A 111527-nucleotide genomic window follows, 5' to 3' on the forward strand; every position below is an offset into this window, starting at 1 on the left:
GGCGCCACCGCGCCCCGCCAGGAGTTCGCATGAGTGAGAAGAAAGCCTATCCGCTGCGCATCAACGCCGACGTGCTGGCTGCGGCGCAACGCTGGGCTGACGACGAACTGCGCAGCCTGAACGCACAGATCGAGTACGTGCTGCGCGATGCACTGCGCAAGGCAGGACGTCTGCCAAAACCCACGCCATCTGCCGAGGACAAGGAATGAGCAAGCGCTGGAGCTACCTCACCGTTGAAGTCAAAACGTCGCTGATGGGCCTGCAGAAGCCGGAGGACATCCAGGCCGAACTCAGCCGGCAGGGCCAGCTCGGCTGGGAACTGGTCAACATCATCATCCCGTCGCCGATGCGCCCGGCCATGCTGATCTTCAAGAAGGAAACCTGAGCGTGCGCGCGGCCAGGGAACGCACCGCCATGAACGGCAGCGATCCGCGTTCGTTCGATCTTGCTGAAAGCTCGCCGCTGCGCGTGCTGTGGATCCTCGGCCCGTTGCTGCTGGTGTTCGCGCTGTGCGTGTGGGCTGAACTGATGCACGCGGCGGCCGGTGCGCCGTGGATCGAGATCACCCTGGCGCCGCCCTTCTTCCGCCTGTGGGGCAGCGCGGCGTGGAGCCTGGTGGTGCTGGCGCTGATCGGGGTGGGCCTGGGCATCAGTTTCTTCCGCCGCCGGGTGGTGATTGATGGCAATGTGCTGGACGTGCGCTCCACGCTGTACCGGCGCCGCACGCCGGTAGCGCAGTTGCAGCTGGACCGGGCCGAGGTGGTGGACCTGCGCCGTGACCGCCGCTATGGCCTGCGCTCCAAGACCAACGGCTATTCAATGCCGGGCTTCTATTCCGGCCACTTCCGCCTGCAGGACGGCAGCAAAGGCTTTGCCCTGGTGACCGACCGCCAGCGCACCCTGGTGATTCCGGTGCGCGGCGGCAGCACCCTGCTGCTCAGCCTGGACCGGCCGCGGGCCTTGCTGGACGCGCTGCACAAGGTGGCCGCCACCGCGCGACGGCAGTAAGCTGCGGTCATGCACCGTCGCGCCCCCCTGCTGATCAATACCGAGGCCGTGGAACTGTGGCCGGCCGCCCTGCTGCGCGCGCGCAGCAACCTGGATGCGCGCCTGCTGGCCCGCGCGCAGTGGGTGCTGCGGCGCAAGCACGATGGCCGCTACCTGGCCGTGGTACTGGACCACGGCGTGCATTCCCTGGTGGCGCGACTGCCGCGCGAACCCGGCGTGGAAGCGGCCCTTGCGCTGCTGGAGCAAGCCCGCGCCCGCCCGTTCGCCGCGCCGCTGGAAGCGCACTGGTTGCCGCTGGCGGGCCTGCAGCAGCGCCTGCAGCAGCTGGGCCTGGATGCCGATGCCTATGCGCGCGACAGCGGGCTGCCGCTGGAAGCCGAGCCGTGCGTGCTGCACTTCGCCGGTCGCGACCGCTTCGCCCGCCCGCTCTGGCTGCGCCGTGGCGCCGCACAGGGCTGGCGCCGCATGCGCCTGCACGCCGCACGCGATGGCGTGGCGCTGGATGCGATTTCCGGTTTCCGCAGCCACGCCTACCAACTGGGCATTTTCGAGCGCAAGCGGGCGCGCGGGCTGAGCGTGACCGAGATCCTGAAGGTCAACGCGGCGCCGGGTTTCAGCGAGCACCACAGCGGGCATGCGCTGGATATCGGCACGCCGGGCGATGCGCCGGCGGAAGAAACCTTCGACGCAACCGAGGCCTTCGCGTGGCTGCAGGCGCACGCAGACGGGCACGGGTTCCGGTTGAGCTACCCGCGCGACAACCCGCACGGGATTGTCTATGAACCGTGGCATTGGTGCTGGGCACCGGCCAACGGATGATGTAGAGCCGAGCCATGCTCGGCTGGGTTTCCTGTAGCGCCGAGCCATGCTCGGCTGCGTTTGGCCTAGTCGAGCATGGCTCGACTCTACAAATGCGCTCTTCGAAGTCGAGCATGGCTCGACTCTACAAGGGCGCGCGGCCGGCGCTGGCTCAGCGCCGTAGCGCGTTGATCGCCAGCAGCACCCAGGCGGCCATCAGGGTGGTGCCGCCCACCGGCGCCAGCCGGGTCGGCCACTGCCACAGGGCGCCGCCCACCAGGCTGCCGGAAAACAGCAGCACGCCCAGCAACAGCAGATACAGGCCCAGGTGGGCGATGGCGCCCTGCGCGCGCGGTCCCAGCGCCAGCAGCACCGCGCCGTGGGCGAAGGCGTACAGCGCCGCCATGTTCAGGTGCTGCTGCGCCAGCGGATCGGCCACGCCATGGGCGGCATAGGCCGACAGGCCAATCGAGGCTGCGGCCAGCAGCGCGCCCAGGCAGGCCAGCAGTGAGGGTTTACGCGCGCGACGTTCGGTAGTGAACATGATCATTCCTTGCGCAGGCCCCGACGACGGGGCACGGATGACAAAAAAAACGCGCCGCAGTAAGCGGCGCGTTTTCGTGTCCAACACTACATGGGTCAGCCGAAGCTTACTTGACGGCCCAGTAGATGTCGTAGGTCGCTTCCGGGGTGAACGACTTGTCCACGCCGTCCTTCCACGACTCGTACGGACGATCGACCACTTCCGAACCGTTGGTCACAGCCCAGGCACGCAGTGCGTTGCGGGCGATGTCCAGACCCGCCATGTGGCCGGTGTAGGCCGCGTGGGCCGAACGGTGCGGGGCAGCACGGACGTACTTCACCGGAGCGCCGCCGTCGATCTTGACGGTCAGTTCTTCGGCAGCCGCGCCTTCAGCGCCCTTCTTCTTCACCGGCTGGGCGATGTCGAAGGCGTACTTCTCAGCACCGAAATCGGTGGTGATGATGCGGAACGGGCCAGCGGCTTCGAGGCCATTGGCCTCCATCACGCGCTTGATCCACTCCTGGTTGTCCTTGATGGACTTGGTGATCGAATCCTGGCCGCGATCGACGTTACCGGCATTGACGACCAGCAGGTCTTCAGCCGGCACGTCCACGATGCCCAGATCGGTCAGCGGAGCTTCGGCGGTGCGGTAGTCAACGTTCGGCACGGTGGCCAGCATGTTGGCCATGCGCGACAGACCCATCTTGATGTCGTCGCCGATCTGGCGGCTGACATACAGGCCGGCGTAGCGGCCGAACAGGTCGAAGCCGTACTTCACCGAGTAATCCTGGGTGATCTTGACGTTACGACCGCCCTTGCCGGTCGGCTCCAGGGTGAAGGTGGTGACCTTGTCGTGACCCTTGGTCGGGTCTTCGACGGCGATCACAACGCGCTTGTTCTCTTCCGATTCGGTGATCTTCCAGGAACCGTTGCCCAGGTCCTTGGAAGCGAAATCGAGAGTGGCACCCACGCCCGAGGCCGGGCCGGACAGCTTCAGGTCAACGGCGGGATCGCGCAGTACCAGCGGGTTCCAGTCCTTGAAGCGGCGCAGGCTGTTGACCGTGTCGTACACGATCGTCATCTTGCGGTTGGTCTCGATGCTTTCGGTGATGTGACGCTCGCCCGGCAGACATACGCCAATGATGACGAACAGGCCAGCCACGATCCCCAAGGCGATCAGGAACTCGATAATACGGGTCATTCAGAGAGTCTCCGGGGCCGATCCCACGGCCGGGTTGATTGAAGCGAAGCGCCAATCCTAGCAGGCTTCGCAGGCATTGTTTATCGGGATTGGCGCACCGGTTTCCGTGCCGGCTGCGTATTTGTATGGACAAAGATTTTGAAGGGTAACGCATCTGGGGCCCCGGCAAGTAGGGGGGCACCCCAGCCTGGGCGTGAAGACACCGCCCAAGCCCTTGTCCTGAAAGGATTTTAGTTAAACCAACTGGAGTTCAAAAGCCTTCAGGACGGCGCGCGTGCGGTCGCGCACACCCAGTTTGGAGAGAATGTTGGACACATGGTTCTTGATCGTGCCTTCGGCCACGCCCAGCGAATTGGCAATCTCCTTGTTGGAAAAGCCGCTGGCCATCAGCCGCAGGATCTCCGTCTCACGGTCGGTGAGCGGGTCCGGGCGGTCCAGGCTGACGAAGTCGTTACGCATGTGTTCCAGGCCGGACAGCAGGCGCTGGGTCACTGCCGGCTGCACCAGCGAGCCGCCCTCGGCCACGGTGCGGATGGCGCCCACCAGCTGTTCCAGGGTCACGTCCTTCAGCAGGTACCCCTTGGCGCCGGCCTTCAGCCCGGCCAGCACCAGCTGGTCGTCGTCGAAGGTGGTCAGGATGATGGTCGGCGGCAGCTGTTCCTGCCGCGACAGCACCTGCAGGGCTTCCAGCCCGGACATCACCGGCATGCGCATGTCCATCAGCACCACGTCCGGGCGGACCTGCGGCACCAGCTCGACCGCCTGCCGGCCGTCGGCCGCCTCGGCCACCACTTCGATGCCATCGTCGAGCGCCAGCAGGGAGCGGATTCCCTGCCGCACCAGGGTTTGGTCATCGACCAGGCAGACGCGAATCATCACCGTACTCCTTCAGGAACCTGGGTAAGTGCGGCCAGCACCGTGGCCGGTACCGTGGCACGCAGGCGGAAGCCGTCGCCAGGGCGGGTCTCCACCTGCAGCTGGCCACCACATTGTTGCAGGCGCTCGCGCATGCCGCGCAAGCCATTGCCCGCATTGACCATTTCCGCGCCGACGCCGTCGTCGCGGGCCTCCACCACCACCTGCCCCGGATCGTCCTGGTAGACCCGGATCCACAGATGGCGGGCATGGGCGTGGCGCACCGTATTGGTGATGATTTCCTGGGTGCAGCGCAACAGCACGTGGGCCCGCTGCGGGTCTTCCACGTTCAGCGGCTCGTCCACCTCCAGCTGGATGTCCAGCGAGGGCACGTTCTCGGTCAACGGGCGCAGCGCGGCGGCCAGATCGATCGCGCCGGTTTCACGCAGCTGGCTGACCACTTCACGCACGTTGCCCAGCAGCAGCTTGGCCAGGGTGTGCGAGCGCTTCACGTGTTCCAGCGCCTTGCCTTCGGCCAGGTGGCCGGCCACTTCCAGGTTCAGGGTGAGCGCGGTCAGCTGGTGGCCCAGCACGTCGTGCAGCTCGCGGGAAATGCGCGTGCGCTCGTTCACCCGGGCACTTTCGGCCAGCAGGGCGCGGGTGGCGCGCAGTTCGGCATTCAGGCGGCGCTGTTCGTCGCGCGCTTCGGCCTGGCGCCGCGCCACCAGGGCAATGACGAACACGAAGCTGGAAAAGCCCATGTAGCCCATCGCCTGCAGCACGGCGATGACCGGCGGGAAGCCCAGCGGCTTGATGTAGACCGGCAGTACGGCCAGATTGCTGGCCACCAGCCAGACCACACCGATGCGCGGGCCCAGCAGCCACGGCAGCAGCCCGGCCACCACCATCAGCAGGATGCTGCCCAGCGCGGTGCCGGAGAAATAGCTGACACCGATCGCGCAGGCGGTAAGCAGGATCAGCGCGGCGTGGTCGAAGAAGCCGGGGCCACTTTCGCCCAGGTCGCGGGTCAGGCCCCAGTACACCACGCCGAACGCCAGGTAGGCCGAGGCCCACGGAATGACCCGGTAGCCGGCTTCGCCATCCAGGCTTTCCAGAGTGAGCGAGACCGGATCGATCAGGTAGATCGCCAGCCACAGGCCAACGGTGCCCCAGGTGAACAACCCGGAGTAGCGCAGCATCGCATTGTGGTTCAGTCGGGCCAGCATGGCCCATCGTAGCCTGTGCGCGGTCTGTCCCAAGGGCATAAAGTCATGCTTGCCCCTGCCCCCTGTTCATGCCGCAGCCCACCCCGGGCATGCAATAATCGTGCGCAGGGTCCGTTCGCAGGACCAACCGCGTTACCCCACGGAGTCACAATGTCGATTGTCATCCGCGACGTGCGCGAGCACGAGCTCGATTCCGTCCTGGCGTTGAACAACAATGCTGGCCTGGCCATCCTTCCGCTGGATGCGGCCCGGCTGCACCTGTTCTACGAAACCGCTGAGTATTTCCGCGTCGCCGAGCGCGACGGCAACCTGGCCGGCTTCCTGATCGGCTTCGGCAGCGACAGCCAGCACGACAGCAGCAATTTCGCCTGGTTCAAGCAGCAGCTGGACACCCCCTTCTTCTATATCGACCGCATCGTGGTCGCCAGCCGCCGCCGCGGCGGTGGCGTCGGCCGTGCGTTCTATGCCGACGCGCAGAGCTTTGCCGAACTGCGCTACCCGCAGATGACCTGCGAGGTGTTCCTGGACCACGGCGCCGACGCCGCCCTGCTCTTCCACGGCAGCTTCGGCTTCCGCGAGCTGGGCCAGAACACCATGCCGCACGTGGACGTGCGCGCCAGCATGCTGGCCAAGGAACTGTGCAGCTATCCGTGGGTGCAGGACACCTACGGCGGCAAACTGCCCGACGTAGCGTGGGCGCGCGACCGGCAGCTGCCGGCGCAGGCACAGCGACCGACGGGGACTTGAGGGTGGCGGTGAATTTCGATTACGAACAGGCCGGTGAACTGAAGATCGGCCAGGTGGGCATTGCCAACCTGCGCATCCGTACCCTTGATGTCGAACGCCTCGTGCAGGAAATGCAGGAGCGGGTGACCCGCGCGCCGAAACTGTTCGGCCGCGCCGCCGTCATCCTCGATTTCGGCGGCCTGAGCCAGGTGCCGGACGTGGCTACCGCGCAGGCACTGGTGGATGGCCTGCGCAGCGCCGGCGTGCTGCCGGTGGCACTGGCCTACGGCACCACGGCCATCGACCTGCTGTCGCAGCAGCTCGGCCTGCCGCTGCTGGCCAAGTTCCGCGCCCAGTACGAACGTGCCGAGGCCGAACCGGCCCCGCCGCCGCCGCCGGCCGAACCGCGCCGCGCCGCCAAGGCCGACGCCAAGCCGGTGCCGGCCACGCCGGTCGGCAAGGCTGCCGATGCCGCCGCGCCGCAGCCGGGCCGCATGCAGCTGGGCAACGTGCGTTCGGGCCAGCAGCTGTATGCGGAAAACTGCGACCTGACCGTGATGGCCACTGTCGGCGCGGGCGCCGAGGTGATCGCCGACGGCAGCATCCATATCTACGGCACCCTGCGCGGCCGCGCGCTGGCAGGGGCCCAGGGCAACACCGCGGCGCGCATCTTCTGCCGCGATTTCCATGCAGAACTGGTCGCCATTGCGGGCCATTACAAGGTACTGGACGATGTGCCGGACAACCTGCGCGGCAAGGCCGTGCAGGTGTGGCTGGAACAGGACCAGATCAAGATCGCTGCGCTGGACTGACGCAGCACCCAAACAGAATCATCAGGAGAAGTCCTTTGGCTGAAATCATCGTAGTCACCTCCGGCAAGGGCGGCGTCGGCAAGACCACTTCCAGCGCGAGCCTGGCCTGCGGCCTGGCACGGCGCGGCAAGAAGGTGGCCGTGATCGACTTCGACGTCGGCCTGCGCAACCTCGACCTGATCATGGGTTGCGAACGCCGCGTGGTGTACGACTTCGTGAACGTCGTGCACGGCGAAGCCACCCTGAAGCAGGCCCTGATCAAGGACAAGCGCTTTGACAACCTGTACGTGCTGGCCGCCTCGCAGACCCGCGACAAGGACGCACTGACCCAGGAAGGCGTGGGCAAGGTACTGAAGGACCTGGCCGCCGACGGCTTCGACTACGTCATCTGCGATTCCCCGGCCGGCATCGAAAAGGGTGCGTTCCTGGCCATGTACTTCGCCGACCGCGCCGTGGTGGTGGTGAACCCGGAAGTATCCTCGGTGCGCGACTCCGACCGCATCATCGGCCTGCTGGATTCGAAGACCCACAAGGCCGAATCCGGGCAGAACGTGCCGGCCTTCCTGCTGCTGACCCGCTACACCCCGGTGCGCGTGGAAAGCGGTGAAATGCTCAGCATTGCCGACGTGGAAGAAGTGCTGGGGCTGAAGGCGATCGGCGTGATCCCCGAATCGGGCGACGTGCTCAATGCCTCCAACAAGGGCGAGCCGGTGATCCTGGACGTCGAGTCCGCTGCCGGCCAGGCCTATGACGATGCCGTCGCGCGCATCCTGGGCGAAGAACGCCCGATGCGCTTCACCAGCGTCGAGAAGAAGGGCTTCTTCAGCAAGCTGTTCGGAGGGTAAGCATGGGCCTGTTTGATTTCCTCAAAGCGAAGAAGACCACCGCCGAAACCGCCAAGAACCGCCTGCAGATCATCATCGCGCAGGAACGCAGCCACCGCGGTGGCCCGGACTACCTGCCGCTGCTGCAGCGCGAGCTGCTGGAAGTGATCAAGAAGTACGTGAACATCGACGTCGATGCGGTGAAGGTCGACCTGGTCAAGGATGGCCAGCACGACGTACTAGATATTTCCGTGGCGCTGCCCGAAGGCCCGGACAAGCCCTGACCCCCTGCCCCGCCCGTGCCTGCATGGGCGGGGCCGTGTGACCCCGCATGACCGACACTGCCCCCGAACCCATCGTGACCCGCGTTGGCGATATCGCCTTCGCCGATGCGCAGCAGCTGCTGTCCGCGCATGGCCTGCGGCTGCACCACGTTGCCGCTGGCCAAGCCATTCCCGGCAGCTACTGGGGCGAACCCGAGGCCGGCATCATTGCCAGCAACGTCTATGTGCGTGACGACACGCCGGTGCACTCGATGCTGCACGAAGCCTGCCACCTGATCGTGCTGCCGCCGGAACGGCGCGCGCAGGTGCATACCGACGCCACCGATTCGGTGCCCGAGGAAGACGCCACCTGCTACCTGCAGATCGTGCTGGCCGGGCACCTGCCCGGCGTGGGCAGCGCGCGGCTGATGGCCGACATGGATGCGTGGGGGTATACGTACCGGTTGGGGTCTACCCAGGCGTGGTTCGAACAGGACGCCGAAGACGCGAAAGCGTGGTTGATCGAACGCGGGTTGCCCGTGGCGTAAAGCCGCGGTCGCGGCTGGCCATGGGCGCGTGGCGACGCGCCGGAACTTGCGGCGCCCCTCTTTTCACTCGGCGCGGTTCGAACAGGACGCCGAAGACGCGAAAGCGTGGTTGATCGAACGCGGATTGTTGCCGGCGTAGGTCACCGGTAGGTGCGGACCTTGGTCCGCACACTCCACGCATGGCGTGGACCTACTACGTGGCCAGCGCGCGCAGGGTGATGCCGACCACATAGGCCAGATAGGTGCCGGTGGCATAGCCCATCGTGCCCAGCAGGACGCCCACCGGCGCCAGCGCCGGATGGAACGCGGCGGCCACCACCGGCGCCGAAGCCGGGCCGCCGATGTTCGACTGCGAACCGATGGCGAAGTAGAAGAACGGCACCTTCAGCACCTTGCCCAGGCACCACAGCAGGCCGATGTGCACGGCGATCCAGATCAGCCCCAGCAGGAACAGCCACGGCCGGTCCAGCAGCGCCAGCAGGTCCATCTGCATGCCGATGCAGGCAATCAGGAAGTACAGCAGCAGCGAGCCCAACCGCGACGCGCCAGCCCCTTCCAGGTTGCGCGCGCGGGTGAAGCTCAGGCTCAGGCCCAGCGTGGTCGACAGCACCACAACCCACACGAACGGCGCATCCAGGCAGAACTGCGCGGCCCAGCTGACGTTGGCCTTGAACCAGGCCGCCAGCGGCGCGCCGATGGCATGTGCCAGACCCACCCCACCGAAGGCCACCGCCACGATCAGCATCAGGTCGGTCAGGCTGGGAATGCGCTCGTGTTCGGCCTGGAAGCGCGCAATGCGCTCCTTCAGTTCATCAATGGCCGACGTATCGGCGCCACTGCGCGCATCGATCTTCGCCGCGCGCCCGGCCAGGAAGATCAGCGCGGCCATCCATACATAGCCCACGCCCACATCGACCACGGCGAACTGGCCGAAGGTGGTGGCGTTGACGTCGAATACTTCGCGCATGGCCAGCATGTTGGCGCCGCCGCCAATCCAGCTGCCCGCCAGTGCGGCCATGCCGGCCCAGGTATCGCCGGCCACCGTGTCGGGGTGGATCGCGCGCATCACCAGGAAGGCCACCACCGCGCCCAGCATGATGCTGGCCGAGGCCCCCAGGTACATCAGCACCAGCTTCGGACCCAGCCGCAGGATGCCCTTGATGTCCACCGCCAGGGTCAGCAGGATCAGCGCCGCCGGCAGCAGGATGTCGCGCGCCACCGGGTTGTAGAGCTTGGTGTTCTGACCGTCGATCAGGCCGACGGTGTTGTAGATGCCTGGCAGCAGATAGCACAGCAGCAGCGCCGGCACGAAGGTGTAGAAGCGCTTCCACAGGCCCTGCTCGCGCGAGGCGGTCCAGAACACGGCGCCGAGGGTGGCAGCGATCAAACCGAAGACGACGATGTCGTTCTGGATCATGCAGGTGCTCTGGATGCAGGGTCGGAGCCCTTTCGCGATGCGAAAGGGATCTGACCCCAGGAACAGTCGATGGATGGGGTCGGATCCCATCCGCGATGCGGATGGGATCCGACCCCTTGGCGCTGGACCGGCTTACTGGCCGATGTGCTGCTTCAGCCAGGCATTGACGGTGTCATGCCACAGGATGCTGTTGTCCGGCTTCAGCACCCAGTGGTTTTCGTCCGGGAAGTACAGGAACTTCGATTCGATGCCCTGGCGCTGGGCGGCGGTGAACGCGGCCAGGCCCTGTTCCACCGGAATGCGGAAATCCTGCTGGCCGTGGATCACCAGGATCGGCTTCTTCCAGTCGGCCACGTGGTTGACCGGGTTGAACTTCTCGTAGTTGGCCGCCTTCTGGTACGGGGTACCGCCCTGCTCCCACTCGGTGAACCACAGTTCTTCGGTGGCGTAGCCCATCATGCGCTGGTCGAACACACCATCGTGGTTCACCAGGCACTTGAACGGGCCGTTCCAGTTGCCGGCGATCCAGTTGACCATGAAGCCGCCGTAGCTGGCGCCCAGTGCACAGGCCTTGTCACCGTTGAGGAAGGAATACTTCTTCAGCGCTGCGTCCCAGCCCTTCTGCAGATCTTCCAGCGGGCGGTCGCCCCAGTGCTGGCTGATGGCATCGGTGAAGGCCTGGCCGTAGCCGGTGGAACCGTGGAAGTCGATCATGACCACGGCGTAGCCCTGGCCGGTGTAGGTCTGCGGGTTCCAGCGGTAGCTCCAGCCATTGCCGAAGCTGCCCTGCGGGCCGCCGTGGATCAGGAACGCGACCGGGTAGGACTTGCCTTCCTGGTAGTTGTGCGGCTTGACCACGTAGCCGTGCACGGTGTCGTTGTTCCAGCCCTTGAACTCGAACTGTTCGTAGTCGCCGAAGTTGACGTCCTTCAGGACTTCACCGGCGGCCGGGGTCAGCGCGCGCAGCGGGCCCATGGTTTCGCCGGCGGCCGGCAGCAGGCCGACCAGCACCTGGTCGTTGCTCTTCAGGCTGTTGCGGGTGATGGCCACGCTGTTGCCTGCCACGCTCACCGACGACACGGTGCCGTCGCCGATGACCTTGGTCGCCTTGCCGCTGGCCACATCGATCTGGAACAGCGGGTGTTCGCCCAGGTCGTCGGTGGTGGTGTAGATGCTGGCGCCATCGGCGGACAGGTTGATCTCACCGGCCGAGCGGTCCCACTGCGGGGCGATTTCGCGGGTCTTGCCGCTGGCCAGGTCCATCGCCATCAGGCCGAAGCGGTCGGCTTCGAAGCCCGGGCGCTTCATGGCGCGGTAGAACAGGGTCTTGCCGTCGGCGCTGAACACCGGGCCGGCATCCCAGGCCGGATTGGAGGCAGTCAGGTTGACCGGCGCCTGCTTGCCGGCGGCATCGAAGCGGTACAGGTCGAAGTTGGTCGACCACGGTTCCTGCTTGCCGGCCACGCGGATGCTGGCGACCACGCTGCTGCCATCGGGCGACCAGGCGAAATCGTCATTGCCGCCGAACGGCTTGGACGGCGCGTCGCCATCGAGGGTGGCGCTCAGCGCCGAAGCGCCCTTCACCGGGCCGCCCTTGGCGACAGGCAGCGGAGCCACGAACAGGGTGTTGCGGCGGCCGTCGTTCCAGGTGTCCCAATGGCGCACGAACAGCGAATCGAAGACCTTGCCGCTGGCCTTGGCGCCGGCCACGTCCTTCAGCTTCTTTTCGGTGCAGGCCAGGTCGGATGCGCAGGCCTGGAACACGCCGGCGCTGAACAGCACGCGGTCGTCCTGCGGCGAGACGTGGTAGCTGTCCACGTCCACCGGGAAGTCGGTCAGCTGGCGCGGGGTGCCGCCGCTGATCGGCTGGGCGTACAGCTGCTGGCTGCCGTTCTTGGCGCTGAGGAAATAGACGGTCTGGCCGTCGGCCGACAGCGAGGCCGAATTGACGTTCCAGCCGGCCGGGGTGATCTGCTTCGGCGGGGCCGCATCACGCGTGCGCAGGTTGCGCGCGAACAGGGCGGTGCTGGACTTCAGCGCGGCGTCGGTGCTGCGCTTGGCGAACACCACGGTGCTGCCGTCAGCGGTCAGGACCGGCGCGGAGACGCGATCCATGGCCACCATGTCGCGGACTTCCAGGCCACGGGCAGCGGCAACGCTGGGCAGGGCGGCCAGCAGGCTCAGTGGCAGCAGGGCATGACGCAGTTTCATCGGGGTCTCCGCAGGACGGCAAAAAACCGATGGTAGGCCCGCGCGGGCGGGGCTGCCAAGGCCATCGGTCATGCCTGCCGGCCGGCGCGGTTCCCGCCGCCAGAAACAGCAAACCGCGCCGTAGCGCGGTTTGTGGGGGCACCGGGGTCGGATCCGATTCCAACGGAATCGGCTCTGACCCCATACGCTGCCAGCCGGGGTCAGAGCCCTTCCCTGCGGGAAGGGATCCGACCCCTTGCACCGGAATCGGCTCTGACCCCAGACACTGCCAGCCGGGGTCAGAGCCCTTCCCTGCGGGAAGGGATCCGACCCCTTGGGTGTTACACCTGTGCGCGCTTGCCGGTGCGGTAGATCAGCAGGCCCACCAGGAACAGCACCGCCAGGCCGAACCACTGCGCGGCCGGCAGGTGGAACGGCAGGGCCAGCACGTCGGCGCGGCTGCTGACCACGATCGGCACGGCGATGGCGATACCCATCAGCGCCTCACCGGTGATCAGGCCGGCGGCGAACAGCACGCCCGGCTTGTGCACGCGGTCGCGGCCTTCTTCATCATCGCCACGCACCTTGTGGAAGCGCTCGACCAGGTAGGCGATCAGGCCGCCCAGGAAGATCGGCACCATCAGTTCCAGCGGTAGGTAGATACCGATGGCGGCGGCCAGCACCGGCACGCGGAAGCGCGAATTGCGCGACTTCAGCCAGCTGTCGAAGGCGATGATGACCGCACCGACCACGGCACCGATGCCGATGAAGGTCCACGGCAGTTCGCCACCGAACAGGCCCTTGGCCACCGAGGCCATCAGGTTTGCCTGCGGGGCGGCCAGGGCGTTCGGATGCAGCTCGGACTTCACGCCGATGCCGTAGGCCGTGGCCAGCAGGTTCAGCACCGGAGCCATGATCAGCGCGCACGAGAACGCACCGATGCCCAGCATCAGCTGCTGCTTCCACGGGGTGGCACCGACGATGTAACCCGCCTTCAGATCCTGCAGGTTGTCACCGCCCACCGCGGCGGCGCAGCACACCACCGCACCGATCATGATGGCGGCCACCGCACCCAGCGGTGCACCACCGGCGCCGACCGGCTTCAGGCCATCGGCGCCCAGCAGCACCACCAGCACCGCCGAGGCGAACAGGATGGTGGAGATGGTGATGCCCGAGACCGGGTTGTTGGACGAACCGATCAGGCCGGCCAGATAGGCCGACACCGACACGAACAGGAAGCCGGCGACGATCATGATGATGGTCATCGGAATGGACACGTGCCACTGGCCGACGATGGCCTGGTACAGGGCCAGCAGCGGCAGCACGAAGGCCACCAGGGCGACCAGCATCCACTTCATCGGCAGGTCGCGTTCGGTATGGGCCAGCACCGGGCCGCCACTCTTGCGCGCCGCGGCGAAGCCACTCTTGACGCCGTTCAGCAGCGACTTGCGCAGCGAGATCAGGGTCCAGATGCCGCCGATCAGCATCGCGCCGACGCCCAGGTAACGCATCTTCGCGCCCCAGATGGCGAACGCGGCCTCGGTGGACGAGGCGGTGGCCACCGACGCGGCCAGGGCCGGATCGGTGTTCATGAAGAACGCCTGGTAGATCGGAATGGCGATGTGCCAGGTCAGGATCGAGCCGGACACCACCACGATGCCGACATTCAGACCGACGATGTAGCCCACGCCCAGCAGGGCCGGCGACAGGTTGGTGCCGATGAAGGCGGTGATCTTGGAGCTGCCGACGTAGGCCGAGGTCGACCAGGCATCGGGAATCAGGCGCAGGCCGCTTTCGGCAGCCAGCTTGACGAAGGCACCGATCACCGCCGACAGGCCGAGGATCTTCAGGCCCGGGCCGGGGTTCTCACCGGCCTTCAGCACTTCGGCCGCAGCCTTGCCTTCCGGGAACGGCAGCGGGTCTTCGACGATCATCGAACGCCGCAGCGGCACCGAGAACAGCACGCCCAGCAGGCCGCCCAGACCGGCGATGCCCAGCACCCACCAGTACTTGAAGTCGGGCCAGTAGCCCATGATGACCAGCGCCGGGATGGTGAAGATGACACCGGCGGCGATGGACGAACCGGCCGAGGCGCCGGTCTGCACGATGTTGTTTTCGAGGATGGAACCACCGCCCAGCAGGCGCAGCACGCCCATGGAAATGACCGCGGCGGGAATGGCGGTGGCGATGGTCAGGCCTGCGAACAGACCGAGGTAGGCGTTGGCCGCTGACAGCACCACCGCCAGCACGATGGCCAGGGCCACTGCGCGGAAGGTGAGCTGCTTGGGCGCAGCGTCGTGGTTCATGGAAGCCCCTGCTGGCAAAAAATCCCTTGCACGCTAGCGTTCAGGGGGCGGCAAGTCCAGTGCGGTTGGGGAGGGGGGAGGGTCAGCCGCCACGATTGTTGGCGCATCCAGCCAGATTCGATCAATCCGCCAGCGGGCGCGCACGTCCTGCCCTGCGGCCAACGTGCCCGCCGGTGAGCCCTCTATTGAAGATCCCCGCCCGGTTGTGCATGGTGCACCGGCGCACACATGGACAGGCCCAGCCGTGAAAGCACGCCCTCTGGATGTAGGGGTCTGCATTGCCCTTGCGGCAACGGCAGGGCTGTTGGCGCTGCCGGATCGCGCCGTCGCGCTGAGCCGCATGGGATCGGCTGAAATCACCGATCACGACGGCCTGCCCTGCTTCGGGCTGCCCGCGCAGATGCGTCGGCATCTGCGTGAACCGGTGCAACTGCATGGCATCGACGTATCTGAACAGACGCAGGGAAAGCCGCAGTCGACCTGGTCCTTCCAGCATTCTGGCGAGGTGTCGACGCCGCTGCCTGCGGGAACCTGCATTCTCTACGGCCGGGTGCCGGCAGGCGCGACCGTGCCGCGCCCGGCGCTGCCCCTGCAGACAGGGAAGATGTACGAAGTGTTCCTCGATGCCAGCCGCTCGGGCCTCATCCAAGGCTACATCGCCCGCTTCTGCCTGAAATCCCTGCCCGACGGTTCGGCCCGGGCCATCCCGATCAGCTACGACAAGCGCGACGGCTGGAGCGTGGCCGCCTGCCAGCCCTGAGGGCTGCGCGCGGAAACGTTATGTTATATCCTGTCACGCCGGTCGAGCATCGTACGTGGCCTCTTCCCCCTCCCCCCGCCTGGCCTCCATCGACCAGCTGCGCGGCACCGTGATGCTGCTGATGCTGCTGGACCACGTGCGCGAAACCTTTTTCCTGCAGTACCAGGTCAGCGACCCGATGGATGCGTCCACGGTCTCGCCGGCCTTGTTCGCCTGCCGCCTGCTGGCCCATCTGTGCGCCCCGGTATTCGTGCTGCTGACCGGCCTGTCGGCGTGGCTGTACGGCCAGCGCCAGGCCGACCCGCGCCGGGCCACGGCCGCCTTCCTGCTCAAGCGCGGCCTGTTCCTGGTGGTGCTGGAACTGACCCTGGTGAGCTTCGCCTGGACCTTCCAGTTCCCGCCGGACACGCTGTACCTGCAGGTGATCTGGGCGATCGGGCTGAGCATGATCGCGCTGGCGGGCCTGCTGTGGCTGCCGCGCCCTGCCCTGCTGGTGCTGGGCGTGCTGCTGGTGGCCGGCCACAACCTGTTCGATGGCGTGCGGGTGGAAGGCAACGGTGTGCTGGCGGTGCTGTGGAAGGTGCTGCACCAGCGCGACTGGATCGACGCCGGGGTGATGCGCCTGCGCACCTCCTACCCACTGCTGCCGTGGATCGGGGTGATTGCCCTGGGCTATCTGATGGGCCCCTGGTTCGCCCGCGACCGCGACCCGGCGCAGCGCCAGCGTTGGCTGCAGTGGGCCGGGCTGGGTGCGCTGGCGGCGTTCGCCCTGCTGCGTCTGGCCAACGGGTATGGCGAAGCGCCGTGGCAGTACCAGGACAGTGCGCTGCGCACCTGGATGAGCGTGTTCAACGTGACCAAGTACCCGCCGTCGCTGCAGTTCCTGTTGCTGACCCTGGGCATCGGCCTGGTGCTGCTGCGCCTGTATGAGTGGGCGCCGCTGGCCCGCGCCCTGCAGCCGCTGGCCGATATCGGCGCGGCACCGATGTTCTTCTACCTGCTGCACCTGTACGTGCTGAAGCTGATGTACCTGGCCGCGCTGGCAATGTGGGGGCCGACCCACGGCAGCCTGTACGCGCTGGATTCGGTGGCCGGCCTGCTGCTGGTGGCCTGTGCGCTGGCGGTGGCGCTGTACCCGGCCACGCGCGCGTTCGGGCGGTTCAAGGCACGGCGGCGCGATCTGGCCTGGTTGCGGTATCTGTGATCGATCGGGTGGGGTGAGCGTCATCCACGCATGGCGTGGATCTACCGAGGGCGCCGGGCATGGCCCGGCGCTACCCGGCGCGCGCCACAGCGCGCGCCTATAATTCGCCGATGAATTCCACCGCGATTGCTTCCGACGATTTCCTGGGCCACCCCAAGGGCGTCTACGTCTGCTTCTTCACCGAAATGTGGGAGCGCTTCTCCTTCTACGGCATGAAGGCGCTGCTGCTGCTGTACCTGACCAAGTACCACCTGTTCGGTGACAAGGCCGGCCTGGACCTGCTGGGTGCCTACGGCGGCCTGGTCTACTGCATTCCCGTGTTCGGCGGCATGCTGGCCGACCGCTGGCTGGGCATGCGCCGGGCAGTGCTGTTCGGCGGCATCCTGCTGGTGCTGGGCCATCTGGGCATGGCCTTCGAAGGCCATGCGGCGTACCGGGTGAACGGCGAAGTGGTGCGCGACACCTCGGCACTGGCGGTGACCTACCTGTCGCTGGCGCTGATCATCATGGGCGTGGGCTTCCTGAAGCCGAACATTTCCACCATCGTCGGCAAGCTCTACCCCAAGGACGACCCGCGCCGCGATTCGGGTTTCTCGCTGTTCTACGCCGGCATCAACCTGGGCGCGCTGTTCTCGTCGCTGGTCTGCGGCTTCCTGGGTGAAGCCTACGGCTGGAAGTACGGCTTCGGCGCCGCCGGCATCGGCATGCTGGCCGGCCTGGCCATGTTCCTGTGGGGGCAGAAATACCTGCACGGCCATGCCGAGCCGCCACAGCCGGCCGCACTGAAGCAGAAAGTGCTGGGCCTGCCGCGCGAGTGGCTGATCTATCTGTGTGCGGTGGTCGGCGTGCTGCCGGTCGCCTGGCTGATGTGGGCCGCCGGCAATGGCGCCTTCGCGCTGGGCGGTGAAATCAGCCTGGCGCTGATGCTGATGCTGGTGGTGCTGGGCGGCGTGCTGGTCTGGTTCGCCTGGTTCACCGGCACGAAATGCACGCCGGTGCAGCGCCAGCAGATGATCGCGCTGATGGTGCTGATCTTCATGGCGCTGGTGTTCTTCACCATGTACGAGCAGTCCTACGGCTCGTGGGTCACCTTCACCGACCGCCTGCTGACCAAGGACATCGTGCCCGCGCTGGTGATCACCGACGGCACGCCGCTGCCGTGGTCGACCGTGTCGCTGCTGCTGGCGCCGCTGGGCTTCGTGGTCAGCGCGCGCCTGGCCGAACGCCGCCCGGGTTCGAACGCGCCGCGTGCGTTCTTCATCGCCATCGTGGCGCTGATGCTGGTGCTGCTGGTGCGCGACTGCCTGGTGATTCCGCAGACCGCCGGCTCGCTCACCTACCTGGGCGGGCTGTTCCTGGTGCTGCTGGCGCCGGCCTTCGCCGCGCTGTGGACCTGGATGGACCGCCGCGGCTGGGAACCGGGCAAGCCGGTGAAATCGGCCTGGGGCCTGGTGATCGGTGCACTGTCGTTCGTGCCGCTGGCGCTGGCCGCGCAGCAGGTGGGCGCAACCGGTGAGATGGCCAGCGTGTGGTGGCTGGTGCTGGCCTACTTCCTGCTGGCCAGCGGCGAGATGTGCCTGTCGCCGGTCGGCCTGTCGGCGGTGACCCAGCTGGCCGTGCCGCGGGTGATGAGCCTGATGATGGGCACCTGGTTCCTGGCGACTGCGTTTTCGGAAACGCTGGCCGCGCTGTTCGGCAAGCTGGCCGCGATCGAAGTACCCGAAGGCGAATCGCTGGACATGGTGGCCGCCGCCGGTGCCTATGCGCACCTGTTCTGGCTGCTGATGTGGATCGGCCTGGGCTGTGCCGTGGCGGCCTTCATCGCCGCGCCGCTGCTGAAGCGGATGATGCACGGGGTCAAATGACCCCGTGCACCGGCGCCGCACTCAGGGCGCCTTGCCCTTTTCCGCTGGCGCACTGGCGCTGGCGGTCGCCCCGCCCAGGCTGCGCGACAGGAAGGCCAGCAGCTTGCCGTAGTACTCACGCTTGTGTTCCAGCGTGTAGAAACCGTGGCCTTCGGTCTTGTAGTACAGGCTTTCGACCGGCGTACCGGCACGCTTGAGCGCCGCTTCCATGCGCTCGGTGTGCTGGATCGGCGCACGCTTGTCTTCACCGCCTGCGGCCAGGAACACCGGCACCTTGATCTGCGCGGCCAGGTTGACCGGCGACACCGCGCCCAGCGTGGCCGGGTCGCCCAGCCATTCGCGCAGATAGTTGATGCCCGACCTGCGGTCCTGCACATCGCCACGGTTGAACATCATGGGCAGGTCGTACACGCCCACGTAGCCGGCCGCGCACTGGTACAGCCCCGGTTCGCGGGCCGCGCCCATCATGGCCGAATACGCGCCGTAGCTGGCCCCGTAGATGCAGATGCGTTCCTTGTTCGCGATGCCCTGGCTGATTGCCCAGCGGGTGGCATCGGTCACGTCGTCCTGCATGGCCTTGCCCCACTGCTCGGCGGCCGCCTGGCCGTGCGCGCGGCCGTAGTTGCCCGAGCCACGGAAATTGACCTGCAGCACCGCATAGCCGGCGGCGGCGAGCATCTGCGCCTCGCGGTCATAGCTGCCGTCGTCGTAGATGCCGAGCGGACCACCGTGCGGCATCACCACCATCGGCAGGCCTCGCCCGTCGCTGCCGTGCGGCACGGTCAGGTAACCGTGCAGCGGCAGGCCATCGCGCGCCTGCAGCTTGAACGGGGTGACCTTGGCGGTCTTTTCCACATCCACCCAGTCGCTGCGGCTGATCAGGTAGGTCGCCTTGCGGTTGGCGACGTCGTACAGATAGAAGTCACCGGGGTTGGAACCGGACCAGACCCGCACCAGCACCTTGCTGCCATCGCGCGTGCTGGAGGTGATGTACACCGCCTGGCCCGGGAAGGCCGCTTCCAGACTGCGGTACAGCCGCGCATCGGCCGAGGCTTCATCGAAGAAGCGCGTGCGCGGGGTATCGCCCAGATACAGCGCGCCCACCGGAATATCGGTGCCCGGCCGGACAATGATCCGGTACGGGTCCACCACCTCGTCGCGCAACACGGTGCGGCGCTCGCTGGTGAGCGGGTTCCAGCTGACGATGGCATCCGGCCCCTGCGCCTGCTCGCTCTTCAGATAGGCCACCTGCCCATCCTGGGAAAAGCCCAGCGCCGTCTCGATGCGCTTCGCACTGGCTTCATCGTTCACCAGTGTCCAGTCGCTGCCGTTGGCGGCGCGGTAGTACAGCTTGTTGACGTTGTCGGAGCCGGCGCCGTGGGCGAAACGCACCTGGCCCTCGGCATCGGTGGTGAAGCTTGCCCGCCGTACCGGCGAACGGGCCACCGGGTAGCGCTTGCCGTTCTGCACATCCATGCGCTCGGCACGGGTGAAGGGATCTTCGCTGAAGGGCCACACCGCAATGATCACGCCGCGGTCATCGTTGGGCAGATCGTCGGTGAGGAACGCGGCGACGGCCTCGACCTTCTTCGGCTGCAGACGGGTGCCCGGCCCGTTGCCGGCCACCCGGTAGCCGACCATCAGTTCGGTACGGGTGCCGTCGGCGTTCATCGCCAGCAGCTCACCGGTGGGCGACGGCTCGTCCAGGCTGCCGAACTTTTCGGCCAGGCCGACCAGCAGCCGCGAATCGTTGACCCAGTGGAAATCGGCGGCGTGGTTGTTGCGTGGCGGGCGCATGCTGCCCACCACCGTGTGGTCGGACACGCGCAGGATGGCCAGCGCGGTGTAATCCTCGCCCGGCACGGTGGTGGCGAAGTACTCGCCAGAAGGTGAAATCTTCAGATCCCCGAACGCTTCCTGGCGCACGAAGGCATCCAGGTCGACCGCCATTGCCTTCCCCGGCAACAGCACGGCTGCAACGACGGCAGCCAGCAAACACTTGCGCATCCTTCCCCCTTTGAAGCGGACACCCTGTCCGCATCGCGATTCTAGGCATGGCCTCTGGGTGTCCGCCAGTGCTGGGTGCGACCACAAAAAAAAGACGGCACCGTTGCCGGTGCCGTCGTAGCCACTACCTTGGAGAGAGAGTCAGGACGTGGATTCGGGGAGCGTGCGCACTGGGTCAGTGGACCCCGCGCACCGCCAGGGTCAGGGCCAGGATGCTGAGGATCACCGCGATGGTGCCGTCCAGCACGCGCCAGGTGCTGGGCTTGGTGAACAGCGGCGCCAGCAGGCGCGCACCCAGACCCTGCGCGGTCAACCACAGGCAGCTGGCGGTCACCACGCCGGCGGCGAACGCCATGCGCGCATTGCCGAAGTTCTCGGCAATCGAGCCGATCACCATCATGTCCAGCCAGAAGTGCGGGTTGATCAGCGAAAAGCCCACGGCGGCCATCAGCACCGCGCGGCGGCTGCCGTCATCGCTGTCGGCCTCGCCCATGCCACCGCCGCCAGCGATCGCGCGGCGCGCCGACTTCATTGCGTACCAGGCCAGGAACGCGACGCCGGTCCACAGCACCGCCGTGGTCAGCCACGGCAGCGCCGAGGTGAGCGTGCGCAGGCCGGCCACGCTGGCAAAGATGAAGATCGCATCGATGGCCGCGCAGGTGGCCACGACCGGCACGATGTGCTTGCGCAGGATGCCCTGGCGCAGGATGAAGGCGCTCTGGGCACCGACCACGGCGAACAGGCCGATGCCGGTGGCTGCACCAGAGAACCAGGCACCGAGGCCGGTGCTGGCGGAGATGACCGAGAACATGGGATTCACTGCCTTGTCTTGCTGGGGGGACGGTGCCTCGCGAAGGCGGACAGCACCGGAACGGGCGCCATTGTCGCGCCGCAACATGGAAAAGACGAGCTAAACTTACTAAACCAACATTAGCGGAGCTTAATTCGATGCGCATCGACCACGCCCAGCTGCGGGCCCTGGCCGCGGTCATCCGCGAAGGCAGCTTCGACCGCGCCGCGCAGGCGCTCAACGTCACCCCGTCGGCCATCTCGCAGCGGGTGAAAGCGCTGGAGGACCGCATTGGCCGCCTGCTGGTGAAGCGCGGCACCCCGGCCACCGCCACCGCCGAAGGCCAGTTGCTGGTGCAGCTGGCCGAACAGACCGCCCTGCTGGAACACGACGCGCTGCACCGCATGGGCCTGGCCGACGAGGACCTGCCCCAGGCCAGCATTCCGGTGGCGGTGAACCACGACAGCCTGGAAACGTGGTTCCCGCAGGCCGCGCACGCCTTCGCCCAGGGCACCGGCACCACCCTGGACCTGCGCGTGGAAGACCAGGACCACACCGTGGAACTGCTGCGCCAGGGCACCGTGCTGGGTGCGGTAACCACCCTGGACGAGCCGGTGCAGGGCTGCCAGATCCATGCGCTGGGCAGCATCCGCTACGCCGCCACCTGCACCCCGGAATTCCGCGACCAGCATTTCGCCAAGGGCGTGACCGCGCAGGCGCTGGCCCAGGCGCCGGTGCTGGTGTTCAACCGCAAGGACGACATGCAGGCCCGCTTCGCCCGGCGCATGGCCGGCGACGAGCTGCCCAGCACCGCGCCGACCTGGTGGATTCCTTCAACCCGCGCGTTCGTGCAGGCCAACCTGGGCGGCCTGGGCTGGACCATGAATCCCCTGCCGCTGGTGAAGCGGCATCTGGATGCCGGTCGGCTGGTCTACGTGCGCCAGCGCGCCTGGGAAGACGTGCCGCTGTACTGGCAGCACTGGAAGGGCGATGTGCAGACGATGGCCCTGCTGACCCGCGCCGTGCTGGACGCATCGACCGCGCTGGTACGACGGAAGCGATGAGGCGGCCCGGGGTCGGATCCCGTTGCTGCGCAACGGGCTCTGACCCCATCACCCCATGCGACGGAAAGTTCGGGTCGATAGCGTCACCGCCTTTCGGAAATGCCACGCGACTTCAGCTGTCATGCGCCATACGCTGGACGGATTGATTCCCAAGGGCAAGAAGTCAGATGGAACTTCCCGACGAACTCTACGAACGCATTGCTGAATTGTCCGAACAGGGAAACGCCCTGATGGACGGTGACGACCCCGCTGCGGCGATCCGTGTCTGGAGCAGTGCCTTGGACCTGCTGCCGCCGCCGCGCGAGCAATGGGAAGCCCATGTGTGGCTGAGCGCATCGCTGGGAGATGCTGCATTTTCGCTTGGCAACACCGCTCAGGCATCCGATTACTTCTTCGACGCCATGAACGGTCCAGACGGGCAGGTGAATCCATTCATCCTCTATCGCGCAGGGCAGTGTTCCGAGGCACTCGGGAACCGGCACCAGGCGTTGGACCTGCTGGTCAGAGCCTATGCGTTGGACGGCGAGGACATCTTCGACGCCGACGAAGAAGGTGACCGCCTGCTTGCCCTGCTGCGGCAAGCGGCCCTGATCCCCTCCTGATCGGCCAGGGCCCTGCGACCGTCCATCCACCCATGGGGCGGATCTACGGGAACGGCCTGCGGGGCCTTTTTCTGTGCCAGCATCGCGGCAACCGACCTTGAGGGGCTGGGCGATGGGGACCGATCCGCTGTTCCTGCATATCCGCGTGGTGATGGGCATCATCCTGGGCCTGTCGATCACCACGCTGCTGAAGGGGCTGGCGCAGATCATCGAGCACCCGCAGCGGCGCGGCTGTTCGGCCCTGCACCTGTGCTGGGTGGCATGGACCCTGGTGTCGCTGGTGACGTTCTGGTGGTGGGAATTCCGCCTGATCGAGGTGCACCGCTGGACGTTTGAAACCTATCTGTTCGTGATCGCCTACAGCGCGGCGTGGTTCCTGCTGTGTGCGCTGTTGTTTCCCGATGACCTGCGCGACTACGGCAGCTACGGGCAGTACCTGCTGCAGCGGCGGCGCTGGATCTTCGGCGTGATTGCGGTGCTGACCCTGCTCGATCTGGTGGATACGGCGATCAAGGGGCGCAGCCGCTGGCAGTTGCTGGGCGAGGCCTATCCGTTGCATTCGGCGCTGATGCTGGTGGTCTGCGTGCTGGGCTGGAACCTGCGCAGCGCCCGTGCGCAGTTGCTGCTGGCGGCGGTGGCGCTGGTCTACCAGATTGGCTATTTCGCGGCGGAATACTTCACTATTGGCAGCGATTGAAGGGAGCCGCCAGGCATGGCCTGGCGCTACCGGTTCCGCCCCCCGCACAAGGACGCTGCATGCCTCTCCATTACCGCCCCGCCCTGCCCGATGACGCGGCTGCCTGCATCGAACTGCGTGGGCGCACCCGTGAAAATGCCTTCAGTGCCGCGCAGCTGGCCGAGCTGGGCATCACCACCGAGAGCTGGGCCGCCGGCATCGCCGAGGGCGACTTCATCGGCCGCATCGCCGAGGACGAGGGCAGCGTGATCGGCTACGGCTTTGCCGACCGCGACAGTGGTGAGGTGCTGGTGCTGGCCCTGCTGCCGGACTACGAAGGCCGCGGCATCGGCCAGCGGCTGCTGCAGGAGGTCGTCGAACTGGCACGCGCTGCGGGGCACGAGCGCCTGTTCCTGGCGTGCTCGGCCGATCCGCGCTCACGCTCGCATGGGTTCTACCGCCACCTGGGGTGGCGGCCGACCGGTGAGCTGGACGAGGCCGGGGACGAGATCCTGGAGCTGGTCTGAGCCCGGACCGCCGGACAGGGTCCGGCGCGACCGACGCCGGGCGGCCGGATGCTGCGTTGCACCAAATCCAGACCCGAAAGGGTTAAAATCCGCCCCTTGGATGCTGCAAGGCGTTGTTTCTTCACGCCCTTTCCCTACCCGGCGCGCATCCTGAACCCCTTCCCCACGCCATAAGTCACCCCCATGAAGAAATTTGGCAAGGCCCTTCTCGCCCTGCTCGTGCTGCTGTTGCTGGTGGCCGCGCTGTTCCTGTACTGGCCGCTGACCCAGCGCTCGGTGCCGGCTGCGAGCAACGACAAGCCCGTCGACGTTGTCCTGGTCGGCGGCGGCATCATGAGCATCACCCTGGCCACCTACCTGCAGGAACTGCAGCCGGACTGGAACATCCAGGTCTATGAACGCCTGGACGGCGTGGCCAACGAAAGCTCGGACGGCTGGAACAATGCCGGCACCGGCCATTCGGCCTTCGCCGAACTGAACTACACCCCGGAACTGCCCGATGGCAGCATCGAGACCAAGCGCGCGGTCGGCATTGCCGAAAGCTTCGAGGTCTCGCGCCAGTTCTGGTCGCACCAGGTGAAGGAAGGGCGGCTGAGCCAGCCCAGCGACTTCATCAACCCGACCCCGCACATGAGCTTCGTCTGGGGCGATGACAACATCGCCTACCTGCACAAGCGCCAGCAGGCGCTGGTGAAGAACCCGCTGTTCTACGGCATGCAGTACTCGGAAGATCCGGCACAGATCAAGCAGTGGGCGCCGCTGCTGATGGAAGGCCGCGACCCGAAGCAGAAGGTCGCCGCCACCTGGATGCCGCTGGGCACCGACGTCAACTTCGGCGTGATCACCCGCCAGCTGACCGCCGGCCTGCAGCGCAGCCCGAACTTCAAGCTGCACCTGAACCATGAAGTGAGCGCGCTGCGGCAGAACGCCGACAAGAGCTGGAACGTGACGGTGAAGGACCTGAAGGCCAACACCGAAACCACCACCCACGCGCGCTTCGTCTTCATCGGTGCCGGTGGTGCCGCGCTGAAGCTGCTGCAGATGTCCGGCATTCCCGAATCGAAGGATTACGCCGGCTTCCCGGTGGGCGGCCAGTTCCTGGCGTTCCAGGGCCAGGACGTGACCTCGCGCCATGGCGTGAAGGCCTACGGCATGGCCGAAACCGGTTCGCCGCCGATGTCGGTGCCGCACCTGGATGCGCGCAAGCTGGATGGCAAGCCGGTGGTGCTGTTTGGACCGTTCGCGCTGTACAGCACCAAGTTCCTCAAGCACGGCTCGTGGTGGGACCTGTATTCGTCGGTGAACCACAACAACGTCGGCCCGATGCTGGAAGTGGGCAAGGACAACCTGGACCTGGTGCAGTACCTGATGGCGCAGGCGCGCCTGAACGATGCCGATCGCCAGGCCGAACTGGTGAAGTACTTCCCCAACGCCAAGCCGGGTGACTGGAAGCTGATCACCGCTGGCCAGCGCGTGCAGATCATCAAGCGCGACCCGTTGAAGGGCCCGGTGCTGCAGTTCGGCACGGAGATCGTGACCGACAAGGACCACACCATCGCCGCGCTGCTGGGTGCTTCGCCGGGTGCGTCGACCTCACCGCCGATCATGCTGGACCTGATGGCCAAGGCTTTCCCGGAACAGATGAAGGCCGGCTGGGAAGCCCGCCTGCGCGAGATCGTGCCCTCCTACGGCCGCAAGTTGAATGAAAGCGCGGCGCTGACCAACGAAATCCGCACGCTGACCAGCCAGACCCTGCACCTGCCGTACCTGGAAGTACCGGCCGATGCGGCGGCGGCCCCGGCGGTCGTGCCGACTGCCCCGCCGGCCCCCGCAGCGGCGAAGGAAAAGCGCAACGCCAACGAGGAGCTGCAGGCGCTGTAAGCCTGGTGTTCCCCTGCAGCAAAGACGGACGGCCACCTTCGGGTGGCCGTTCGCGTTTGTGGGCTGGAATGGGGTCAGAGCCCTTTGCCTGCGGCAAAGGGATCTGACCCCGGGGCTCTGACCCCACCGAGGCCCCGATCATTGTCACGAATTGTAATGTTGTTAAGAACGATTTACATTTGCACCCCGCGCAACTGACCTGCGCCCACCCGCAGATGGACCTGACCCCGCCCGACGCCGCCGCTCGGGTGCTGGATGACTGTTGCCGCCCGCCATTCCCCTTCACCCCCGAGCCCCTCATGTCCCTCTACGCTTCCCGCCTGCCCCGCCGCGCGCCGCTGTCGGCCGCGCTGCTGTCCGTCCTGATCCTGTCGGCTCCCTCGGCGTTCGCTGCCGAAGCCGCCGCCGATGCGTCCGACGCCAAGACCCTGGACAAGGTGAGCGTGCGCGCCGACAAGGCCGCGCCGGCCAGCACCACGCGCCTGCCGATCACCCTGCAGGAAACCCCGCAGTCGTCCACTGTGATCGGCCTGCAGCGCCTGCAGGACGAATCGCTGTTCAGCATCAACGACGTGATGCGCAACGTGACCGGCGTCAGCGTGTCCTTCTATGACACCCAGCGCCCGCTGTACTACGCGCGCGGTTTCGCCATCACCGACTTCCAGGTCGATGGCATTCCCACCTACAGCGGCTCGACCAACCAGGAATACGACACCGCCTTCTACGACCGCGTGGAAGTGATCCGCGGTGCCAACGGCCTGCTCAGCGGCGCCGGTGTGCCCTCGGCCACGGTGAACCTGCTGCGCAAGCGCCCGGGCAAGGAATTCGATGCCTCCTTCGCGGTCAGTGCCGGCAGCTGGGACTACCGCCGCATGGAAGCAGACGTGAACGCGCCGCTGACCCGCGACGGCCGCTTCCGCAGCCGCGTGGTGGCCGCCTATACCGATCGTGATTTCTATTACGACCGCTACAAAGAAAACAAGATGGCCGGCATGGCCGTGCTGGAAGGCGACGTGACCGACAGCACCACGGTCACCTTGGGCTACCAGACCCAGGACAACAACCCGGTGGGTTCCACCTGGGGCACCGTGCCGTTCTTCGACAGCCAGGGCAACTTCGCCCACCTGCCGCGCTCGACCAACCTGTCGCCGAAGTGGAGCTACTGGCAGCGCGAAACCAGCACCGTGTTCGCCAACCTGGAACAGCGTTTCGGCGACGACTGGCTGCTGAAGATCAACACCGCCTACACCCGCGGCAACGTGCAGAACGTGCGCCTGTACGGTACCGGCAACCCGAACCCGGCCACCGGCTCGGGCATCTTCCTGCGCGCCGCCGCCGGCGATGCCGAAGACACCCGTCGCAATGTCGATGCCTACCTGACCGGCACGTTCGAACTGTTCAACCAGCAGCACGACCTGACCTTCGGCGCGCAGTGGGCCGACCTGGAATCGACCACCAACACCACCACGCTGAACTTCCCGAGCGACTGGGCGCGCTGCGGCAGCGAACGCTGCTACTACATTCCCAACGTCTACGACTGGAACGGCGATATTTCCGAAGTGACCTACAGCCGCACCGGCGCGCGCCGCGTGGCCAAGACCACCCAGAGCGGCGTGTACCTGGCCGCACGCCTGCACCTGGCCGACCCGCTTTCGCTGATTGCCGGCGCACGCCTGAGCCGCTGGGAAACCCGTACCCGCGCGTTCAATGCGGCAGGCACCTACACCGGCACCAGCGGCGCCTACAAGGTGAGCGATGAAGTGACCCCGTACGTGGGCCTGGTCTTCGACATCACCCCGAACGTCTCTGCGTATGCCAGCTACACCGAAATCTTCAATCCGCAGAACTACAAGGACAAGAACGAGAACCTGCTGGCACCGGTGCAGGGTTCGAACCTGGAAGCGGGCCTGAAGACCCAGTGGTTCGACGGCCGCCTGACCGCCAATGCCGCGGTGTTCGAGGCCAAGCAGGACAACTACGCGGTGCGCGACATGAGCGTGCCGGACAACTCGCTCAGCGATGGCAGCTCGGCCTACATCGGTGTGAACGGCACCAAGGCACGTGGTTGGGAAATGGACGTGAACGGCGAGATCCTGCCGGGCTGGACGGTCAACGCCGGCTTCACCCACGTCAAGGTGACCCGCGCGGCCACCGACCTCCTGTATGCCAACCCCGCTGAAGACCTGCTGCAGATCAACACGCAGCTGCGCCTGCGCGGCGCCCTGGAACGCCTGAGCGTGGGTGCTGGCGTGCAGTGGCAGAGCAAGGTGCAGGGCTACAACATTCCCTACCCGCTGGGCGGCACGGTGACGGTGAACCAGCCGGCCTATGCGCTGGTGCAGTTCAACGCCAATTACCGCATCAGCGACAACTGGACGGCCACGCTGAGCGTGCGCAACGCGCTGGACAAGACCTACTGGGCCAACCTGGACTACAACAACTACGGCGAACCGCGCTTCGTGGCCGCCAGCCTGCGCTGGAAGTTCTAAGGCAGGCAGCGGGGTCGGAGCCCTTTCCGCAGGAAAGGGCTCCGACCCCGGCATTGCATCCACGCATGGCGTGGCTCCAGACCACAGGTAGCGCCGGGCCATGCCCGGCGGAAATTCACCGCCGCCAACTGCGAACGAGCAGGAATCCGCCGCAGTAGGCCAAGGTCATGAACGCACTGACGAACAGCCACAGCCAGGTCCAGGCCACCGCACGCGGGTAGTCGGCGGGAATGAGCAGCAATGTGGCGACGCTGGCCGCAACTGAAACACCGCCGATCAGTATTCGGGGCTTCAGCCGCGACAGGCGTGCGGCACGCGCATCGGTGTCCAGCGAAGACAATGTCTGCAGGACCTGATCGACACGCGCACGCTCGCGCACCTCATCATGGCGGGCCAGCAGACGGCGGGCATTGAACCCGGCGATGCCTGCGAACAGCACCGGCAGGCCCCAGGCCCACAGCACGGGCGGCTCGCCACTGATCGCCTCGCCAACCAGCAGAACCAGCGCGTACAGCGCCAGCAGGCCGAAGGCGAATGCGCGGATCACCCGGCGCGTGCGTGCCATGCCGGCAGCCAGATTCCCGATATCCATGCGTGTGTCCCCCGTGGACGGCCGGTCGATGCCGGTGAAGAAGCCCGAGCGTACAAGGGATGCGGGGAAGATGAATACGCCTGGCGGTCCGCCGCCCCCGGATTTGCTGCACTGCGAGTTGCAGCCCCCTCCATAATTATGGCGTAATTATTCCAACACCAATCGGAAGCCGGTCGATGAACCCGAGCTGGGATACGTTGGAACGCAGCCGCCAGGCCCGCCTGGAACGGGCTGCGCCCTGGGCGCGGGGCCGCCAGGTCGCCGCCGCCGATGTGGGTGAGCTGCTGCACGCCCTGCTGGAACCGGGCGACAAGGTCTGCCTGGAAGGCAACAACCAGAAGCAGGCCGATTTCCTGGCCCAGGCACTGGCCGACCTGGACCCGGCGCGGGTGCACGACCTGCACATGGTGCAGTCGGTGCTGTCCCTGCCTTCGCACCTGGATGTGTTCGAGCGCGGCATCGCCTCGAAACTGGACTTTTCCTTTTCCGGCCCGCAATCGGTGCGGCTGGCCAACCTGGTGGCCGAAGGGCGCATCCAGATCGGTGCCATCCACACCTACCTGGAACTGTTCGGCCGCTACTTCATCGACCTGACCCCGCGCGTAGCCCTGGTGGCCGCGCAGGCCGCCGACCGCCACGGCAACCTGTACACCGGCCCGAACACCGAAGACACCCCGGTGATCGTGGAAGCCACCGCATTCGGCGGCGGCATCGTGATCGCCCAGGTCAACGAAATCGTCGACACCCTCCCCCGCGTCGATATCCCCGCTGACTGGGTCAACTTCGTGGTGCAGGCACCGCGGCCGAACCATATCGAACCGTTGTTCACCCGCGATCCGGCGCAGATTTCCGAAATCCAGGTGCTGATGGCGATGATGGCCATCAAGGGCATCTACGCCGAGTACGGGGTGAACCGCCTCAACCACGGCATCGGCTTTGATACGGCCGCCATCGAACTGCTGCTGCCCACGTATGCCGAATCGCTCGGCCTGAAGGGAAAAATCTGCCAGCACTGGGCACTGAACCCGCACCCGGCGCTGATTCCGGCCATTGAATCGGGCTTCGTGAAATCGGTGCATTCCTTCGGTTCGGAACTGGGCATGGAGAAGTACATCGCCGCCCGTGGCGATGTGTTCTTCACCGGTGCCGACGGCTCGATGCGCTCCAACCGCGCGTTCTCGCAGACCGCCGGTCTGTATGCCTGCGACATGTTCATCGGTTCGACCCTGCAGGTCGATCTGCAGGGCAACAGTTCCACTGCCACGCGCGATCGCATTGCCGGCTTCGGCGGTGCACCCAACATGGGCTCGGATGCACGCGGCCGCCGCCACGCCAGCGATGCCTGGATCAAGGCCGGCCAGCAGGCCGCGCGCCCCGGCGAAATGCCGCGCGGGCGCAAGCTGGTGGTGCAGATGGTGGAAACCTTCCGCGAGCACATGGCGCCGGCATTCGTCGATCGCTTGGATGCCTGGGAACTGGCCGAGCGCGCGCAGATGCCGCTGCCGCCGGTGATGATCTACGGCGACGATGTCAGCCACGTGCTGACCGAGGAAGGCATCGCCAACCTGCTGCTGTGCCGCACACCGGAAGAACGCGAGCAGGCAATCCGCGGCGTGGCCGGCTACACCGCCGTGGGCCTGGGCCGCGACCGCGCGATGGTGGAAAACCTGCGCGACCGTGGCGTGATCCAGCGCCCGGATGACCTGGGCATCAACGTGCGCGACGCCAGCCGCGACCTGTTGGCGGCGCGTTCGGTGAAGGACCTGGTGCGCTGGTCCGGCGGCCTGTACGACCCGCCCAAGCGCTTCCGCAACTGGTAAGGGACAGAGCATGGAAACCCTCGACTATCGATTCGACGGCAGCCGGCCGGTGCAGTTCCCGCGCGATGCGGTGCTGGTGGGCGTGCTGGCCTCGGGCAACCTGGAAATCCTGCTGGAACCGGCGGCGCTGGACGGTGCGATGCAGGTGCGGGTGATCACCGCGGCGCAGGGCTTCGGCACCATCTGGCAGGCGGTGATCGCTGATTTCGCCCAGCGCCACCCGCTGCGCGATGTGCAGGTGTCGATCAACGACGCCGGCGCGACCCCCGCCGTGGTCAGCCTGCGCCTGGACCAGGCCGTGGAAACCCTGCTGACCGGAGGCACGCCATGAGCCCACTGCAACGACGCAGCTACTACGAAGCCGACGCACGCGGCCGCATCGCCGGCCTGGTCGATGCCGGTTCCTTCCACGAATTCATGGGCCCGACCCGGCGGATGATGAGTCCGCACCTGGCCCAGCTCGACCAGCCGGCCGCGTTCGACGATGGCATCGTGGTGGGCGAAGCCACGCTGCAGGGCAAGCGCGTGCTGCTGGCCGCGCAGCAGGGCGAATTCATGGGCGGCGGCGTGGGCGAAGTGCACGGCGCCAAGCTGACCGGCCTGCTGCGCCGCGCGGCACAGATCCGCCCTGACGGCGTGCTGTTGCTGCTCGATACCGGCGGCGTGCGCCTGCATGAGGCCAACGCCGGATTGATCGCCATTTCCGAAATCATGCGCGCCACCCTGGACGCGCGCGCGGCCGGTGTGCCGGTGATCGCACTGATCGGCAGTGGCAACGGCGCGTTCGGCGGCATGGGCATCGTTGCCCGCTGCTGCAGCACGGTCATCATGTCCGAAGAAGGTCGGCTGTCGCTGTCCGGACCGGAAGTGATCGAAACCGTGCGCGGCGTAGAAGAGTTCGACGCACGCGACCGCGCGCTGGTATGGCGGGTGACCGGTGGCAAGCATCGCTACCTGATCGACCAGGCCCAGGTGTTGGTACCCGATTCGTTGCAGGCCTTCGCACAGGCTGCCGTGGACGCGCTGCAGGCAGACATCGCCAGCGCCGGCACCGACACCGCCCTGAGCGCGCTGCAGGCACGCCACGCCGCATTGAAGGCACGCGTACAGGCCTGGGGCGACTGCAACGATGGCCTGCAGGTCTGGGCCCTGCAGGGCATTGCCGAACCCGAGCGCTTGCCGCTGCTGGACACCCACGACTTCCTTGCCGCCACCGCCCAGCGGAGACTGCCATGACCCCGCCGCTGAACGACCTGCTGGATGCCCTGTTCCCGCGCGGGCATGCCATTGCCGTGACCGATTCGGTGCTGGCCGGCACGGCGAGCACCGACGACGGCGAAGTGACCGTGATCGGCACCACCGACCGCATCGAAGTGGGCGTTGACCACGCACTTGCGCTGGCCGAAACCGTGCTGGCCAGCACCGCCACCCACCCACAGCGACCGATCGTGATGCTGGCCGATACCGCCGGGCAGCGCCTGGCCCGGCGCGACGAGCTGCTGGGCATCAATGGCTACTTCGCCCATCTGGCACAGACGCTGGATCTGGCGCGTCGGCGCGGCGCGCGGCTGGTGACCCTCGTCTACGGCGAATCGGTGAGTGGCGGTTTCCTGTCGTTCGGACTGATGGCCGACCACATCCATGCCCTGCCCGATGCGCAGGTGCGGGTGATGGACCTGCGCGCGATGGCGCGGGTGACCAAGCAGCCGCTGGAGAAACTGCAGGCGCTCAGCCAGAGCTCGCCGGTGTTCGCGCCGGGCGTGGGCAACTATGTGGCGATGGGCGCGGTGGAATCATTGTGGGATGGCGATCTGGCCCAGCACCTGCTGCAGGCCCTGCGCACGCCGGCCGGCGACGACCAGCGCGCGACGCTGGGTGCGCAGCGTGGTGGCCGCAACCTGTCGGCCGACGTCTGTGCGGCCGTGGCCCGTGGCGATGCCTGAGCGGCCCGCCCGTCACACGTTGGTCTGGCTGTCGGCCCACGCCGACTGGCGCGCCGACGTGGCCGCGCACGAATCGCGGCTGGCCGCGTGGTTCGCGTCGGGCCTGCCGGCCATGGTGGCGCGCCGCGCGGTGGACGATCCTGATCCGCGGCTGCGGCTGGGCGTGCCGTTGCCGCCCAGCGAGGGCAAGCAACGCCTGGCGCTGCGCGTACCGGCACAGGACGTGCAGCGCATGCAGGCGCCGCCGACGCTGGACGAGGTGCTTGCCGCAGGCGCGCCCACCGGCTGGGAAGACGCGTTGCTGGCGCTGGCACAGGTTGCACCGGCGCGCGTGTTCGGTGCCTTCGCCTGGCAGCATGTGTCTGGCCTGGACTATGTGCACCCGCGTTCGGATGTCGACCTGCTGTGGCAGGTGCGCCAGGCCGACCAGGCCGATGCACTGGTGCAGGCACTGCACCGCTGGGAAGCACGCCATGACCAGCGCGTCGATGGCGAGCTGTGCCTGGCCGACGGCGGTGCCGTGAACTGGCGCGAGTATGCCGGCGGCAGCCGCCAGGTGCTGATCAAGCGCGTGGACGGTGCCGCGCTGGAGGCCCGCGACCGGCTGTTTGCCATGGCCGGGGTCGCCGCATGAACGCGCTCGTGCAGCACGCACCGTTCGCGGACCGGCCTGTCGACAGCGCGCGCCTGGGCCGCCTGGCCATCGCCAGCCTGCATGCGGAGCTGGCCTGCACGCCGAAGCCCGGACTGGTCACACCGTTCAGCAGCGGCAGCCATGCCGACATGGACGCGGCCACCTTCCTGCGCAGCCTGTTCGCGCTGCGCCACTACTTCACCGACATCGCCCGCGCGGGCGCCGCTGATGCGCCGTTTGCGCTGTTGCGCACGCTGGGCATCGGCGCCGAAGCGGCCATGCTGCGCGCCACCGGCGGCATCAACACCCATCGCGGTGCCATCTTCAGCCTGGGCCTGCTGGTGGCCGCTGCCGCACGCAGCCGCCGCCAACGGGGCCACGCCGTGCCCGCCGCCCAGGTCTGCCTGGCGGTACAGCACTGGGCCAGCGACTTCGCCGCAGCCCCCTTGGATGCGACCAGCCCCGGCCAACGCGCGCGCCTGCGCCACGGCGTGCCCGGCGTGCGCGAACAGGCCGCCGCCGGCTATCCGGTGCTGCGCGAACTGGCCGTACCCACCCTGCGCCACGCCCTGGATCAGGGGCTGCCGCGCGACGCCGCCCTGTGCCAGACCCTGATGCAGCTGGTGGCGCAGGTAGAAGATCTGAACCTGTTGCACCGCGGCGGCGCCGACGGCCTGGCCTGGGCGCAGCAGCAGGCGCGCAGCTTCGTGGAGGGCGGCGGTGCCTTTGCCGATGGCTGGCAGGCACGCCTGCAGCGTATCGATGCGGGCTTCGTCGCGCGCCGCCTGAGCCCCGGCGGCAGTGCCGACCTGCTGGCCTGCAGCTGGTTCCTGCTGCAGCAGGAGCGCGCATGAGCCTTGCCCTGCTCTGCCCAGGGCAAGGCGCGCAGCATGCGGCGATGTTTGATCGCGTGCGCGCCCTGCCTGCCGCTGCCGACGTGCTGCGTGCCACGCAGGACGTTCTGGGTCGCGATGTCTTCGCCGCGGCCGCTGACGAAGCACGTTTCGACAACACGCTGGCCCAGCCGCTGCTGTGCGCGGCCAGCCTGGCCCACTGGCAGGGCCTGCGTGACGCGCTGCCGGCACCAACTCTGGTGGCGGGCTACAGCATTGGCGAACTGGCCGCGCATGCCATTGCGGGCAGTCTGGATGCACACACCTGCCTGCAGCTGGCCGCGCGCCGCGCGCAGTTGATGGACGCGGCCAGCCCCGCCGACAGCGGCCTGCTGGCGGTGCTGGGGCTGCCACGAGCCGCACTGCAGACGCTGTGCGATGCGCACGCGGCACACCTGGCCATTGCCAACGGCGCGGACCATTGCGTTGTGGGCGGCACGCAGGCGTCCCTGCGTGCACTGGCCAATGCAGCGCGCGCAGGCGGCGCAGAGGTGCGCGTGCTGCCGGTGCTCGTGGCCGCGCACACACCGCTGCTGGCGGCCGCCGTTGCACCGTTCGCCGCAGCGCTGGAGGCCGCGGCGGTGCGCGCGCCGGCGGTGCCGGTGCTGGCCGGCATCGATGCGCGCCCCGTGCGCGATCGCGCCACGGTGATCCACACCCTGTCGGCACAGTTGGCCCAGACCATCGAGTGGGCACAGGTGATGCGCCAGGCCTTCGAGCGTGGCGCGCGGGTGTTCCTGCAGTTGGGCCCGGGCACGGCAGTGGCACGCATGGTGGCCGCGTCCTATCCCTGCTACGAGGTGCGCGCGGTGGAAGAGTTCCAGAGCCTGGACGGCGCAGCGGCATGGGTCCGCAGCGCGTTGGACCGGCTGCAGTAACGGGTTCGAGCAGTACGTATCACGCAGCACGCAGTACGACGCCTTACCCCGGGATGGCGGGTCTCCATCCGAGCTGTACCGCGAGTCACGTGTCTGGGAGGGCGCATGAGTCCACAAATCGCAACGATCATCGGCCTGGTGATCATGTTCATCGTCGCCACCGCCATGCCGATCAACATGGGCGCCGTGGCCTTCGCGCTGGCCTTCATCATCGGCGGCCTATGGGTCGACATGGGTGGCAAGGAGGTACTTGCCGGTTTCCCGGGTGACCTGTTCCTGACCCTGGTCGGCATTACCTACCTGTTCGCGATCGCGCAGAAGAACGGCACCATCGACCTGCTGGTGCATTGGGCGGTGAAAGCCGTGCGCGGGCATATCGTGGCCATTCCGTGGGTGATGTTCGTCATCACCGCCGTACTGACCGCCTTCGGTGCACTGGGCCCGGCTGCCGTGGCGATCATCGGCCCGGTCGCGCTGCGCTTTGCCAAGCAGTACAACATCAACCCGTTGATGATGGGCCTGCTGGTGATCCATGGCGCGCAGGCCGGTGGCTTCTCGCCCATCAGCGTGTACGGCAGCATCACCAACGGGGTGGTGCAGAAGGCCGGCCTGGAAGTGACCGAGATGGCGGTTTTCCTGACCAGCCTCGGCTTCAACTTCATGATGGCGATCATCTGCTTCGTGGCGTTCGGCGGCATCGCCCTGTTGCGTCGCGGCTCGATCACGGCCACCGGCGGCGTGGCTACGGCGGAACTGGCGATGGCCGGAGGCCCGCAGGCTTCGTCGCGGCAGTTCGCCATTGAAGGCCACGGCGCACTGGTGGCGGCCGGCGGTGGCACGCTGTCCAACGATCCGGTGGCGCTGGAAGCCGTGGGCTTCACCCGCGAACGCCTGTTCACCCTGATCGGCCTGCTGGGCCTGGGCGTGGCCGCGTTGATCTACAACCTCAACGTCGGCCTGGTGTCGATCACCGTGGCGGTGGCGCTGGCGCTGCTGTCGCCGCAGAGCCAGAAGGGCGCGGTCGATGGCATCAGCTGGTCCACCGTGCTGCTGATCTGCGGCGTGGTGACCTATATCGGCGTGCTGGAACATGCCGGCGCGGTGGACTTCATCGGCCACGGGGTTTCCAGCATTGGCATTCCGCTGCTGGGCGCGCTGCTGGTCTGCTACGTGGGCGGCATCGTGTCGGCCTTCGCTTCGTCGGCCGCGGTGCTGGGCGCAACCATTCCGCTGGCGGTGCCGTTCCTGATGCAGGGCCACCTGGGTGCGGCGGGCGTGATCTGCGCGCTGGCGGTGTCGTCCACCATCGTCGATGTCAGCCCGTTCTCGACCAACGGCGCGCTGGTGGTGGCCTCGGCCGCGAAGGAAGAACGCGAAACCCTGTTCCGCCGCTTCCTGGTCTACAGCGGACTGGTGGTGGTGTTCGGCCCGCTGCTGGCCTGGCTGGTGTTCGTGGTTCCTGGTTGGATGTAAGCAAGTGCGCAGGGCGCCGGACCGTTCCGGCGCCCTGACGACTGGGTGGCCGCCGTTGGGTGCCGCTGGTGGGGCAACGTCGGCTGGATGGTGTCGGCTGGATGGCGTCGACGGGATGGCGTCCACTGGATGGGGATCACTGGATGGGGATCACTGGATGGGGATCACTGATGGGGATCACTGATGGGGAACACCGGATGGGGATCACTGATGGGGGCGACTGGGTAGAGTCGACTGTTAGTCGACTATCGCGCGCAGCGCGGGATTTTCCTGCGTCCGTGCGGAAAGCAGTCGACTAACAGTCGACTCTACCGAGCCGTTTTTCCCAGCCGTTTTCCCCAGCCGTTTTCCTCAGCCGTTTTCCCAGCCGTTTTCCCCAGCCGTTTCCCCCAGCCGTTTTCCCCATCCGTTTCCCCCATCCGTTTCCCCCATCCGTGTCCCCCATCCGTTTTCCCCAGCCCCATTCCCCCGCCGTTTTCCCCAACCGTTTTCGCCGGTTTACAGGTTCCACGCAGGGAGGCAGTACACTTTCCACCATGGCCATCGCTCCTGCTCCGCGTTCACCGAAGAAGCGCGCACCTCTGTATGAAGAGGTGGCCGAGCATGTGCGCGAGCGCATCTACGATTACCGGCTGCCGCCGGGAGAGTGGATCGACGAGCCGGCGCTGTGCGAGGAACTGGGGATCAGCCGCACGCCGCTGCGCGAAGCGCTGAAGCTGCTGGCTGCCGAAGGCCTGGTGCAGATCGATGCCGGCCGCGGCGCGCGCGTCACCCGGCTTACCCTGGAAGACCTGAACCAGCTGTTCCCGGTGATGGCGATGCTGGAGGGCCGTTGCGCACACGAGGCGGTCAAGCACATCGACGATGCCGGCGTGCAGCATCTGGAAGCGCTGCATGCCGCGATGGAAGCGGCCGCCGCCGAAGGGAACATCGCCGAGTATTACCGCAACAACTACCTGATCCACGAAACCGTGCAGCACTACGCCGGCAATCCGTGGCTGATCCGCATCACCCACGACCTGCACCGCATCCTGAAGATGCACCGTGGACGCCAGTTGCTGGCCCCCGGCCGCACCGCGCAGTCGCTGGCTGAACACCGCGAGCTGATGGAATGCTTCCGCAGCCGCGATGCCGCCGCCGCCGAGCGCACCATGGAGCGCCACCTGCTGAGCCAGGGCCAGGCACTGGCCGCCTACGTGGCCAGTGGTGGGCTGCTGAACGTGCCGGCCCCCCTGCCGACCGAAGGCGGCGGCTGACGGCGCTCTGGCCGCGCCGATAGCGGCTGGCCGCGGTGTTGTAGAGTCGAGCCATGCTCGACTGCGTTTTCAGGACAGTCGAGCATGGCTCGACTCTACAAATGCGGGAAGCAGTCGAGCATGGCTCGACTCTACAGGGCCCCAATGCCGGCCATGGGCCGCCCGCGGTCGCCGGTTCGCCCTGCCTGTCATGAAGATGGGACAATGTAGGGCGCGCCGGCCCGGCCCCGTGGGTCCGCCGGCCCCCTTGCACCACACGGAAGAAGAAGAACAACAACATGCTGAAAGTCATTTTCGATACCGACCCGGGCGTGGATGACGCCCTGGCCCTGCTGTACCTGCACAAGCACCCGCAGATCGACCTGGTGGGCGTGACCACCACCTTCGGCAACGCCTCGGTGGCATCGACCACCCACAACGCCCTGTACCTGAAGCAGGCCTGGGGCTTTGCCGCCCCGGTCGCGCGCGGCGCGGGCGGCCCGCTGCAGCCCGAGGCCACCCCGGAAGCCTGGCCAGTGCACATCCACGGCCACAACGGCCTGGGCAACCATCCGGTGCCTGCCACGCTGGACGTGGCCGCCGATGCGCGCCCGGCGCACCAGCTGATCATCGATCTGGTGCGTGCGCACCCGGGCGAAGTGACCCTGGTGGCCGTGGGCCGCATGACCAACCTGGCCCTGGCCCTGCAGCAGGCACCGGATATCGCCGGCCTGGTGCGCGGCGTGGTGCTGATGGGCGGCGCCTTCCACGTGAACGGCAACATCACCCCGGCCGCCGAAGCCAACATCTGGGGCGATGCCGAAGCGGCCGACATCGTGTTCACCGCCCAGTGGCCGGTGACCGCCATCGGCCTGGATGTCACTACCCGCGTGGAAATGGACCGTGATGGCCTGGACCAGCTGGCCGCCATCGGCGGTGCCGATGCCGAACTGGTGCGCGCGCTGTCGCAGGACTATGTGGACTTCTACCTGCAGGCCGGGCACAAGGGCATGGTGGTGCACGACTGCTGCGCCTGCATCGCGCTGACCCGCCCGGAGCTGTTCCAGTTTGAACGTGCCAGCGTGCGCGTGGCCACCGACGGCGTCGCCCGTGGCATGACCATTCCCAAGCCGGAAGGCCTGGCCTTCGGTCCCAGCGTGTGGGATGGCCACGTGCTGCAGTCGATCGCCATCGGCGTGGATGCGGCGGCCGTCCTGGACGATATCGCGCAGACCCTGAAGGTCTGATCGCCTAGCGTCTGGCCCTGCCCGGGGTGGTCTCGGGCAGGGTCCACAGCACCGGCAGCACCAGCACCGCCACCAGCGCGATCATCGCGCCCGGCGCGGCCGCCCAGCCGCTGCGTTCCACCCACCACTGCGCCAGCCACGGGGTCGCCCCGCCGAACACCGCCGTGGCCATGGTCACCCCCAGCGCCAGCCCGCTCACCCGGCCCTCGCCGGGAAACTGCTCGGCCGTGGCCGGTGCCGCCACTGCGCTTACACCGCCGGCCACGCAGGCCAGCACCACCGCCGCCAGCGCGATGCCCAGCGGCGAGGCCTGCGCCATTGCGCTGAACATCGACAGCGGCAGCAGCGCCGCCAGCACCGTGAGTACCAGCAGCAGCGGACGCCGCCCGAAACGGTCGGACAGCGCACCGCACAGCGGCGTGATCGCAATCACCGCGACCGCGGCCACCGTGGACAACCACAGCGCATCGCCCTCGTCGTGGCCCTGCGCGTGCAGGAACGCGGGCACGTAGGTGATGCCCACGTAGTAGGTGATCGAGCCGAGCGCGGAGATCGCGAAGGTACGCGCCACCGCACCGCGATGATGGCCAAGTACATGGCGCAGCGGCGTGGCCGGAATGCTGCCCTCGCGCCGCTGCCGCTCGAACTCGGGGGATTCGTGCATGCCCGAGCGTGCGATCAGGATCACCAGCGCCAGTGCGGCACCCACGAAGAACGGAATGCGCCAGCCCCAGCCATCCAGCTGCGCAGGCGTAAGCACTGCCACCGTCACCGCGGAGATCGCCACTGCCAGCAGCGCGCCCACTTCACTGGCGGCCGACGCCAGCGAGGTAACCAGACCGCGCCGCCGCGCCGGTGCGCTTTCCAGCAGGTAGGCCACCACGCCGGTGTATTCGCCACCCACGGAAAATGCCATCACGCAACGCAGCACCAGCAACAAGACACCGGCAGTGGTACCTGCCGTCGCTGCGGTCGGCAGCAGTGCCGTGGCCAGCATCGCCGCCGCCATCAGGGCCATCGAGGCCAGCAGCATCCAGCGCCGACCAAGGCGATCGCCCAGGTGGCCGAAGCACAACGCGCCCAGCGGACGCATCAGATAGGAGACCGCGAACCCGGCCAGGGTGACCAGCATGGCCTGTTCTCCGCCGCCGAAAAACACCCGCGACAGCACGGTGGCGAAGTACAGGTACAGGGTGAAGTCGTACCACTCCACCACGGTGGACAGGCCCGCCACCCACATCGAGCGCTGCCGCGTTGCGGTCGTTGCAGTCATGGCCGCAGAGTGTCACGCACGCAGTGATGGCGTAGTTCACCGGGGTCAGATCCCGTTTCCGCAGGAAACGGGATCCGACCCCGGCCGCGATGCCATTGGGGTCAGATCCCTTTGCCGTGGCAAAGAGATCTGACCCCTGCTCTTCACCCCGGCAGCTGCAGCCGCGCCTGCAGGCCGCCGCCCTCACGGTTGCGCAGCTGCAGCGAACCGCCCAGCGACTGCGCCAGCTGCACGGCAATGGCCAGCCCCAGCCCGGTGCCGCCGGTATCGCGGTTGCGCGACTGTTCCAGCCGATGGAACGGCGCCAGCACGGCCTGCAGTTCGGCCTCGGGAATGCCCGGGCCGCGGTCGGATACGCTGATCCACGCCCGACCCTGGGCATCGCGCCCGGCCTCGATCTCGGCACTGCCGGCATAGCGCAATGCGTTGTCCACCAGATTGCCGACCACCCGCCGCAGCGGCTGCGGCCAGGTCTGCACGGTCAGGCCGGTGGGCGCGCCACCACGCACCGGTTTGCCCATGTCTTCATAGTCGCCCACCACACTGGCCAGGAAGGCGCCCAGATCCATTGCCACTGGCGCACCCGTGGCCATGTGGCTGCTGCGTGCGTAAGCCACGCCTTCGCGCACCAGTTGCCCCAGGTGGTCCAGGTCATCCAGCAGGCGCTGCTGGGTGGCATCCTCGGGCAGCGTTTCCACCCGCAGCTTCATGCGCGTGATGGGCGTCTGCAGATCGTGCGAGATCGCCGCCAGAATCTGCAGGCGCTCGCTTACATGGCCACGGATGCGTGTCTGCAGGCCATTGAGCGCCGCGGCCGCCGCGCCCACCTCGGCCGGCCCATCCTCTGCCAAGGGCGCTGCGTCACTGCCGGGCTGCAGTTGTTCAACCGCCTGCGACAGGCGCGCCAGCGGCTTCATGGCCAGGCGCACCGCCAACCACGCGCACGCCAGCAACAGGGCCAGCTGCAGCAGCAGCACCGCCGGCAGCCAGCGCGCCAGCGGCAGCCCCGAGGGCGTCACCTCGATGGTCAAGGGCGTGCCATCGTGTAGCGTCAGCTCCACTTCGAAACGCTCGGGCAGGCGTGCGACCTGCCGCGCCTGCAAGGGGTACTGGTGTCCCAGGCTGTCATCGATGATCGACGTGACCTGGCGTGCACGCTCGGTCTGCAGTGCCGGCCCTGCCGCCGCCGGGCGCAGCAGATAGCGATACGTGCGCCGTTCCAGGCGCGGCACCCAGGCCGCGCGCTCACTGGCCGGCAGGTGCTCCAACAGGGCCACGCTCACCGCCACGTCCTCGTCCAGGTTGCGCAGCATCATGCTGCGGGTGGCCTGGTAGCGCTCGAAGAACAGCAGGCCGAACGACATCGCATGGGCCAGGGTCAGCCCGCCCAGCAACAGCAGCAGCAAGCGCGCCGACAACGTGCGTGGCCATGGCAGGCGACGCGTGCGGGCCTTCATTCCTGCGGCCCCAGCAACTGCACCGGCACGCTGAACACATAGCCTTCGCTGCGCACCGTCTTGATGTAGGTCGGCTCACGCGCATCATCGCCCAGGCGCTGGCGCACGCGGCTGACCAGCAGGTCGATGGAACGGTCGAACAGTTCGGCATCGCGGCCCTGGGTGAGGCTGAGCAGCTGGTCGCGGCTGAGCACGCGGTTGGCGTGGTCCAGGAACACGCGCAGCAGGCGGAACTCGGCGCCACTGAGCGGATAGGCGGTGTCCTGCGCATCCAGCAGATGGCGCGCGGTGGTATCCAGCCGCCATTCGCCGAACGCCAACTGGCGCCCGGCCTCGGTTACCTGCAGGTTCGGTGGCAGCATCTGCGTGCGGCGGATCACCGCATTGATGCGCGCCAGCAGTTCGCGCGAGGAGAACGGCTTGGTCACGTAATCATCGGCGCCCATTTCCAGGCCGATGATGCGATCGGTTTCATCATCGCGCGCGGTCAGCAGCACCACCGGCACCGCACGATGCTTGCCTGCACGCAGGTTGCGGCACAGGCTCAGGCCGTCCTCGCCGGGCATCATCACGTCCAGCACCACCAGGTCCACGGCGTGGGTATCCATCAGCGCGCGCATGGCCCGCCCGCCGTCGGCCTGGCTGACGCGCAGGCCGTTGCGCTGCAGATAGTCGGCCAGCATCTGGCGGATGTCGCTGTCATCGTCGACGACAAGAATGTGCGGTACGTGGTTCATTGCGTTCTCGATGAGGACGGGGAAAGGCCGCGCGGCGCGGCCATGGTAGCGCGGCTCAAGGGCTGGCCAGCAGGCGCTGGATCTCGCTTTCGGTACGTGCGTAGTCGCCCTCGCCGTAATGCCGGTAGACCACCCGGCCCTGCCGGTCGACCAGGTACAGCGCCGGCCAGAAGCGGTTGCCCCATGCGTTCCAGATCCGGTACTGGTTGTCCTGCACCACCGGCCAGGTGATGTGCAGGCGCCGCAGGGCATGGCGCACGTTGCCCTGCACTCCTTCATAGGCGAACTCGGGCGTGTGCACGCCCACCACGCGCAGGCCCTTCGGTGCATAGCGTGCGTGCCACTGGTGCACATACGGCGCCACGTTCAGGCAGTTGCTGCAGCCATAGGTCCAGAACTCGACCAGTACCACCTGCCCGCGCAACTGCTCCAGGCGCAGCGGCGGGCTGTTGTGCCACGGGCCGCCGCCATCGAAGCCGGCCGCCGCCACCGGTTCGGCCGGTTGCGCATCGGCCTGCGGGCTGGGCCAGACCAGCAGCAAGGCCGCACCGCCGATCAAGGCCAGCAGCAACGGCAACGCATACGCGCGCAGGGTGACCATCGCTCAGCCCCCCTGCTCGGCCAGCGGCAGCTCGGCCGGCTTCACCCCGGCCGCTTCCAGGATGGTGTCGGCCACCTGCGCCGGGTGCGAGAGCAGCGACACGTGGCTGCTGCCGATCGACTGCAGCTGTGCGCCGATGCGCTTGGCGGTGGCGGCCTGCAGCTGCGGCGACAGCATGCGGTCGTCGCGACTGAGCACGTACCAGCTGGGCTTGCCACGCCAGGCGGCGGTGGTCACGGTTTCGCCCAGTGCGCTGGCCCTCAGCGGCACCTGGGTGCTGTACAACAGCGCTGCGGTTTTCTTCATGACATCCGGGGCGAAGTCCTGGGCGATGGCATCGGCCGGCAGGCTCAGGTAACCGTCGCGGTCCTGCAGGCGGGTCAGGCCCGGGCCCACCGGGAAGCCCTCACCCTGCTGCGCCGATGACTGGCCCACGTCCGGTGCGAACGCCGCCACATACACCAGCGCCTGCACCTTGGGGTCGTTGCCCGCTTCGGTGATGACCGTGCCGCCCCAGCTGTGGCCGACCAGCACCACCTTGCCGGGCGCAGCATCGATCGCGCGACGGGTCGCGGCCACATCGTCAGCCAGCGAAGTCAGCGGGTTCTGCACGGCTACCGCCGGCACCTTCCAGTCGTGCAGCGTGGTGATGACCTTGTTCCAGCTGGAGCCATCGGCGAAGGCGCCGTGGACCAGGATGACGGTGGGCGGCGCGCCAGCGTCGGCCTGTGCGGCGAAGGCGGGGGTGGCGGCGCCGGCGACGGCCAGGGCGGCGGCAAGCAGGGTGGTGCGGATCATGGGAGCACTCCAGGGTTGGGAGTGGCCATTTCCGATTGATGGTGTATCGGCGCTGTTTCGCTGCGGGGCCGAGTTGTACCGGACTGTAGGGCGGCGGCGGGTTCCTACAGTGGGATACATTCGGCCGCCGGGCATCCTCGCGCGTACGTGCGGGGAACCTTTACCACCCGGTAGCGCCGGGCCATGCCCGGCGAACGCGCCACTGGCGTCTTTGTATCGGACTGTACGAAACCCCTGCCCCAGCCACAGTGGCTGACAAAACCCCGGGCAACGGCACACGTTGCCGATACCTGCGTGGCTCGAAATGGCTCCATCGACCACTGGCCCGCAGGACACCTCCATGATCAGCACCGCCGCTTCGCGCTACACCCCCCGCCTGGATGCCGTCGGCCACTGGCTCTCGCCGCTGGCCCTGCGTGCACTGCTGGCCTGGGAATTCTTCGAATCCGGCCGCGAGAAGCTGGGCGGGCAGAACTGGTTCGCCGATCTGGAAGGACGCTTCCCGTTCCCGTTCTCCACCCTGCCGGCATCGCTGAACTGGCAGTTGGCCACCTGGCTGGAACTGGTTGGCGCGGTGCTGTTGCTGCTGGGCCTGGCCACACGTTCGGTGGCCTACATCTTCTGGGTACTGACCATCGTCGCCATCGCCGCAGTGCACTGGCCCGACCAGTGGAATGGCCTGGGCGAACTCTGGCAGGGCTATGCGATCACCGACCAGGGCTACGGCAACTTCAAGCTGCCGCTGCTGTTCCTGGCGATGCTGCTGCCGCTGATCCTCAACGGTGGCGGCGCGCTCAGCCTGGACCGGCTGCTGGCGGGCCGGCAACGCAGCGCGATCGGCGATGACGGTCTGGGCTGGGGCGTCAGCCTGATTGCCCTGCTGCTGCCCGTCGCCGCGCTGCTGCCCGGCATCGGCTTCGGCGGCGCCCTGCTCGGCGGCGCCCTGCTGCTGGCCTACGGACTGCGCCGCCGCAGCGCCTGATTCCACAGCGACCACACCGTTTCCCTTTGTCTTCCGTCGCCCCAGGCGGCGTCCATCCCGCACGCCCTGCGTGCCATCCCAAGGAGTCACCACCATGTCCGTCTCGACCAAGAACACCACCGCCTCCCGCCTGCCGCGTATCGGCGCCATTGGCATCGCCCTGGCCGGTGGCCTGCTACTGGCCGGCCAGGCCGCTGCGATCCAACCGTTGGCGATCAGCGCGGTCTCGATGAGCGCCGCCGCCGAAGGCAAATGCGGTGAAGGCAAGTGCGGCGCCAACAAGGCCAGCACCAGCAAGCCCGCCGGCAAAGCCAAGGTGGCCGAAGGCCAGTGCGGTGAAGGCAAGTGCGGCGATGCCTCGTTTGCCCGCACCGACCGTGACCACGACGGCCGCGTGTCGCGGGCCGAGTTCAACGCCGTGGCCGGCGAGCGCGCTGCCGAGTTCGATCGCATCGACGCCGACCATGACGGCTACATCAGCGAGCAGGAAGCGCACGACTACCTGCGCAGCGTCTACACCGCCCACGGCAAGCCGATGCCGAAGGGTCTGTTCTCCCGCGTCAACGACTGATTGCGTTCCCACGGCGCCGCCGCAAAGGCGGCGCCCTTGCCTGGAGTACTGCCCATGCACACGCCCCTGCCCACTGCCAGCGCCGGTCTTGGCCTGCGCCGCGGCCTGATCGATGAACTGCTGGCCATGCCCGTCGATGCCCTCGATTTCCTCGAAGTTTCGCCGGACAACTGGATCGGTGTGGGCGGCGCCCACGGGGCCGCACTGCGCCAGCTGAGCGAGCGCCATCGCCTGACCTGCCACGGACTGTCGCTGTCGCTGGGCGGCCCCGACCCGCTGGACCGTACCCTGCTGGCGCAGACCCGCGCCTTCCTCGATCTGCACCAGGTGCAGCTGTACAGCGAACACCTGAGCTACTGCGCCGCCGGCGGACACGTCTACGACCTGCTGCCGCTGCCCTTCACGGCCGAAGCGGTACAGCACGTGGCCGGCCGCATCACCCAGGTGCAGGACATGCTGGGCCGGCGCATCGCGGTGGAGAACATTTCCTATTACGCCGTGCCAGGCGCGGACATGAGCGAGATCGACTTCATCAATGCCGTGCTCGCCGAAGCCGACTGCGACCTGCTGCTGGACGTGAACAATGTCTTCGTCAACGCCTGCAACAACGGCTATGACGCCTTCGATTTCCTAGCCCGCGTGCCTGCCCATCGCGTCGCATCGCTGCATGTGGCCGGGCACTTCGACGAAGACGACGGGTTCAAGATCGACACCCATGGCGCACCGGTGAAGGGGGTGGTCTGGGCGTTGCTGCGCGAGGCGTATGCGCGTGTTGGCGTGCACCCCACCCTGCTGGAACGCGACTTCAATTTCCCGCCGCTGGCCGAGCTGTTGGCCGAAGTGGAACAGATCCGCCAGGCGCAGCGCGATGTGCTGCACCCCGAGGTGGCCCATGGCTGATGCACTGGCCACCCTGCAGCAGCGCTGGGCCGAGCATGTGCGCGACCCGTCGATGCCGGCCCCCGAGGGCATCGACGCGCGGCGGCTGGCGGTGTATCGGCGCCTGTGCATCGACAGCCTGGACAGCCTGCTGGGCGGCAGCCTGCCACGCCTGCAGCAACAGCTGGGCGCAGGCCACTGGCGCAGCACGGTCGAGCACTACTACGCGCGCCATGCCTGCCATACCCCGTTGTTCCCGCAGATCGCCAGCGAGTTCGCAGCGTGGCTGGCCGTACAGGACAGCCTCGTGCTGCCGGGCTGGGCCGCCGAACTGGCGCACTACGAAAGCACGCAGCAGGCGCTGCATATCGAGGCGCGCGAAGCGGGGCAGCCATTGCCGCGTGCCGCAGTGGCCGCGGATGCGCTGGCGCTGTCAGCGCACGTTCGCGTGCTGGGCTACCACTGGCCGGTGCACCTGGACGAAGCACTCGCCGCGCAGCCCGGCGCAATGCCAACGCTGCTGGTGCTGCATCGCCACGCCGATTTCAGCGTGCACCTGCAGGTGCTGGCACCGCTGGCCTATGCGCTGCTGACGGCGCTGGGCCACGACGGTGCCCGCGTGGACGACACCCTGCAGGCGCTGGCAGCACATCACGGCGTGGATCCCGGCGAACTGCAGGCCGCCACCGCACCGCTGCTGGCCGAGCTCTGCGCCACCGGCGTGCTGGTCGCAACACGCAGCTGCTGAAACCTGCGGCCGATGGCCGCCCCCTTCCTTCTTCCGTCTTCGAGGTCTGACCATGGCTGCTTCACCCCCCTCCTTCCTGCACGGCTGGCGCCTGTTCGTGGCCATCGCCGTGGTGCTGATCGCCTTCGCATTGGCCGCCTTCGCCCTGCAACCCGACGTGGTGGAAGGCAGCCGCGCCGCCATCCGGGTGACCGCGCGCACCTCGTTCCTGTTGTTCCTGGCCGCGTTCACCGCGTCCTCGTTCGCCAGCCTGCTGCCTGGGCCGACCACGCAGTTCCTGCTGCGCGAGCGCCGCATCATCGGCCTGTCGTTCGCGTTCTCGCACCTGCTGCATGCCGTGGCGATCACCACGTTCGGCATTCTCAACCCGGCGTTCTGGCCGGCACGCTCGGCCCTGGCCAACCTGCCCGGCACGGTGGGCTACGTCGCGATCCTGGCACTGGCGATCACCTCGCACCGCGGCATCGCACGGCGCATGGGCCCCACCGCATGGCGGCGCCTGCACGTCACTGGCATGTGGATCATCGCGGCGGTGTTCACCTACTCGTACTTCAATCGGGTGCCGGCCAACTTCTGGTACGCGGTGCCGTCGGCGCTGCTGTTCACCGCCTTCGTGGTGCGCGCGATCGCCAAGCGGGCAGAGTCACTGAAGCGCAGTGTGCGTGCGCGCCCGTTGCGGGCGGCGTGACGGACTGGGGGTCAGAGCCCTTTGCAGGTGGCAAAGGGATCTGACCCCTCGCGATAGGCCTTGTACGCGGCCACGATTGCCTGCGTGCGCGCCCGTTGCTTCACCCCCATGGGCACCCGCTGCACGCGCTTGTACAGGGTCTTCCACATGTAGCCGGAACGGAAGAAGTAAGGGCGCACTTCCAGGAAGGTCAGCACCGCATCGACGATGTTCGGATCGTGCGCGGCCAACTGCTGCAGGGCGTGCGGATAGCCACCGGGAAAAGCCAGCGTCGCGTAGCGCTGGTGGAACTGCGCACAGGCATCGGCGTGGCGCTGCTTCTCTTCCGGGCCGCGCCAGCGCACGGCGGCCGTCTCGCGGATCAGACGCTGCAGCCGGTTGATTTCATCGGCGTTGGCGCGGATCAAGCGTTCCAGCGGGGCGCGGGGGTGAGCCATGGGTGCGGGGGTGTGCGGGTCCTTGGGGTCAGAGCCCTTGGCGTTGCCAAGGGATCCGACCCCGGGGTTGTCTGGCTCTGGGGTCAGAGCCCTTGGCCTTGCCAAGGGATCCGACCCCGGGAAGTCTGGCTCTGGGGTCAGAGCCCTTGGCCTTTGGCCAAGGGATCCGCCCCCTTGCGCAGGGTGATCAGGGTGATCTCCGAGGGTACGCCGATGCGCGCAGGGAAGCCCGCCCACAGGCCGGCGCCGTTGCTGACGTACAGGGTCATGTCGTTCACCGCGTAACGCCCGGACACGTAACCACCATTGGCGCGCTTCACCAGCTGGTTCATGCCGATGATCTGGCCACCATGGGTATGCCCGGACAGCTGCAGTGCCACGCCGCGCTCGGACGCTTCGCGCGCGTTGCGCGGGCGATGGTCGAGCAGGATCACCGGCGCCGCCGGGTCGGCGCCGGCCAGGGCTGCGTCCAGATCCGGAAGCGGCAGGCCATAGCGCGCCGCCACGGGATCGGTGACACCGGCGATGGTCAGCGCTGCATCGCCGCGTCGCACCTGGGTATGGCTGTTCTCCAGCACCTGCATGTGCAGCGCGCGGAACGCCTGCATCCATTCGCGGTACTGCGCGTAGTACTCATGGTTGCCGGTGATGGCGATCACCCCGTCCGGCGCCTGCAGCTCGCCCAGCGGCTGGAAATCATGGCGACGCGCCGCCACCGTGCCATCGATCAGGTCGCCGGTGATCACGATCAGGTCCGGCTTCAGCGCATTGCTTTCGGCCACGACCTGGCGTACCCAGTCGCCGGTCAGCAGGCGGCTGGCGTGGATGTCGGTAAGCTGCAGTACGCGGTAACCGTCGAAGGCAGCCGGCAGGCCGGCAATGTTCACTTCGATCTGCCGCACTTTCGGTACCGCCATGCCCTGGCTGACACCGTAACCGCTGAGCAGCAGGGCCAAGCCGGCCGCCAGCGGCCGCAGCATGCGCGCGCGCAGCGCCACCACCGCCCGTGGCCAGCGCAATGCACGCGACAGCAGCAGGCCCGCATCCATCACCAGCAGGGCCAGGGCCAGCAGCAGCACGGCGGTGGACCCCGTGGCCAGCACGGCGATGGCCAGCTTGGGAATCTCCGGCGAGGCCATCGTGCCCCAGAAGGTGGCGACAATGCGCAGCTGCACCGCCAGCGCCACCAGCAGCAGGGACAACAGCGCCTTGGCCCACAGCGGCAGCCGCAGCGGCCAGAACAAGCGCCAGGCCACGTACAGGCCCATCAACAATCCAACAGTACTCAGCACTACGTGAATCCAGAACGTGGGGGCGGCCATGGTGACCGACCCAGGTTGCAAAAGGTAGCGCCGCGCTTGCTCGACCGCCCTGCGAAAAGCAGTCGAGCAAGCTCGACTCTACAAAGACGCAGTCGAGCAAGCTCGACTCTACAGCCGCTGCACGCGCAGGCGGGCGATGCGGCGGGTTTCCATGGCCAGCACGGTGATGCGGAAACCGGCCACGTCCACGCTGTCGCCCACGTCGGGCAGGCGCCCCAACTGGTCCAGCACCAGGCCGGAAATGGTCATGTAGTCGGCGCTGCGCGGCAGCGCCGCGCCGGTCAGGCGCTGCAGGTCATCCACGGTCAGCGCGCCATCGGCCTCCCATTCGTCCTCGCCCTGCGCCACCACGCCGTAGCGCTCGTCCTGGGTATCGGCCAGATCGCCGGCAATGGCCGCCAGCAGATCATTGGCGGTCACCAGTCCTTCCACGCTGCCGTACTCATCCACCGCCACCGCCAGCGGCACCGGGTGCTGGCGGATCAGCTCCAGCGCCTGCAATGCGCTGGCGCTGGACAGCACGTACTGCGGCGCGCGCAGGTTGCTTTCCAGCTGCAACGGCCGGCCCTGCAGCAGGTCGGCCAGCAGGTCGCGGCTCTGCACCACGCCCCGCAGGCTGTCCAGGTCGCCCTCACCCACCAGCAGTCGTGTATGCGGCGACGCCACCAGGCGCGCCACCACATCCTCGTGGCCACGGGCCAGGTCGATCCACTGCACGTCGGCACGCACGGTCATCACGCTGGATACCGGGCGATCGGCCAGGCCCAGCACACTGCGGATCATTTCGTGCTCTGCCGGCTGCAGGCGCTCCTCGTCTGCATGTGCTTCCTCGCCGTGGCCATCGTCGTGGCCATTGGCCGGTCGCGCGCCCAGCATGCGCAGCACGGCGTCGGCGGTGCGCTGGCGGAACGGTTGGCGGCGCTCGTTGCGCTCACGGTTGAAACGCACCCACTGGTTGAAGGCCTCCACCAGGATCGAGAACGCGATGGCCGCGTACAGATAGCCCTTCGGAATCTTGTAGCCCAGGCCTTCGGCCACCAGGCTGAAGCCGATCATCAGCAGGAAGCCCAGGCACAGCACCACCACCGTCGGGTGCTTGTTGACGAAGCGGGTGAGCGGCTTGCTGGCCAGCAGCATCAGCGCCATGGCGATGGTCACCGCGGCGTACATCACGCCCAGGTTGTCGACCATGCCGACGGCGGTGATCACCGAATCGAGCGAGAACACCGCATCGAGCACCACGATCTGCGCCACCACCATGGCGAAACTGGCGTAAACCTTCTTGCCGTCGTCCTGGTGCTGGCGGCCTTCCAGCCGTTCGTGCAGTTCCATGGTGCCCTTGAACAGCAGGAACAGGCCACCGCCGAGCAGGATCAGGTCACGCCCGGAGAAGCTGTGCTCGAACAGCACCAGCAGCGGCTCGGTCAGCTTCATGATCCACGACAGTGCCGCCAGCAGCACCAGGCGCATCAGCAGGGCCAGGGCCAGGCCGATCACCCGTGCGCGGTCGCGCTGGTGCGGGGGCAGCTTGTCGGCCAGGATCGCGATGAACACCAGGTTGTCGATGCCCAGCACGATTTCCAGCACGATCAGGGTTGCAAGGCCCATCCAGATCGAGGGGTCAGCCAACCATTCCATTTCAGTTCCGTCTGTTCAGTAGTAGGGGAAGAAACATCAGCGCTCAGTCGTCCTGCTGGGCCTGGCTGGGGTCGTGCCCCAGCAGGTCACCCGGCGTGCACTGCAGTTCGCGGCAGATCGCATCCAGGGTGGAAAAGCGGATGGCGCGGGCCTTGCCGGTCTTCAGGATGGACAGGTTGGCCAGGGTGATGTCGATGCGCCCGGCCAGCTCGGACAGGGTCATGCCACGCGCCTGCAGCATGCGGTCCAGGGTGATGATGATCGCCATCAGTGCGCGCCCATCAGATCACGCTGTCCAGGTCTTCGCGCATGGCCGCACCCACGGCGAACACGCGCGCCAGCACGAACAGCATCAGCACCGCCAGCAGGCCGGTGATGGACATGCCACCGCCTACTTCCATCCAGGCGAAATCCGGCCCCATCCAGCTGGCGTAGACGCCGATGATGATCGACAGGGTTTCCATGGCCAGCATCAGCCACGCCATGCGTTGCAGGCGCAGCGCGTTGGCGTGGTTGAACGGGCGCTCACGGGCGGCCGAGCGCAGCAGGCGCGCCAGGTGGCGCAGGAACACCAGGCACAGCACCAGCAGGGCGACGATGGTGGCCAGGCCCAGGCAGAAATGCAGGAACAGGTCGTTGCCATGCAGGGCGGCGGCAGTGGCGTCGTGCACGGTATCCATCAGCCAGCGGCGGTCGTAGGCCACCAGCGGCACGGCCAGCAGCGCGGCCAGGATGCCCAGCCAGCACATCGCCCGCACCGCCTGCACGGCGGTCTGGGCCAGGGTGAACACACCGCGCGCGGGTCGGGCGCGGGCAGAACGAGCGGTCAAGCAGCCTCCGGCATGGGGCAGCGGATCTGCCCGGTGGATTTATCGATAAACGATATACCACATCCGGACCGGAATGGCTGAACCGCGCACCCGAACCGTGAAGCGCTACTTCGACAGAGGCTGCGGCGCCGCGTCCTGGCGCATGGCCTCGCCGGGCGTGGCCGAGGCCATGGCCTGCACGCCCGCCTCTGCCGCCTGCCGGGTGACCAGGCGGAAGCGCACGCGCAACGCGCTGTCACCGGGCGTGGCCCAGCCGTACTGGATCGCCACCTGATCGGCCGCCAGCGGGCCGCGGCCGGGCAGCGAGCGCACCTGCAGCGGCTTCGGCGCCGTCTGCATCAGCCGCGCAAAGCCCTTCTGCACGACCGCCGGTTCGGCCTTCTCCGCGTACACCGTGCAGGTGCCATCGTCGGCCCAGCTGACCGCATAGCGGCCACTGGCCAGCGGCACCATCCAGGCCACCCCGCCCTGCCCCTGCAGCAGCGTGGCCGCCTCGGCCGGCGGCAGCGGGCTCAGACCGTTGGCATCCATCAGCGCCTGCAGCCGGGCCGGCGCGCCGATGTGCTGCATGCAGGCCGTATCGAACAGTTCGCTGAAGGGATCCTGCGCAACCGGCCCCGTCTTCGGCGCGCGCGCCGGCTGCGCGGCGGCCAACGCGGGCAGCAGCAGGCCCACCATCCACCAGAGCACCGGGCGCATCGCAACTCCATCATGGGAAAACTGCGGGGAGGATGGCAAAAGCCGGGGCCGCAGTGCAACGGCAGGGCCGGCTTGACATCGCTGCCGGCGCGCAGGATCATCAATTAACGAATTAGTTAATTAACGACCCATGGACCGCATCTTCGAAGCCCTCGCCTCCGGCGCCCGCCGGCAGATCCTGGCCTACCTCAGCGCCGGCGAACTGAGCGCGGGCGAGCTGGCCGAGCGCTTTGAATTCAGTAAGCCGGCCTTGTCCAGCCATCTGCGCATCCTGGAAGAGGCCGGCCTGATCGAGCGCGAAAAGCGCGGGCAGTTCGTGTACTTCCGCCAGGTGCCCGAGCGCCTGGCCAACACCCTGTTTTCGTGGGCTGCCGAAGTGTGTCCGGTCGGTGGCCCGCTGAAGCGAGAAGCCCGCGCACGCCGCAAGTCCCCCGCCCGCTGACAGGAGCACGACGATGCCTGGTTCGACCCGCAACAGCCGTTCGTTTCCAGGTGTGCAACTGCCCGCGCAGGAGGGCGCCGGCCCCATCGAAGTGCTGCTCATCGCCCAGCTCGGCATCGGCGCCGGCGATGCGCTGGTGAACGACGCCGGGCAACGGCAGCGCCACCACCCTGCCTTCATCGACGCGCTGGATGAACCCTCGGCGCGGCTGGGCGGCATGCATCTGCAGCACGGCGATGCGTCGTCGCTGTACAGCTTCGTGGTGGGCGCCGGCGGCCACCCGTTCCATCGCCATGCCGGGCCGCGCATGTTCACCGCCATCGCGGGCAGTGCCGGCGCGGAACTGCGCTTTGCCACCGCCAGCGATGCGCAGATCGCCGCCGATCCGGCCAGCTTCCAGCGCAGCCTGCGGCGCGTCCGCATTCCACCCGATTGCCTGTTCACCGTGCGCTTCGGCGGCGGCACCTGGCATCAGTTCGCCTCCAACCATCGGACACATCCGGCGCTGTTCGCGCTGTCGTGCCACAGCAATGAACTGGCCGGCGCGATGAGCGATGCCACCCGTGCCCAGGTACAGGCCAACCAGGCCGACATTCCCAGCCTGACCGACGTACTGCCACAGGCGTGCTGGCCCAGCGCCGCGACATTGGCCAGCGCACCCCTGCTGCAGCTGTCACTGCAGGCGGCACCGCCCAGCCTGTGCGCGCGGCTGTGTGCGCAGACCCGTGCGCTGCTGGGGCCGCTGCGCAGGGTCAACCTGCGCCCGCTGCGTGGGTTCGTCGAACGCAGCACGCCGCGTTACCCGGTCCAGCACGCTGAGCCCGGCAGGCAGGGAATGCTGTACACCGCCCTGCCGCACAGCGATTACCAGGACCTGACGGTGCTGGAGCTGAGTGACGGACAATGTGCGGGGCGCTCGGCATCGGCCCTGCTGGCCGACGTACTGGACGGCTTCCTGCGTAACCCACCGGGCGGCGTGGGCCAGTTGATGGCCCTGCGCAATCGCCTGGTGGCGCCGCTGAACCTGCGCACCTCGCCGCTGGGCTGTCCGGTGTCCTCGCTGTTGTCCGCCGATCGCAGCCGACTGTTCGCCGGCCGCTTCCCCGTGCTGGATGCAACCGTGGACTCGCAGGACCGCAGTGCCGAAGTACTGTTGGGTGCGGATGATCGCCACCTGCGTTTCCGCAGCAGCGTGGCCGTGCGCTTCGCCGACGATGGCAGCGTGCAGGTCAGCCTTGGCACGCGCGTGCAGACCCACAACCGCTTCGGCCGGGTCTACATGGCGCTGATCGACAGCGTGCACCGCCATTACATCGCGCCGGCCCTGCTGCGGCGTGCGGTGGAACATGCGCTGGCGCCGGAGCTGGCCGACTGGGCCGATGAGGGCGCGCCGGTGGCGGGCTGAGCCGCCGGGCGTTCAGACCACCAGTTCGCCCTGGTCTTCGCCGTCCCAGTAGTGGATGCGCTGCGCATGCACGTGGATCAGTACCAGCCCCGGGGTGTCCACGCCCTGCTTGAACCAGCGCTCCAGGTCCTTCACCCAGTGCTCGGCCAGCACCGCACGTTCGCGGATGAGGGAGGCGCGGCCTTTCACGTGCACGAACAGCGGCGGCTTTCCCAGCAGTGATTTGCTGCCGGTGAAACCCAGCGCCACCTTCGGGTCCGCCTCGATCTGGCGCACCATGTCGGTACTTTCCAGGGCGAAGAACCAGCTGTCACCGTCGTAGTCGACGTCGCCGTTGTTGCTCATCGGGCGGCCATCGATCTCGCCGGCGGCATGGGTCTGCAGCATCGCAAAATCGATGCCAGCCATTTTCTTCGCCAGTTCGGGCAGGGTCAGCGTGGTCATGGTTCGGTCTCCGGGGGCATGCGCCCAGCGTCCACCCGCGCAGGTAAGGCGGGCGTGCAGGTCCGTCGTGGCCGATTTCACGCGTGGGCCCGGCCGGGATCAGATCCAGCGCTGGTCCAGCAGTTCGCGCTTCACATACGCGTAGAACACCGGTGCGGCCACCAGCCCGGCCAGGCCGAAGGCCGCTTCCATCACCAGCATGGCCAGCAGCAGTTCCCACGCACGGGCCTGGATCTCACCGCCGACGATGCGCGCGTTGAGGAAGTACTCCAGCTTGTGGATGACGATCAGGTACAACAGCGCCGCCACCGCCACGTAGAACGACACCGACAGGGCCACGATGGTGATGACGGTGTTGGAAATGATGTTGCCCACCACCGGCAGCAGGCCGGCCAGGAAGGTGATCAGCACCAGCGTCTTCGACAGCGGCAGGTGCACGCCGAACAGCGGCAGCACGCCCAGCAGGAACACCGCGGTGAACACCGTGTTGAGCAGCGAGATCTTCACCTGGGCGAACACCACCTGGCGGAACGCCACGGCCAGGCGCGTGGTGCGGCCGACCAGCTCCTGCGCCAGCGGGCCCATCTTCGGCAGCGGCAGCTCGTCGTACAGGGCGATCATCGCGCCCAGCACCATGCCGATCAGCACGCGCACGCCCACCTGCACCACCGACGTACCGGCCACGCCCAGCTGCCGCTGGTGCTCGGCGGCCCATTCGTTCAGCGCCTCGCGCAGCCGCGTCAGGTCTTCGGGAATATAGGGCTGCAGCAGCGCCGGCACCTGGTGGCGCGAGGTGTTGAGGATATCCATCAGCCGTGCCAGCAGCACGTCCGGGCCACCGGTCTCGTTGCGGAAGAACGAGGCCACGCCGATGCCGGCCAGCACCAGCGCGCCGATGATGACCGCCGACAGCAGGATGACCGCGAATGCGCGCGCGCGACCCGGCGGCAGCTTGCCTTCCACGGTGTTGGCCAGCACGTGGGTCAGCTGGAACACCAGCAGGCCCGACAGCAGGGTAACCACCAGGCCCAGCTTCAGCGCCAGCCACATGCCCAGCAGCATCAGCAGCCAGGCGGCGATGCGCGCGTTGGGGGGCCTGGGCAGGGCAAGGACGGCGTCGTTCATGGCGGTGCATTCCGGCGGGATGGCCCATGGTAGTGGATGCGCCACCAGCTTCTGCAGCAAACCTGAAGGCACGGTTCAATGAACGGACCCGCTACTGACCGGACGCGCCCCGCCGCGCTTTCACCGGCGGCAAGGAAGGGAGTCCGGTCCCGCCTGGCGAAGCCGTTGGAGCACGGAACGCCTCGCAGTTGAAGGTCCGCGATCGCGCGCCTGACATTCTCCCGCCCACTGCTGCCGCACGCAGCCACAGCAAATTGACACTGCCGCGCCGGCGGTGCTATCAATCACGTCCGGCATCAAGGAAGCATCGCGCTGGTTCAGTCGCTACTGCATGAGGGCAATGGATGTCCGACGGGCTGTTTCGAAATGAAGTGCTGGACGCCAGGCGCGATGAGAAGCTTGGCAAGGTGAGCCTCCGCCCACCCCGCTTCGGCTGGGCATTCTTTGTAATCGGCATCGTTTCCGCACTAAGCATTCTCTGCCTGCTTGTGGCCGGTCGCTACACGCGACACGAGCGCGTGCAGGGCGTGCTCGTACCGGCGAACGGACTGATCGTCACCAGCCCGATGGGCGCCGGCATCGTGTCCAGGGTACTTGTGCGGGAAGGCCAGGCGGTCGTGCCGGGCCAGCCACTCGTCGAGATCAACCTCGCCCAGGACAGCGTCGCACTGGGAGAAACACAGACCCTGGTGGCGGCGCAGTTGCACGCCAAGCAGACGCGGCTCCGCTCGGATCTGACGTTGCAACGTGATCTTGGGACGATTCAACGTGAAGAGATCCATGGCCGCCTGACCAACCTGCGCACACAGGCCGCGGAAAAATCACGACAGGCAAGCCTTCAGATGCAGCGAGCCGACAGCGCCGATGAACTGTATCAACAATGGCTGCGCGTGGAAGAAGCCGGCATCGTCAGCCGCTACCAACTGCTCCAGCAGCGCGACGCTGCGCTTGCGCACCGTGCCAACCAGATCGATCTCGAAACGCAGCTTCGACAGCTTGAACAGCAGATCAGCGAGGCGACATCCGCGCTGTCGCAGCTCGAGCCGAACCTGAAGAGCCTTCAGAACCAGACAGATCGTCAGTTGGCAGACGTGGAGCAGTCGTTGGCAGAGAACGCTGCACTTACCGCAGTGGTGTTGCGCGCGCAGGTCGCCGGCACCGTGACCAATGTACTTATCAAGCCGGGGCAAGCAGTCTCGGCCGGGCAGACCACGCTGAGCGTTGTACCCGACAAATCACCGCTGCTTGCAGAACTCTGGCTGCCATCCAGTGCGATCGGATTCGTGGACATTGGAAAGCCTGTCACTATCCGCTACGCGGCGTACCCGTTCCAGAAATTCGGGCAGCAGCGCGGCACGGTCATGTCTGTCTCGCGGAGCGCTACGCCACCAGATGCCCAGGCGCGGCTGCTGGGGACAAGCGTCACAGCACCGCGCTACCGTGTGGAAGTTGCACTGGTGAGCCAGGAAATCCCTGTCTATGGCAAGGAGGAGAAGCTTCGTCCCGGCATGGCGCTGGAAGCAGACATCAGCCTCGAAAGCCGGCGCCTGATCGAATGGATCTTCGACCCCCTGTACAGCCTCTCGATCAACCGTAGCGAAACAGGGGCCAAGGCCGTGGATCCAACATGAGCACTTCGGCATTCTCCGCGTGGATACAAGCGCGCCGGCTGCCCATGATCCATCAGTCTGAAGCCGCTGAGTGCGGACTGGCGTGCCTGGCGATGGTGGCCAACTACCATGGACACGACCTTGATCTATCCAGCCTGCGCAGGCGTTTCGACACGTCACTGAAAGGCATGAACCTGGCAAGCCTGATGCAGGTCGCTGACGCGCTGGAGCTTGAGTCGCGCCCCATCAAGGTCGCCCTCGAAGACCTGGCCGATGCACGCCTGCCCTGTATCCTGCACTGGGACATGACGCATTTTGTTGTCCTCAAGCGCGTGACTGCACGTGGACTGGAGATACATGATCCCGCCAAGGGAGCACGCCAGGTGACGATGGCTGAAGCGGGAAGGCACTTCACCGGTGTACTGCTGGAGCTGAATCCACGCGCGGGATTCACCCCGATCAGGGAAAGCCGGTCCATCAGCCTCCGCCGCCTGGCGGGCGACATGCCCGGGCTGCGAGGATCGATCATCCAGCTGCTCGGCCTGGCACTTGCCATCGAGGTTATGGCCCTGACGTTGCCCTTCCAGGCACAGTGGGTCATCGATCACGTCATCCTGTCGACCGACCGCAGCCTTCTGGTCGTCATGACGATGGGCTTCACGCTCGTCCTGCTCATTTCGGCGGCATTGCAACTGGTCCGCGCGTGGATCATCAGCTGGCTGGGAGCGGCGCTCAACACCGAATGGATTGCGAACCTCTTCAGTCACCTACTCAGGCTTCCCTTGGCGTTCTTCCAGAAGCGCCACATGGGCGATGTGCTTTCGCGGTTCTCGTCCGTCCACGCCATCCAGAATACGTTGACCGGAAGTTTCGTCGAGGCGGTGCTCGACGGCGTAATGGGCCTGCTCGCGCTGGTGATCATCTGCCTCTACAGCGCCAAGCTCACACTGCTCGTGGGCGCCATGGTCGCACTGTATGTCGCTACCCGCTGGCTGCTGTACAAACGCCTGTGGCACCTCACCGAAGAGCAACTGGTCTATTGGGCAAACCAGCAGAGCGAGCTCATGGAATCCGTTCGCGGCATCCAGGCCATCAAACTCGGCAACAAGCAGTCCCTGCGCCGCGCGCGACTGGCCAGTGCAACGATGGAGGCAAACAAGCGTGCAATGCAGGTCCAGCGGCATACGCTGGGCTTTGGCGTGATGGGAAACACCATCTTTGCCCTGCAGCGCGTACTGATCATCGCTCTTGGCGCACACATGGTGATGATGGGCGAGTTCTCCGCCGGCATGCTTATTGCCTTCGTCGCATATGCCGACCAGTTCTCACAGAAGACCGGCGGGCTGGTCGACAAGATCGTCGAGTTCCGCATGTTGAAACTGCATGCCGAACGCATTGCGGACATAGCACTGGCAGAGCAGGAACAGCACGTGCAAAGCACCCACAGTGGGCAGACGCCGCGCCCGCGCATCCGGCTGCGAAACCTTGGTTTCAGATACTCCCCCGCGGACCCCTGGGTGTTCCGCAATGTGTCGGTAGAGTTCAATGAAGGTGAATCGGTTGCCATCGTCGGCCCCAGCGGCTACGGCAAAAGCACGCTGGCCCGCTTGATGGTCGGCCTGCTCGAACCCTCTGAGGGATCCATCGAGATTGATGGCATTGACATCCGCTCTTTCGGGATTGCGAAGTACCGCGATCTGTTAGGCGTGGTCATGCAGGACGACGCCCTCTTTGCAGGCACCATCGCAGACAACATCGCATTCTTTGATGATGCCGCGTCCCTGGACGCCGTCATCGAAGCCGCAACCACCGCCGACATCCATCGCGATATCGCGGCGCTCCCCATGGGCTACGAATCACTGGTCGGGGACATGGGCGCGGCGCTGTCAGGTGGACAGCAGCAGCGTCTGCTGCTGGCACGCGCTTTCTACAAGAAGCCGGTGATTCTCATACTCGACGAGGCCACCAGCCATCTCGACGCAAGGACGGAGCAGATCATCAATCATCACGTCGCCAGTCTGGCGGCAACTCGAATCATCTTCGCGCACCGCCAGGAGACCATCGCCAGCGCGAAACGGGTCGTCGACCTGACTTCTTTCGCCCGCGTGGAAGCGCGTGACACCGCCCTGCTTCAGTCCGCCTCACCCTGATGAAGGATGCAGAGACCTTGAGTGACCATGCACAGGAAAACGGATTTCATGCTGCACAATGCAGCGAGCCGCGAACCATCCTGATCCACACGATCGACGGAGACTTCCACGCGGCAGTGGTTGGCCACGCGCTGCGTGGACGGGGAAACCGGGTGATGGAGTGGCGGGGAAACGATGTACCCGATGCCAGCAGCAGCACGCTCAGCTTCTCCGAAGGCAGGCTACATGCGGTACTTCATACCCGGACTGAGAACATCTTCTCCGATGATGTGGACGTGGTATGGCACAGGCGCAGGCGCATCCTGTCGGCGCCGCCCTACATCGACCCTCTTGACGAAGAATTTTCAACGGAGGAGCTGCGGATGTCCGAGCGGTCCCATCCGGAGGCGTTCGCCAACGCATTCTGGGTCAACCCTCACTCGTCCTCGCTTCTTTGTGAATCGAAGGCTCGCCAGCTGCGTCATGCACAGGACGTAGGGCTTTACATTCCCCGCACGATAATCAGCAATGATCCGGATGACATCCGCCAGTTCCTCTCTGGCGACCGTGCGTGCATCTATAAACCCCTCGGCGGCCACATCTGGGATGAAGACGGGGTGGTACGCAAGACCTATACCGCCGGGGTTACCGCTGAAGACCTGCCCGCTGATCGCCTGCTGCGCGCGACGCCAGGTATTTTCCAGGAAAAGATCGCAAAATCTTACGAGGTGCGCGCGCAGTTTTTCGGCACGAGTTGCTTTGCCATCCGCATCGAGTCCTCGCAACTGCAGAGCGGCGACATGGACTGGCGCCTGGATCAGCGCTCCATCCAGCGCTGCGAACCGGCACATATGCCCGAAGGGGTGAAGCACGCGTGCATCGCCTTGATGGCACGACTCAGGATCGTCAGTGGCGGCTTCGACTTCATTGTGACGCCGGATGGCGAATGGTGCTTCATGGAGGTCAATGAAGCAGGACAGTTTCTCTTCATCGAGTCGTGGTGCCCGGATCTTCCGCTGCTGGATGCGTTTTGCCAGTTCCTTGAGATTGGAAGTGCAGAGTTCGCGTACAGCCAGCCGCGCGCACCATTAAGTTTGAAGCAAGTCACAAATTCCGCGCATAAGCATGGGTTAATCTCGAAATAGAGGGAAAGGATTTTTGCTTGCAGCAGGCAAGCACACGGAGCGAATGGTCATCATTATCTCGTGACCATCGCAGCTGCAGAGTTACCTGCGGCTGACGCGCGGCAACCGCCGCCACCAACAAGGAGAAGTTCATGTTCAAGAAGTCTGTCGTTCAGGGTGTCCAGGCATCCGAAGGTCGTGTACTCGGACGTATTCTCTCGCAGGAAGAAGTGATGCGTGTGAGCGGCGGCACTGGTAACGGCACCTCGCAACCGACCGATAGCTGGGTGGACAATCAGACAAGCACCCCGAAGAGCGATCCGCCGGGCACCACCAACCCCAGCGTCTGATCCAGTCTGCTGAACTGCGTGCCAGCATGTGATGCGCGCACGCCTGCCTGGCGGCGGGGCATTCCCTACCGCCAGGCATTGGTCTTTTCTGAGAGCCGCCCATGCGCCAAGCCAACTTCCTGCTGACGTCACTGCTGCTGTCCATCACGGCTACAGCGCAGAGCGCACCAACGCCAAGCCCGGACGCCTACATCGAGTTTCTCTGGTCGAAGACACCGACGGGCGCCATCGCCAGGCAGGAGACCCGCTCATTCGCGTTGGACAAGCGCTTTGATCACCAGGTCTGCGTCGCAATCATGAATGCCGAAATCGCGGTAACGAGCATGGAACTGCAGGCAGTGGATCAATCCGGAGCGTTGGTCAGCAGCAGGACGTATCCCGACGTGGACGGCAGCAAGCGATGCTTTTCCGCGGACCTTCCCGATACGGCAAGCGCCGGCAAGTGGACCTACAGAATTCTTCTGAATGGCCAGGAACGGGTGATCGGTGAGCGCAGTATCGATGTCTTCGACACCGTTGACGACCTGATCGAACATACGACCCCGGGGATGCCCTACGTGCTTGGCAGGCCAAACTACGATTCATCGATCCCGCCGGATCGCTATGACGGTGAACTGGTGTGGATCATGCACATCAAACCGGATGGAACGGTCAGCCAGGTGGACATAGAAGAAGCCTCCGGAATCGGAGTGCAGATGCGCCCAAAGGCGGTGGCGGCCGGCCTGATGTCGCTGTTTCCGCCTGACCGGAGCCGCGCCCCGGATGCAACATTCCGCCGGCACCTTTCATTGCGTCCTGACAAGTAGCCCTGCCCTCACCGGGGCTCGGGCGCCCCCGTCGACCCGCGCAGCATCAGGCTGAAATCCAGCGTCTGCTGCAGCGGAACATCGATGCGCTCGATGATGGCCAGCAGCAGGCCGACCGCACGCGCCCCGATGTCCCGCATCGGCTGGCGGATGGTGGTCAGCGGCGGCGTCAGGAAGCGCGACGAGGCCAGATCGTCGAAGCCGACGATGGACACCTGGTCCGGCACGCGGATGCCCAGATCGCGGCATGCCGAGAGCGCACCCAGTGCCATCTGATCGCTGAAGCAGAACACCGCGGTGGGCGCGTGCGGACGCGCGAGCAGTGCCGCGGCCGCCGCATGACCGGACTCCAGCGAAAAATCACCGGGTACAACGCTCAAGCCGCGCAACCGGCCGCGCGCCTTGCCGGCCGCGCGCACGCCTTCCAGCCGCTGCTGGTGCAACGGGTTGTCAGGCGGACCGCCGACCACGGCGATCCGCTCATGGCCGAGTGCATACAGGTGCTCCATCACTGCGCGCGCGGCGGCGGCGTTGTCGATGTGCACGCTGGGAATGCCCAGCGCGGGATCAAATTCGCAGCCATTGACCACCGGTGCGGCCGCGCCCAGCGCCTGCACGATCTCGCGCGCGGTGGGCGGCAGGCGATGGCCGAGCACGATCAGGCCGTCGGCCTCGTTGCGTCGGAGCATCTGAGCGTAGCGCTCCTCGCGGTCGGGCTGGTGCTGGGTATCCCCCAGCAGCACGGCGTAGCCGGCAGCCTGCGCCGCATCTTCGGCCCCCTGCAGGATCTGGGCGAAGAACGGATTGGCGATGTCCGGCACGGTCACCAGGATCTTGCCACTGCGCTGGGTCTTCAGCGTCCGGGCCACCGTGTTGGGCACGTAGCCCAGCTTGGCGGCCGCCTGTTCGATGCGCGCCCGGGTGGCGGGCAGAACCTTGTCCGGCCGCGACAGGGCCCGCGACACCGTGCCGGCGGACACGCCCACGTGCTTTGCGATGTCATAGATGGTGGCCATGGGGTCAGCTCTGGTTGTGGCTGTGCACTGCACAACGGTTCTGCGGAAAGCCCATGCTAGGGTAATGCAATCGATTGCATGCAGGGTGAATCACCTTGAAGACGCTCAAGGGTCCGGCGCTTTTCCTGGCGCAGTTCATCGGCGACCACGCTCCTTTTGATCGGCTGGACACGCTGGCCGGATGGGCCGCGGGCCTGGGCTATTCTGGCGTACAAGTGCCCACCACCGCGCCCCACCTGTTCGACCTGGCCGAAGCGGCGCGCAGCCAGGCCTACTGCGATGACGTCGCCGCCATGCTGGCCGGGCACGGTGTGCAGATCACCGAACTGTCCACCCACCTGCAGGGGCAGCTGGTCGCCGTCCACCCCGCCTATGACAGCCTGTTTGACGGATTCGCACCGCCCGCCCTGCGCGGCGATCCTGCCGCCCGCCAGGCCTGGGCCGTCGACCAGCTGTTGCTGGCCGCCCAGGCCAGCCAGCGCCTGGGGCTGACCGCACATGCCACCTTCTCCGGCGCGCTGGCCTGGCCCTACCTCTACCCCTGGCCGCAGCGCCCGGCCGGTCTGGTGGACGAAGCCTTCGCCGAACTGGGCCGCCGCTGGCGCCCGATCCTGGATGCCTTCGATGCCTGCGGCGTGGACCTGTGTTTCGAGATCCATCCGGGCGAAGACCTGCACGACGGCGCCACCTTCGAGCGCTTCCTCGACGTGGTCGACCACCACCCCCGCGCGAAGATCCTGTACGACCCCAGCCACCTGCTGCTGCAGCAGATGGACTACCTGGGCTTCATCGACCGCTATCACGCGCGCATCGGCATCTTCCACGTGAAGGACGCCGAATACCACGCCAGTGCCCGCAGCGGCGTGTATGGCGGCTACCAGGACTGGATCGATCGCCCGGGCCGGTTCCGCTCGCTGGGCGATGGACAGGTCGACTTCAAGGGCATCTTCTCGAAGTTCGCACAGTACGACTTCCCCGGCTGGGCGGTACTGGAATGGGAGTGCTGCCTGAAGCATCCCGAGGACGGCGCACGGGAGGGCGCCGCCTTCATCCGCGACCACATCATCCGGGTGACCGAGCGCGCCTTCGATGACTTCGCCGACAGTGGCACCGACGCCGCATCACTGCACCGCATGCTGGGAATCTGAGCCGACACCGCCCCGGGAGGGCAAGCCATGACGCACGCCATGTCGCGCTTGGGCGCGATGATGTTTCTGCAGTTCTTCATCTGGGGAGCGTGGTTCGTGACCCTCGGCACCTATCTGGTCCAGGGGCCGCTGCACGCCAGCGCCAGCCAGGTGGCCACCGCCTTCCTCAGCCAGTCCATCGGTGCGATCGTCGCCCCCTTCCTGGTCGGCCTGATCGCCGATCGCTATTTCGCCGCGCAGCGCATCCTGGCGGTGCTGCACCTGGCCGGCGCGGTGCTGATGTGGCTGGCCTCCACGGCCACCAGTTTCAGTACGTTCTCCGCCTGCGTGATGGGCTACATGCTGCTGTTCATGCCGACGCTGGCGCTGGCCAACAGCGTGGCGATGCGGCACATGCAGTCGCCGGAAAAGCAGTTCCCGCTGGTGCGTGTGGCCGGCAGCATCGGCTGGATCATCGCCGGCGTGCTGATCGGCTGGCTGGGCTGGGAACAGGCGCACCGCCTTGAACTGACGTTCCGGATGGCGGCGCTGGCATCGCTGGTGCTGGGCCTGTACGCCTTCACCCTGCCGCACACGCCGCCGCTGGCGCAGCAGCGCGACGCGGGGCTCGGGCAGATCCTCGGCCTGGATTCGCTGCGCCTGCTGAAATCGCGCGCCTACCTGGTGTTCTTCCTGGCCTCCATCGCCATCTGCATTCCGTTGTCGTTCTACTACAACTTCACCAATCCCTATCTCAACGATCTGGGCGTGCACGGTGCGGCCGGGCTGCAGTCGCTGGGCCAGGTGTCCGAAGTGCTGCTGATGCTGGCCATGCCGTTCCTGTTCGTGCGGCTGGGGGTGAAGACCATGCTGGCGGTGGGCATGGCCGCCTGGGTGCTGCGCTATGCGCTGTTTGCCTTCGGCGATGCCGGTGGCGGCTTCTCGCTGCTGGTGATCGGCATCGTGCTGCACGGCATCTGCTACGACTTCTTCTTCGTCACCGGGCAGATCTACACCGATGCACACGCCGGTCCGGCCGCGCGCAGCAGCGCCCAGGGCTTCATCACCCTGGCCACCTACGGCGTGGGCATGTTGATCGGCACGTTCCTGTCCGGCGCGGTGGTGGAGCACTACACCACCGCCGCGGGCCCCGACTGGCAGCAGATCTGGCTGTTCCCCGCCGGCGTCGCACTGGTGGTGCTGATTGCCTTCCTGCTGCTGTTCCGCGACCGCCCCGCCGTCGCGGCGGCGCCCACCACGCACTGAGGACCGCCGCCGATGCCCAAGCTTGGAATCGCCATCATTGGCACCGGCATGATCGCGGCGGTGCATCGCCGCGCCGCCCTGCTGGCCGGTGCCGAGGTACGCGGCGTCGCTGCGTCCACGCCGCAGCGCGCGCGCGACGTCGCGCAGGCGTGGAATGTCGCGCGCGCCTACCGCGATATCGACGACGTGGTCGCCGATCCACAGGTGCAGGTCGTGCATGTGTGCACGCCCAACCACCTGCATCGGCCCATGGCGCAGGCCGCACTGGCCGCCGGCAAGCACGTGGTCTGCGAGAAGCCGCTGGCCACCACCCTGGCCGATGCGCAGGCAATGGCCGCGCAGGCCGCGTCCAGCGGACGGGTGGCTACGGTGCCGTTCGTCTATCGCTACCACCCGGTGGTGCGGGAAGCACGCGCGCGCATCGCCGCCGGTGACCTCGGCCCGCTGCATCTCATCCACGGCAGCTACCTGCAGGACTGGTTGCTGGACCCTGCCAGCAACAACTGGCGCGTCGACCCGGTGCTGGGCGGCACCTCGCGCGTGTTCGCCGACATCGGCTCGCACTGGTGCGATCTGGTGGAATGGGTCAGCGGCGAGCGCTTCGCCGAGGTCAGTGCGGCCTTCGCCACGGTGATCGCCGAGCGCAGCGCCGCGGGCGCGCAGAGTTTCAGCACCCCGGCGGCAGGCGGCGCGACGCAGGCGGTGTCCAGTGAGGACGTGGCCACGGCGATGTTCCGTACCGGCGCAGGCACGCTCGCGTCGCTGACCGTCAGCCAGGTATCGGCCGGGCGCCACAACCGCCTCTGGTTCGAGATCGACGGTGCCAACGCCAGCGTGGCCTTCAACCAGGAAGATCCCGAGCGCCTGTGGATCGGTCGGCCCGACCAGCGCGAGGAGACCTTCGTGCGCGGCCCGGGTGCCGGCAGCGCCGAGCAACGCCGGCTGTCGGCCTTGCCGCCCGGCCATGCGCAGGGCTACGCCCAGTGCTTCGAGGCGTTCGTCGCCGACACCTACCGCGCCATCGACGGCGAGCGGCCGCAGGGCCTGCCCACCTTCGAAGACGGCCTGCGCTCGGCGCTGATCGTCGAACGCGTCATCGCATCGGCCCGGTCGCGCGCCTGGGCCACCATTGAATGAACCCCGGGAGCATGCACCGATGAAGGCATCAACAGGAAGGATCGCGACCGTGGCACTGCTGCTGTTCACTGCCCTGCCCGCGTTCGCCGCGCAGACCGACGATGCGCGCACGCCCATCGCGGTGCAGATGTACACCCTGCGCAATGCCGGCTCGCTCGACCAGCAACTGGAGATCGTCCACGACGCGGGCGTGCAGGCGGTGGAAACGGTCGGCACGCAGAACGTCAGCGCCGCCGAACTGAAGCAGCTGCTGGACAAGTACGGCATCCGGGCCATCTCGTCCCACACGGCACTGGCCGACCTGCGCAATGACCTGGACAACGTGGTGGCCTTCAACCGCGCCATCGGCAACACCACGCTGGTGGTGCCCTACCTGGACAGCAAGGACCGCCCGAGCGATGCCGCAGGCTGGACCGCGCTGGGCCAGGAACTGGGGCGCATCGCCAAACAAGTGCAGGCCAAGGGCATGCGCCTGGCCTACCACAACCATGATTTCGAGCTGGTCGACTTCGACGGCCGCACCGGACTGGAACTGCTGTTCGACGCTGCAGGTCCCGACCTGCAGACCGAGCTGGACCTGGCCTGGGTGGCGCGTTCGGGCCATGACCCGGCGGTGATGCTGGGCAAGTTCCGCGGCCGCCTGTTCGCCGTGCACGCCAAGGACAACGCCGCCACGGGCCAGGCCGAAGACGAAGGCGGATTCGCCGCCGTCGGCCAGGGGGTGTTGGACTGGAACGCGATCCTGCCGGCCGCGGCCGATGCCGGCGTGCGCTGGTACATCGTCGAGCACGACCAGCCCCGTGATCCGGCAAAGGTGATCCAGACCGGCGCCGACTACCTGCGCAAGCACCTCACCGTCCGCCTGCCCGCCCGCGCATCGCGCTAGCCCGCCAAGGAGCCCCGCTTGAAAACTGCCCTGACCCTGGCCCTGACCCTGTGCGCGGCGACGGCTGCGCTGCCCGCCTGGTGCAAGGAAGACCCCGCTGCCGGTGCCAAGCTGTACGCGACAAACTGCGTGGCCTGCCACGGCGCGGACCGTGCGGGCATGCCCGGCGCGTTCCCTGCGCTGACCGACATCGGCAAGCGGCTGCCGCCTGCCCAGATCAAGGAAAAGATCAGCAAGGGCGGCGGGCTGATGCCACCCTTCCCGCAGCTGTCCGCGCAGGAGATCGACGACATCGCCAGCTTCCTGGCGAAGTAGGCGCGGGCGTTACAGCTCGCGCACCCAGATGTTGCGGTAGCTGACCTTGGACGCGTGCTCCTGCAGATACAGCGGCGCGCATCCATGTGGCGAGTACGACGGCGCACCGATGTATTCGGTCAGGCCGGCAAGCACGGTGTCGTTCTGCACCAGCACGCCGTTATGCAGCACGGTGATGCGCGCCGGCGAGGCCAGCCCGCCACCGGCCGAGAAGCGCGGCGCCTTCCAGATGATGTCGTACACCTGCCACTGGCCCGGCGCGCGCGAGGCATTCACCAGCGGCATGGCCTGCTTGTAGATCGAACCGGCCTGGCCATTGGCGTAGGTCGGGTTGTCATGGCTGTCGAGCACCTGCAGCTCGTAGCGCTCCTGCAGGAAGATGCCGCTGTTGCCGCGGTCCTGGCCGTCGAAACCCTGGGTTTCGGTGGGGCTGCGCCACTCGACGTGCAGCTGCATGTCGCAGAAGCGCTGCCGGGTGCGGATGCCCTTGCTGCCCGGCACCACGGTCATCGCACCGCCGGCCACCGTCCACGGCACGCGACCACCCTGCTCGGCCTCCCAGGCGGACACATCCGTGCCATCGAACAGCACGATCGCATCGGACGGCGCCGCGCCAATTGGTGTTGCGACGGCAGGCACCGGCGCCCATACCTCGGTCTTCGCCGGATCGCGCTCGGCACCGGCCTGCGCGAACACCGGCACCGCCGCCAGCACCCCCGCCGCCATCAAGAAAGGTCTGATCATCCTGTCATGCTCCATCAGCTGGTGGCCCACGCCGGCGTACCTGGCGCGTAGGCCATGTCGCCATCGTAGCGTCCCGGCACGGCGACGTAGTGCAGTACTTCGGTCGCGCCCGGCTTAGAGGTGAAGAAGCCGAAAATGGCCAGTTGCTTGATCATGGTGAACGGATGCGGCATCGCCTTCGCGGCTTCGGCGGTACCGGTCTCGCTTACCTCCACGGCGCGCTTGCGGGCCTCGGCATCCAGCGTGCGCAGCAGTTCGGTGCGCGCCTGGGGTGCAAGGGCGACGAAACTTCCGCCGGCGCGCTTTTCGATGTCGGCCAGGCCGGCACGGAACGTGGCCTGCTGCCGTGCGGTGTAGCAGTCGGTCACGAACCGCGCCATGAAGGCGCCGGTGGCCGCGTCCTTCGCGCCAGGCGTCTGCGTGCGTGGCAGGATGGTCTCGGCGATCTCATCGAGCGTGGCAATCTCGGCGTCGGTAAAAGGGACGCCCGCTGCGGCCGCTGGCAGCTTGCCGCTGGCCAGCGCAGGCAGGCCGACCATGGCCGCGCCGGTGGCCGCAACAATCATCTTCAACAGTTCACGGCGGTCCATCACAGGTTCCCCGCTTTCAGTTCGCGCACCGCGTGATCGGCCGCCCGCGCGGTCAGCGCCATGTAGGTCAGCGACGGGTTCACGCACGCACTGGAGGTCATGCAGGCACCGTCTGTGACATAGACGTTGGGTGCATCCCAGACCTGGTTGTTGGCGTTGAGGACCGACGTCTTCCGATCACGGCCCATGCGCGCGGTGCCCATTTCGTGGATGCCCTTGCCCGGGGCATAGTCGTTGTCGTGCATCTCCACGTCCTTGACCCCGGCCGCTTCCAGCATCTCGGCGGCATCGGCGGCCATGTCCTTGCGCATCGCCTTCTCGTTTGCGCGCATCGCGACATCCATCGCCAGCACCGGCAGCCCCCACTTGTCCCTGCGGTCGTGGTCCAGGCGGATCGTGTTGTCGTGGTGCGGCAGCATTTCGCCGAAGCCGGTCATGCCGATGCGCCAGTCACCGGGCAGGCTCAACGCTTCCTTCAGGTCCACGCCGACATTCAGCTCGGCGATCTCGCGCGACCAGCCATTGCGACTGGCGCCGCCCTGGTAGCCGAACCCGCGCAGATAGCCGCGCTTGTCCGCCGCCACGTTGCGGAAGCGCGGTATGTAGAAGCCGCAGGGGCGGCGACCGAAGTAGTACTTGTCGTCGTAGCCTTCCACGCGCCCCGAAGCGCCCGCACCGAAGTGATGGTCCATCACGTTGTGCCCCAGCTCGCCGGACGAGGAACCCAGGCCCCCTTCCCAGACATCGGTGGCCGAGTTCATCAGCAGCCAGGTCGAATTGAACGACGAGGCGTTGAGGAAGATGACCTTGGCGGTGTACTCGTAGGTCTGGCCCGTCTCGGCGTCGAGGACCTGCACGCCACGCGCGCGCTTGCGGTCCTTGTCGTAGAGCACTTCCTTGACGATCGAGAACGGCCGCAATGTCAGGTTGCCGGTCTTCATCGCCGCCGGCAGCGTCGCTGCCTGGGTGGAGAAATAGGCACCGAAGGGGCAGCCCAGAATGCACTTGTTGCGGTACTGGCAATTGACCCGGCCCTGCCCGGGCATCGGCTGGGTGATGTTGGCGGTACGCGAGTGGATCATGTGGCGCGTGCCGCCGAAGGCTTTCTGGATGCGCGCGGCCACGTCCTTCTCGACAATGTTCAGCGGGATCGGCGGTAGGAACTCACCGTCGGGCAGCACGTCCAGCCCCTCACGCGTGCCTGCAATGCCGGCGAATTTCTCCACGTGGTCGTACCACGGCGCGATGTCGGCATAGCGGATCGGCCAGTCCGTGGCGATGCCTTCCTTGAGGTTCGCCTCGAAATCCAGATCGGAAAAGCGATAGCTCTGCCGCCCCCACATCAGCGAGCGCCCGCCGACGTGGTAGCCGCGGAACCAGTCGAAGCGTTTGGTCTCGATGTAGGGCGAGTCCTGTTCGTCGGCCCACATGCCCTCCAGGTTCTCGGCCAGGGCGTAGTCGCGCATCAACACCGGAAAGGCCGCCTTCATCGCCTGGGTCGGCCGGTTTCGATGGGGGAAATCCCACGGCTCCTTCATCGCATTGACGTAGTCCTTCACGTGCTCGATGTTGCGCCCGCGTTCCAGCATCAGCACCTTCAGACCTTTCTCGGTCAGTTCCTTCGCTGCCCAACCGCCACTGATTCCCGAGCCAACAACGATGGCGTCGTAATGATTATCTGCCATGGGTCTATCACCTGGGTGGATATCGTTTCAGACGTCGCAGAGACGGATCGCCTCGCGCAATGAGCCAACGGGATCGGGCGCGGCAGGCATGAATTCCTGGGCCAGATACCCATCAAAACCGGTGTCGCCGATCGCGCGACAGATGGCCGGATAGTTCAGTTCCTGCTGGTCGCCGATCTCGTGCCGGCCAGGCACGCCCGCGGTGTGGTAGTGCTTGAAGTGGGCATGGTGCCGACCGATGGTGGCGATGATGTCGCCCTCCATGATCTGCATGTGGTAGATGTCGTAGAGCAGGCCGAAGTTGTCCGAGCCCAGCCGCTGGCACAGCGCCACGCCCCAGTCGGAGTGGTCGCACAGATAGTCGGGATGATCGACCCGGGAGTTCAGCAGCTCCATCACCAGCACGACACCGCGCTTCTCGGCATGGCCGAGGATGCGCTTGAGCCCGGCTTCTGCATTGGCCATGCCCTGCAGCGGGTCCATGCCATTGCGGTTGCCGGAAAAGCAGATGAGGTTGCGATAGCCGGCATCGGCCACCCGATCGATGTGCCGCGTGTAGCGCGCCACCAGTTCATCGTGGAATTCGCGGCCGGCAAAGCCCTTGGTCAGGCCCAGCTCGGCGCCGTTGCACATCGAGCTGTAGACGCCATGGGCCTTCAGGGTGGGCCAGTCCTCCGGGCCGACCAGGTCGATGGCGGCAAAGCCGAGGCCCTTCACGGTCTGGCACAGCTGGGCGACCGACAACTGCGGGAAAGTCCAGCGGGCGACCGAGTGTTTCAGATGGCCGTTGAGGGGTACAGCACCGGCAACGACAGGCAATGCGCCCGCAGCGGCAATGCCCAGCCCCACGCTCCCGGCAAGTGCAACGCGCAACGCGTCCCGGCGGGTGAACCCCGGCGCCGGTGCCGGTCCGCTTGAATGAATGGCCATCCACTTCCCGGCCTCCCAACCGGTAGCAAACGCAATCGATTCACTGCAATGCAATCGATTGCACCATACGGGAGGAAGTATTTTTTTTGCAAGACGCGGTGCACGAAAGCGCATGCTGCGGGGCACCACCGCGATGACATCGTGGAAAAAGAAAAGCCCCGCATAAGCGGGGCTTTCTTTTCTGCTGCAGACGCGCGTTCGATCAGAACGGAATATCGTCGTCAGCGAAGTCGTCCATCGGCGGTGCCTGCTGCGGCTGCGGGCGCTGGTTGCCGCCTTGGTTGCCATAGCCGCCCCCCTGGTTGCCGCCCTGGTTGCCGTAGCCGCCACCCTGGTTGCCACCGCCCTGGTTGCCATAACCACCGCCCTGGCCGCCACGCTGGCCGCCGCCACCGCCGCCGTACTCCTGGCGCGGCGCCTGCTGGCGCTGCGGACGGTCGCCGCCGTAGTTGCCACCACCGCCGCCACCGCCGCCGTCACCGCGGCCGCCCAGCATCTGCATTTCATCGGCAATGATGTCGGTGGAGTACTTTTCCACGCCATCCTGACCGGTGTACTTGTCATAGCGCAGGCTGCCTTCGACGTAGACCGAGCTGCCCTTGCGCAGGTATTCGCCAGCGATCTCGCCCAGCTTGCCGAAGAACACCACACGGTGCCATTCGGTGCGCTCCTGCTGGTTGCCGTCCTTGTCCTTGCGGACGCTGGTGGTGGCCAGGCTGATGCGGGTGATCGCCATGCCGCCCTGGGTGTACTTCACGTCCGGGTCGTTGCCGAGATTGCCGACCAGGATGACTTTGTTGATGCCGCGCGCCATAGGTACCTTCGTCCGTTGTCCAAGGGCAGGCCGCCAGTGATAGCACGCCGTGACCGGGCATGCCGTGGCCGGGGCCACCCTTGGTGAAATTTGGGGGATGCAAGAACGGTACATCTTAACATCGCCACCGGCCAGCGCCCGCCCTGCGGCAACCACCGCGGGCCAGCGGAAATGGCGAAACTCGTTTCAGGGCAATGACTTGCGGCGAGTGAGCGGGCGATCTGCGGGCCACCGTGACGTGCCCACCGCGCAATCGGGCCGGTTCGATGCAGACAGCAATGCGGCACGCGACCTGCGCCACGGCCACGGCAGATGCGGCACGGTCAGGACCGGGCCAATGCCTGTCTCGGCGAGGGCCCACGCATGGCATCATGCGTCCTGCACCGCCCGTTCTTCCCCACCCGGACCATGACGATCAAAGGCAAAGCCACTTCCCTGGACATCGCCCACCTGGCCGGGGTGTCCCAGCCCACGGTGTCGCGCGCCCTGCGTGGCAGCCCGATGGTGAATGCGGAAACCCGCGAGCGCATCCTGCGCATCGCCCGCGAGCTGAACTACAAGGTCGACAAGAACGCCTCCAGCCTGCGCCTGCGCAATGCCGGCACGCTGGCGTTGCTGTTCTTCGAAGACCCCACCAACGACGATTCGCTGATCAACCCGTTCTTCCATTCCATGCTGGGCTCGATCACCCGCGCCTGCGCCCTGCACGGGCAGGATCTGCTGGTGTCTTTCCAGCAGCTGTCCACCGACTGGCAGGCCGACTACGAAGACAGCAACAAGGCCGACGGCATCATCCTGCTGGGCTACGGCGATTACCACCAATCGCGCGACCGCCTGCAGCGGCTGGTCGAACAGGGCACCCATTTCGTGCGCTGGGGCGCGGCCCTGCCCGGCCAGCCCGGCGTCTCGATCGGCAGCGACAACTTCCAGGGCGGGCATGACATCACCGCCCATCTGCTGGACCAGGGCTGCCGCCGCATCGCCTTCCTCGGCCATGCGTCCAGCCATTACCCCGAATTCGAAGAGCGCTATCGCGGCCACGTGGCAGCGCTGCGGGCACGTGGCCTGACGGCCGAGCCCGGCCTGCAGTACGATGCGATCACCACCGAAGCCTCCGGCTACGAGGCCTGTCTGCAGCTGCTGGGCAGCGGCGGCGCGATCGATGCCATCTGCGCGGCCAGCGACCTGATCGCCATTGGCGCGCTGCGTGCCCTGCGCGAACGCGGCCTGCGCGTGCCGCAGGACGTGGCGGTGACCGGCTTTGACGATATTCCGCTGGCGGCTTCGGTGTCGCCACCGCTGACCACCGTGCAGCAGGACACCAAGCAGGCCGGGCAGCTGCTGGTGGAAAAACTGCTGGCGCTGATCAACGGCCAGCCGGTCGATGGCCTGAGCATTCCGGTGAAGCTGGTGGTGCGCGAATCGTCGCTGCACCGGTAACCCGTAGAGTCGAGCTTGCTCGACTGTTTTTCGCCGAGCCATCGAGCAAGCTCGACGCTACGAAGCAAAGCCAGAGCAGTCGAGCAAGCTCGACGCTACGAAGCAAAGCCAGAGCAGTCGAGCAAGCTCGACTCTACGAAGCAAGGCCAGAGCAGTCGAGCAAGCTCGACGCTACGCGAAGTCCTTCAGGATCTCGCCCACGCCGCTCGGGGACACCTCGAAGCCCAGCGAGGTGCCGGGGTTGATCACCACGCCGTAGCCGCCCGGAACGCGGCGCAGCACGTCCAGCATCAGCCAGCGGATCTGGTGCGGCGCCTGTTGGCTGTAGATGCCCACCCGCACCGGGTCGGTGAACACAGCCACGTGCAGGGTGCCCTGCTTGTCGAACAGCAGCGGGTCGAAACCGCTGCCGTCGGGGGTCACCAGGCTGCCGGTCAGCAGCACCACCTCGGACGCGACGAAGGCCTCCATGAAGGCACGGATCGGCACGGTACCGTCCATGGCCGCCTTCAGCAGGGTTTCAATCGGGGTCTGCGGGGCAAGGTCGGTCATGGCGGTACGGCAGGCAATCAGGGGGGCCCATTGTAGAGTCGAGCTTGCTCGACTGCGCGAAGAGCGTGCCAACCAAGGTTGGCACCTACCAGGGCGATCGTGCCAACCAAGGTTGGCACCTACCAGAGCGGTAGCGCCGGGCCATGCCCGGCGGGGCTCTCAGCGCCCCAGCCGCGTGTCCCGTGCCTGCTGGTCGGCCATGGCCTTGTCCAGTTCGGCCTGCAGCGCCGGCTGCTTCACCTGCGCATCCAGCAGGTAGACCTTCACCCCGTGCGCGGGCACCTCGGTCTGCAGGCGCCCCTTCACCTTCAGCTCGCCGCCGTCCAGCGCATCGCGCCAGGTGCCGGCCTGCAGGTAGCGCTCCACGCTGAACGTCTTTGCGGCATCGCCCTTGTTCAGCAGCACCAGCGCCGTCTGCGCCACATCACCGTGCTGCAGCACGCGCAGGAACACCGCTTCATCGCCCTGCAGGCGCTCGTTCACCTGCAGGCCGCGCTGCAGGGCCGGGGTGGCTTCGCGCAGCTTGGCGATGCGCTGCAGCGGCGCGAAGATCGGGCTCTGCGGCGCGGCGTCCACGCGCGGCTGGCCGAAGTAGGCGCGGTTGCCCGCATGTTCGGCGCGGCCACGCATGAAGCCGGTTTCCGAACCGTAATAGACCACCGGAATGCCGCGTGCGGTGAACAGCCAGTTGTGCGCGTCGATGAAGCCGTTGTCGCTGGCCTGCAGGCGAGGCATGTCGTGGTTGTCGTAGAAGCTCATCAGCTCGTACGGGTTGGCATACGGCCCACCGCTCAGGTGCAGTGGTTCGGCCAGCGTTTCAAAGCCCTTGCCGGCGGTGCCGAAGGTCTGTTCCAGCGCGCCGCGCAGCGGGAAATCCAGCACGCTGACGTTGGCATTGGCCGGCCAGGTGTGTTCGGCAATGCTGGCCGCGTTGTAATCGAAGGCTTCGCCGAACATGAACATGCCCGGGTGCTGTGCACGGATGCGGCTGACGAATTCATGCCACCACGGGTGCGGCAGCCAGCCGATGGTATCGATGCGCAGCGCGTCCACGCCCTGTGCGGTCCACTGCAGGTACGCCCCGACCAGATAGTCCATCACCGCCGGATTGTTCTGGTTGAAGTCGGACAGCTCGGCCAGGTTGCCATCGAAGATCGAGCCGTTCTTGCTGTCGACCGGGCCGATGTTGTTGTAGAAGGCGTGCAGCGGGTTGTGCTGCGGGTCCAGCTGCTGCGGCGGCAGGTTCTGGTGGTCGGCAATCAGCTTGCCGTCCTTGTCGAAGATCTGGCCGAACTGCGGCTGCCGCTTGGGCATGGTCCACGCCGGCGAACCATGGTTGCCGACGATGTCCAGCACCACCTTCAGGCCGGCATCGTGCAGGCCCTTGTTGAGGCCAGCGAAATCCAGATCCTTGCTGGGCAGGTGTTCGTCCAGCTTGTAGAAGTTGATGCCCCAGTAGCCGTGGTAGCCGGTCTTGCCGCGGTCGGTCAGCGTGCTGGTGCAGCTGATCGCCTTGCTGCCGGTGAAGGCTTCGTCGGGGTTGTCGACGATGGGGGTGATCCACACCGCACCGAAGCCCAGGTTGCGGATGTACTGCGCGTTGTCCAGCACGCCGCGGAAGTCGCCGCCCAGGTAACCGATGTTGCCATCCACCTTGTCCGGGCACGGAACCGGGATATCGAAGGTACGGTGCTTGCCGCCCTGGTCACGGTGGTCGTTGGACGGATCGCCATTGACGAAGCGATCAGTCACCACGAAGTACACCGCATCGCTGGCGAACGGTTCGGTGGTGCCGACATACGCCGGGCGCGGCGCGGCCAGCGCCTGGCCGGCAAACAGGGCTACACAGACTGCAACAGGCAACACAGCACGCATCACACCACCTCCGAACGCGACGGAACCCGCAGCACGCACACACCGGCCAGCAGCAGGCTGCAGCCGCCCAGCACCAGCACGTGCATCGGCTGGCCACCCAGCCATGCGCGCAGGGCGAAGCCCAACGCACTGGCCGCGACCAACTGCGGGATCACAATGAAGAAATTGAAGATGCCCATGTACACGCCCATCTTCCTGGCCGGCACGCTGTCAGACAGCAGTGCATACGGCAGCGAGAGGATCGACGCCCAGGCAAAACCCACGCCCACCATCGACAGCAGCAGCCAGTGCGGATCACGGATGAACATCAGCGAGATCAGGCCGGCGCCGCCCAGCCACAGGTTCACCAGGTGGCTCCAGCGCAGGCCCACGGCACGCACCATCAGCGGGATGACCAGCGCGGCCAGCGCGGCAAAGCCGTTGTACGCGCCGAACAGCACGCCCACCCAGTTGGCGCCTTCGTTGTAGGCGGCCGACTGCGGGTCGGTGGAACCGAAGTGGGTGCCGGCCACCGCGGCCGTGGTGTAGATCCACATGGCAAACAAGGCGAACCACGAGAAGAACTGCACCCAGGCCAGGCGCCGCATGGTGATGGGCATCGCCCGCAGATCGTCGACGATCGCCGCCAGCATGTGGGTGCCCGGCAGCGAGCGGGCCACCGCCAACAGCAGGCCATACCCCGCGCAAAGGCCGGCCAGCACGTACAGCATCTTGTCACCCTGGCGCCAGGCGATCAGCACCGCCAGCAGCAGGCCCACGCCCAGCCACAGCGCCACCTGCGACCACGGCGCCGGACCGTTCACCGCCGCTGCGGCGTGGTGCGCGGGCGGCTCGGCATCATCGAAGCCGGCCAGCTCGGTGGGCGAGTACTCACGCGTGCTGACCACGGTCCAGGTGATCGCCGCCAGCAGCACCACGGCACCGAAGTAGAACGCATAGCGCACCGTATCGGGCACTTCGCCGGCGGCGGCCGTATTGGCCACGCCGAAGTGGGCCAGGATGAACGGCAGGAAGCTGGCTACGATCGCGCCCACGCCAATGAAGAAGCTCTGCATGGCGTAGCCGGTGGGCCGCTGGCGTGGTGCCAGCTGGTCGCCCACGAACGCACGGAACGGTTCCATCGACACGTTGATGGACGCATCGAGCACCCACAGCGTGCCCGCGGCAATCCACAGCGTGGGCGAATTGGGCATCACCAGCAGCGCCAGCGTGGTCAGTACCGCGCCAATCATGAAGAACGGCCGGCGCCGTCCCCAGCGCGTCCAGGTGCGGTCGGACAGGTAGCCGATCACCGGCTGCACCAGCAGCCCGGTCAGCGGTGCGGCGATCCACAGCCCCGGCACCGACTCCATGTCCGCACCCAGCGTTTCGAAGATGCGGCTGGCATTGGCATTCTGCAGGGCAAAACCGAACTGGATGCCGAGGAAGCCGAAGCACATGTTCCAGATCTGCCAGAACGACAACTGCGGTTTGGCAGGACGGCTCATCGGCTGCCCTCGACCGCGGCCACCGGCGCTACCTTCAGCGCCTGCACCTGGGCCTGGTTGAGCACGCCGTCGCGCCCGCCCTTGCCGCCGTTGTAGTGCGCGAAGTGCTGCAGCGCGCTCATGTTGAAGCCCTCTTCCAGCTTCACGCTGCAGCGCCCCTTGGGCACGCTGAAGGTCGCGCCGGTGGATTCCTGCGCGGCCACGCTATGCGGCAGCGTCACCGTCAAGCGCTGCACGGGCTGGCTGCCGCACTGCACTGCCAGCTGCTTCACCGCAGCGGTCACCCCGGTGTTGATCGGGCCGTTGGGGTTGCTGTACTGCAGGCGCAGGCGCACCGGCCCGGCCTTGGCGGCGGTGAACTGCCACTGGCGTGCACCGCGCAGCACCTGCTGCGGGCCCACGCACAGCATCGGGCTGTGCAGCGATTCCAGTGCACCGTCGCGCCGGGTCAGGCTCAGGCAATGCTGCAGGCCGTCATCTCCAATGCGCGCCACACCCTTGCTGATCGCGGTCAGCGCGCGGCCGTCCTGCCACAGCACCTGGCCTTCGGCCACCGGTACGGTCCACCCCTTGCCGCTGCGCCGCGCCTGCGGTGCGGCCGGGGTGGCCGGCGCGCGCGCATTGGCATCGGCAGTGCTGACGGGCACCGCGCGCGAAGGCGCGGCCACCAGCTGCACCGTGGTGGTGGTGCCGCGCGTCTTCACCTTGCCGGCCACCAGCAGGCCATCACCCACCTGCTTCGGCCGCTCCAGCACGTAGCGCTTGCCGTTGGCCTCCAGGGTGATGCGCCGCTGCTTGCCGAACAGCTCGGGCACCAGGCTGGCCGGCAGCTTGGGCTGCACGCTGCCATCGTCCTGCACCCCGAACACGCCTTCGGTGACCATGGCCAGGTAGCCGGCCACCGACCACAGCTGGCGCTCGGAATTGACCACCGGCCCGCTCAGCGCACCTTCGTCCACATGCACGGCCTGGCTGACCAGTTCGTAGTTTTCCATGTTGGAACCGGCCAGCGCCGCGCCCTGCATCAGCGAGCGGATCTCGGCGGCGATGCGCGGCGCATCGTCCAGCTTGCGCGCCGCGCGCAGCGAATAGGCGCTGACGAACGGCCAGATGGCGCGGTTGTGGTAGATCGGCTGCTGCGCTTCCTGCGGCCACACCACCGGGCTGCCGGCCGGCCCCATCGGGTAAGCGGCCAGCGCCCGCTGCGCGCGCTCGGCGGGCAGCACGTCGGCCAGGATGCCCAGCGACAGGCCCAGCAGGTCCACCTTGGCGTAGGGCACCGGGTGCGCCGCTTCGCCGATGTAGCTCATGTACTGGCCCATGTCCTGCCGCCAGAAACGTGCATCGATCTGCAGCGCCAGCGCATCGGCCCAGGCCTTGTACTGCTCGGCGCGCTCGTCACCCAGCTGCGCGGCCATCTGCTGGCCCAGGCGCAGGGCCTGGTAATGCAGCACGTTGGTGGACAGCGCGTAGGAATCGCCGATGAAGCGTACGTTCTCGCGCGTCCAGTCCGGGTAGGTCTGCTCGCGCCAGTCCAGGAACGAGGTCTCGCCGCGGTACAGGCCCATCTGCGCGTCGAACACCATCGCCCGGTCCTGCGCCAGGGTGCCCTGCAGCGCCTGCCAGACCTGGTCGGCGAAGGCCGCATCATCCAGCAGATGGCGCGCGGCCAGGAACCACACCACGCGGTCGCTGCTGATCGGCCAACTGCCGCCCGAGCCGGTGTCCTGGGCCACGAACAGACCGGGGGTATGGCCATCGCGCGCGGCCGACAGCTTGAACTGCAAAGACTGCCGCGTGCGCTGCGGGTCCAGTTTCGCCAGGGCCAGATCGGCGGCGAAGCTGACATCGCGGGTCCACACGTACGGCCAGCGCGCGCCGGTCTGGAAGCAGTCGCAGGGCACCGGGCGGCCTTCATCGAAGGCCGGATCGCGGATCGCATCCACGCGGTCCTGGTCCATTTCCTGCTGGGCCAGGGCGAACAGCGCATCGAACATCACGCTGCCGGTCTGGCTGCGCATGGGCGCGGCGGCAATGCGCACCTCGCCCTTGGGCGCATGCAGCACGAAGCTGCCCTTGGCAGCGGTTTCAGCACGCGCGTGGCGGCCGTTGAATTCCAGGTCGGCCGCGTGCGCGGTCGTTCCCAGCGCTGCCCCCAGGGCAGCCGTCAGGCAAATGATCTTCAGCATCGAAGCGGCAGACCGGCTTGCGCCCGTCGACCTCCCTCCCTCTCTGCACCGTTGTGGGTCCGCGCCACCGGAACCGGTGCGCGGGCGCGGCCCCTCCCTCAAGGTGCCTTGCCCCATGGTAGACGCGGCGCCGTGGCCTGCGTCCAGTTGCATACGTATTCATGGCCATCGCGTGAAGACCGGGCGCCGTGCTGGCTTATGGTCCGGGTCTGCCAATGGCGCCTTGGGAGGGGAAATGCCGGCTTTTTCTGTTGCAGTCCGCGCGATGTTCGCGCCGGTGTTCGGCATGGCCCTGCTGGGTCTGGCGGTGGTGGCCCAGGCCGCGCCGCAGGTTACCCGGGTGGAATCGCCGGGCAAGGTGCTGGCGGTCAGCCTGGTGCTCGATGGCGGCACCGCGCGCTACCGGGTGGAACGCCTGGGCGAACCCGTGGTGGACGATTCCAAGCTGGGCTTCGTGCTGCGCGACGGCCGTCTGGACCGTGATTTCGTCCAGCTGGGCGAGCAGCGGCGCAGCGTGGACGAGACCTGGGAACAGCCCTGGGGCGAGCGCCGCGTCACCCGCAACCACTTCAATGAACTGACCGTGCAACTGGGCGAAAGCACCGGCAGCAAGCGCCGCGTGGATGTGGTGTTCCGCGTCTACGACGATGGCCTGGGCTTCCGCTACGCCTTCCCCGAACAGCCCAACCTGCGCGAGGCGATCATCGATGACGAACTGACCGAGTTCGCCATCGCGCCCGATTCCACTGCATGGTGGATTCCAGCCGGCGAGCCGATCCACTACGAGTACCTGTACCAGCGCACGCCGCTGCGCGAGGTGCCGCTGGTGCACACGCCGATGACCCTGCGCAGCGTGGATGGCCTGCACGTGGCCATCCACGAGGCCGCGCTGGTGGACTACGCCGGCATGTGGCTGCGCCGTACCGAAGGCCAGCGCCTGCGTGCCGAACTTTCGCCGTCGGCCGAAGGCTGGAAGGTGCGCCGCACCCTGCCCTTCAGCACCCCGTGGCGCACGCTGCAGATTGCCGACCGCGCCGGCGGCCTGGTCGAATCGGACCTGATCCTCAACCTCAACGAACCCAATGCACTGGGCGACGTGAGCTGGGTGAAGCCGGCCAAATACCTGGGGGTGTGGTGGTCGATGCACCTGGACAACGAAAGCTGGGCCACCGGTCCAAAACATGCGGCCACCACCGCCAAAACGAAGAAGGTGATCGACTTCGCGGCCGCGCACGGCTTCCGCGGCGTGCTGGTGGAAGGCTGGAACCCCGGCTGGGATGGCATGTGGGTGGGCAATGGCTATGACTTCGATTTCACCCGCGCCACCGCCGATTTCGATATCGAAGCGCTGTCCGCCTACGGTCTGAAGAAGGGCGTGCACCTGATCGGCCACCACGAAACCGGCTGCGCCATCGAACACTACGAAGACCAGCTGGATGCCGCGCTGGACCTTTATGCGCGCCTGGGCGTGGATCAGTTCAAGACCGGCTACGTCTGCGATGACGGCCAGGTGGACCGCCGCAACCCGGCCGGTGGCCCGCTGTGGCGCGAGTGGCATGACGGCCAGTTCATGGCCCGCCACCACCTGAAGGTGGTGCAGGAGGCCGCACAGCGGCACCTGTCGGTGAACCCGCACGAGCCGATCAAGGACACCGGCCTGCGCCGCACCTACCCCAACTGGATCTCGCGCGAAGGCGCGCGCGGCATGGAATACAACGCGTGGGGCCAGCCGCCGAACCCGCCCGAGCATGAAGTGAACCTGGTGTTCACCCGCATGCTGTCCGGGCCGATGGATTACACCCCCGGCATCCTCAGCCTGAAGGGCCGCCACGGCCAGGCCATTCCCAGCACGCTGGCCCGCCAGCTGGCGCTGTACGTGGTGCTGTACAGCCCGATCCAGATGGCCGCCGACCTGCCCGAGCATTACCTGCAGCACCGCGAGGCGTTCCGCTTCATTGAAGACGTGGCGGTGGACTGGGAACAGAGCCGCGTGCTGGATGGCGAGGTGGGCGACTACGTAACCCTGGTGCGCCGCGACCGCAACAGCCGCGACTGGTTCCTGGGCAGCATCACCGACGAACACGGCCGCGTGCTGCCGGTGTCGCTGGGCTTCCTGGAACCGGGCGTGCGCTACCGCGCCGAGATCTACCGCGACGGCGACGGTGCGGACTTCCGCAGCAACCCGTTCGCGTTCAAGCGCGAGACGCGTGAAGTCACCAGCGCCGATGCCCTCACCCTGGTGCTGGCACCGGGCGGCGGCCAGGCAATCCGCTTCACGCCGATCCACTGAACGCCCGCGATCGCGCAGCGCCGGGGAGGGCCCGGCGCTGTCGGGAGCAGGGACTGGAACCGTTTACAACGCTGCACACGCCATTGAATACGTATGCAGGGTGATTCCGCCGAACAACGCGCTGCCTACCATAGCGGCGACGACAGCGGCCACCGCGTCGCACGTTTCCGGCCCCGCCGGGACGACCACAAAATGCTCTACAACATTGCCTGGGAGGGGAAAATGTTGAACCACAAGCGCAGCGCGCTGAGTCTGGCGCTGGCCGTCGTACTGGTGCCGTCGCTGGCATCGGCGCAGTCCACCGAAACCACCACCGCCGATCCGTCCGCCACCAACCTGGACACCGTGCAGGTGACCGGCATCCGCCGCGGTATCGAAAACGCCATTGCGGTGAAGCAGAGCGCCACCTCGGTGGTCGAAGCGATTTCCGCCGAAGACATCGGCAAGCTGCCCGATGTCAGCATCGCCGAATCGCTGGGCCGCCTGCCCGGTCTGGCCGCCCAGCGCGTGGCCGGCCGCGCCCAGGTCATCAGCGTGCGTGGCCTGTCGCCCGACTTCGCCACCACCCTGCTCAACGGCCGCGAAGTGGTCAGCACCGGCGACAACCGCAGCGTTGAATTCGACCAGTACCCGTCGGAACTGGTGAACGGCGTGACCGTGTACAAGACCCCGGACGCGGCGCTGGTCGGCCAGGGCCTGTCGGGCACCATCGACATGCAGACCGTGCGCCCGCTCAGCTTCCCCGAGCGCGTGATCGCCGTCAGCGGCCGCCTGCAGAAGAGCTCGCTGGGTGATGCGGCCAATGTCGATGAATTCGGCAACCGCTTCAGCGCCAGCTACATCGACCAGTTCTTCGACAAGACCCTGGGCATCTCGATCGGTTACGCGCACAGCGACAACCCGATCCAGGAAAACCAGGTGGGCCTGTACGAGCCGTGGTCGACCGAGCAGGCTGACCTGGGCAACCGCCCGGGCATCGCGCCGGGCACCTACTTCTCCGATGGCATCAAGGCCCTGCGCCGCACCGGCAACAACAAGCGCGACGGTGTGATGGCCACCATCCAGTTCCGGCCGAACAACGCCTGGACCAGCACCTTCGATGCGTTCCACACCGAAGCCGAACAGATCGACACCGCCAACCAGTTCGAGGTCAACCTCAGCAACTACAACGGCGGCTACACCCCGGGCCTGCTGATCAGCAACCCGCAGGTCAATGCCGATGGCACCTTCACCGGTGGCACCGCCAGCGGCGTGTACCCGCTGGTGCGCGGCATGTACAACAAGCGCAAGGACAAGATCGATGCGTTTGGCTGGAACAACGAGTTCACCTTCGGCAGCGTGAAGCTGGTGGCCGACCTGAACTACTCCAAGGCCACGCGTGACGAGCTGAACCTGGAAAACAACCTGCAGCTGACCCCGATGCCGCAGCTGGACACCATCGGCCTGGTGGTGAACCCGAACGGCTTCTCGCAGATTTCGCCGGGCCTGGATTATTCCAACCCCGATGCGCTGTTCCTGACCAACACCATCTACGGTTCCGGCTACGGCAAGGTGCCGCAGGTGGAAGACCGCCTGAAGGGCGGCAAGCTGGCGGCCACCATCAGCCTGCCTGAAGCGATGGCGTCGTGGGCACCGGACCTGGATATCGGCGTGAACTACGCCGATCGCCGCAAGACCAAGACCCAGTCCGAAGGCAACATCCTGCTGGGCGCCCAGGGCGATGCCAACATTGCTTCGGACCTGCAGTATTCGCCGGTGAACCTGGGCTTTGCCGGCATCGGCAACATTCCGGCCTGGAACGTACCGGCCGCCGTGGCCCGCTACATGACCTTCGATCCGGTCGACAACCTGGATTACCTGATTCCGAAGTCGTGGGTGGTGCAGGAAAAGATCACCACCGCCTGGGCGCGCCTGAACATCAACACCGATATCGGCGTGGTCGGCGTGCGCGGCAACATCGGCGTGCAGATGCAGCACACCGACCAGAGTTCGGATTCGCGCTACTGGGACAGCTCGCAGCCGGCCGGCAGCAACATCCAGCCGTATTCCAACGGCAAGACCTACAACGACTGGCTGCCCAGCTTGAACCTGGCCTTCATGTTCCCGCATGAGCAGACCCTGCGCTTTGCCGTGGCCAAGCAGGTTGCCCGCCCGCGCGTGGACCAGATGCGCGCCGGCCTGGAATTCGGCGTGGATACTGCCACCGGCAAGCCCGGCGGCAGCGGCGGCAACCCGCTGCTGGATCCGTGGCGCGCCACCGCCATCGATCTGTCCTACGAGAAGTACTTCGGTGAAAAGGCCTACGTGGCCGCCGCCGTCTTCTACAAGGACCTGAAGAGCTACGTGTACACCCAGTCGGTGGACAACTACGACTTCACCGACCTGCTGGGCAGCTACGTGCCGCCGCCGGGCATGACCGTGCCGGTGCTGACCACCGGTACGTTCTCCTCGCCGCAGAACGGCAAGGGCGGCACCCTGAAGGGCCTGGAACTGACCGCATCGTTCCCGCTGGACATGCTGACCGACAGCCTGCGTGGCTTTGGCGTGCAGGCCAGCGCCACCTTCAACAAGAGCGACATCGAGATCCTGGACCCGGAAAGCGCCTCCAGCGTGGGTACCGATCCGATCAGCCTGCCGGGCCTGTCCGACCGCGTGTACAACTTCACCGCCTACTTCGAGCGCAATGGCTTCGAAGCGCGCGTGAGCCAGCGCCGCCGTTCGGACTTCATCGGTGAGATCGGCAACTTCAACGGCAACCGCACGCTGCGCTACGTGGTGGGCGAGAACGTGACCGATGCGCAGGTCAGCTACACCTTCAGCGACAGCAGCGCCCTGCGTGGCCTGACCCTGCTGCTGCAGGGAAGCAACCTGACCAACGAGCCGTACCGCACCTATGCCGGCACCAAGGATCGCCCGCTGGAATACATCGAGTGGGGCCGCACCTACGTGCTGGGCGTGAACTACAAGTTCTGACCCACGCCAGAAAGCCCACCGGAAACCCGCTGCGCAGGCAGCGGGTTTTCTTTTGCGCGGGCGTTGGTGACGCGCCCCGGTAGATCCACGCCATGCGTGGATACGCCCCCCGACAACCACGCATAAAAAAGGGACGGGGCGCTTCGGCCCCGTCCCCGCAAGTACCGCCACCGGAGAAATCGGTCAGCTGCGTCGGGCGCAATACACCGCGCGCGGCGGCAGCCGCAGTTCGTTGCCTTCCACCGTGCCCGCATCCGGGCCCGGTACGGCCACCTGCTCCCAACGGCCGGCCGGCAGCGGATGGCTGACCGGCGCTGCCGACAGGTTGAAGGCCAGCAGAAGAGTTTCATCTGCAAGCATACGCTGGAAAAGCAGCACCGGCTCGGCGCTGTCCAGGAACTGGATGTCCCCGTGCAGCAGAGCCGGCTGGGTGCGCCGCCAGGCCAGGAAATCGCGGAAGGCGCTCAGCACCGACCGCGGATCGTCCTGCTGCACGGCCACCGCGGCGGCACGGTGCTCGGCCGGAATGGGCAGCCACGGCTTGCCGGTGGTGAAGCCGGCCAGCGGGGCGTCGGTCCACGGCAGCGGCGTGCGGCAGCCATCACGCCCCTTGAAGTTGGGCCAGAAGGTGATGCCATACGGGTCCTGCAGGTCCTCGAACGGCACCTCGGCCTCGGCCAGGCCCAGTTCTTCGCCCTGGTACAGGCATACCGAGCCGCGCAGCGAACACAGCATGGCCACCAGCATGCGCGCCAGGCGCGGGTCGGCCGGGTGGCCGCCCCAGCGGCTGACCGCCCGCTCCACGTCGTGGTTGGACACCGCCCAGCACGGCCAGCCCTCGGTCATCACCGCTTCCAGGCGCGAGACCGTATCGCGGATGTAGGCCACGCTGTAGTCGTCCACCAGCAGCTCGAAGCTGTAGCCCATGTGCAGGCGGCCGTCCTGGGTGTACTCGGCGGTGGTGGCCAGCGAATCTTCCGAGGAGATCTCGCCCAGGCTCACCGCACCCGGGTACTGGTCCAGCAGCGCGCGCAGCTGTTCCAGGAACGGCAGGTTTTCCGGCTGGGTGTTGTTGTAGTAGTGGTACTGGTAGGCGTACGGGTTGTCCGGACTGAACCCGCGCCCCACCCGCTTGTCCGCCGGCTTGGGCGGGTTGTCGCGCAGCTGCGCGTCGTGGAAGCAGAAGTTGATGGCATCCAGGCGGAACCCATCCACGCCGCGGTCCAGCCAGAAGCGCACGTTGTCCAGCGTGGCCTGCTGCACCGCCGGGTTATGGAAGTTCAGGTCCGGCTGGTCGACCAGGAAGTTGTGCAGGTAGTACTGCTCGCGGCGCGGTTCCCACTGCCAGGCGCCGCCGCCGAACAGCGACAGCCAGTTGTTGGGCGGGGTGCCGTCTTCGCGCGGGTCGGCCCAGACATACCAGTCCGCCTTCGGATTGCTGCGGTCCTGGCGGCTTTCACGGAACCAGGCGTGCTCGAGCGAAGTGTGGCTGAGCACCTGGTCGATCATCACCTTCAGGCCCAGGCCGTGCGCCTTGGCCAGCAGGCGGTCGAAGTCGTCCAGGTTGCCGAACAGCGGGTCCACATCGCGGTAATCGGCGATGTCATAGCCGAAATCGGCCATGGGCGATTTGAAGAACGGCGAGATCCAGATGGCATCCGCGCCCAGCGCGGCAATGTAGTCCAGACGCTCGATGATGCCCGGCAGGTCGCCGACCCCGTCGCCGTTGGCGTCGAGGAAACTGCGCGGGTAGATCTGGTAGATGACGGCTCCGCGCCACCATGGATTGTGCGACATCGACAGCCCCCCTCCGGGCATGCGGGACCCGCCGGCAGCGGGCCGAAAACCAACTCCGGCAAGCTTAGCGGCGGCCTCCGCGCGATGGCGCTGGCTGCATACGTATTCACGCCGCCGGGCCGGCCAGCGCCCCGCGAAAAGACCGGTCGGGTCGGTTTCCGCCCGAATTCACGGCCAGCGCCTATAATCGGGGGGAGCCTGAAAGCCTGATCGCATGACCATCACTGAAGACACCCGTCCCGCCCTGGGCCTGCCCCAGATCCAGTCGCTTGCTGCGGCCGACATGGCCGCCGTCGATGCCCTGATCCGGCGCCGGCTGTCCTCGGACGTGGTGCTGATCAACCAGATCGCCGACCACATCATTTCCGCCGGCGGCAAGCGCCTGCGCCCGATGCTGGTCATGCTGGCCGGCCACGCGGTCGGTCAGTCCGGGCCGGAGCACCACCAGCTGGCGGCCATCATCGAGTTCATCCACACCTCCACCCTGCTGCACGACGATGTGGTGGACGAATCCAGCCTGCGCCGTGGCCGCAGCACCGCCAACGCCCTGTGGGGCAATGCGCCCAGCGTGCTGGTGGGTGATTTCCTGTACTCGCGCAGCTTCCAGCTGATGGTGGAACTGGACCGCATGCCGGTCATGCAGATCCTGGCCGACACCACCAACCGCATCGCCGAAGGCGAAGTGCTGCAGCTGCTGCACGTGCACAATCCAGACACCGACGAAGCGGCCTACCTGCGCGTGATCGAGCGCAAGACCGCGGTGCTGTTCGCCGCCGGCACCCGCCTGGGCGCGCTGGCCAGCGGCGTGGACGAAGCCACCCAGCAGGCCCTGTACGACTACGGCATGCACCTGGGCTACGCCTTCCAGATCGCCGACGACGTGCTCGATTACTCGGCCAATGCCGAGGAACTGGGCAAGAACCTGGGCGACGACCTGGCCGAGGGCAAGGCCACCCTGCCGCTGATCCACGCCATGGCCCACTCCGACCCGGCCACCCGCGAGCGCCTGCGCAGCATCGTGCAGGACGGCGACGCCTCGGCCATGCCGGAAGTGCTGGCTGCGATCCGCGCCACCGGTGGCCTGGACTACAGCCGCCGCCGCGCCGAGGAATACGCCGAAGCCGCCGAGCGCGCGCTCGACGGCCTGGGTGACAACGACGCGGTCGCCGCCCTGCGCGGCCTGGCCCGCTACGCGGTGCAGCGTTCGCATTGATCGGTGAAGGGGTGCCGACCTTGGTCGGCACCCACCCAACGCGGCGGTAGGTGCCGACCTGGGTCGGCACAGAAGCATCGGTAGGTGCCGACCTTGGTCGGCACAGAAGCATGGTAGGTGCCGACCTTGGTCGGCACAGAAGCATCGGTAGGTGCCGACCTTGGTCGGCACGCCGTCAACAGTCGAGCATGGCTCGACCCTACAAAAACCGTTCCTCGAAGAATTCGTCCAGCGCCTTCCACGCGCGCTTGGCCGCGCGTTCGTTGTACTGGCACCCCGGCGGGCTGTTGGCATCACGCTCGGCAAAGCAGTGCACCGCGCCGCTGTAGTTGGTGAATTCCCAATCGACCTTGGCCGCGTCCATTTCCTTCTGGAAACTGCCGATATCCTCGGCCGTCACGCTGGTATCGTCGGCACCATTGAGCACCAGCACCGAGGGATGCGTGCCACCGGCCTGTGCCGGCAGCGGTGAGCCCAAGCCGCCGTGCAGGCTGACCACACCGGCCAGCGGTGCGCCGGCGCGCGCCAGCTCCAGCACCGTGGTGCCGCCGAAGCAGAAGCCCACCGCACCGATCCGGCTGGCATCCAGCGGCGCCTTGCCCGCCTGCGCCTTCAGCACGTTCACCGCCTCCAGCGCGCGTGCGCGCAGCAGCGGCCGATCATTGCGCAGCTTGCTCGCCACCGGGCCGGCCTCGGCATCGGTTTTCGGCCGCACGCCCTTGCCGTACACGTCGGCGACCAGCACCACGTAGTCATCGCCAGCCAACTGTTTTGCTTTTTCAATCGCCGATGCGTTCACGCCCTTCCAGTTCGGCACCATCACCAGGCCGGGGCGCTTGTCAGCATCGCCGTCGTCGTAGACCAGCACGCCACTGAAGGTCGTGCCCTGGTGCGTCCATTCCACCGGCTGGGTCTTCATCGCCGCCCACGCCGGCATCGCCGCCAGCCCCAGCATCATCGCCACGCCATACCGCCAACTGTTCATGCGCCTGCTCCAGTAGAGGGAAAGCAGGCCGCACACGGTCCGCGCCTGCCAGTGCGCATTCTGCATTGGCGGCGTGACGCAGGTGTGGTTGCATAGCCCTCTGTTCCTGCTTCCCTGCAACTGAATGAACCTGGTAGATCGCTTCCTGTCCGGCCTTGTTGCCCGTTTGCCCGACGATGACGCCCCGCAATGGGCCCACGTGCAGGGTGCCGGCGCCGACGACCTGCACCGCCTGCGCACGCAGTGGCCGCAGGTGCCCGACAGCCTGCTGCAGTTGCTGTCACGCGTGGATGGCACGCACTACCGTGAATACCCCGGTGGCGAGGTCTGCGTGCTGATGCTGGGCTCGGACGTGGGGGACTATCCGTACTTCCTGCGCTCGGTCGAACAGATCTTCGAAGACCAGCGGCAGTGGGACGACAGCATCCGTTCCATCTACGAAGAATGGCTGGACGACGAGCCGGACATCCTCGGCGCCGGCATCGACGGCGACCTGCCGATGAACCGTCGCCTGTGCTTCTCGCACTGCATGAACAACGGCGGCACCTCGATGCTGTACCTGGATTTCGATCCGGCGCCGGGCGGCACCGTCGGCCAGGTGGTGCGCTACCTGCACGATCCGGACAGCTACGCGGTGATCGCCCCCAGCTTCGATGCGTACCTGCAGGACCTGATCGACCGCGATTACAGCTTCATCGAGTAGATCCACGCCATGCGTGGATGGGGGTCAGAGCCCTTTCCTGCGGAAAGGGATTCGACCCCGCAGCCTTACCCGCGCTCGATCCACTGCAACGTGCCCGGCTCGAACGCCAGCAGATCGGCTGCCGCCAGGCGCGCGCGCGACCAGCGACGCTCCGGCGGCTTGCCCTGCCGGGCACCTACCGAACCATCGTAGTCCCGCACCAGCAGTCCGATGCGCGCCGCACCCGCGCCCAGCAACGCATCGATGCGCTGCAGCCATTGGCCTGCATCGGCCAGCGCTTCTTCGCGACGCACCTGCTGTTCCTGCGCATGCCGCGCCAGCTGCTCAGCCAGCGCGCGGGCGATCTTCGCCTCGCTCCAGCCCTTCTTCCGCCAGCGCTCGGCATCGCCTGCCCACACTGGCTCGGCCCGCAGCGAGGCCAGCGCCGTGCCGCAATCGCAGTGCGCGGCACTCAGCCACGGCTGCCAGCCAGGGCCGACCGCCGCCTCCAGGCTGGGCGAGGCCTGCGCGAACAGACGTCGGCCGCTGCGGCTGAAGACCGCGGCAGCCGTGTCGTGGGCCAGCGTAGTGGGCAGGAACACGGTGATGAAGGTACACATGCAGGCGTCCGGGTCCGTCCGGGAATGCGCCGATGGTAACTCGCCCCAGGAGTAGATCCACGCCATGCGTGGATGGGGTCGTGGATGGGGTCAGAGCCCTTTCCTGCGGAAAGGGATCTGACCCCTCAGCCGATGCCCAGCCCCGGAATCGCGCTGATGCTGTCCGGGTTGAACCCGGCCAGCTCGGCGAAGTGACGACCGCGCGCCACGTAATCGCGATAGGCACCAAAACTCGGCGCGCCCGGCGACAGCAGCACGACCCCGCCCTGCGCACCCAGCGCGGTACGCGCCAGCGCCATGGCCTCGGGCAGATCCCCCGCCGCGTGCAGGCCGAAGCGGCCGGCATCGGCCAGCGGCTGCAGCATGGCGTGGATGCGCGGGCCGTTGCTGCCCATGGTCACGATCTCCACCGGCGGCACGTCGTGCGCCATGTGCTGCATGAAATCGGTCCAGTCCAGGCCACGGTCATGCCCGCCCACCAGCAGCGCAATGCGCTGGCCGGCGAAGCACTCCAGCGCCGCCAGGCTGGCGTGCGGCGTGGTGCTGATGGAATCGTTGATGTAGGTCAGGCCTTCGGCCACGCCGATGCGCTGCAGCCGGTTCGGCAACGGGCGGAAGTCCTGTACTGCCGGTGCCAGCGCCACCGCATCCAGGCCCAGCGCTTCCAGTGCGGCCAGCACCGCGCACAGGTTGCCGCGGTTGTGGCGGCCGGGCAGCGGCGTGTTGCGGGTATCGAACACCGCCTGCGCGCCGCGGTGCACGATGTCGCCGCGCATGTGCCAGCCCTGCGGCTGGTTGAACCAGACCACCTCGCTGTCGGTCAGCGACAGCGCGGCCAGATGCGGATCGGCCGCGTTGAGCACGGCGATGCGCGGCGCCGCTTCGGTCACCAGGCGCAGCTTGTCTTCAATGTAGCGCTGTTCGCTGCCGTGCCAATCCAGGTGTTCGGGGAACAGATTCAGCACCACCGCCACCTGCGGCCTGGCGCCACTGCGCGCCACTTCACCGGTCTGGTAGCTGGACAGCTCCACCGCCCAATACTTCGGCGCAGGCTGCGGGTCCAGCACTTCCAGCAGCGGCAGGCCGATGTTGCCGACCAGGCCGGTGCGATGACCCGCGGCGCGCAGCAGGTGCGCGACCAGCGCGGTGGTGGTGCTCTTGCCCTTGGTGCCGGTCACGCAAACGGTGTCGTGCACGATGCCGTCGGCACCGGCATGTTCGGCGAACCACAGCGCGGTGCCGCCAATGAAAACCGTGCCCTGCGCGGCCGCCGCCAGCGCGATCGGCTGGTAGGGGCTGATGCCGGGCGACTTGATCACCACATCGAACGCGGACAGCGCCTCGGCCGTGGGTTCACCGCGCACATCCAGCAGCCCCTGCGTTTCCGCACGCGCCGCGTCGGCTTCAGCGGCCGGGCAGAACAGGCTCAGGGCCAGCGCGGGCAGGCGCGCGCGCAGCACGGCAAACGCCGCACGGCCCTCACGTCCCCAGCCCCACAGCGCGACGCGCTTTCCTTCAAGCTGCGAAATCTTCACGCACCTGTTCCCACAACGCGGCCGGAATGCGGTGCTCGCCCTGCAACAGCAGCAGCGGCGCCAGTTCCAGTTCGGCGGCGTCCAGCTGCGGCTGGATCTCGTTGCAGAAGCGCTTCACCAGCACGTCTTCCTTCCATTCCGGGCGCTGCGCCAGGGTCGCCATCGCCGCACGCGATTCGCGGCCTTCGCCCACGCATTCGAACGGCTTGTGGTCCTGGAATTCCAGCAGCGCATCGAAGCCACCGGCCTGCTCGGCATCGTCCAGCAGGTTGCGGCCGAAGATGCGCACCAGGCGGGTCTTGGGCATGAACGGCGCCAGCGCCAGGAATACGAAATGGCACTTCGGGCAGACGCCGCACCAGCGGTTCACCGGGCGCTCGCCCAGAATGTGGAAATTGCGGTTGCAGCTGGAGAAGTGCGCGTCGTAGAAATCGTTCTTGGCGAACTGGCGGGCCACCGCCAGCTCGGACATCGGGCGCAGCAGCGAGTAGTACTGCAGATCGGCGGCCACCTGCTGCTGCACGTGGTTGCCGAACGCCTGCTCGAAGGCCCAGCCCTTGGACCACTGGTGGTTCACTTCGCCGGTGCCGGGAATCTGGCTGCCGTAGCTGGCCGAACGCTCGTTGGAGAACACCACCTGGTCCACGCCCTGCAGCAGCGCGGCCAGCACCATGATCGCCGAGTTCACCGCAGTGACCGGAATATGGCCGTTCCACGCGCCCTGGCGGTTCAGCTCGAACAGTTCGGGGGCCAGCGCGCGGCCCAGGTTCAGGGTCGGCAGGCCGGTGCGCTCGGCACAGGCGCGGATCAGCTGCGAACCGCCGATCCAGGTCACCGTTTCGTCCACCCCGGCCCGGCGCAGCGCTTCAATGCTGACCAGCGAATCCTTGCCGCCGCCGATGGCCACCAGCGCATGCGGCTGCAGGCCCAGCACCGGCGCCTGCACCGCTTCGCCCTGCACCGGCAGGCGGAAACGCCCGCGCAGGTTCAGGCCGTTGCGGTAGGCGAATTCGCCCAGACCATTCAGGTAGACCGTTTCCACCAGGGCCGCGGTATCGGCATCGATCGCATAGCTGTCGATGCTGACCGTCTCCGGCACCCCGGCCTTGTAGTAGCTGACACCGGCGATCAGGTGCAGCAGCTGCAGGGCGCGCTGCACGGCGGCGGCACGCGCGTCGTCCAGCACGAACGGCGCGCCCGGCACGGTGATGGTTTCCACCATCTCCGGGCCATCATCGAAGGCGTAGACCAGCTTGGCCACGCCGGTATCCGCGGCGAATTCGCAGCGGACGAAGCGGAAGCGGGAAACCTGGTGTTTGTCGAAAGCAGTCATGGTGAATCCAGTTTCAAGCACGGTCAGGCACGGGCCCGCGCCTGCGCGCGGGACGTGTCGGTGGGCGGGTGCAGGGCGCGAAGGCTGGCGATCACTCGATCACGTCTTCGCGCGGCATCGCCCGCTGGTTGTAGGTGTTGGACATCACATAGCCGTAGGCACCGGCGTCGGCGATCAGCATCACGTCGTCCGGCGCGGTCGACACCGGCAGCTTGCGGCGCTTGCCGAACACATCGCTGGATTCGCAGATCGGGCCGACCACATCGAACGCCGCTTCGGCGTAACCGCCCTGGCGGCTGAGGTTCTCGATGTCATGCCAGGCGTCGTACAGGGCCGGGCGCATCAGCGTGTTCATGCCGGCATCCAGGCCGACGCGGCGCACGCCGTCCTTCTCCACCACCTGGGTGGCGTGGGTCAGCAGCACGCCCGATTCGGCCACCAGGTAGCGGCCCGGCTCGATCGCCAGGCGGAACGCCGGGTGCAGCGCCTTCACTTCGGCCAGGCCCTCGGCCCACGCGTCCAGGTCGAACGGCTCGTCTTCTTCGCTGTACGGAATCGGCAGGCCGCCACCGATATCGATGGTCTGCACGCTGCCGATGCGGCGGGCGAACCCGGCCAGTTCATCGCACATCAGGCGCCAGTGCTGCGCGGTTTCCACGCCGCTGCCCAGGTGCGCATGCAGGCCGACCACGCGGGTGCCCAGCTCGGTGGCCGCGCGCACGAATTCGTCCACGCGGGCGATCGGCAGACCGAACTTCGATTCCTTGCCACCGGTGCGCACCTTGGCATGGTGGCCTTCGCCACGGCCCAGGTCCACGCGCAGCCACAGTTCGCGGTTGCGGAACAGGTCCGGCCAGCGCTGCAGCGCCTCCACGTTGTCCACGGTCACGGTCACACCGAGTGCGAACGCGGCTTCGTATTCGCTGCGCGGGCAGAAGCTGGGGGTGAACAGCACGCGCTTGGGCGACAGTTCCGGCAGGTGCTGGAACACGTGCTTCAGTTCACCGTGCGACACGCATTCCAGGCCGAAGCCTTCGGCTTCCAGCAACTGCAGGATGGCCGGATGGCTGTTGGCCTTGATGGCGTAGTAGCGCTGGTCGATCGGCTTGATCGCGGCCAGCGCACGGGCGCGGGCGCGCACGGTGGGCAGGTGGTAGACGTAGCGCGGCGTGCCGGCGTCGGCCAGCTGCAGCAGGTGCGCACGCTGGCCACGCCACCACGGCGTGCCACGCGGGCGCACCGTGCCGGCAATCTCGCGCCAGCGCGGGCCGAACACTTCGGTCTCTTCCACCGGCATGGCGCCGCTGTCGATCAGCTCGGCATGCAGGATCGGCAGCAGGCCATCGGCATCGGCCTCGTCGATCACGAAGGTCAGGTTCAGGTCGTTGGACGACTGCGAGATCATGTGCACGCGTTCGCGACCGAACGTGGCCCACACGTCCGACAGCTTGTGCAGCAGCGAACGCATGCCACGGCCGACCAGGGTGATGGCCGCGCACGGCACGATCACCTTCACCTTGCAGATCTGCGACAGATCGGCCGACAGCGCGGCCAGCACATCGGTATTGACCAGGTTCTCGGACGGGTCCAGCGACACGGTGACGTTGGTCTCGGCCGAACCGATCAGGTCCACCGACAGGCCGTGCTTCTTGAACAGGCCGAACACATCGGCCAGGAAGCCGACCTGCTGCCACATGCCGATGCCTTCCATCGACACCAGCACGATGCCGTTGCGGCGGCTGATCGCCTTTACCCCCGGCACCGGCGCGGCATTGCCGTCGATGCTGGTGCCCGGCAGTTCCGGGCGCTCGGTATCGAGGATGGCCATCGGCACGCCAGCGTCGCGGCAGGGCTTGATCGAGCGCGGGTGCAGCACCTTGGCGCCGGTGGTGGCGATTTCCTGCGCCTCGTAATAGTCCAGGCGGGTCAGCAGGCGCGCGTCCGGCACGTCCTTCGGGTTGGCGCTGAACATGCCCGGCACGTCGGTCCAGATTTCCACGCGGCTGGCGCCCAGCAGCGCACCGAAGTACGCCGCCGAGGTATCTGAACCACCGCGGCCGAGGATGGCGGTACCGCCGTCGGCATGCCGCGAGATGAAGCCCTGGGTGATCAGCAGGCGGGTCGGCTGCGCACGGAAGCGCTGCGCCCACTCGCCATCGGCACGCCACTGGCAGTTCACCGACAGCCGCTGCGACCAGTCGCTCTGGTTCGGCTGCGGCGGCATCGCGTCCAGCCACTGGCGGGCATCCATCCAGCCCATGTCCAGGCCCGACGCATGCAGGTAGGCCGCGCCCAGGGTCGAGGACAGCAGTTCGCCCTGGCCCAGCACCTCGGCCTGCCAGTCCAGCGTGCGGGTGGCGGCGCGTGCGTCGTCCAGCAGGCCCTGCAGCACGGCCAGGCGCTCGGCCAGCACGTCGTGGCCCAGCCCCAGTTCGTCCAGGAAGCCCAGGTGGCGTTCGACCAGGGCGGCCACGCGGTCGCGGCTGTCGGCGGCGCCATCGGCAATGGCGGTCAGTTCATTGGTGACCCCGGACAGGGCCGAGACCACCACCAGCACGCGCGAGCCGGTTTCTTCCGCGCGTTTTTTCGCCAGCTTCCCGATCGTGTCCCAGCGGTGGCGACGCGACACCGAGGTGCCGCCGAACTTCAGTACGATCCAACGATCGACAAGGGGGGAAGCTGACATGGATAGGCTATGTGTAATGTGGGGAAGCCGCCCACAGGGGCGGAACCTTCGATTCTAAGCCCAATGGACCCGCCAATGGCCGCCTTCCGTTACCTGCAGCTTGATGTCTTCGCCCCCCGGCCCGGCCTGGGCAACCCGTTGGGGGTGGTGCTGGGCGCCGAGGGCCTGTCCGGCGCGCGCATGCAGGCCCTGGCCGCCTGGCTGAACCTGTCCGAGACCGTGTTCTTCCTGCCCCCCAGCGCACCGGGGGCCGACTACCACATCCGCATTTTCACCCCCGCCAGCGAGCTGCCGTTCGCCGGCCACCCCAGCGTGGGCGCGGCCTGGGCGGCGGTCACCTGCGGTCTGGCGCAGCCGCGCGACGGCGCACTGGTCCAGCAGTGCGCGGCCGGGCTGCTGCCGGTGCGGGTGAGCGGCGCGGCCGACGCCCCGCACATCGAACTGGCCAGCCCGCCGGCACGCCACCTGCCGACCGCCCCCGGCGCGGTGCCGGAAGCACTGCAGGCGCTGGCCGCGGGTGGCCAACGGCCCGAGCTGTGGGACAACGGCCCACGCTGGTGGCTGCTGCCGCTGCGCGATGCCGCCGCGGTACGCGCATTGGCGCCGGACATGGCCGCCCTGCGCGACTGGAGCAATGCCACCGGCGCGACCGGCGTGGCGGTGTTTGCCGCCGAGGACGCGCCGCAGCACCAGTGGGTGGTGCGCGCGTTCTGCCCCGGCGATGCGGTGAACGTGCCCGAAGACCCGGTGACCGGCAGCGCCAATGCGCTGATCGGCGCCTGGCTGGGCGAGCGCGGCGTGCTGCCCGGCGGCACCGGCCGCTACGTGGCCAGCCAGGGCCGCGAGGTCGGCCGCGATGGCCGCGTCCATGTGCAGGTGGATGCCCAGGGCTCGGTGTGGATCGGCGGCCAGGTGCAGTGCGTGATCGACGGCCAGATCCACTGGTAGCGCCGGGCCGTGCCCGGTGGCCGTACCGCGCGCCGCGCTACCATTTCCCCATTTCGCTGGAGCCACCCCTGATGTCCGCACGCCGTTTCCTGCAGCTTGATGTGTTTTCCCCGCGCGCCGGTGCCGGCAATCCACTGGCCGTAGTGCTCGACGCCGAAGGCCTGGACGACACGGCCATGCAGGCCATCGCACGCTGGACCCGGCTGCCGGAAACCACCTTCGTGTTCCCGCCCGAAACGGCCGGCAGCAGCTACCGGCTGCGCATGTTCAGTCCGCAGAAGGAAGTCCCGTTCGCTGGCCATCCCAGCGTGGGCACGGCCCATGCCGTGCTGGTGGCCGGCCTGGCCGCGCCGGTCGACGGGGTCCTGGTACAGGACGGCATCGCCGGCACGCTGCCCCTGCAGGTCACCGGCGTAGGCGCGCAGCAGCGCATCGCCATCCGCACCCCGCGTGCGCAGCTGGCCGAAACCGCACAGGCCGATGACCCGCGCTTGTCCGCCGCACTGCAGGGCTGGGCGCTGGGCACGCTGCCGCCGGCCCGCATGCAGGGCGGCCGCAGCTGGTGGGTGGTGCAGGTGGCCGATGAAGCCCAGCTGCGTGCCTTGCGCCCGGACTGGGACGCGATCGCCGGCCTGGCCGAATCCACCGACAGCATGGGTGTGTTTGCCTACGCTTTCAGCGATGGCAACGCGGGCTACGATCTGGCGGTACGCGCCTTCGTCGGCAACGGCCGGCGCTTCGAAGATGCTGCGTCGGGCGCGGCCAATGCCGTGCTGGCCGCCTGGCTGGACCTGCGCGAGGCCCTGCCCCGCGGCCGCCAGCCCTACGAAGTCAGCCAGGGACGCGAGGTCGGCCACGATGCGCGCCTGACCCTGTACGTGGACGCCGACGGTGAGGTGTGGTCCGGCGGCCAGGTACAGACGGTGATCACCGGCACCCTCGATTGGTGATCACCGCAGAACGCTAGCGCCGGGCCGTGCCCGGCGGCTTTCCGCTCCGCTCGCCGGGCATGGCCCGGCGCTACCGCGCTCAGCCCAGCTCTGCTTCCAGGCTGATCGGCACTGCACTCAGTGCCTTGGACACCGGGCAGTTCTGCTTGGCGTCATCGGCAATGGCACGGAACTGGGTGGCGTCGATACCCGGCACCACCGCTTTCACTTTCAGGCGGATCTGCGAAAGCTGCGGACCGCCTTCCATCGACAGGTCGACCTTCGCCTCGGTATCCAGCGAGGTCGGTGTAAACCCGGCCTCGCCCAGCTTGGCCGACAGCGCCATGGTGAAGCAGCCCGCGTGCGCGGCGGCGATCAGTTCTTCCGGATTGGTGCCTTTTTCCTCGCCGAAGCGGCTGTTGAAGCCGTAGCGGGTCTTGTCCAGCAGCCCACTCTGCGGGGTGCTCAACTGGCCCTTGCCCGACTTCAGATCCCCTTCCCAGTGCGCGGTGGCGTGTCGCGAGATTCCCATGTGCTGCTCCTGCGTGGCGTTGGTGAACGCTTACCCTGCCACGGCCAGCGTTAGCCCTGCGTCGCTCCGCCGCAGTGGCAGGCGCTGTCCCGGGCCATCGGCGTGGACACTTCTTCGCCAACCGGACGCGCATTTTTCCCTTGTTTTCAGTGCTTTCGCGCGAAACGCCCGACTCCCGCAGCGCACCAGAGCCGCGCAATCCCCTGCCGCGCGCCATGTACTGAATCGGTCTGGATATGAAAAAACCTGCACTTTCAGCGCTCCGGGCTATTGGCGGCGCCCACGAGTTGCCCTACATTGCGCTTGCCGACGGGGTTCGGCGCCGACCAAACAACCAACCGTTCACGGAACAGGAAACCATGGCAAAGACCGCTAAGAAGGCTGCCCCGAAAAAGGCAGTGAAGAAAGTCGCGACGAAGGCTGCCGCCAAGCCGGCCGCTCCGAAGCCGATCAAGGAAGTGCTGACCAAGTCCGGCCTGGTTGCACACATCGCTGAAGCATCCGGCGTTGTCGCCAAGGATGTGCGCGCTGTGCTGGCCTCGCTGGAAAGCGCTGTCGCTTCCTCGGTGCACAAGAAGGGCGCTGGCTCCTTCACCCTGCCGGGCCTGCTGAAGATCTCCACCGTCAATGTGCCGGCCAAGCCGAAGCGCAAGGGCATCAACCCGTTCACCAAGGAAGAACAGTGGTTCGCCGCCAAGCCGGCCACCACCAAGCTCAAGGTTCGCCCGCTGAAGAAGCTCAAGGACGCTGCGCTGTAAGCGCGCGCCCACGGCGATCTTCTGACGGGACGGCCCAGGCCGTCCCGTTTTTTTTGGTGGATCCACGCCATGCGTGGATGCGGCCCCCAGGCCAATCCGCAACACAGCGTTTCCCTGCGGATACCCTGCCCGCCCACAGCCGCGCCAGCATTGGCCGCAGCCGCTGTTTTCCGCCGCAGGAACGGACCGGGTGGAACACTGCGTGCAGCGCGGGCCGTCGCCGCCGGTCACCGCCTTGCCTATGGTGGGCACATCCCCCCAACGACAGGCGAGCACACCTCCCATGGCCAGCCCCTCCACCCGCTACCGGATCTCGGTGACCCCGATCGAAAAGGACGGGCACCAGTGCACCGGGCGCTGCACCATCGAACTGGAACACCGCGCCAGCCGCGATCTGATGCGCCTGCTCGAAGCCGCCCCGCGCACGCCCGGGCTCAGCGGTGACGAGCGCGCCACCCTGGTGGTCGCCGCGCAGTTGCTGCGCGATATCGTGCAGCGCCATGCCGACAGCGAGGGCCACGCACTGGCGGCGGTGGCGCCCGAACTGCAGGCTGCGCTGGATGCGCTGGATCAACGCGTCTCATCGCGCTGATTCCCGCCCAGCCGATACACTGCCGCCTCCCATTGGCCTCGGGGAGGAGGCAGACATGCGCAGTTCCGTGGGTTGGTGCCTGGCCATTGCATTGATGGGGTGCTCGCGCGCCCCCGCCGATGCCCCCGCGTCGCCCGCCACCACCGCCACAGCGGCCGACGCACCTGTCGCGACCGCCCCGGCGGACGACGCCAAGGCCGGAACCCTCGCAGCACCGGCGGTCGACCCGCTGTTCGGCGCCGTTGCAGCGGGCAGCGAAGCGCCCGCGCACATGCTCAACCGCTACATGCTGGCCCTGCTCAACGGCAACCGCAGCGACAGTGATGCGGCCTGGGCCTTCGCCCCGACCGACCCGCGCCATGCCGATGATGCGCTGCTGCGGGCATTGCCGGACCTGCTCAGCCTGCGCCTGGACAGCGAACCGCCCCTGCCCCGCGACAACGAACGCCCCAGCCGCCTGCTGGAAGTGCCGGTGCGGGTGCGTGCCAGCACCGGCCAGGGCACCTTCCGCTTCCACGGCTGGTATCGCGTGCAGCCACGCGCCGATGGCCAGGGTTGGCAGATCCAGTCGGCGAAGCTGGAACCCACGCTGGACTGAATCACCTTCGCAGCGTGCACCCGCGATTCAGCGTCCACCGCTACTCTGTGAGTCATCTCATCACCTGCCCGGTCACCGCCATGCGCCTGCGTTCCCTGCTGACCCGTGTTGCTGCATCCACCGTCCTGATTGCCGCCGCCATCGGCGCGCAGGCCGCCCCGTCCATTTCCGGCCGCGAACTGTCGGTCGGCGCCAGTGATGTCCAGCAGTATCTGGATGGCAGCTTCCCGCGTACCCAGGACGCCCTCGGCGGGCTGGTCGCACTGACCATGAGCCATCCGCAGCTGAGCCTGCCGGCCGGCGAACGCTTGAACCTGGGCATGGACCTGGCGCTGGCCACCGCGGGCGGCAACCCGGCCAACCTGGGCAAGGTGAAGCTCAGCAGCGGCCTGCGCTACGACGCCCAGACCCAGGGCTTCCACCTGCAGGACCCGACCGTGGACGATTTCACCCCGGCCAGCCAGGGCGGTCGCCTGGACTCGCGTACCCGCGCCCTGCTCAACGCCGCACTGAGCGACTACGCGCGCCGCGAACCGATCTACAAGCTGGACCCGACCGTGGCCGGCGTGCTGGGCGCCCTGCAGGTGCAGTCGGCGCAGGTGAAGAACGGCAAGCTGGTGGTCACCTTCAACCAGAACCTGGGCAGCCTGGTGCCCGCCGGCCTGCTGGGCAAATAAGGTAGCGCCGGGCCATGCCCGGCGGCTTCTGCATTTCCCACGCGTGGCGTTCGCCGGGCATGGCCCGGCGCTACCGCTCACGCCGCCAACGCGTTCACCACCGCTTCGCTGAACGCCGGAATATCGTCCGGCTTGCGGCTGGTGATCAGATTGCCATCCACCACCACTTCGGCATCGCGCCAGCGTGCACCGGCGTTGGCAAGATCCTGTCGCAGCGACGGCCAGGATGTCACCTCGCGGCCTTCGGCCAGCCCACTGTTGATCAGCAGCCAGGGTCCGTGGCAGATCGCGGCCACCGGTTTCCCCGCCGCCGCCACGCTGCGGATGAAGCCCAATGCGGCCTCATCAGTCCGCAGCGCATCGGGATTGATCACCCCACCCGGCAGCACCAGTGCGTCGAAACGGCCGGCATCGGCCTCGGCCAGTGGCAGGTCCACGGCCACCACGCCGCCCCAGTCCTTGTCCTTCCATCCTTTGATACTGGCTTCCCTCGCGGGGGAAACCACGGTGACCGTGGCGCCCTGCGCTTCCAGCAGGCGCTTGGGTTCGGTCAGTTCGGACTGTTCAAAGCCGTGGGTCGCAAGAATGGCAATCTGCTTGCCACCAAGTCGCTGTGCCATGTCGAATGCTCCGGGAAAAGGAGCAGACAGCGTGGTCGAAGGCCCATTGCACGCCGGTGACCCCTCCGTGCACGCCAGGTGCAGGCCGCCCTTGTAGAGTCGAGCTTGCTCGACTGCGCCTTGCTCGACTGCTCTTCGAAAAGCAGTCGAGCATGGCTCGACTCTACATTCCGGCCCGCTCAGCGCTTGGGCTGCAGCATCGTGCCGGTGCACTTGGGCGAACCGCAGCGGCACTCCCAGATCTTCTTCAGCTTGGCCGTGTGGCGCTCGGCCAGCACGATGCCGTAATTGTAGGTCAGCTCTTCGCCGGCCTTGATATCGCGCACCGCCTCGATGAACACCTTGTCGCCGCGGCTGTCGCCGTCTTCGCCTTCCTCGATCACCGCTTCGCAGTTCGGGTCGCAGCTGTGGTTGATCCAGCGCGCGTCGTTGCCCTTGTAGTTGGCGTCGATCACCCAGTCATCGTTCAGCGTGAACAGGAAAGTGTGGCCACTTTCCACATCGCCGCTGTCATCGGCATCGACGTCGCCATGGCTGCGCAGCAGGCCCTTGTACTGGATCACGCGCTCGCCCTGCTTGATCGGGGCCACGGCGAACACGCCGTTGCCATGGATGGCGGACTTGCGGGCTTGGATCTTCTTCGGCATCGGCAAGGGGGTTGGCAGCGATAGGAACGTTGATTCTCACCCATTCACAGTGATTGCGAAAATCACCCCCATGCCGCAGCATGTCGCCCCACCCCGTCTTCGGGGTGCCCCGCCGCCAGCCCAGCGCCGGCTGAATGGCCGGGTTGGATGCCGGCGAAGAAAAGCGTACAATTTCAGTCCGCTTTAAGAACCACTCGCATCCCCATGTTGCGCGTCACCAAACTCACCGATTACGCCACCGTCGTACTGACCGTGCTTGCCGCCCGCCCGGGCGAGGTGCTCAGTGCCACCGAGCTGGCTGAATTCACTGGTCTGGAACCGCCCACCGTCAGCAAGGTGCTCAAGCCGCTGGCCCAGGCCGGCCTGGTCGAAGGCCTGCGCGGCGTGCGCGGCGGCTACCGGCTGACCCGCGCCCCCGGGCAGATCACCCTGTTCGAGGTGGTCGAAGCGATGGAAGGGCCGCTGGCCCTGACCGAATGCAGCCACGACCACCACCAGTGCAACATGGCGCCCAAGTGCGGCGCGCGCAGCAGCTGGCGGCTGATCAACGATGTGGTGTCCGAGGCCCTGCGCGATGTCAGCCTGGCCCAGATCCTGCCCCCTCTTCCCCTTGTCGATGACGAACAGCGCCGCACCATCGCTGTCGACGTCGTCTCCTGATCCGTAGGCAGCCCCCCATGGCCACCGAAACCATCGAAACCGTCACCCACGACGACACCCCCAACCGCGAGATCCACGAGCAGCTGGGCCGCAAGTATTCGGCCGGCTTCATCACCGAGATCGAATCGGACTCGCTTCCGGCTGGCCTGGACGAGGACACCATCCGTGCCCTGTCGGCCAAGAAGGAAGAGCCGGAGTGGATGACGCAGTGGCGCCTGGACGCCTACCGCCACTTCCTGACCATGCCGATGCCGAACTGGGCCAAGCTGCAGATCGCCCCGATCGACCTGCAGGCGCTCAGCTACTACTCCGCGCCGAAGGGCCCGAAGTACGCCTCGCTGGATGACGTTCCCAAGGAACTGCTCGATACCTACGACAAGCTGGGCGTGCCGCTGCACGAGCGCGCCAAGCTGGCCGGCGTGGCAGTGGACGCGGTGTTCGACTCGGTGTCCGTCGGTACCACCTTCCGCAAGGAACTGGCCGAGAAGGGCATCATCTTCTGCTCCATGTCCGAGGCCATCAAGGAACACCCGGAACTGGTGCGCCAGTACCTGGGCACCGTGGTGCCGGTGGGCGACAACTACTTCGCCGCGCTGAACTCGGCCGTGTTCTCCGATGGCAGCTTCGTGTTCATTCCCAAGGGCGTGCGCTGCCCGATGGAACTGAGCACCTACTTCCGCATCAACGCCGGCCACACCGGCCAGTTCGAGCGCACCCTGATCGTGTGCGAGGACAAGGCCTACGTGTCCTACCTGGAAGGCTGCACCGCGCCGATGCGCGATGAGAACCAGCTGCATGCGGCGGTGGTGGAACTGGTGGCACTGGAAGACGCCGAAATCAAGTATTCCACGGTGCAGAACTGGTACCCGGGCGACGAGAACGGCGTGGGCGGCATCTACAACTTCGTCACCAAGCGTGCCGAATGCCGTGGCGCGCGCAGCAAGGTCACCTGGACCCAGGTCGAGACCGGTTCGGCGATCACCTGGAAGTACCCCTCCTGCGTGCTGCTGGGCGACGATTCGGTGGGCGAGTTCCACTCGGTGGCGCTTACCCACCACCGCCAGCAGGCCGACACCGGCACCAAGATGATCCACGTCGGCAAGCGCACCAAGAGCAAGATCGTCAGCAAGGGCATCAGCGCCGGCCGTGGCCAGAACACCTACCGCGGCCTGGTGAAGGTGGACCGCAACGCCGATGGCGCGCGCAACTACACCCAGTGCGATTCGCTGCTGATCGGCAAGCAGTGCGGTGCCCACACCTTCCCCTACATCGAGGTGAAGAACCCGGGCGCCACCGTCGAGCACGAGGCCACCACCTCGAAGATTTCCGACGACCAGCTGTTCTACTGCCGCGCCCGTGGCATCAGCCAGGAAGACGCGGTGTCGATGATCGTCGACGGCTTCTGCAAGCAGGTGTTCCGCGAACTGCCGATGGAGTTCGCAGTGGAAGCCAAGAAGCTGCTGGAAGTCTCGCTGGAAGGGTCGGTGGGTTGACCCGCCTGCTGCCTTCGTTCTGATTATTCAGCCACGCATGGCGTGGCGCTACTGGATTCGTATCATGCTGAAGATCGACAACCTCCACGCCCGCATCGGCGAAAAGGAAATCCTCAAGGGCCTGTCGCTGGACGTGAAGCCCGGCCAGGTGCACGCCATCATGGGCCCCAACGGCGCCGGCAAGTCCACCCTGGGCAATGTGCTGGCCGGCCGTGACGGCTACGACGTCACCGAAGGCAGCGTGCAGTTCGACGGTGTGGACCTGCTCGACCAGGACCCGGAAGCACGCGCCGCCGCCGGCCTGTTCCTGGCGTTCCAGTACCCGGTGGAAATCCCGGGCGTGAACAACACCTACTTCCTGCGCGCGGCACTGAATGCACAGCGCAAGGCGCGCGGCCAGGACGAACTGGATTCCATGCAGTTCCTGAAGCTGGTGCGGCAGAAGCTGGCCGTGCTGCACCTGAAGGACGAGCTGCTGCATCGTGGCGTGAATGAAGGCTTCTCCGGTGGTGAGAAGAAGCGCAACGAGATCTTCCAGCTGGCCGTGCTGGAGCCGAAGCTGGCGATCCTGGACGAAACCGATTCGGGCCTGGACATCGACGCGCTGAAGAGCGTGGCCGACGGCGTGAACGCGCTGCGCGCCGCCGACCGTTCGTTCCTGGTCATCACCCACTACCAGCGCCTGCTGGATTACATCAAGCCCGACGTGGTGCACGTGCTGGCCGACGGCCGCATCGTCAAGACCGGCGGCCCGGAACTGGCACTGGAACTGGAAGCCCACGGCTACGACTTCCTGAAGGATCGCGTGGTGCGCGAGGCGGCCGTCTGATGAGCGCCCTGCTCGACTCGATGGCCCAGGCTTTCTGCGGCAGCGATGCGCGCCGCGAAGTGCTCGATGCTGCCCTGCGCGATGGCCTGCCGGGCGCCCGCAGCGAAGCCTGGAAGTACACCTCGCTGCGCCAGCTGGAGCGCCGCGCCTTCGCACCCGCACCGCAGGCCCCGGCCGCGCTGGATGCCGAGGCGCTGGCCGACATCCCCGCACCGCGCCTGGTGTTCGTCAACGGCCGCCTGCACGATGGCCTGAGCGACACCCATGGCCTGCCGGCCGGCGTGCAGCTGGAAGCGCTGTCCAGCGCGTTGGCTGCCGGCGAGGATGCCGTGCGCTTCCTCGGCCGCCGCTACGAGCGCAGCGACGAAGTGTTTGCCCGCCTCAATGCCGCCCTGGCCGATGAAGGCGTGGTGCTGCGCGTGGATGAAGGCGTGCAGGTGGAAGTGCCGCTGCAGCTGGTGTTCGCCAGCGTGGCCGGCGATACCGACCTGGCCTGGCACCACCGCCACCTGATCGAACTGCGTGCCGGCGCCAGCCTGGGCGTGGTCGAACACCGCTTCAGCGTGGGCGATTCGGCGCACCTGGACAACAGCGTGCTGCACGCCCACGTGGCCCGCGACGCCGTGCTCAAGCACGCCCGCGTGCAGGCCGGCAGCGCGCGCCAGACCAGCTTCCTGCGTACCGATGCGGTGCTGGCGAGCGATGCGCAGTACCACCGCGTGGACCTGGAGCTGGGCGCCGCGCTCAGCCGCCATGAACTGAACGTGCGCCTGGAAGGCGACAACGCGCAGCTGACCGCCAATGGCGTGCTGCTGGGCAATGGCCGTCGCCACGTCGACACCCGTCTGGGCATCGACCACATCGCCCGCGACACCCGCAGCGAACTGCTGTGGCGCGGCGTGGCCGCCAACCGCAGCCGCGTGGTGTTCCATGGCGGCATCCAGATCCGCGAAGGCGCCGATGGCACGGACGCGAACCTGTCCAACAAGAACCTGCTGCTGTCGGCCGATGCCGAGATCGACACCCAGCCGGTACTGGTGATCGACGCCGATGAAGTGAAGGCCGCACACGGTGCCACCGTCGGCCAGCTCGATGCCAACGCGCTGTTCTACCTGCGCTCGCGCGGCCTGCCGCAGGCCCAGGCGCAGGCGCTGCTGAGTGCCGCGTTCTGCCACGAACCGCTGAAGGTGCTGCCCGACGCGCTGCGCGAGCAGCTGGCACGGCGCCTGGACAAGGCCCTGGCCGAGGCGGGCGTGGCATGAACCTGTCCACCCCGCGCCCGATCGAAGAGCGCGCCGCCGCCCCTGACTGGGACCGCGTGCGCCTGGACTTCCCGCTGCTGATGCGCGAAGTGCACGGCAAGCCGCTGGTCTATTTCGACAACGCCAATACCGGCCAGAAGCCGGTGCAGGTGATCGGCGCGGTGGACGAGTTCTACCGCCGCTACAACGCCAATGTCAGCCGTGCGGTGCACGCGCTGGGCACCGAAGCCACCGACGCCTACGAAGGTGCGCGCGACAAGCTGGCGCGCTTCCTCAACGTCCGTGCCAACGAGCTGGTGCTGTGCAGCGGCACCACCTTCGCGCTGAACCTGGTCGCCTATTCCTGGGCACTGCCGCGACTGAAGGCCGGCGACGTGATCCTGGTGTCGCGCATGGAACACCATGCCAACATCGTGCCGTGGCAGCTGGTCGCCCAGCGCACCGGCGCCACCATACGCGTGGCCGAGATCACCCCCGACGGCGCACTGGACCTGGACGCGCTGCGCAAGGCGATGACCGCCGAGGTCAAGCTGCTGGCCGTGGCCCATGTGTCCAACGTGCTCGGCACGGTGAACCCGGTGCGCGAGATCTGCCGCGAGGCACGCAAGCGCGGCATCATCACCGTGGTCGATGGCTCGCAGGCCGTGCCCCACCGCAAGGTGGACGTGGCCGCGATCGGCTGTGACTTCTATGCCATCACCGGCCACAAGATGTGCGGCCCGACCGGCACCGGCGCCCTGTGGGCACGCCGCGAACACCTGGACGCCATGCCACCGTTCCTGGGTGGCGGCGAAATGATCAAGGAAGTCAGCTTCGACGGCACCGTGTTCAACGACGCCCCGCACAAGTTCGAAGCCGGCACCCCCAACATCTCCGGCTTCATTGGCCTGGGCGTGGCCGCCGATTATCTGCAGGCGCTCGGCCAGGACCACGTGGAAACGCGCGAAGCCGAACTGCTGGCGCACTTCACCGAAGAACTGCAGAAGATCGACGGCCTGCGCATCTTCGGCACCACGCCGGACAAGGCCGCGGTGGTCTCGTTCCTGATCGACGGCGCCCACTCCCACGACCTGGCCACCCTGCTGGATCTGGAAGGCGTGGCCGTGCGCTCGGGCCAGCACTGCGCCCACCCGCTGCTGCAGTACTACGGCGTTGCCGCCACCTGCCGCGCCTCGCTGGCGTTCTACAACACCCACGCCGAGATCGAGCGCTTCATCGTGGCGCTGAACAAGGTGCGCAAGCTGCTGGGCTGAGCCCGAGCGCTCAAGGGGTCAGATCCCTTTCGCAGGGCGAAAGGGCTCTGACCCCGTCAATGCACCAGCCAATCGCTGCTGCGACTGCAACGCCTTCCGTATCGAAGCGAGATCCTGCGCAGGAATGCCCTGCTCCATGAACGCGGCGTAGCGCCTGCGCCGCTCCTCCACATCCGCAGCCATCAGCTCGAACGCCGAATGCGGCACCAGCAGCGCGTTCACCCTGCCCTGTGCGTGGGCCCTGTAGCTCGACCAGCGGTAGTCCCCAGGATGCGCCACCATCCCCGCCCGCACCGGGTTGAGTTCGATGTAGCGCTGGCAGGCCAGCAGGTACCGATCCGAATCCACCTGCGTGGAGTGAAAGCGCCCTTCCCAGAGAGTGCCCGTTCGGCTCTCGCGGTCGTTGACCCGCCGCACATAGGCACGACTCACCGCCTGCATCATTTTTGAGAGCCCACCGGGCGAATCAGGTGTCACCAGCAGATGGACATGGTTGTTCATCAGTACGTAGGCATGGACCCGGCAGTGCTGCTGATCCGCCTGGCCGCACAGCAGACGCAGGTAGGCGACGCGGTCGCCATCGCTGAAGAACACGCTCTGCCGGTTGTTGCCGCGCTGGACGATATGCTGCGGGAAACCCGGTGCATCAACGCGGCGCGGGCGGGGCATGGGCGTCTCCGGTTACCAGAGGGGTCAGATCCCTTTGCCGGGCAAAGGGATCTGACCCCCAGCATCTGCTGCTGCCGCTCCGAAGGCAGTCGGTCCACCACCCGGCGTGGCGTCGTCCCATTGGGGTCAGAGCCCTTTCGCGCTGCGAAAGGGATCTGACCCCATCCCATTGGCGCCCCCACCCCACCTAGAATGGCGGCATGAGCACTCTGACTTTCCGCGCCGCCACGCCGGCCGACATTCCTGCCCTGATCACCCTGGTCACCTCCGCCTACCGTGGCGATGCCAGCCGCGTGGGCTGGACCACTGAAGCCGACCTGCTGGACGGCGCCCGCATCGACGCCCAGGGCATCCAGGCCGACCTGGACCGCCCGCGCTCGACCATCCTGCTGGCCGAACGCGAGGGCCGCCTGGTGGCCTGCGCCCACGTCGCCGATGTAGACGGCAAGGGCTACTTCGGCATGTTCTCGGTCGACCCGGCCCAGCAGGGCGGTGGCGTCGGCAAGCAGCTGATGGAAGCGGCCGAAGCCCACGCGGCGCGTGAGTGGCAGCTGCCGGTCATGCAGATGACCGTGATCGACGTGCGCGAGGAACTGATCGCGTTCTACGAGCGCCGCGGCTACCAGCGCACCGGCATCAAGAAGCCCTTCCCCTATGGCGACGAACGCTTCGGCATTCCCAAGCGCGACGACCTGCGCTTTGAAATCCTGGAAAAGCCACTGGCCGGGGCATCGGCATGAGCGAGGCCTGGACCTTCGTCTGCGCCGGCGCGGAACTGCTGCCGGGTGAAATGAAGAGCGTGTTCGACGAGGTGACCGGCACGCCCATCGTCGTGTTCAACCTGGACGGCGAGCTGTATGCGCTGGAAGACCAGTGCACCCACGAGGAATTCGAACTGTCCTCGGGCGAGTTCAACACCAGCGAGGGCAGCATCGAATGCGTGCTGCATGGCGCGCGCTTCGACGTGCGCGATGGTCGCGCCCTGTGCGCCCCGGCCTATACCGCGGTGCCGAAGTTTCCGGTGAAACGCGAGCACGACGCGATCTGGACCCGCGACGACCGCGACTGACCCAGCAAGGGCGTTGCGCGCCCCGCCGCGCGCCCGCTCACCCAGCTAGCGGTTGCGGCGCATACCGGCCGCCACGGGCCTGCCAGGCCGCCCCAGGCCCGTTCACGAACGCCCGCCGACCTCGCAGATGCGAATCATTATCGTTGGTGTTATCCTGCGCGCCTCGTTCGTAACGGTTTGTAACGCCACCGCATCATGGCTTTGCCTGCGGCCACCGCCACGCTGTGCCAGCTTGCCCGCCAGGGGTGGCCGCTGCTTGCCGCAGCGCTGCTGACTCTGCTGCTGGGCTGGTCGGCCCTGCATGAGGGCCGTGGGACGACCGCTGCAATCGAGGTGGCAGCCGCTCCGGCAACAGCGCTGGACAGCGCGCCGCACGCCCCCGAAGGTGGAACGCCGCCGGACGAACGGCTGCAACGCAGCGAAGCACCGGCCGAAGGCGGCCACGAAGACCCGCCCGCGCCGCCGGCGCAGCTCTGCCAGCACACGCCGCCTGTCGCGCCGCCGCATGCGGCGGTCGCCCCTGCAGTCAGCACCGCCATCGCCTCCCGCAACCGGCGCCAGCCGCCCTCGCACGCGCCTCCGGCCGCCCTGGCCTGATCGCAGCGCGCTCGCGCGCACTGCGCTGCATCCCCGTTTCCCGCCCGCGTCCGCGGTGCGCGCGTTCCTGTACCCGCCCCCGTTCCCGCCCCTGTCGCGCACGCGCCGACGGCCCATTCCTGTCTTTCATTCCCATGCCCATGAGCCCCATCAAGAGCCGCAAGCACGCCACCCCGCTTCGTTCCCTGCCGCTGGCCACCCTGGCCGCCGGCCTCGGCCTGGCCACCCTGCCCGCCCTGGCCCACGCCGAAGCGGCCGACAACGCACGCACCCTGGACAAGATCGACGTGCACGCCACGCGCGGCTACAAGGCCGACAAGGTGGCCTCGCCGAAGTTCACCCAGCGCCTGCAGGACACCCCGCAGACCATCCAGGTCATCACCAGCGACCTGTTCAACCAGCAGGGCGCGACCACGCTGACCGAAGCGCTGCGCAACAGCCCCGGCGTGGGCACCTTCTATGCCGGCGAGAACGGCAACACCACCACCGGCGACGCGCTGTTCATGCGCGGCTTCGACACCTCCAACAGCCTGTACGTGGACGGCGTGCGCGACCTCGGCTCGATCTCGCGCGATGTGTTCAACATCGAACAAGTGGAAGTGACCAAGGGCCCGGCCGGCACCGACAACGGTCGTTCGGCACCCACCGGTGCGATCAACCTGGTCAGCAAGCAGGCCAACCTGCAGGACGCCACCTCGGCCAGCATCTCGCTGGGCAGCGACCAGCAGCGCCGCACCACGGCCGACTGGAACCAGTCGCTGGGCGCCACCAGCGCGCTGCGCATCAACGGCATGTGGCAGGACAGCGACCAGCCGGGCCGCGACCACGTGCAGAACAAGCGCTGGGGCATCGCAC

Annotated in this window: 108 protein-coding genes (1 of these 108 cut by a window edge); 65 read left to right on the forward strand and 43 right to left on the reverse strand. The window is 67.1% G+C overall.

Features of this window, described 5'->3' with window-relative positions; all coding sequences use genetic code 11:
* The first annotated feature begins 29 nt into the window (after positions 1-29).
* The 4 genes from AC06FA_RS04105 to AC06FA_RS04120 are packed head-to-tail and all read left to right on the forward strand — an operon-like array spanning position 30 to position 1827.
* A complete protein-coding gene (locus AC06FA_RS04105; RefSeq protein WP_312706231.1) occupies positions 30-209 on the forward strand; it encodes a type II toxin-antitoxin system antitoxin in 180 nt (59 codons plus the stop codon).
* A complete protein-coding gene (locus AC06FA_RS04110; protein ID WP_478067229.1) occupies positions 206-385 on the forward strand; it encodes a DUF4177 domain-containing protein in 180 nt (59 codons plus the stop codon). The genes AC06FA_RS04105 and AC06FA_RS04110 overlap by 4 nt, the downstream gene beginning before the upstream one ends.
* Before the next feature lie 29 nt (positions 386-414).
* Positions 415-1008, forward strand: coding sequence for a PH domain-containing protein (locus AC06FA_RS04115; RefSeq protein WP_478067332.1), 594 nt, complete (start codon positions 415-417; stop codon positions 1006-1008).
* A 9-nt stretch (positions 1009-1017) separates the two neighbouring features.
* Positions 1018-1827 carry a M15 family metallopeptidase gene (locus tag AC06FA_RS04120; RefSeq protein WP_478067230.1) on the forward strand — a complete coding sequence of 270 codons (810 nt, stop codon included), beginning with the start codon at positions 1018-1020 and terminating at the stop codon, positions 1825-1827.
* 151 nt (positions 1828-1978) lie between these two features.
* Here the strand turns inward: AC06FA_RS04120 and AC06FA_RS04125 are convergent, their stop codons facing one another.
* The 4 genes from AC06FA_RS04125 to AC06FA_RS04140 form a co-directional block, all read right to left on the reverse strand.
* Positions 1979-2350 carry a DUF423 domain-containing protein gene (locus AC06FA_RS04125; protein ID WP_312706235.1) on the reverse strand — a complete coding sequence of 124 codons (372 nt, stop codon included), beginning with the start codon at positions 2348-2350 and terminating at the stop codon, positions 1979-1981.
* A 106-nt stretch (positions 2351-2456) separates the two neighbouring features.
* On the reverse strand, positions 2457-3530 hold the full coding sequence (locus AC06FA_RS04130) for a polyketide cyclase (protein ID WP_478067231.1): 1074 nt from the start codon (positions 3528-3530) through the stop codon (positions 2457-2459).
* Between the two features lie 234 nt (positions 3531-3764).
* A complete protein-coding gene (locus AC06FA_RS04135; protein WP_312706237.1) occupies positions 3765-4406 on the reverse strand; it encodes a response regulator in 642 nt (213 codons plus the stop codon).
* The gene (locus tag AC06FA_RS04140) at positions 4406-5611 is read right to left on the reverse strand and encodes a sensor histidine kinase (protein WP_478067232.1); all 1206 of its coding nucleotides are present in this window, start codon (positions 5609-5611) and stop codon (positions 4406-4408) included. The genes AC06FA_RS04135 and AC06FA_RS04140 overlap by 1 nt, the downstream gene beginning before the upstream one ends.
* 150 nt (positions 5612-5761) lie before the next feature.
* Here AC06FA_RS04140 and AC06FA_RS04145 point away from each other — a divergent pair, with 150 nt between their 5' ends.
* The 5 genes from AC06FA_RS04145 to AC06FA_RS04165 are packed head-to-tail and all read left to right on the forward strand — an operon-like array spanning position 5762 to position 8784.
* Complete coding sequence (locus tag AC06FA_RS04145) at positions 5762-6358, forward strand: GNAT family N-acetyltransferase (RefSeq protein WP_108748923.1); 597 nt, start codon at positions 5762-5764, stop codon at positions 6356-6358.
* 2 nt (positions 6359-6360) lie between these two features.
* Positions 6361-7149 (forward strand): septum site-determining protein MinC, encoded by a 789-nt coding sequence (gene minC / locus AC06FA_RS04150; protein ID WP_478067233.1) that lies wholly within the window; start codon positions 6361-6363, stop codon positions 7147-7149.
* A 35-nt stretch (positions 7150-7184) separates the two neighbouring features.
* On the forward strand, positions 7185-7994 hold the full coding sequence (minD, locus tag AC06FA_RS04155; protein ID WP_312706241.1) for a septum site-determining protein MinD: 810 nt from the start codon (positions 7185-7187) through the stop codon (positions 7992-7994).
* A gap of 2 nt (positions 7995-7996) precedes the next feature.
* Positions 7997-8257: a cell division topological specificity factor MinE gene (minE, locus tag AC06FA_RS04160; protein WP_005408532.1), complete on the forward strand. Its 261-nt coding sequence runs from the start codon at positions 7997-7999 to the stop codon at positions 8255-8257.
* A gap of 47 nt (positions 8258-8304) precedes the next feature.
* Positions 8305-8784 carry a hypothetical protein gene (locus AC06FA_RS04165; RefSeq protein WP_478067234.1) on the forward strand — a complete coding sequence of 160 codons (480 nt, stop codon included), beginning with the start codon at positions 8305-8307 and terminating at the stop codon, positions 8782-8784.
* 193 nt (positions 8785-8977) lie between these two features.
* On the opposite strand, the gene AC06FA_RS04170 is transcribed toward AC06FA_RS04165, so the two are convergent.
* The 3 genes from AC06FA_RS04170 to AC06FA_RS04180 all read right to left on the reverse strand — a co-directional run bounded on the left by AC06FA_RS04170 (position 8978) and on the right by AC06FA_RS04180 (position 14697).
* A complete protein-coding gene (locus tag AC06FA_RS04170; RefSeq protein WP_478067235.1) occupies positions 8978-10201 on the reverse strand; it encodes a DUF819 family protein in 1224 nt (407 codons plus the stop codon).
* 132 nt (positions 10202-10333) lie between these two features.
* Positions 10334-12412 carry a S9 family peptidase gene (locus AC06FA_RS04175; protein WP_478067236.1) on the reverse strand — a complete coding sequence of 693 codons (2079 nt, stop codon included), beginning with the start codon at positions 12410-12412 and terminating at the stop codon, positions 10334-10336.
* Between the two features lie 320 nt (positions 12413-12732).
* Positions 12733-14697 carry an OPT family oligopeptide transporter gene (locus AC06FA_RS04180; RefSeq protein ID WP_312706245.1) on the reverse strand — a complete coding sequence of 655 codons (1965 nt, stop codon included), beginning with the start codon at positions 14695-14697 and terminating at the stop codon, positions 12733-12735.
* Positions 14698-14941: 244 nt separating this feature from the next.
* Between AC06FA_RS04180 and AC06FA_RS04185 the strand changes: the two genes are divergently transcribed.
* The 3 genes from AC06FA_RS04185 (at position 14942) to AC06FA_RS04195 (ending at position 18526) form a co-directional block, all read left to right on the forward strand.
* Entirely contained in the window at positions 14942-15457 is a 516-nt protein-coding gene (locus AC06FA_RS04185; RefSeq protein ID WP_478067237.1) for a hypothetical protein, read from the forward strand.
* Positions 15458-15512: 55 nt separating this feature from the next.
* Positions 15513-16661, forward strand: a complete 1149-nt coding sequence (locus AC06FA_RS04190) for an acetyltransferase domain-containing protein (RefSeq protein WP_478067238.1) — start codon at positions 15513-15515, stop codon at positions 16659-16661.
* Between the two features lie 110 nt (positions 16662-16771).
* Positions 16772-18526 (forward strand): peptide MFS transporter, encoded by a 1755-nt coding sequence (locus AC06FA_RS04195; RefSeq protein WP_478067333.1) that lies wholly within the window; start codon positions 16772-16774, stop codon positions 18524-18526.
* Positions 18527-18547: 21 nt separating this feature from the next.
* Here AC06FA_RS04195 and AC06FA_RS04200 read toward each other — a convergent pair whose 3' ends face one another.
* Complete coding sequence (locus AC06FA_RS04200) at positions 18548-20533, reverse strand: alpha/beta hydrolase family protein (protein WP_478067239.1); 1986 nt, start codon at positions 20531-20533, stop codon at positions 18548-18550.
* Between the two features lie 175 nt (positions 20534-20708).
* Positions 20709-21344 (reverse strand): LysE/ArgO family amino acid transporter, encoded by a 636-nt coding sequence (locus AC06FA_RS04205; protein ID WP_005408523.1) that lies wholly within the window; start codon positions 21342-21344, stop codon positions 20709-20711.
* A 137-nt stretch (positions 21345-21481) separates the two neighbouring features.
* Between AC06FA_RS04205 and AC06FA_RS04210 the strand changes: the two genes are divergently transcribed.
* The 6 genes from AC06FA_RS04210 to AC06FA_RS04235 all read left to right on the forward strand — a co-directional run bounded on the left by AC06FA_RS04210 (position 21482) and on the right by AC06FA_RS04235 (position 28562).
* The gene (locus AC06FA_RS04210) at positions 21482-22387 is read left to right on the forward strand and encodes a LysR family transcriptional regulator ArgP (protein ID WP_108748911.1); all 906 of its coding nucleotides are present in this window, start codon (positions 21482-21484) and stop codon (positions 22385-22387) included.
* Between the two features lie 167 nt (positions 22388-22554).
* Entirely contained in the window at positions 22555-22989 is a 435-nt protein-coding gene (locus AC06FA_RS04215) for a tetratricopeptide repeat protein (RefSeq protein WP_478067240.1), read from the forward strand.
* A 112-nt stretch (positions 22990-23101) separates the two neighbouring features.
* Positions 23102-23686, forward strand: a complete 585-nt coding sequence (locus tag AC06FA_RS04220; protein WP_478067241.1) for a hypothetical protein — start codon at positions 23102-23104, stop codon at positions 23684-23686.
* A 59-nt stretch (positions 23687-23745) separates the two neighbouring features.
* A complete protein-coding gene (locus tag AC06FA_RS04225) occupies positions 23746-24192 on the forward strand; it encodes an N-acetyltransferase family protein (protein ID WP_478067242.1) in 447 nt (148 codons plus the stop codon).
* A 183-nt stretch (positions 24193-24375) separates the two neighbouring features.
* A complete protein-coding gene (mqo, locus tag AC06FA_RS04230) occupies positions 24376-26073 on the forward strand; it encodes a malate dehydrogenase (quinone) (RefSeq protein WP_478067243.1) in 1698 nt (565 codons plus the stop codon).
* 299 nt (positions 26074-26372) lie between these two features.
* The gene (locus AC06FA_RS04235; protein WP_478067244.1) at positions 26373-28562 is read left to right on the forward strand and encodes a TonB-dependent siderophore receptor; all 2190 of its coding nucleotides are present in this window, start codon (positions 26373-26375) and stop codon (positions 28560-28562) included.
* 115 nt (positions 28563-28677) lie between these two features.
* Here AC06FA_RS04235 and AC06FA_RS04240 read toward each other — a convergent pair whose 3' ends face one another.
* On the reverse strand, positions 28678-29154 hold the full coding sequence (locus AC06FA_RS04240; RefSeq protein ID WP_478067245.1) for a hypothetical protein: 477 nt from the start codon (positions 29152-29154) through the stop codon (positions 28678-28680).
* Between the two features lie 176 nt (positions 29155-29330).
* Between AC06FA_RS04240 and mdcA the strand changes: the two genes are divergently transcribed.
* From mdcA to AC06FA_RS04290, 10 genes are all read left to right on the forward strand, one after another.
* Positions 29331-30974: a malonate decarboxylase subunit alpha gene (gene mdcA, locus AC06FA_RS04245; RefSeq protein WP_478067246.1), complete on the forward strand. Its 1644-nt coding sequence runs from the start codon at positions 29331-29333 to the stop codon at positions 30972-30974.
* Between the two features lie 10 nt (positions 30975-30984).
* Positions 30985-31305, forward strand: coding sequence for a malonate decarboxylase acyl carrier protein (gene mdcC, locus AC06FA_RS04250; RefSeq protein ID WP_478067247.1), 321 nt, complete (start codon positions 30985-30987; stop codon positions 31303-31305).
* Positions 31302-32210: a biotin-independent malonate decarboxylase subunit beta gene (locus AC06FA_RS04255; RefSeq protein ID WP_478067248.1), complete on the forward strand. Its 909-nt coding sequence runs from the start codon at positions 31302-31304 to the stop codon at positions 32208-32210. The genes mdcC and AC06FA_RS04255 overlap by 4 nt, the downstream gene beginning before the upstream one ends.
* Entirely contained in the window at positions 32207-32917 is a 711-nt protein-coding gene (gene mdcE / locus AC06FA_RS04260; RefSeq protein WP_478067249.1) for a biotin-independent malonate decarboxylase subunit gamma, read from the forward strand. Before AC06FA_RS04255 ends, mdcE begins: the two co-directional genes overlap by 4 nt.
* Entirely contained in the window at positions 32910-33551 is a 642-nt protein-coding gene (mdcG, locus tag AC06FA_RS04265; protein ID WP_478067250.1) for a malonate decarboxylase holo-[acyl-carrier-protein] synthase, read from the forward strand. The genes mdcE and mdcG overlap by 8 nt, the downstream gene beginning before the upstream one ends.
* Complete coding sequence (mdcB, locus tag AC06FA_RS04270) at positions 33548-34405, forward strand: triphosphoribosyl-dephospho-CoA synthase MdcB (RefSeq protein ID WP_478067251.1); 858 nt, start codon at positions 33548-33550, stop codon at positions 34403-34405. The genes mdcG and mdcB overlap by 4 nt, the downstream gene beginning before the upstream one ends.
* Entirely contained in the window at positions 34402-35322 is a 921-nt protein-coding gene (mdcH, locus tag AC06FA_RS04275; protein ID WP_478067252.1) for a malonate decarboxylase subunit epsilon, read from the forward strand. Before mdcB ends, mdcH begins: the two co-directional genes overlap by 4 nt.
* A gap of 105 nt (positions 35323-35427) precedes the next feature.
* The gene (locus AC06FA_RS04280) at positions 35428-36795 is read left to right on the forward strand and encodes an SLC13 family permease (protein WP_478067253.1); all 1368 of its coding nucleotides are present in this window, start codon (positions 35428-35430) and stop codon (positions 36793-36795) included.
* Positions 36796-37331: 536 nt separating this feature from the next.
* Complete coding sequence (locus tag AC06FA_RS04285; RefSeq protein ID WP_478067254.1) at positions 37332-38051, forward strand: GntR family transcriptional regulator; 720 nt, start codon at positions 37332-37334, stop codon at positions 38049-38051.
* A gap of 278 nt (positions 38052-38329) precedes the next feature.
* The gene (locus tag AC06FA_RS04290; protein ID WP_478067255.1) at positions 38330-39277 is read left to right on the forward strand and encodes a nucleoside hydrolase; all 948 of its coding nucleotides are present in this window, start codon (positions 38330-38332) and stop codon (positions 39275-39277) included.
* 4 nt (positions 39278-39281) lie between these two features.
* On the opposite strand, the gene AC06FA_RS04295 is transcribed toward AC06FA_RS04290, so the two are convergent.
* The 5 genes from AC06FA_RS04295 to AC06FA_RS04315 form a co-directional block, all read right to left on the reverse strand.
* The gene (locus AC06FA_RS04295) at positions 39282-40550 is read right to left on the reverse strand and encodes an MFS transporter (RefSeq protein WP_478067256.1); all 1269 of its coding nucleotides are present in this window, start codon (positions 40548-40550) and stop codon (positions 39282-39284) included.
* Positions 40551-40693: 143 nt separating this feature from the next.
* Complete coding sequence (locus tag AC06FA_RS04300) at positions 40694-42007, reverse strand: sensor histidine kinase (protein WP_478067257.1); 1314 nt, start codon at positions 42005-42007, stop codon at positions 40694-40696.
* Entirely contained in the window at positions 42004-42744 is a 741-nt protein-coding gene (locus tag AC06FA_RS04305; RefSeq protein WP_343652780.1) for a response regulator, read from the reverse strand. Before AC06FA_RS04305 ends, AC06FA_RS04300 begins: the two co-directional genes overlap by 4 nt.
* 55 nt (positions 42745-42799) lie before the next feature.
* Positions 42800-43345, reverse strand: a complete 546-nt coding sequence (locus tag AC06FA_RS04310) for a redoxin family protein (protein WP_478067259.1) — start codon at positions 43343-43345, stop codon at positions 42800-42802.
* A gap of 3 nt (positions 43346-43348) precedes the next feature.
* On the reverse strand, positions 43349-44143 hold the full coding sequence (locus AC06FA_RS04315; RefSeq protein ID WP_478067260.1) for an alpha/beta fold hydrolase: 795 nt from the start codon (positions 44141-44143) through the stop codon (positions 43349-43351).
* A 340-nt stretch (positions 44144-44483) separates the two neighbouring features.
* Here AC06FA_RS04315 and AC06FA_RS04320 point away from each other — a divergent pair, with 340 nt between their 5' ends.
* The 5 genes from AC06FA_RS04320 (at position 44484) to AC06FA_RS04340 (ending at position 48011) form a co-directional block, all read left to right on the forward strand.
* On the forward strand, positions 44484-45125 hold the full coding sequence (locus tag AC06FA_RS04320) for an HvfX family Cu-binding RiPP maturation protein (protein ID WP_478067261.1): 642 nt from the start codon (positions 44484-44486) through the stop codon (positions 45123-45125).
* A gap of 94 nt (positions 45126-45219) precedes the next feature.
* A complete protein-coding gene (locus AC06FA_RS04325; protein WP_478067262.1) occupies positions 45220-45696 on the forward strand; it encodes an HvfA family oxazolone/thioamide-modified RiPP metallophore in 477 nt (158 codons plus the stop codon).
* A 54-nt stretch (positions 45697-45750) separates the two neighbouring features.
* Positions 45751-46596 (forward strand): HvfB family MNIO-type RiPP peptide maturase, encoded by an 846-nt coding sequence (locus AC06FA_RS04330; protein WP_478067263.1) that lies wholly within the window; start codon positions 45751-45753, stop codon positions 46594-46596.
* Positions 46589-47323 (forward strand): HvfC family RiPP maturation protein, encoded by a 735-nt coding sequence (locus AC06FA_RS04335; protein WP_478067264.1) that lies wholly within the window; start codon positions 46589-46591, stop codon positions 47321-47323. Before AC06FA_RS04330 ends, AC06FA_RS04335 begins: the two co-directional genes overlap by 8 nt.
* A 52-nt stretch (positions 47324-47375) precedes the next feature.
* Positions 47376-48011 carry a ferric reductase-like transmembrane domain-containing protein gene (locus AC06FA_RS04340; protein WP_478067265.1) on the forward strand — a complete coding sequence of 212 codons (636 nt, stop codon included), beginning with the start codon at positions 47376-47378 and terminating at the stop codon, positions 48009-48011.
* A gap of 11 nt (positions 48012-48022) precedes the next feature.
* Here the strand turns inward: AC06FA_RS04340 and AC06FA_RS04345 are convergent, their stop codons facing one another.
* The 6 genes from AC06FA_RS04345 to AC06FA_RS04370 form a co-directional block, all read right to left on the reverse strand.
* On the reverse strand, positions 48023-48448 hold the full coding sequence (locus tag AC06FA_RS04345; RefSeq protein WP_478067266.1) for a hypothetical protein: 426 nt from the start codon (positions 48446-48448) through the stop codon (positions 48023-48025).
* A 137-nt stretch (positions 48449-48585) separates the two neighbouring features.
* On the reverse strand, positions 48586-49749 hold the full coding sequence (locus AC06FA_RS04350; RefSeq protein ID WP_478067334.1) for a metallophosphoesterase: 1164 nt from the start codon (positions 49747-49749) through the stop codon (positions 48586-48588).
* Between the two features lie 129 nt (positions 49750-49878).
* Positions 49879-51408, reverse strand: coding sequence for a TerC family protein (locus AC06FA_RS04355; protein WP_478067267.1), 1530 nt, complete (start codon positions 51406-51408; stop codon positions 49879-49881).
* Between the two features lie 43 nt (positions 51409-51451).
* Complete coding sequence (locus AC06FA_RS04360; protein ID WP_108748883.1) at positions 51452-51676, reverse strand: helix-turn-helix domain-containing protein; 225 nt, start codon at positions 51674-51676, stop codon at positions 51452-51454.
* 13 nt (positions 51677-51689) lie between these two features.
* Positions 51690-52157, reverse strand: coding sequence for a DUF2975 domain-containing protein (locus AC06FA_RS04365; RefSeq protein WP_478067335.1), 468 nt, complete (start codon positions 52155-52157; stop codon positions 51690-51692).
* Between the two features lie 186 nt (positions 52158-52343).
* Entirely contained in the window at positions 52344-52937 is a 594-nt protein-coding gene (locus AC06FA_RS04370) for an NMCC_0638 family (lipo)protein (RefSeq protein ID WP_478067268.1), read from the reverse strand.
* 130 nt (positions 52938-53067) lie between these two features.
* Between AC06FA_RS04370 and AC06FA_RS04375 the strand changes: the two genes are divergently transcribed.
* Positions 53068-53379 carry a metalloregulator ArsR/SmtB family transcription factor gene (locus tag AC06FA_RS04375; protein ID WP_478067269.1) on the forward strand — a complete coding sequence of 104 codons (312 nt, stop codon included), beginning with the start codon at positions 53068-53070 and terminating at the stop codon, positions 53377-53379.
* Positions 53380-53392: 13 nt separating this feature from the next.
* Positions 53393-54784 (forward strand): DUF2867 domain-containing protein, encoded by a 1392-nt coding sequence (locus AC06FA_RS04380; RefSeq protein ID WP_478067270.1) that lies wholly within the window; start codon positions 53393-53395, stop codon positions 54782-54784.
* 12 nt (positions 54785-54796) lie between these two features.
* Here AC06FA_RS04380 and AC06FA_RS04385 read toward each other — a convergent pair whose 3' ends face one another.
* A complete protein-coding gene (locus AC06FA_RS04385) occupies positions 54797-55228 on the reverse strand; it encodes a pyridoxamine 5'-phosphate oxidase family protein (protein WP_478067271.1) in 432 nt (143 codons plus the stop codon).
* A gap of 99 nt (positions 55229-55327) precedes the next feature.
* Positions 55328-56353 (reverse strand): AI-2E family transporter, encoded by a 1026-nt coding sequence (locus tag AC06FA_RS04390; protein ID WP_478067272.1) that lies wholly within the window; start codon positions 56351-56353, stop codon positions 55328-55330.
* Between the two features lie 344 nt (positions 56354-56697).
* Between AC06FA_RS04390 and AC06FA_RS04395 the strand changes: the two genes are divergently transcribed.
* From AC06FA_RS04395 to AC06FA_RS04415, 5 genes are all read left to right on the forward strand, one after another.
* A complete protein-coding gene (locus AC06FA_RS04395) occupies positions 56698-57984 on the forward strand; it encodes an HlyD family secretion protein (protein WP_478067273.1) in 1287 nt (428 codons plus the stop codon).
* Complete coding sequence (locus tag AC06FA_RS04400) at positions 57981-60113, forward strand: peptidase domain-containing ABC transporter (protein ID WP_478067274.1); 2133 nt, start codon at positions 57981-57983, stop codon at positions 60111-60113. Before AC06FA_RS04395 ends, AC06FA_RS04400 begins: the two co-directional genes overlap by 4 nt.
* 17 nt (positions 60114-60130) lie before the next feature.
* Positions 60131-61237 carry an MvdC/MvdD family ATP grasp protein gene (locus AC06FA_RS04405; RefSeq protein ID WP_478067275.1) on the forward strand — a complete coding sequence of 369 codons (1107 nt, stop codon included), beginning with the start codon at positions 60131-60133 and terminating at the stop codon, positions 61235-61237.
* A gap of 131 nt (positions 61238-61368) precedes the next feature.
* Positions 61369-61566 (forward strand): hypothetical protein, encoded by a 198-nt coding sequence (locus AC06FA_RS04410; protein ID WP_478067276.1) that lies wholly within the window; start codon positions 61369-61371, stop codon positions 61564-61566.
* A gap of 101 nt (positions 61567-61667) precedes the next feature.
* Positions 61668-62372, forward strand: coding sequence for a hypothetical protein (locus tag AC06FA_RS04415; RefSeq protein WP_478067277.1), 705 nt, complete (start codon positions 61668-61670; stop codon positions 62370-62372).
* A gap of 8 nt (positions 62373-62380) precedes the next feature.
* On the opposite strand, the gene AC06FA_RS04420 is transcribed toward AC06FA_RS04415, so the two are convergent.
* On the reverse strand, positions 62381-63388 hold the full coding sequence (locus tag AC06FA_RS04420; protein WP_478067278.1) for a LacI family DNA-binding transcriptional regulator: 1008 nt from the start codon (positions 63386-63388) through the stop codon (positions 62381-62383).
* 95 nt (positions 63389-63483) lie between these two features.
* On the opposite strand from AC06FA_RS04420, the gene AC06FA_RS04425 reads away from it, so the two are divergent.
* Genes AC06FA_RS04425 through AC06FA_RS04445 form a run of 5 tightly spaced genes read left to right on the forward strand, consistent with a single transcriptional unit; the run spans position 63484 to position 68119 of the window.
* A complete protein-coding gene (locus AC06FA_RS04425) occupies positions 63484-64536 on the forward strand; it encodes a sugar phosphate isomerase/epimerase family protein (protein WP_478067279.1) in 1053 nt (350 codons plus the stop codon).
* Between the two features lie 27 nt (positions 64537-64563).
* Positions 64564-65781, forward strand: a complete 1218-nt coding sequence (locus AC06FA_RS04430) for a nucleoside permease (RefSeq protein ID WP_478067280.1) — start codon at positions 64564-64566, stop codon at positions 65779-65781.
* 12 nt (positions 65782-65793) lie between these two features.
* On the forward strand, positions 65794-66918 hold the full coding sequence (locus AC06FA_RS04435) for a Gfo/Idh/MocA family protein (protein ID WP_478067281.1): 1125 nt from the start codon (positions 65794-65796) through the stop codon (positions 66916-66918).
* 19 nt (positions 66919-66937) lie between these two features.
* The gene (locus AC06FA_RS04440) at positions 66938-67804 is read left to right on the forward strand and encodes a sugar phosphate isomerase/epimerase family protein (protein ID WP_478067282.1); all 867 of its coding nucleotides are present in this window, start codon (positions 66938-66940) and stop codon (positions 67802-67804) included.
* Between the two features lie 18 nt (positions 67805-67822).
* Complete coding sequence (locus AC06FA_RS04445) at positions 67823-68119, forward strand: c-type cytochrome (protein ID WP_478067283.1); 297 nt, start codon at positions 67823-67825, stop codon at positions 68117-68119.
* Between the two features lie 9 nt (positions 68120-68128).
* Here AC06FA_RS04445 and AC06FA_RS04450 read toward each other — a convergent pair whose 3' ends face one another.
* The 5 genes from AC06FA_RS04450 to ssb all read right to left on the reverse strand — a co-directional run bounded on the left by AC06FA_RS04450 (position 68129) and on the right by ssb (position 72882).
* Positions 68129-68863 (reverse strand): 3-keto-disaccharide hydrolase, encoded by a 735-nt coding sequence (locus AC06FA_RS04450; RefSeq protein ID WP_478067284.1) that lies wholly within the window; start codon positions 68861-68863, stop codon positions 68129-68131.
* Positions 68864-68877: 14 nt separating this feature from the next.
* Positions 68878-69453, reverse strand: a complete 576-nt coding sequence (locus AC06FA_RS04455; protein ID WP_478067285.1) for a gluconate 2-dehydrogenase subunit 3 family protein — start codon at positions 69451-69453, stop codon at positions 68878-68880.
* Complete coding sequence (locus AC06FA_RS04460; protein ID WP_478067287.1) at positions 69453-71138, reverse strand: GMC oxidoreductase; 1686 nt, start codon at positions 71136-71138, stop codon at positions 69453-69455. Before AC06FA_RS04460 ends, AC06FA_RS04455 begins: the two co-directional genes overlap by 1 nt.
* 27 nt (positions 71139-71165) lie before the next feature.
* Positions 71166-72068: a hydroxypyruvate isomerase family protein gene (locus AC06FA_RS04465; RefSeq protein WP_478067336.1), complete on the reverse strand. Its 903-nt coding sequence runs from the start codon at positions 72066-72068 to the stop codon at positions 71166-71168.
* Positions 72069-72270: 202 nt separating this feature from the next.
* Positions 72271-72882: a single-stranded DNA-binding protein gene (gene ssb / locus AC06FA_RS04470; RefSeq protein ID WP_343652751.1), complete on the reverse strand. Its 612-nt coding sequence runs from the start codon at positions 72880-72882 to the stop codon at positions 72271-72273.
* Between the two features lie 408 nt (positions 72883-73290).
* Here ssb and AC06FA_RS04475 point away from each other — a divergent pair, with 408 nt between their 5' ends.
* Entirely contained in the window at positions 73291-74322 is a 1032-nt protein-coding gene (locus tag AC06FA_RS04475) for a LacI family DNA-binding transcriptional regulator (RefSeq protein WP_478067288.1), read from the forward strand.
* 171 nt (positions 74323-74493) lie between these two features.
* On the opposite strand, the gene AC06FA_RS04480 is transcribed toward AC06FA_RS04475, so the two are convergent.
* From AC06FA_RS04480 to AC06FA_RS04495, 4 genes are all read right to left on the reverse strand, one after another.
* Complete coding sequence (locus AC06FA_RS04480; protein ID WP_478067289.1) at positions 74494-74874, reverse strand: SseB family protein; 381 nt, start codon at positions 74872-74874, stop codon at positions 74494-74496.
* A 159-nt stretch (positions 74875-75033) separates the two neighbouring features.
* Positions 75034-76749: an alpha-amylase family glycosyl hydrolase gene (locus AC06FA_RS04485; RefSeq protein ID WP_478067291.1), complete on the reverse strand. Its 1716-nt coding sequence runs from the start codon at positions 76747-76749 to the stop codon at positions 75034-75036.
* On the reverse strand, positions 76749-78236 hold the full coding sequence (locus tag AC06FA_RS04490) for an MFS transporter (protein WP_108748862.1): 1488 nt from the start codon (positions 78234-78236) through the stop codon (positions 76749-76751). The genes AC06FA_RS04485 and AC06FA_RS04490 overlap by 1 nt, the downstream gene beginning before the upstream one ends.
* The gene (locus tag AC06FA_RS04495) at positions 78233-80425 is read right to left on the reverse strand and encodes a glucosidase family protein (protein WP_478067292.1); all 2193 of its coding nucleotides are present in this window, start codon (positions 80423-80425) and stop codon (positions 78233-78235) included. Before AC06FA_RS04495 ends, AC06FA_RS04490 begins: the two co-directional genes overlap by 4 nt.
* 235 nt (positions 80426-80660) lie before the next feature.
* On the opposite strand from AC06FA_RS04495, the gene AC06FA_RS04500 reads away from it, so the two are divergent.
* Positions 80661-82715, forward strand: coding sequence for a glycoside hydrolase family 97 protein (locus AC06FA_RS04500; RefSeq protein ID WP_478067293.1), 2055 nt, complete (start codon positions 80661-80663; stop codon positions 82713-82715).
* Positions 82716-82937: 222 nt separating this feature from the next.
* Positions 82938-85688, forward strand: a complete 2751-nt coding sequence (locus AC06FA_RS04505) for a TonB-dependent receptor (RefSeq protein ID WP_478067294.1) — start codon at positions 82938-82940, stop codon at positions 85686-85688.
* Between the two features lie 183 nt (positions 85689-85871).
* Here AC06FA_RS04505 and AC06FA_RS04510 read toward each other — a convergent pair whose 3' ends face one another.
* Entirely contained in the window at positions 85872-87485 is a 1614-nt protein-coding gene (locus AC06FA_RS04510) for an alpha-glucosidase (RefSeq protein WP_478067295.1), read from the reverse strand.
* A 214-nt stretch (positions 87486-87699) separates the two neighbouring features.
* On the opposite strand from AC06FA_RS04510, the gene AC06FA_RS04515 reads away from it, so the two are divergent.
* On the forward strand, positions 87700-88698 hold the full coding sequence (locus AC06FA_RS04515) for a polyprenyl synthetase family protein (protein ID WP_478067296.1): 999 nt from the start codon (positions 87700-87702) through the stop codon (positions 88696-88698).
* Between the two features lie 199 nt (positions 88699-88897).
* Here AC06FA_RS04515 and AC06FA_RS04520 read toward each other — a convergent pair whose 3' ends face one another.
* Positions 88898-89683 carry a dienelactone hydrolase family protein gene (locus tag AC06FA_RS04520; RefSeq protein WP_478067298.1) on the reverse strand — a complete coding sequence of 262 codons (786 nt, stop codon included), beginning with the start codon at positions 89681-89683 and terminating at the stop codon, positions 88898-88900.
* Between the two features lie 124 nt (positions 89684-89807).
* Between AC06FA_RS04520 and AC06FA_RS04525 the strand changes: the two genes are divergently transcribed.
* The gene (locus AC06FA_RS04525) at positions 89808-90386 is read left to right on the forward strand and encodes an SMI1/KNR4 family protein (protein ID WP_478067299.1); all 579 of its coding nucleotides are present in this window, start codon (positions 89808-89810) and stop codon (positions 90384-90386) included.
* Positions 90387-90451: 65 nt separating this feature from the next.
* Here AC06FA_RS04525 and AC06FA_RS04530 read toward each other — a convergent pair whose 3' ends face one another.
* From AC06FA_RS04530 to AC06FA_RS04545, 4 genes are all read right to left on the reverse strand, one after another.
* Positions 90452-90985 carry a hypothetical protein gene (locus AC06FA_RS04530; protein WP_478067300.1) on the reverse strand — a complete coding sequence of 178 codons (534 nt, stop codon included), beginning with the start codon at positions 90983-90985 and terminating at the stop codon, positions 90452-90454.
* Positions 90986-91110: 125 nt separating this feature from the next.
* The gene (gene murD / locus AC06FA_RS04535) at positions 91111-92520 is read right to left on the reverse strand and encodes a UDP-N-acetylmuramoyl-L-alanine--D-glutamate ligase (protein ID WP_478067301.1); all 1410 of its coding nucleotides are present in this window, start codon (positions 92518-92520) and stop codon (positions 91111-91113) included.
* The gene (murL, locus tag AC06FA_RS04540; protein ID WP_478067302.1) at positions 92501-93853 is read right to left on the reverse strand and encodes a UDP-N-acetyl-alpha-D-muramoyl-L-alanyl-L-glutamate epimerase; all 1353 of its coding nucleotides are present in this window, start codon (positions 93851-93853) and stop codon (positions 92501-92503) included. Before murL ends, murD begins: the two co-directional genes overlap by 20 nt.
* A 91-nt stretch (positions 93854-93944) precedes the next feature.
* Entirely contained in the window at positions 93945-96539 is a 2595-nt protein-coding gene (locus AC06FA_RS04545) for a bifunctional aspartate kinase/diaminopimelate decarboxylase (RefSeq protein ID WP_108752411.1), read from the reverse strand.
* A 75-nt stretch (positions 96540-96614) separates the two neighbouring features.
* Here AC06FA_RS04545 and AC06FA_RS04550 point away from each other — a divergent pair, with 75 nt between their 5' ends.
* Together AC06FA_RS04550 and AC06FA_RS04555 are read left to right on the forward strand one after the other, a co-directional pair.
* Positions 96615-97487, forward strand: a complete 873-nt coding sequence (locus tag AC06FA_RS04550; RefSeq protein WP_478067304.1) for a PhzF family phenazine biosynthesis protein — start codon at positions 96615-96617, stop codon at positions 97485-97487.
* Positions 97488-97558: 71 nt separating this feature from the next.
* The gene (locus AC06FA_RS04555) at positions 97559-98437 is read left to right on the forward strand and encodes a PhzF family phenazine biosynthesis protein (protein ID WP_478067305.1); all 879 of its coding nucleotides are present in this window, start codon (positions 97559-97561) and stop codon (positions 98435-98437) included.
* 79 nt (positions 98438-98516) lie between these two features.
* Here the strand turns inward: AC06FA_RS04555 and AC06FA_RS04560 are convergent, their stop codons facing one another.
* Positions 98517-98948, reverse strand: coding sequence for an OsmC family protein (locus AC06FA_RS04560; protein ID WP_053516662.1), 432 nt, complete (start codon positions 98946-98948; stop codon positions 98517-98519).
* Positions 98949-99307: 359 nt separating this feature from the next.
* On the opposite strand from AC06FA_RS04560, the gene AC06FA_RS04565 reads away from it, so the two are divergent.
* The 4 genes from AC06FA_RS04565 (at position 99308) to AC06FA_RS04580 (ending at position 101573) form a co-directional block, all read left to right on the forward strand.
* A complete protein-coding gene (locus AC06FA_RS04565) occupies positions 99308-99706 on the forward strand; it encodes an HU family DNA-binding protein (protein WP_108748848.1) in 399 nt (132 codons plus the stop codon).
* Positions 99707-99989: 283 nt separating this feature from the next.
* Positions 99990-100298, forward strand: a complete 309-nt coding sequence (locus AC06FA_RS04570) for a DUF3861 family protein (protein WP_478067306.1) — start codon at positions 99990-99992, stop codon at positions 100296-100298.
* Positions 100299-100353: 55 nt separating this feature from the next.
* Complete coding sequence (locus tag AC06FA_RS04575; RefSeq protein ID WP_478067308.1) at positions 100354-100896, forward strand: hypothetical protein; 543 nt, start codon at positions 100354-100356, stop codon at positions 100894-100896.
* A gap of 80 nt (positions 100897-100976) precedes the next feature.
* Positions 100977-101573: a YceB family lipoprotein gene (locus AC06FA_RS04580; RefSeq protein ID WP_478067309.1), complete on the forward strand. Its 597-nt coding sequence runs from the start codon at positions 100977-100979 to the stop codon at positions 101571-101573.
* A 77-nt stretch (positions 101574-101650) separates the two neighbouring features.
* Here the strand turns inward: AC06FA_RS04580 and AC06FA_RS04585 are convergent, their stop codons facing one another.
* Both AC06FA_RS04585 and AC06FA_RS04590 read right to left on the reverse strand, forming a co-directional pair.
* Complete coding sequence (locus AC06FA_RS04585) at positions 101651-102193, reverse strand: type 1 glutamine amidotransferase domain-containing protein (RefSeq protein ID WP_478067310.1); 543 nt, start codon at positions 102191-102193, stop codon at positions 101651-101653.
* A 179-nt stretch (positions 102194-102372) separates the two neighbouring features.
* A complete protein-coding gene (locus AC06FA_RS04590) occupies positions 102373-102840 on the reverse strand; it encodes an SET domain-containing protein (RefSeq protein ID WP_478067311.1) in 468 nt (155 codons plus the stop codon).
* A 204-nt stretch (positions 102841-103044) separates the two neighbouring features.
* On the opposite strand from AC06FA_RS04590, the gene AC06FA_RS04595 reads away from it, so the two are divergent.
* From AC06FA_RS04595 to AC06FA_RS04615, 5 genes are all read left to right on the forward strand, one after another.
* Positions 103045-103500, forward strand: coding sequence for an SUF system Fe-S cluster assembly regulator (locus AC06FA_RS04595; protein ID WP_478067312.1), 456 nt, complete (start codon positions 103045-103047; stop codon positions 103498-103500).
* Between the two features lie 17 nt (positions 103501-103517).
* On the forward strand, positions 103518-104993 hold the full coding sequence (gene sufB, locus AC06FA_RS04600) for a Fe-S cluster assembly protein SufB (protein WP_312706310.1): 1476 nt from the start codon (positions 103518-103520) through the stop codon (positions 104991-104993).
* 64 nt (positions 104994-105057) lie between these two features.
* Positions 105058-105822: a Fe-S cluster assembly ATPase SufC gene (gene sufC, locus AC06FA_RS04605; RefSeq protein ID WP_478067313.1), complete on the forward strand. Its 765-nt coding sequence runs from the start codon at positions 105058-105060 to the stop codon at positions 105820-105822.
* The gene (gene sufD / locus AC06FA_RS04610) at positions 105822-107084 is read left to right on the forward strand and encodes a Fe-S cluster assembly protein SufD (protein ID WP_478067314.1); all 1263 of its coding nucleotides are present in this window, start codon (positions 105822-105824) and stop codon (positions 107082-107084) included. The genes sufC and sufD overlap by 1 nt, the downstream gene beginning before the upstream one ends.
* Positions 107081-108337, forward strand: coding sequence for a cysteine desulfurase (locus AC06FA_RS04615; protein ID WP_478067315.1), 1257 nt, complete (start codon positions 107081-107083; stop codon positions 108335-108337). Before sufD ends, AC06FA_RS04615 begins: the two co-directional genes overlap by 4 nt.
* An 18-nt stretch (positions 108338-108355) precedes the next feature.
* Here AC06FA_RS04615 and AC06FA_RS04620 read toward each other — a convergent pair whose 3' ends face one another.
* Complete coding sequence (locus tag AC06FA_RS04620; RefSeq protein ID WP_478067316.1) at positions 108356-109006, reverse strand: transposase; 651 nt, start codon at positions 109004-109006, stop codon at positions 108356-108358.
* A gap of 200 nt (positions 109007-109206) precedes the next feature.
* Between AC06FA_RS04620 and AC06FA_RS04625 the strand changes: the two genes are divergently transcribed.
* The 4 genes from AC06FA_RS04625 to AC06FA_RS04640 all read left to right on the forward strand — a co-directional run.
* Entirely contained in the window at positions 109207-109746 is a 540-nt protein-coding gene (locus tag AC06FA_RS04625; protein WP_478067317.1) for a GNAT family N-acetyltransferase, read from the forward strand.
* Positions 109743-110075 carry a non-heme iron oxygenase ferredoxin subunit gene (locus AC06FA_RS04630; RefSeq protein ID WP_108748836.1) on the forward strand — a complete coding sequence of 111 codons (333 nt, stop codon included), beginning with the start codon at positions 109743-109745 and terminating at the stop codon, positions 110073-110075. Before AC06FA_RS04625 ends, AC06FA_RS04630 begins: the two co-directional genes overlap by 4 nt.
* Before the next feature lie 195 nt (positions 110076-110270).
* Entirely contained in the window at positions 110271-110672 is a 402-nt protein-coding gene (locus AC06FA_RS04635; RefSeq protein WP_478067318.1) for a hypothetical protein, read from the forward strand.
* Positions 110673-110812: 140 nt separating this feature from the next.
* Positions 110813-111527, forward strand: the beginning of a protein-coding gene (locus AC06FA_RS04640; RefSeq protein ID WP_478067319.1) for a catecholate siderophore receptor Fiu. It continues 1604 nt past the right edge of the window; the window shows 715 of its 2319 coding nt (coding positions 1-715); it begins with the start codon at positions 110813-110815; the stop codon falls past the right edge of the window.

This window comes from Stenotrophomonas sp. Steno-C17 (genome assembly GCF_056393165.1).

What these genes read in the sequence shown, in the direction of transcription:
- AC06FA_RS04105 (WP_312706231.1), top strand. Translation starts at nt 30, where the DNA reads ATGAGTGAGAAGAAAGCCTATCCGCTGCGCATCAACGCCGACGTGCTG.
- AC06FA_RS04110 (WP_478067229.1), top strand. Translation starts at nt 206, where the DNA reads ATGAGCAAGCGCTGGAGCTACCTCACCGTTGAAGTCAAAACGTCGCTG.
- AC06FA_RS04115 (WP_478067332.1), top strand. Translation starts at nt 415, where the DNA reads ATGAACGGCAGCGATCCGCGTTCGTTCGATCTTGCTGAAAGCTCGCCG.
- AC06FA_RS04120 (WP_478067230.1), top strand. Translation starts at nt 1,018, where the DNA reads ATGCACCGTCGCGCCCCCCTGCTGATCAATACCGAGGCCGTGGAACTG.
- AC06FA_RS04125 (WP_312706235.1), bottom strand. Translation starts at nt 2,350, where the DNA reads ATGTTCACTACCGAACGTCGCGCGCGTAAACCCTCACTGCTGGCCTGC.
- AC06FA_RS04130 (WP_478067231.1), bottom strand. Translation starts at nt 3,530, where the DNA reads ATGACCCGTATTATCGAGTTCCTGATCGCCTTGGGGATCGTGGCTGGC.
- AC06FA_RS04135 (WP_312706237.1), bottom strand. Translation starts at nt 4,406, where the DNA reads ATGATTCGCGTCTGCCTGGTCGATGACCAAACCCTGGTGCGGCAGGGA.
- AC06FA_RS04140 (WP_478067232.1), bottom strand. Translation starts at nt 5,611, where the DNA reads ATGCTGGCCCGACTGAACCACAATGCGATGCTGCGCTACTCCGGGTTG.
- AC06FA_RS04145 (WP_108748923.1), top strand. Translation starts at nt 5,762, where the DNA reads ATGTCGATTGTCATCCGCGACGTGCGCGAGCACGAGCTCGATTCCGTC.
- minE (WP_005408532.1), top strand. Translation starts at nt 7,997, where the DNA reads ATGGGCCTGTTTGATTTCCTCAAAGCGAAGAAGACCACCGCCGAAACC.
- AC06FA_RS04165 (WP_478067234.1), top strand. Translation starts at nt 8,305, where the DNA reads ATGACCGACACTGCCCCCGAACCCATCGTGACCCGCGTTGGCGATATC.
- AC06FA_RS04170 (WP_478067235.1), bottom strand. Translation starts at nt 10,201, where the DNA reads ATGATCCAGAACGACATCGTCGTCTTCGGTTTGATCGCTGCCACCCTC.
- AC06FA_RS04175 (WP_478067236.1), bottom strand. Translation starts at nt 12,412, where the DNA reads ATGAAACTGCGTCATGCCCTGCTGCCACTGAGCCTGCTGGCCGCCCTG.
- AC06FA_RS04180 (WP_312706245.1), bottom strand. Translation starts at nt 14,697, where the DNA reads ATGAACCACGACGCTGCGCCCAAGCAGCTCACCTTCCGCGCAGTGGCC.
- AC06FA_RS04195 (WP_478067333.1), top strand. Translation starts at nt 16,772, where the DNA reads ATGAATTCCACCGCGATTGCTTCCGACGATTTCCTGGGCCACCCCAAG.
- AC06FA_RS04200 (WP_478067239.1), bottom strand. Translation starts at nt 20,533, where the DNA reads ATGCGCAAGTGTTTGCTGGCTGCCGTCGTTGCAGCCGTGCTGTTGCCG.
- AC06FA_RS04205 (WP_005408523.1), bottom strand. Translation starts at nt 21,344, where the DNA reads ATGTTCTCGGTCATCTCCGCCAGCACCGGCCTCGGTGCCTGGTTCTCT.
- AC06FA_RS04210 (WP_108748911.1), top strand. Translation starts at nt 21,482, where the DNA reads ATGCGCATCGACCACGCCCAGCTGCGGGCCCTGGCCGCGGTCATCCGC.
- AC06FA_RS04215 (WP_478067240.1), top strand. Translation starts at nt 22,555, where the DNA reads ATGGAACTTCCCGACGAACTCTACGAACGCATTGCTGAATTGTCCGAA.
- AC06FA_RS04220 (WP_478067241.1), top strand. Translation starts at nt 23,102, where the DNA reads ATGGGGACCGATCCGCTGTTCCTGCATATCCGCGTGGTGATGGGCATC.
- AC06FA_RS04225 (WP_478067242.1), top strand. Translation starts at nt 23,746, where the DNA reads ATGCCTCTCCATTACCGCCCCGCCCTGCCCGATGACGCGGCTGCCTGC.
- mqo (WP_478067243.1), top strand. Translation starts at nt 24,376, where the DNA reads ATGAAGAAATTTGGCAAGGCCCTTCTCGCCCTGCTCGTGCTGCTGTTG.
- AC06FA_RS04235 (WP_478067244.1), top strand. Translation starts at nt 26,373, where the DNA reads ATGTCCCTCTACGCTTCCCGCCTGCCCCGCCGCGCGCCGCTGTCGGCC.
- AC06FA_RS04240 (WP_478067245.1), bottom strand. Translation starts at nt 29,154, where the DNA reads ATGGATATCGGGAATCTGGCTGCCGGCATGGCACGCACGCGCCGGGTG.
- mdcA (WP_478067246.1), top strand. Translation starts at nt 29,331, where the DNA reads ATGAACCCGAGCTGGGATACGTTGGAACGCAGCCGCCAGGCCCGCCTG.
- mdcC (WP_478067247.1), top strand. Translation starts at nt 30,985, where the DNA reads ATGGAAACCCTCGACTATCGATTCGACGGCAGCCGGCCGGTGCAGTTC.
- AC06FA_RS04255 (WP_478067248.1), top strand. Translation starts at nt 31,302, where the DNA reads ATGAGCCCACTGCAACGACGCAGCTACTACGAAGCCGACGCACGCGGC.
- mdcE (WP_478067249.1), top strand. Translation starts at nt 32,207, where the DNA reads ATGACCCCGCCGCTGAACGACCTGCTGGATGCCCTGTTCCCGCGCGGG.
- mdcG (WP_478067250.1), top strand. Translation starts at nt 32,910, where the DNA reads ATGCCTGAGCGGCCCGCCCGTCACACGTTGGTCTGGCTGTCGGCCCAC.
- mdcB (WP_478067251.1), top strand. Translation starts at nt 33,548, where the DNA reads ATGAACGCGCTCGTGCAGCACGCACCGTTCGCGGACCGGCCTGTCGAC.
- mdcH (WP_478067252.1), top strand. Translation starts at nt 34,402, where the DNA reads ATGAGCCTTGCCCTGCTCTGCCCAGGGCAAGGCGCGCAGCATGCGGCG.
- AC06FA_RS04280 (WP_478067253.1), top strand. Translation starts at nt 35,428, where the DNA reads ATGAGTCCACAAATCGCAACGATCATCGGCCTGGTGATCATGTTCATC.
- AC06FA_RS04285 (WP_478067254.1), top strand. Translation starts at nt 37,332, where the DNA reads ATGGCCATCGCTCCTGCTCCGCGTTCACCGAAGAAGCGCGCACCTCTG.
- AC06FA_RS04290 (WP_478067255.1), top strand. Translation starts at nt 38,330, where the DNA reads ATGCTGAAAGTCATTTTCGATACCGACCCGGGCGTGGATGACGCCCTG.
- AC06FA_RS04295 (WP_478067256.1), bottom strand. Translation starts at nt 40,550, where the DNA reads ATGACTGCAACGACCGCAACGCGGCAGCGCTCGATGTGGGTGGCGGGC.
- AC06FA_RS04300 (WP_478067257.1), bottom strand. Translation starts at nt 42,007, where the DNA reads ATGAAGGCCCGCACGCGTCGCCTGCCATGGCCACGCACGTTGTCGGCG.
- AC06FA_RS04305 (WP_343652780.1), bottom strand. Translation starts at nt 42,744, where the DNA reads ATGAACCACGTACCGCACATTCTTGTCGTCGACGATGACAGCGACATC.
- AC06FA_RS04310 (WP_478067259.1), bottom strand. Translation starts at nt 43,345, where the DNA reads ATGGTCACCCTGCGCGCGTATGCGTTGCCGTTGCTGCTGGCCTTGATC.
- AC06FA_RS04315 (WP_478067260.1), bottom strand. Translation starts at nt 44,143, where the DNA reads ATGATCCGCACCACCCTGCTTGCCGCCGCCCTGGCCGTCGCCGGCGCC.
- AC06FA_RS04320 (WP_478067261.1), top strand. Translation starts at nt 44,484, where the DNA reads ATGATCAGCACCGCCGCTTCGCGCTACACCCCCCGCCTGGATGCCGTC.
- AC06FA_RS04325 (WP_478067262.1), top strand. Translation starts at nt 45,220, where the DNA reads ATGTCCGTCTCGACCAAGAACACCACCGCCTCCCGCCTGCCGCGTATC.
- AC06FA_RS04330 (WP_478067263.1), top strand. Translation starts at nt 45,751, where the DNA reads ATGCACACGCCCCTGCCCACTGCCAGCGCCGGTCTTGGCCTGCGCCGC.
- AC06FA_RS04335 (WP_478067264.1), top strand. Translation starts at nt 46,589, where the DNA reads ATGGCTGATGCACTGGCCACCCTGCAGCAGCGCTGGGCCGAGCATGTG.
- AC06FA_RS04340 (WP_478067265.1), top strand. Translation starts at nt 47,376, where the DNA reads ATGGCTGCTTCACCCCCCTCCTTCCTGCACGGCTGGCGCCTGTTCGTG.
- AC06FA_RS04345 (WP_478067266.1), bottom strand. Translation starts at nt 48,448, where the DNA reads ATGGCTCACCCCCGCGCCCCGCTGGAACGCTTGATCCGCGCCAACGCC.
- AC06FA_RS04355 (WP_478067267.1), bottom strand. Translation starts at nt 51,408, where the DNA reads ATGGAATGGTTGGCTGACCCCTCGATCTGGATGGGCCTTGCAACCCTG.
- AC06FA_RS04360 (WP_108748883.1), bottom strand. Translation starts at nt 51,676, where the DNA reads ATGGCGATCATCATCACCCTGGACCGCATGCTGCAGGCGCGTGGCATG.
- AC06FA_RS04365 (WP_478067335.1), bottom strand. Translation starts at nt 52,157, where the DNA reads ATGTGCTGGCTGGGCATCCTGGCCGCGCTGCTGGCCGTGCCGCTGGTG.
- AC06FA_RS04370 (WP_478067268.1), bottom strand. Translation starts at nt 52,937, where the DNA reads ATGCGCCCGGTGCTCTGGTGGATGGTGGGCCTGCTGCTGCCCGCGTTG.
- AC06FA_RS04375 (WP_478067269.1), top strand. Translation starts at nt 53,068, where the DNA reads ATGGACCGCATCTTCGAAGCCCTCGCCTCCGGCGCCCGCCGGCAGATC.
- AC06FA_RS04380 (WP_478067270.1), top strand. Translation starts at nt 53,393, where the DNA reads ATGCCTGGTTCGACCCGCAACAGCCGTTCGTTTCCAGGTGTGCAACTG.
- AC06FA_RS04385 (WP_478067271.1), bottom strand. Translation starts at nt 55,228, where the DNA reads ATGACCACGCTGACCCTGCCCGAACTGGCGAAGAAAATGGCTGGCATC.
- AC06FA_RS04390 (WP_478067272.1), bottom strand. Translation starts at nt 56,353, where the DNA reads ATGAACGACGCCGTCCTTGCCCTGCCCAGGCCCCCCAACGCGCGCATC.
- AC06FA_RS04395 (WP_478067273.1), top strand. Translation starts at nt 56,698, where the DNA reads ATGTCCGACGGGCTGTTTCGAAATGAAGTGCTGGACGCCAGGCGCGAT.
- AC06FA_RS04400 (WP_478067274.1), top strand. Translation starts at nt 57,981, where the DNA reads ATGAGCACTTCGGCATTCTCCGCGTGGATACAAGCGCGCCGGCTGCCC.
- AC06FA_RS04410 (WP_478067276.1), top strand. Translation starts at nt 61,369, where the DNA reads ATGTTCAAGAAGTCTGTCGTTCAGGGTGTCCAGGCATCCGAAGGTCGT.
- AC06FA_RS04415 (WP_478067277.1), top strand. Translation starts at nt 61,668, where the DNA reads ATGCGCCAAGCCAACTTCCTGCTGACGTCACTGCTGCTGTCCATCACG.
- AC06FA_RS04420 (WP_478067278.1), bottom strand. Translation starts at nt 63,388, where the DNA reads ATGGCCACCATCTATGACATCGCAAAGCACGTGGGCGTGTCCGCCGGC.
- AC06FA_RS04430 (WP_478067280.1), top strand. Translation starts at nt 64,564, where the DNA reads ATGACGCACGCCATGTCGCGCTTGGGCGCGATGATGTTTCTGCAGTTC.
- AC06FA_RS04435 (WP_478067281.1), top strand. Translation starts at nt 65,794, where the DNA reads ATGCCCAAGCTTGGAATCGCCATCATTGGCACCGGCATGATCGCGGCG.
- AC06FA_RS04440 (WP_478067282.1), top strand. Translation starts at nt 66,938, where the DNA reads ATGAAGGCATCAACAGGAAGGATCGCGACCGTGGCACTGCTGCTGTTC.
- AC06FA_RS04450 (WP_478067284.1), bottom strand. Translation starts at nt 68,863, where the DNA reads ATGATCAGACCTTTCTTGATGGCGGCGGGGGTGCTGGCGGCGGTGCCG.
- AC06FA_RS04455 (WP_478067285.1), bottom strand. Translation starts at nt 69,453, where the DNA reads ATGGACCGCCGTGAACTGTTGAAGATGATTGTTGCGGCCACCGGCGCG.
- AC06FA_RS04460 (WP_478067287.1), bottom strand. Translation starts at nt 71,138, where the DNA reads ATGGCAGATAATCATTACGACGCCATCGTTGTTGGCTCGGGAATCAGT.
- AC06FA_RS04465 (WP_478067336.1), bottom strand. Translation starts at nt 72,068, where the DNA reads ATGGCCATTCATTCAAGCGGACCGGCACCGGCGCCGGGGTTCACCCGC.
- ssb (WP_343652751.1), bottom strand. Translation starts at nt 72,882, where the DNA reads ATGGCGCGCGGCATCAACAAAGTCATCCTGGTCGGCAATCTCGGCAAC.
- AC06FA_RS04475 (WP_478067288.1), top strand. Translation starts at nt 73,291, where the DNA reads ATGACGATCAAAGGCAAAGCCACTTCCCTGGACATCGCCCACCTGGCC.
- AC06FA_RS04480 (WP_478067289.1), bottom strand. Translation starts at nt 74,874, where the DNA reads ATGACCGACCTTGCCCCGCAGACCCCGATTGAAACCCTGCTGAAGGCG.
- AC06FA_RS04485 (WP_478067291.1), bottom strand. Translation starts at nt 76,749, where the DNA reads ATGCGTGCTGTGTTGCCTGTTGCAGTCTGTGTAGCCCTGTTTGCCGGC.
- AC06FA_RS04490 (WP_108748862.1), bottom strand. Translation starts at nt 78,236, where the DNA reads ATGAGCCGTCCTGCCAAACCGCAGTTGTCGTTCTGGCAGATCTGGAAC.
- AC06FA_RS04495 (WP_478067292.1), bottom strand. Translation starts at nt 80,425, where the DNA reads ATGCTGAAGATCATTTGCCTGACGGCTGCCCTGGGGGCAGCGCTGGGA.
- AC06FA_RS04500 (WP_478067293.1), top strand. Translation starts at nt 80,661, where the DNA reads ATGCCGGCTTTTTCTGTTGCAGTCCGCGCGATGTTCGCGCCGGTGTTC.
- AC06FA_RS04505 (WP_478067294.1), top strand. Translation starts at nt 82,938, where the DNA reads ATGTTGAACCACAAGCGCAGCGCGCTGAGTCTGGCGCTGGCCGTCGTA.
- AC06FA_RS04510 (WP_478067295.1), bottom strand. Translation starts at nt 87,485, where the DNA reads ATGTCGCACAATCCATGGTGGCGCGGAGCCGTCATCTACCAGATCTAC.
- AC06FA_RS04515 (WP_478067296.1), top strand. Translation starts at nt 87,700, where the DNA reads ATGACCATCACTGAAGACACCCGTCCCGCCCTGGGCCTGCCCCAGATC.
- AC06FA_RS04520 (WP_478067298.1), bottom strand. Translation starts at nt 89,683, where the DNA reads ATGAACAGTTGGCGGTATGGCGTGGCGATGATGCTGGGGCTGGCGGCG.
- AC06FA_RS04525 (WP_478067299.1), top strand. Translation starts at nt 89,808, where the DNA reads ATGAACCTGGTAGATCGCTTCCTGTCCGGCCTTGTTGCCCGTTTGCCC.
- AC06FA_RS04530 (WP_478067300.1), bottom strand. Translation starts at nt 90,985, where the DNA reads ATGTGTACCTTCATCACCGTGTTCCTGCCCACTACGCTGGCCCACGAC.
- murL (WP_478067302.1), bottom strand. Translation starts at nt 93,853, where the DNA reads ATGACTGCTTTCGACAAACACCAGGTTTCCCGCTTCCGCTTCGTCCGC.
- AC06FA_RS04545 (WP_108752411.1), bottom strand. Translation starts at nt 96,539, where the DNA reads ATGTCAGCTTCCCCCCTTGTCGATCGTTGGATCGTACTGAAGTTCGGC.
- AC06FA_RS04550 (WP_478067304.1), top strand. Translation starts at nt 96,615, where the DNA reads ATGGCCGCCTTCCGTTACCTGCAGCTTGATGTCTTCGCCCCCCGGCCC.
- AC06FA_RS04555 (WP_478067305.1), top strand. Translation starts at nt 97,559, where the DNA reads ATGTCCGCACGCCGTTTCCTGCAGCTTGATGTGTTTTCCCCGCGCGCC.
- AC06FA_RS04560 (WP_053516662.1), bottom strand. Translation starts at nt 98,948, where the DNA reads ATGGGAATCTCGCGACACGCCACCGCGCACTGGGAAGGGGATCTGAAG.
- AC06FA_RS04565 (WP_108748848.1), top strand. Translation starts at nt 99,308, where the DNA reads ATGGCAAAGACCGCTAAGAAGGCTGCCCCGAAAAAGGCAGTGAAGAAA.
- AC06FA_RS04570 (WP_478067306.1), top strand. Translation starts at nt 99,990, where the DNA reads ATGGCCAGCCCCTCCACCCGCTACCGGATCTCGGTGACCCCGATCGAA.
- AC06FA_RS04575 (WP_478067308.1), top strand. Translation starts at nt 100,354, where the DNA reads ATGCGCAGTTCCGTGGGTTGGTGCCTGGCCATTGCATTGATGGGGTGC.
- AC06FA_RS04580 (WP_478067309.1), top strand. Translation starts at nt 100,977, where the DNA reads ATGCGCCTGCGTTCCCTGCTGACCCGTGTTGCTGCATCCACCGTCCTG.
- AC06FA_RS04585 (WP_478067310.1), bottom strand. Translation starts at nt 102,193, where the DNA reads ATGGCACAGCGACTTGGTGGCAAGCAGATTGCCATTCTTGCGACCCAC.
- AC06FA_RS04590 (WP_478067311.1), bottom strand. Translation starts at nt 102,840, where the DNA reads ATGCCGAAGAAGATCCAAGCCCGCAAGTCCGCCATCCATGGCAACGGC.
- AC06FA_RS04595 (WP_478067312.1), top strand. Translation starts at nt 103,045, where the DNA reads ATGTTGCGCGTCACCAAACTCACCGATTACGCCACCGTCGTACTGACC.
- sufB (WP_312706310.1), top strand. Translation starts at nt 103,518, where the DNA reads ATGGCCACCGAAACCATCGAAACCGTCACCCACGACGACACCCCCAAC.
- sufC (WP_478067313.1), top strand. Translation starts at nt 105,058, where the DNA reads ATGCTGAAGATCGACAACCTCCACGCCCGCATCGGCGAAAAGGAAATC.
- sufD (WP_478067314.1), top strand. Translation starts at nt 105,822, where the DNA reads ATGAGCGCCCTGCTCGACTCGATGGCCCAGGCTTTCTGCGGCAGCGAT.
- AC06FA_RS04615 (WP_478067315.1), top strand. Translation starts at nt 107,081, where the DNA reads ATGAACCTGTCCACCCCGCGCCCGATCGAAGAGCGCGCCGCCGCCCCT.
- AC06FA_RS04620 (WP_478067316.1), bottom strand. Translation starts at nt 109,006, where the DNA reads ATGCCCCGCCCGCGCCGCGTTGATGCACCGGGTTTCCCGCAGCATATC.
- AC06FA_RS04625 (WP_478067317.1), top strand. Translation starts at nt 109,207, where the DNA reads ATGAGCACTCTGACTTTCCGCGCCGCCACGCCGGCCGACATTCCTGCC.
- AC06FA_RS04630 (WP_108748836.1), top strand. Translation starts at nt 109,743, where the DNA reads ATGAGCGAGGCCTGGACCTTCGTCTGCGCCGGCGCGGAACTGCTGCCG.
- AC06FA_RS04635 (WP_478067318.1), top strand. Translation starts at nt 110,271, where the DNA reads ATGGCTTTGCCTGCGGCCACCGCCACGCTGTGCCAGCTTGCCCGCCAG.